Genomic DNA, 90,430 nt, shown 5'->3' on the forward strand with positions numbered 1-90,430 from the left:
CGCGGGTGTGTGCGTCCTCGTCGTTGATCCCGGCGGTGAACAAGCTGGGTTCGCTGCCGGTGCAGTTGTCGGGTTCGTCGGAGTTGAAGGCGAAGTACCTGGGGGCGCTGGCGCGGGGCGAGGGGATGTTCTCGTACTGCCTGTCGGAGCCGGAGGCGGGTTCGGACGCGGCGGGGATGAGGACCCGGGCGGTTCGGGACGGGGACTTCTGGGTGCTGAACGGTGTGAAGCGCTGGATCACCAATGCGGGTGTGTCGGAGTTCTACACGGTGATGGCGGTGACGGATCCGGAGCTGCGGTCGAAGGGGATCTCGGCGTTCGTGGTGGAGAAGGGCGACGAGGGTGTGTCGTTCGGTGCTCCGGAGAAGAAGCTGGGGATCAAGGGGTCGCCGACGCGTGAGGTGTACTTCGACAATGTGCGGATCCCGGCGGACCGGATGATCGGTGCGGAGGGTACGGGTTTCGCGACGGCGATGAGGACGCTGGACCACACGCGGGTGACGATCGCGGCGCAGGCGGTGGGGATCGCGCAGGGTGCGCTGGACTACGCGAAGGGGTACGTGAAGGAGCGCCGGCAGTTCGGGAAGGCGATCGCGGAGTTCCAGGGTGTGCAGTTCATGCTGGCGGACATGGCGATGAAGCTGGAGGCGGCGCGGCAGCTGACGTATGCGGCGGCGGCGAAGTCGCAGCGTGGGGACGGGGATCTGACGTTCTTCGGTGCGGCGGCGAAGTGCTACGCGTCGGATGCGGCGATGGAGATCACGACGGACGCGGTGCAGTTGCTGGGCGGGTACGGGTACACCCGTGACTACCCGGTGGAGCGGATGATGCGGGACGCGAAGATCACGCAGATCTACGAGGGCACCAACCAGGTCCAGCGCATCGTCATGGCCCGCAACCTCCCGTAAGGCGGCCCCACACCAGCGCCGACGGCCGGAGCGGAGCGCGCCCCGGCCGTCGGCGCCCGGGCCGGTGGGCCCGGTGTTAGGTTGCCGAGAATGAGCGAGAAGGAAGAGCTGCCCATGAACGACGGGCCCGTCAAGCCCGCGATGCGCGAGGCGCTGGTCGCCGCGGCCTTCGAGCTCTTCCTGGAGCGCGGCTTCGAGCAGACCACCGTCGACGACATCGTCTCGCTGGCCGGAGTCGGCCGGCGCTCCTTCTTCCGGTACTTCCCGGCGAAGGAGGACGTGGTCTTCCCCGACCACGAGCGCAGCCTCGCCGAGATGACGGAGTTCCTGGAGTCCGGCAGCGGCGAGGAGGACCCGGTCAAGCACGCCTGCGACGCCGCCCGCCTGGTCCTGCGGATGTACGCCGAGCAGCCGTCCTTCTCCGTCCAGCGCTACCGGCTGACCCGCAAGGTGCCCGGCCTGCGGGCGTACGAGCTGTCGGTGGTCTGGCGCTACGAGCACACCCTCGCGGCCTACCTGCGCGGCCGCTTCGACGACCGCCCGGACGGCCCGCTGCGCGCGGACGTCATCGCCGCGGCCGTCGTCGCCGCGCACAACCACGCCCTGCGCACCTGGCTGCGCTCGGGCGGGGAGAGCGACTGGGTGGCCGAGGTGGACGCGGCGATGGCCTTCGTCACCGGCACCTGGAGCGACCGCCCGTCCGAGGCGGGCGGTGAGGGCGAGTCCGACGAGGTCGTGGTGCTGGTCGCCAGCCGGCGGGCGCCGCTGTGGCGGATGGTCCAGGGCATCGAGAGCGCCCTGGGCGGCGACACCCGGCAGGCCTGACCGGCGCGGGCGGGAAGCCGGCCCGGGGGCAGCGGGCTGTCAACGTTCGGTGTGCCAGGAGCCCCTTCGGGGGACGGGAAGTGAACTTCCGTCGATTCCCGGGTGGTCGCGCCGGCCCATGCGCCATAACGGAGGGGTCCCTGTCCTACCGACTCCGAGGACCCGACACCCATGCCGATCAGCAACTACGGCGTGCTCGCCGCCACCGTCGTCGACCGGCGCCGCGAGGGCGGCGCCGACACCCCGCACTACCAGATCCACCTGCGCGACGGTCAGGGCGCCGACTACCGCGCGGCGGTCAACGTCCTCTCCCAGCAGGCCCCCTCGGACCTGCTCTACATCGTCGTCGAGGACTTCCGGCACCCCGTCACCGAACTCCTCCCGCCGGCCGGCAGCGGCTGGAACGCGCTGTCCTCCCGCCCGGACACGGCGAGCCTGGACTTCGTCCGCGGGCAGCTGTTCGACCCCGCCGCGATGCGCGTCCTGCCGCCCGACGCCCCGGGCGCGGACAACGACCTCGCCGACCTGCTCGACCACCACGTCCAGCAGGCGATCGCCGGCCCGGCCGCCGCCGTCTACGTCTTCGGCCAGCGCTTCGGCCCCGAACCCACCACCCCCGACAAGGTGTTCGGCTTCCTCCCGGGCAACGGCGTCCACGACATCCACATGAACCAGGGCAACAGCGGCCGGTTCAAGGCCGACGACGGCGTCCGGCAGGACGGCGGCCTGCTGATCCACCTGCCCGCCCGGAACCGCTGGACCGCGATCTTCCTCGCCTTCCAGTCGCAGTCCTGGCACACCGACGACCGCACCGGCCACACGATCCCCGCCCGCACACCCGTCCCGAAGCCCACCCGGCACCACCAGCCCGCCGACCGGCAGCACTGAGACGGGCGAGCCCCGGTGCCCCGGTGCCCCGGGCCCGGGGCACCGGAACCACCGGATGCCCTGGCGCCCTGAGGCCCCGAAGCCCCGAAGCCCCGGGAAAACAAAAGGAACCCCAGACGAATCTGGGGTTCCTGTCGGTGTCCGAGGGGGGACTTGAACCCCCACGCCCGATAAAGGGCACTAGCACCTCAAGCTAGCGCGTCTGCCATTCCGCCACCCGGACTAGGTGTCGTCCTCGCGGCTTCCGATCTCTCGTCCGTCGCGCTGACAGATGTAACTGTAGCAAAGATCGGCTTGGGCTCCCAAAACGGTTTCCGACCGGGGCACGGGGCGGGTGGCGGGAACAAGGGCCGGCCTGTGGCGGGGGCGTGACCAGGGGGTTTCGGGGGCGTGCGGGGGGTGGATCCGGCTCGGGGGCTGGGGGAGGATGGGCGGACGTGCTCGTACGGCCCGGGTGCAGGTCCTGGGGGTGGCGCGCTGGTGCGTCGGTGCGGGCCAGAGACGAGGAGTGACCGTGAGCGAGCGGAGCGAGTCGACGGCGCCGAAGGTGACGGCTGAGTCGGAGGTCGCCGGGATCTGTCGCGATCTGATCCGGATCGACACCAGCAACTACGGGGACGGCTCCGGCCCGGGCGAGCGCAAGGCGGCCGAGTACGTCGCCGAGCAGCTCGCCGAGTTCGGACTCGAACCGAAGATCTTCGAGTCGGCCAAGGGCCGCGCCTCGACGGTGGTGCGGATCGAGGGCGAGGACCGTTCCCGCCCGGGCCTGCTGATCCACGGCCACACCGACGTGGTGCCGGCCAACGCCGCGGACTGGACGTACGACCCGTTCGGCGGCGAGATCGCCGACGGCTGCGTGTGGGGCCGAGGCGCGGTCGACATGAAGGACATGGACGCGATGACCCTGGCGGTCATCCGCGACCGGCTGCGCACCGGGCGCAAGCCCCCGCGCGACATCGTGCTGGCCTTCCTCGCCGACGAGGAGGCCGGTGGCACGTACGGGGCGCGCTACCTGGTGGACAAGCACCCGGGGCTGTTCGAGGGCGTGACCGAGGCGATCGGCGAGGTCGGCGGCTTCTCGTTCACGGTCAACGACCAGGTCCGCCTCTACCTGGTGGAGACGGCCGAGAAGGGCATGCACTGGATGCGCCTGACGGTCGAGGGCCGGGCCGGCCACGGCTCGATGGAGAACGACGACAACGCGATCACCGAGCTGTGCGAGGCGGTCGCGCGGCTCGGCCGGCACCAGTTCCCGCTGCGGATCACCAAGACCGTCCGGGCCTTCCTGGACGAGCTGTCGGACGCGCTCGGCGTCGAGCTGGACCCGGAGAACATGGACGAGACGCTGCGCGTCCTCGGCGGCATCGCCAAGATGATCGGCACCACGCTGCGCAACACCGCCCAGCCGACCATGCTCGGCGCCGGGTACAAGGTCAACGTGATCCCCGGTCAGGCCACCGCGCACGTGGACGGCCGCTTCCTGCCCGGCTACGAGGAGGAGTTCCTGGCCGAGCTGGACAGCGTGCTCGGCCCGCGCGTGAAGCGCGAGAGCCTGCACTCGGACAAGGCGATCGAGACCGGCTTCGACGGGGCGCTGGTCGAGGCGATGCAGACCGCGCTGCGCGCGGAGGACCCGATCGCCCGCGCGGTCCCGTACTGCCTGTCGGGCGGGACGGACGCCAAGTCCTTCCAGGACCTGGGGATCCGCTGCTTCGGCTTCGCGCCGCTGCAGCTGCCGCCGGAGCTGGACTTCGCCGGGATGTTCCACGGCGTGGACGAGCGGGTGCCGGTGGACGGCCTGAAGTTCGGCGTCCGGGTGCTCGACCGGTTCATCGACGCCTGCTGATCGGTTCGCCGTCGCCCGCTGATCAGGCGACTGGGTCGGCCCGCTCCCGGGGTTCCGGGGGCGGGCCGACCGCATTGTCGGAGCTGATGATTGTGGGACGGGCTCAGGGAGATCGACAGAAACGATTCTCCCCGGAAATCTGCGCCGATTATTTGTGCGAGACCTCACCGGTGCGGGTGAATGGGAAATCTGTTCCGTACCCCGTTTGCCGCAGCGTCGTTCATCCCTGTGCAGCCCGCCGAACGGGTTGCGTTGTCCGTACAGGAGGAATGATGAAGGTCAAGAAGATCGCCGCCGTCGCCGCCGCCACCGGTGGCCTGGTGCTCGCCGCCGCCGGTGTCGCGTCCGCTCACAGCGGCGCCGAGGGTGTGGCCGCCGGTTCCCCGGGCGTCGTCTCCGGCAACCAGATCCAGATCCCGGTTCACGTCCCGGTGAACGTCTGTGGCAACACCGTCAGCGTGATCGGCGTGCTGAACCCGGCGTTCGGCAACCACTGCGCCAACTTCTGAGTCGACCTCCGGGCCGCTGAGGCCCGTTGAGAGGACTCGACCCGGCCCCCGGGCGGCGGACGCGCCGCACCGGGGGCGTTCGCGTGCGCGGCGAGCATCCGGCAGGTCGCGCACGATGTGCGGTGAGCATCCGGCGGACCGGGATACAGGTCGGCGGCACGATCGCTCGATCGGGTGAAGCTGCAGCGTTCGGCCCAACCTCACCGTTCGCCCCTCGTTAACTCCTGTGCAGTCGAAGACCCTGCGTGATTTACGGATAGGCAAAAATTCCGACTTTCATAAGGTTCACGTCAAGGTCGAAACCTCGTCTCGAAAACGTCAGGGGAAAACATGAGGAATGTAGCCAAGAAGGGGATCCTCACGGCCGTGGCCACCGGCAGTGTGCTGGCCTCGACCGCCGGCTACGCCTACGCGGGCGCCGAGGCGCAGGGGGGTGCCGTCGGATCACCCGGCGTCGCCTCGGGCAACTCGGTGCAGGTGCCGGTCGAGGTGCCGATCAACGCCTGCGGCAACACGGTAGACATCATCGGTGCGCTGAACCCGGCTTTCGCCAACCGGTGCGCCAACGCGAGCGGCGGTCGCCACGCGGCCCCCCAGGGCAGCCAGGCCGGCAGCGGCACCGCGGGCTCCGGCACGGCGGGATCCGGCACCGGCGGGAGCCGGGGCACCACCGCCTCGGGGTCCTCGGCCTCCGGCGTCGCCGCGGGCTCGCCGGGCGTCGCCTCCGGCAACAGCATCCAGGCCCCGGTGCACGTCCCGGTCAACGCCTGCGGCAACTCCGTCAACGTGGTCGGCGTCGCCAACCCGGCCTTCGGCAACGAGTGCGGCAACGTGGCCCAGCCCGCCCCGCCGCCCGCCCCGAAGCCGAGCGACGACTGCCCCCCGGAGAGCAGCCACCCGACCCCGCCGAAGACCGGTGGCGACACCACCCCGGGCATCCCCCGCAACGGCGGCCCGTCCACCCCGCCCGCCGCCACCGCTCCGAGCACCCAGGCCGTCCCGGCCGCCGCCCGGACGTCGGCCCCGGCCACCACGCCGAGCGCCCCCGTCGACAGCCAGCTGGCCTCCACCGGCGCCGGCGGCGTCGAACTGCTCGGCGCGGCCGGGCTGGCGCTGCTGCTCGGCGGCGGCGTGCTCTACCGCCGCGCCCGCGCCGGGGCCCGCTGACCCCTCGCAGCCGCGGACCCGCGCGTCCTCGCACAGACGACGCGCACCCACCGTGGAGAACGACACACCCGCGGTCGCCGGATGAACGGGCGGCCGCGGGTGCGTGAGGGCTTCGTGCCGGTGCTCGACCGGGGCGGAGCGACCCGCTCGTCACCAGTTCCGGACCTGGCGGATGATCCTCCGCTTGAGCCGGACCGTCCGGCTGCCGTCGGGGAACAACCTCAACCGGTCGAGCTCCCAGTGCCCGTACTCGGCTTGCTCGGTGAGCAGTTGGCGGGCCGCGTTACGCGTGGTGCCGCGCGGCATGCGCAGCGACTGGTACTCGTACTCCGGCTGCCGGACCGGCTTGCGTGGGATCAAAACGCTCCTCCTGGGGATCACCTGCGGCCAAGCCTACGGCCTGCCCCGGACAGCCGGCCCGGGTATTTCCGGCCGTCCTCCCGTGCGGAAGCGGCGACCCGGGGGCCTGCGACCCGAGCAGGCGACTGACATGGCATCAGTTCTGTTGCTCCTGGGGAGGGGATACCCCGATCCCGGCGCGCGAAGCGGTACGCGGACGGCCCCGCCTGACCTGCTGCGCGCCCTCTGCGCCGGTCCCACGCCGGTTCCGCAGGGGGACGTACCCGTGCAGATCGGACATCAGGGGGGAAGTTGCGGTGAAATCGCGGGTGTAGGTGACAACCGCTGTGCGTACCGCCACCGCGGGGAGATAGCGTCTGCACCATGTCTGATGCCGCGCAGCCCACCATTGCCGAGGTACGCGCCGCCGCTGAGGCGGTCAAGGCCGCCATCGACCGTCATCTGGAAGCGGTGTCAAGCCCCAACACAGCCGATGATCCCGCCGTGTCCGCTGCCTACGAGCAGCTCGCGACGGCGGCCATCGCCTACGACCAACTCCTGTACGAGGCCTACGACGAGGTCACGCCCTTCGAGATTCCCGGGGACGAGGGGCCCGGCGGGTACCACGGCCCCGAACAGCCCGAGGCGATCAGCGTGTTGATCCGCCGTGACTACCACGTCGTCGACCCCAAGCGCTTGCGCGCCCAGGCCGAGCGGCTCGACGAGTCGCTGACCCCGGGTGGCGCCGGCGCGGGCGGGGTGAACGCCGCGATCGGCGTGCTGTTCGGCGAGTACGAGCCGGACGAGATCGCCGCGCGCAGCGAGGAGTTCGGCCTGGAGGAGGCGGACTCGACGCTCTGGGTCGCGGCGGCCGAGCCGACCGAGCCGGGGGAGTGGCTGCCGGAGCCCTTCGAACACGCCGACCCGCAGCTGCTGATCTGCCGGTTCGACGTGAGCGAGGTCTACGACGACGAGGACCCGGACGACTGACGGCGTCCGGGACGGACGACGGGCGGGCCCCACGACGGTGGGGGCCCGCCCGACGCATGTCTGCGGCTCGGCGCGGCCACGGCGCAGCGCCTCTGCGGCTCAGCGCTCGCGGCCTCAGTACGCCGAGGCGGCGTTCTCGGCGAGGACCGCCCGCAGCCGGGTGGTGCGCGGCTGCGCCGGGCGCTCGGCCACGGCCTGGGCGAGCGCCGGGCCCGCCGCGTGCACCACGGACAGGTGCCGCTCGCCCCGGCCGAAGGCGGTGTAGACCCACTGCCGGGTGAGCCCCGGGGCGGCGTCCTCCGGGAGCACGACCACCGCGCCCGGCCAACGGCGGCCGAGTGCCTGGTGGACCGTCAGCGCCCAGCCGTGCCGCAGCCGGGCGACCTCGGTGGGCGGGACGGTCCGGTGCGAGCCGTCCGCGTACTCCAGGTGCAGGCCGGCGGCGTCGCCGTCCAGCACCCGGGCCGGGTGGGTGATGCCGGGCGCCGGTGAGTCGACCACCCGGTCACCCGGGTCGAAGCCGCCGAACCGGCCGGGGCCGGGGTTGAGCCGCGCCTTGGCGGCGGCGTTCAGCACCCGGGTGCCGGCCGCACCGCCGTGGCCGGGCGTGAGCAGCACCACCTGCTCGGCGGGGATGCCGAGGGCGCGGGGGATGGAGTCGGTGAGCAGTTGGATGGCGCGGTGGACGGCCTCGCCGGCGTCCTTGGCGGTCAGGATGACCACCTCCTTGTCCGGCGCGTCGACCGGCTGGAGCTCGCCGATGCCGACACCGGAGACCAGCTCGCCGATCGGGCCGAAGTCCGGGGTGCGGGAGGCGACCGCCGGGCAGGCCTTGGCGGCCAGCAGGTCGGCGAAGAAGCGGCCGGGGCCGGCCGACCAGAGCTGGCCGGGGTCGCCGCTGAGCACCAGTCGGGTGCCGTCGGCGAGCGCCTCCAGGACGGTCGCGGCCAGTTCGACGTCCAGCAGCGGGGCGTCCAGGACGACCAGCAGGTCCAGGGCGAGCATGCCGTCCGGGGCGCGGCCGGGGCCGGCGGCGCCGGAGAGCAGGTCGGCCAAGGTGACCACGGCCGTCCCGGCGTCGGCCGCGGCGTCCGTGCCGGTTCCGGCTCCGGCTCCGGCGCCGCAGAGTGCGGCGAAGGAGTCCCGGCCCTGGTCGGTCCAGGTGGCGGCCCAGGCCCGCAGCCCGAGGCCCCGGGCGGCGGCGATCAGCGCGGCCGGTTCGGCGCGGGCCGCGTCGCCGCCGCTGTGCAGCACCAGGGCGCCGTCGGCGACGGCGCGGATCAGGGCGGTCGCGGAGGAGGACGGCGCGGCCTCGGCGGCGGCCTCCCAGGCGGCCGGGCCGGGAGCGGCGGCAGGGGCGTCAGGGGCGGTGCCAGCCGGGGCATCGGAGTCGGCCTCGGCGCCGCCCCCTTCACCGGACTCCTCGCCGGACTCCGAGTCGGCCACCGTGTCGGTGCCCTCGGCGTCGGCCTCCGCCGGCTCGACGTCCTCGCCCGGGACGAAGGTGGCCATCAGCTGGACCAGCCCCTCGGCGAGGGTGTCCTCCGCCATGGCCAGCCGCTCCAGCGCGAGCAGCGTCCGGGTCGGCGGCTCGTCGTCCTCGCCGCCCGCCGCGTGCGCCTCGGCCAGCTCCTCCTGGAAGGGCAGCACCCGCCCGTCCTCGACCGCGGCTTGGATCGCGGCCGCCGGGTCCGGCATCCGGAGCCGTTCGAGCCCGGCGGCCACCTCGGTCAGTTCCAGGGCCGAGTGCCCGCGCAGCACCGCCTGCTCCAGCAGCCACGGCACCAGCGCCTGGGCGCGGCGCTCGTCGCCCGGACCGGCAGCGGGGCCGAGCAGCCCGCGGGCGAAGCCGTCCGCGTGCTCGGGACGGACGCCGGGCAGGTCCAGCACGGCCCACGGGTTCGTGCGCAGCCGCTCGGCGGCGTCGTCGCCGAACTCGGCCACGGCGGCCGCCGCCAGCTCGGCCGGGGCGCCGCCGGCGGTCAGCACCGCGGCGGCCTCCTGGAGCGCGTCGCCGCGCGGCCCGTCGGGGACAGCGGCGGCCGGGGCGGCCGCCGCCGGCGGGGCCTGCTCGGCCCGCGCGGCCGGCTCCGCCCTCCGCGGTGCCGGAGCCGACTCCCGGGCCGGAGCCGGCGCAGCGGTCCGCGGAGCCGAGCCGCCCGCCCCCTGCCGTTCGACGGCGCGGATCCGCTCCGCCAGCTCCGCGAGCTCCGCCGCCTTGTCGGCCGGAGTCGCCGTGGTCTCCGCCGGAGCGCCGTTCCCCGTGTCACTCATCGTCGTCCGCTCCATAGGTCACTCCACTGCACGTTCCGCTCGACGATCCGGCCCGGGCGTCACAGCTCGGTCCACCCCTGGTCCGGGTAGCGGTGCACCGGCGACGAGATGTCGTCCAGTGCGCCGCGGATCTCACCCGGAAGCGTAAGCGCCTCCACCGACAGCGCCGCCTGCAGCTGTGCCACCGTCCGCGCCCCGACCAGCGCGCTCGCCACTCCGGGCCGGTCCCGGACCCAGGCCAGCGCGACCGCCAGCGGGCTGCTGGCGAGGCCGTCGGCGGCGGTGGCGAGGGCGTCCACGATCCGCCGCGAGCGGTCCCCGAGGTACGGCTGGACGAAGCCGGACAGGTACGGGGAGGCGCCGCGCGAGTCCTGCGGGACGCCGTGCCGGTACTTGCCGGTGAGCACGCCGCGGCCGAGCGGTGAGCCGGCCAGCACCCCGGTCCCGGCGTCCAGCGCGGCGGGCAGCGCCTCCCGTTCGATCCCGCGCTGCAGCAGCGAGTACTCAAGCTGCGCCCCGGCCAGCGGAACCCGCCCGTGGTGGGCGCGCTGCCAGGTGGCGGCGCGGGCGAGCTGCCAGCCGCTGAAGTCGCAGACCCCGACGTAGCGGGCGCGCCCGGAGGAGACGGCGATGTCGAGCGCGCTGAGCGTCTCCTCGACCGGGGTCGCCGGGTCGAAGGAGTGCACCTGCCAGAGGTCGACGTAGTCGGTGCCGAGGCGGTGCAGCGAGGCGTCCAGGGCGGCGAGCAGGTGGCCGCGGGAGCAGTCGAAGCGGCGGGTGGAGTCGGGGACGCTGCCGGCCTTGGTGGCGATGACGAGTTCGGAGCGCGGGACCAGGTTGCCGGTGAGCCGGGAGATCAGGTACTCGGCGCCGCCGTCGGCGTACACGTCGGCGGTGTCGACCAGGTTGCCGCCGGCGTCCACGAACTCCTTGAGCTGTTCGGCGGCCTCGTGCTCGTCGGTGTCGCGGCCCCAGGTCATGGTGCCGAGGCCGAGCCGGGAGACCTGCAGGCCGGTGCGGCCGAGGTGACGCTGTTCCATCGGACGGGCCCTCCACTGGCCGGTGGGCCCGGGCGTCCCGGTAGCCCTGAAAACGCGCAGGTGGGGAGTGCGCTCCCCACGTCGGCTGAGCGTAGCGGCCGGTGCGCGGACAGGTGCGAAGACCCGCAGAACGGTCACCGCCGACGGCGACCGGGGGAGTGTGCCCCGGGCCGGCACTACTCGTCAGTAGCATGTCCGGCGCGGGCGCGGTTACCCTCGGCCCGACCCCAACCCACTGGAAGGTGCGGCAGATGCGACTCGGGATCAACCTCGGCTACTGGGGACTCGGCATGGACGCCGACAACATCGCCGTCGCCCAGGAGGCGGACCGGCTCGGCTACGCGGTCTGCTGGGCGGCGGAGGCGTACGGCTCGGACGCCGCCACCGTGCTCAGCTACGTCGCCGCGAAGACGGAGCGGATCGACGTCGGCTCGGCCATCTTCCAGATCCCGGCCCGCACCCCGGCCATGACCGCGATGACCGCCGCGACCCTGGACACCCTCTCCGGCGGCCGGTTCCGCCTCGGCCTCGGCGTCTCCGGCCCGCAGGTGTCCGAGGGCTGGTACGGCGTGAAGTTCGACAAGCCGCTGGCCCGCACCCGCGAGTACGTGGAGATCATCCGCAAGGCGATGTCCCGCGAGCGCCTGGTCCACGAGGGCGCGCACTGGACTCTGCCGCTGCCCGGCGGCCCGGGCAAGCCGATCAAGCTCACCGTGCACCCGGTGCGCGAGCACGTCCCGCTGTACATCGCCGCGATCGGCCCCAAGAACCTGGAGCTGACCGGCGAGATCGCCGACGGCTGGCTCGGCATCTTCTTCTCGCCCGAGCACGCCGCGATGTCCCTCGACCCGCTGACGGCCGGCCGCGCCAAGGCCGGGAAGACGCTGGACGGCTTCGACCTCTGCCCGACCGTGAACCTCGCGGTCGGTGAGGACGTCAAGGCCGGGGTCGACGCCCTGCGCTCGTACGCCGCGCTCTACATCGGCGGCATGGGCAGCAAGGAGAAGAACTTCTACAACCAGCTGACCCGGCGGATGGGTTACGAGCAGGCCGCCGACGAGATCCAGGAGAAGTACCTGGCCAAGGACTACGCGGGCGCCGCGGCCGCCGTCCCGCACGACCTGGTCGACGCCACCTCGCTGATCGGCGACGCCGCCCGGATCGCCGACCGGATGCAGGCCTACGCCGACGCGGGCGTCACCACGCTCACCCTGGCCCCCGCCGGGTTCACCCTGGACGAGCGGATCCGGGCGCTGCGCACGGGCGTCGAGGCCCTGGAGCGCGCCGGACTGGCCTGAGGCACCGGGGGAGCGGCCCCGGGGCCGGCCGGCTCCGGGCCCGCGGCCCGGCCGCGGGGTGTCCGGGGTGTGGCCCTGAGCGCCGGGTGTTCAAGCGGCACTACAGCCAGTCGTGCCGCTTGAACACCCGGTGCAGCACCACGCAGACCACGGCCATCAGCACCAGCACCGCCGGGTACCCCCAGACCTGGTGCAGCTCCGGCATGTGGTCGAAGTTCATCCCGTAGATGCCCGCGATCATGGTCGGCACGGCGGCCAGCGCCGCCCAGGCGGAGATCTTCCGCATGTCGTTGTTCTGCTGCACGCTGACCTGCGCCAGATTGGCGTTGAGGATGTCGGACAGCAGCCGGTCCATGCCGTCCACCTGGTCGTTCACCCGGGCCAGGTGGTCGGCGACGTCCCGCAGGTAGGGCGCCGTCTCGGGGCGGACGAAGCGGGCGCCGCGCTCCAGCGTCAGCATCGGCTCCAGCAGCGGGCCGGTGGCGCGGCGCACGGACATCACCTGGCGCTTGTAGCCGTAGATCCGCCCGGCGGTGTCGCGGCCGATCCGGCCGGGCGCGAAGACGTCCGCCTCCAGCTCGTCCAGGTCGACCTGCAGGGAGGTGGCCACGTCCACGTAGCCGTCCACGATGGTGTCGCAGACCGAGTGCAGCACCGAGCTGGGCCCGTAGCGCAGCAGTTCGGGGTCCTGCTCCAGCTGGGCCCGCAGGCCGCCGAGCGGGGAGTCCTCGCCGTGCCGGACGGTCATCACGAAGTCGGGACCCAGGAAGACCATCACCTCGCCGACCGAGACGACGTGCGCGCCGGGGGCGTAGCCGAGGGTCTTCATGGTGACGAACAGCGAGCCCTGGTAGGCCTCGACCTTGGGGCGCTGGTGGGCCCGGACGGCGTCCTCGACGGCCAGCGGGTGCAGCGCGAACTCCTGGCCGACGTGGTCGAGTTCCTCGGTGGTCGGTTCGAAGAGGCCTATCCAGACGAAGCCGTCCGGACCGGCCGCGCGGGCGGCGGCGAGCGCGCCGGCCAGGTCGTCGGGAGCCTCGATCCGGCGGCCGTCGCAGTAGGCGGCGCAGTGGACGATCATGCGGGCCATTGTCACCCGACCGGGGCCGTCGGGCACGGATCCGGCCCGGATTCGGGACGGAAGCGGGACGGAAGCGGGGCGGAAGCGGGGCACGGCCGGAGTGGATCCGGGGCCGGTCCGGGGCGGGATCCCGGGCGTGACCCGGCGGTGGTCCCGGGCGGAACGGCGCCACGGGACCGGCCCGCCGGGCCCGGAGCCGGACGGATAACCGGACGGTAACCGGCCCCCACGCCCGGGCCCCGAGGCCGTAGGCTGAACCCCATGCCCACCCTGCTGCTCGTCCGTCACGGCCGCTCCACCGCGAACACCGCCGGGATCCTGGCCGGTTGGACCCCCGGCGTGGATCTCGACGACACCGGCCGCGCGCAGGCCGCCGCGCTGGCGGACCGGCTGGCCGGCATCCCGCTGGCACAGGCCGTCAGCAGCCCGCTGGAGCGCTGTCGGCAGACCCTGGAGCCGCTGCTGGCCGCCCGGCCCGAGCTGGGCGCACCGGCCCGGGACGAGCGGCTCGGGGAGTGCCACTACGGCGAGTGGACCGGCCGTCCGCTGGCCGAGCTGGCCAAGGAGCCGCTCTGGCGCACCGTCCAGGACCACGCCGCCGCCGCGGCCTTCCCCGGCGGGGAGTCGCTGCGCGAGCTGAGCCACCGTACGGTGAGCGCGGTGCGCGAGTGGAACGGGAAGATCGCCGCCGAGCACGGCGAGGACGCGGTCTGGATCGCCTGTTCGCACGGTGACGTGATCAAGGCGGTGGTGGCCGACGCGCTCGGCCTGCACCTGGACCACTTCCAGCGGATCAGCGTCGAGCCCTGCTCGGTCACCGCGATCCGCTACACCCCGCAGCGCCCCTTCGTGCTGAGGATGGGCGACACCGGCGACCTCGCCTCGCTGGCGCCGAAGACCGGCCCGGCCCAGGCCACCCCGGCCGGCGACGCGGTGGTCGGCGGCGCGGCCTGAGCCCCGCCGCCCGCGGCGGTACGGCTGCGCCGCTCCACGGCGCAAGCCCGCGGCACCCGTCCGGGCGGCACCGCCCGGGCCCGCGCGTGCCACCCCGCCCGCGGCCGTCGGCTCGGTCCCCGGCCGGAGCCCGAAGGTCGTAGGGTGACTTACGAGTCCGAACACCCGCGATCCCCCACGGCGGATCCGCGCCGACCGACACGATCCGGAGCGAGAGCGTGCCCCGTCAGGTCTTCTTCTACGACCAGCCCGAACGGTTCGTGGCCGGCACCGTCGGCCAGCCCGGCGCCAGGGCGTTCTACCTGCAGGCCAGCGCCCGGGGCCGGATCACCAGCGTGCTGCTGGAGAAGACCCAGGTCGCGGCACTCGCCGAGCGCATCGAGGAGGTCCTGGACGAGGCACTGCGGCGCAGCGGCGGCGACGCCTCCATCCCGGCCGCCGCCCCGAAGGACCTGCTCGACACCGCCCCGCTCGACCTGCCGCTGGAGCAGGAGTTCCGGGTCGGCACGATGGCCCTGGCCTGGGACGGCGTGGACGGCTGCCTGGTGGTCGAGGCGCAGGCGCTGGTCGAGGAGGAGGAAGAGGAGGACGCCGCCGAGGCGGTGTTCACCGACGACGACACCGGCCCGGACATGCTGCGGGTGCGGCTGTCCGGCGCGATGGCCCGGGTGTTCGCCAAGCGCGCGCTGGACCTGGTCGCGGCCGGCCGCAAGCCCTGCCCGTTCTGCAACCTGCCGCTCGACCCGGAGGGCCACCTGTGCCCGCGCGCGAACGGCTACCGGCGCTGAACACCGACACCCCTCCGCAGGCCGACCCGGCGGCCGCCGCCGCGCTGGCCGCCGACGTGCCCACCGCCCTCGCGCTGCTGCGCCAGGGCGAGCTGACCGTGCACGGCCGACTCACCGAGGCCTCCAACGCCGCGCTGTACTGCACGGTCGCGCACGGCTCGCTGAGCGCGCAGGCCGTCTACAAGCCGGTGGCCGGCGAGCGCCCGCTATGGGACTTCCCGGACGGCACGCTGGCCGGCCGCGAGGTCGCCGCGTACGAGCTGTCCGCCGCGACCGGCTGGGCGCTGATCCCGCCCACGGTGCTGCGTGACGGCCCGCACGGGCCCGGCATGGTGCAGCTGTGGGTCGAGCCGGACCCGCAGGCCGAGCCGCTGCTCGCGCTGCAGGACCCGCGCGGCCCCGAGGAGGGCTGGCTGCCGATCGTCCGGGCCGAGGTCGAGGGTGGGCGCACCGCGCTGCTGGTCCACCACGACGACCGGCGGCTGCGCCGGCTCGCGGTGCTGGACGCGGTGCTCAACAACGCCGACCGCAAGGGCGGTCACCTGATCCCGGCCGCCGACGGCCGGGTGTACGGCATCGACCACGGCGTCACCTTCAACACCGAGGGCAAGCTGCGCACCCTGCTCTGGGGCTGGGCCGGGGACCCGCTGCCCGTCGAGGCGCTGGAGGTGCTGGCGCGGCTGGCCGAGCAGTTGGACGGTGAGCTCGCCGAGCGCCTCGCCCCGCACCTGACGGGGGCGGAGCTGGACGCGACCCGGGCCCGGGTGGCCGAACTGCGGGGCTCCGGCCGCCATCCGCTGCCCTCGGAGGACTGGCCCGCGATCCCCTGGCCCCCGGTGTAGCCGCCCGGCCCGCGGTGCGGCCGTCCGGCGTCCGGGGCGGCCCCGCCGGGCCGGCGGCCCGGTCCGATGGTCTGGACCTGTTCCCGGAACAGGTCGCACACTGCTCCGATGGACGCGCGACGGACCACCCCCACTCCCCGCAGCACGCCGGACCTGCCGTTGCACCGCCTGCAGGTCCCGCTGCCCCAGCTGCTCCCCTTCGCCATCGGCAGCTTCGACGCGATCGGCCCGCTCTCCCGGGCGGGCTTCCCCCACCGGCACTCGTTCCACGAGATCGTCCACGTCACCGGCGGCCGCGGTGCCCACGTCCTGGACCTGGTCCACCGGCCGCTGGCGCCACCGCAGTTGTGCGTGATCACCCCCGGCCAGGTGCACTACTGGGCGGACACCGAGGAGCTCACCGGCCGGGTCCTGCTGTTCAACGAGGACTTCCTGCTCGGCCACCCGCAGGACCTCGCCGCCCTACGGGTCCTGGCCACCCGCCCCACCCTCGCGCTCGGTGCGCACGCCGACGCGATCGGCGCGCTGTTCGCCGACATGGAGCACGAGTACCTGACCAGGGCGCCCGGCTACCAGGGCGTGCTGCGGGCCAGTCTGCACATCCTGATCGTCCGGGCGCTGCGCGCCTGCGCCCCGGCCGACCGCCCGGCGGTGCCCGGCCGGCCCGCCGAAGTGGCCGCCGCCTTCACCCGGTTGATCGCCGGGCCGGGCGGGGTGCGGCACTCGGTGGTTTCCGGGGCCCGGGAACTCGGCGTCTCCCCGGGGCACCTGCAGACGCTGGTGAAGCAGGCCACCGGCCGGACCCCGGGCGGGCTGATCCGCCACCAGCAGACCCTGGAGGCCAAACGGCTGCTCGCCTGCACGGATCTGACGATACGTCAGGTGGCCAAGGAGGCGGGTTTCGCTGATCCGGCGTACTTCTGCCGCTTCTTCCGCCGGGAGACCGGGATGACGCCGGGGGAGTTCCGGTCCCGGGTCGACGGAAATCACCACGATCCCCGGATCACGTCCATCGCGGCCGCGCCGGACGGCCCGTAACTTTGCTGCTGGCCACCGGTGGCCGGCCCGGTGTGCGCGGGTGGGCGACCGGCCCGGTCCTTGTCATGCCCCCACCATGGCAAGGGCCGCCCCCACCCCTCCGCCTCACGACAGGGAGACGGCGTATGAGCGTGCCCGACGGCATGATCAGCCGCAAGACCGTACTGAAGGCCGCCGCCGCGCTCGGGGCCGCCCCGCTGCTGATCGGCGGTGGGGTCGCACTGGCCCGCGAGCAGGTCGGCACCGGCCGGACCCCGGACCTCACCCCCGACTGCCACGACGGCGACGACCCCACGATCGAGCAGACCGAGGGCCCCTACTTCAAGCCCGACTCCCCGCTGCGCGGCTCCATGGTCAACGACGGCCCCGGCACCCGGCTGGTCGTCAGCGGCTACGTCTTCGGTCTCGCCTGCCGGCCCGTCCCCGGCGCGCTGCTGGACTTCTGGCAGGCCGACGACAACGGCGCGTACGACAACGTCGGCTACACCTTCCGCGGCCACCAGTTCACCGACGCCAACGGCGCGTACAGGCTGGACACCATCGTGCCCGGCCTCTACCCGGGCCGGACCCGGCACATCCACGTCAAGCTCCAGGCCCCCGGTCGCCCGGTCGTCACCACCCAGCTGTACTTCCCGGGCGAGCCGCGCAACAGCACCGACACCATCTACGACGCCCGGTTGCTGATGAACGTCCGGCAGAACGGCAACGTCCGCGAGGGCAGCTACGACTTCGTGCTGAACGTGCCGCAGACCCCCGGCACGCCGAGCCCGACGCCCACGCCCACCGCCACCCCCACCGGCACGCCCACCACGCCGCCGCGCGGCAGCTGGGCGCCGGGCACCTCCTACCGCGCGGGCGACCGCGTCACCTACTCCGGCGTCTCCTACGTCTGCCTCCAGGCGCACACCGCCATGGTCGGCTGGGAACCGCCGAACGTACCGGCCCTCTGGCAGCGGTCGTAGCGGCTCCGGCCGCGTCCCCCGGGGAGCCGGGCGCCCGGTCGGCGGCAGGGCCGGCCGGGCGCTCACCCGCGCCCGGAACCGGTCGGTGGCACCGGAAACGATCGAAAACACCTGCAATACCAGTCGAGAACCGGTCGGGCAACGACATGAAGCGAATCCAGTCGATCTTGCGCACTGGTTAGGCTTTCAAATGTTCGCAAGGTTAAAGTTGTTTCCATGCATGCCTGGCCCGCCTCCGAGGTTCCCGCCCTGCCTGGTCAGGGTCACCCCCTCCGTATCCACGACACCGCAGCGGGTACGGTCCGAGAGGTCGTGCCGCAGGACGGCACCGCCCGGATCTACGTCTGCGGCATCACCCCCTACGACGCGACCCACATGGGCCACGCCGCCACCTACAACGCGTTCGACCTGGTGCAGCGCGTCTGGAAGGACGCCGGCCACGACGTCCTGTACATCCAGAACGTGACCGACGTGGACGACCCGCTGCTGCAGCGCGCGGTCGAGACCGGCCAGGACTGGGTGGCCCTGGCCGAGCGCGAGACCGCGCTGTTCCGCGAGGACATGACCGCGCTCCGCCTGCTCCCGCCGGCCCACTACATCGGCGCCGTCGAGTCGATCCCGTGGATCATTCCGATCGTCCAGAAGCTGCTGGCCTCCGGCGCCGCGTACGACGTGGACGGCGACATCTACTTCTCGGTCGATGCCGACCCGCACTTCGGCGAGGTCTCCGGCCTCACCCGCGAGGCCATGCGCCCGGTCTTCGCCGAGCGCGGCGGCGACCCGGACCGCCCCGGCAAGCGCAACCCGCTGGACGCCCTGCTCTGGATGGCCGCCCGCCCCGGCGAACCCGCCTGGGACACCGAGCTCGGCCACGGCCGACCCGGCTGGCACATCGAGTGCGTCGCCATCGCGCTGCAGTACCTCGGCATGTCCTTCGACATCCAGGGCGGCGGCAGCGACCTCTCCTTCCCGCACCACGAGATGGGCGCCGCGCACGCCCAGGTCGCCACCGGCACCCACCCGTACGCCAAGGCGTACGTGCACGCCGGCATGGTCGCCCTGGACGGCCAGAAGATGTCCAAGTCCCGCGGGAACCTGGTCTTCGTCTCGGCGCTGCGCCGCGAGGGCGTCGACCCGGCGGCGATCCGCCTCGCGCTGCTCTCGCACCACTACCGCGCCGACTGGGAGTGGACCAAGGACGTCCTGGACGAGGCCGTCGAGCGCCTCGCCCGCTGGCGCGCCGCGGTCTCCCGGCCGGACGGCCCGGCGGCCGAGCAGCTGCTCGCCGAGGTCCGCACGGCCCTCGCGAACGACCTGGACGCGCCCGCCGCGCTCGCCGCGGTCGACCGCTGGGCCGAGCGGCAGGAGGCCGAGGGCGGCACCGACATCGGCGCGCCCGGCCTGGTGACCCGCACCGTGGACGCCCTGCTCGGCGTCGCCCTGTAGTCCGGCACCGCAAGAATTCCGCACCACACGCCGAAGGGGCGCCAGGACGTTCGGTCCTGACGCCCCTTCGGCGTTGCGGTGACTACTCCTCCTCGGAGCCGTCCTGGCTCTCCCGGGCCGGGCCCGGTGCCTCCGGCTCGGGCGGCCGCTCCGCCGTGGCGTGCCCGGACACCGGCTTCTCGCCGGTCGGTCCGACGTTCTCCCGGCGGCGCAGGTAGCGCTCGAACTCGCGGGCGATGGCGTCCCCGGAGGCCTCCGGCAGCTCCGCGGTGTCCTGCGCCTCCTCCAGCTGCTGGACGTACTCCGAGACCTCGCTGTCCTCGGCGGCCAGCTGGTCCACGCCCAGCTGCCAGGCCCGGGCGTCCTCGCCGAGCTCGCCCGGCGGGATGCGCAGGTCCAGCAGGTCCTCCAGCTTGTTGATCAGGGCCAGCGTGGCCTTGGGGTTCGGCGGCTGCGAGACGTAGTGCGGCACCGCCGCCCAGAGCGTCACGGCCGGGACCCCGGCGTGCGTGCAGGCCTCCTGGAGCACGCCGACGATGCCGGTCGGGCCCTCGTAGCGGCTCTCCTCCAGGTCCAGCCGACGGGCCAGCTCCGGGTCGGAGGTCACCCCGCTGACCGGCACCGGGCGGCTGTGCGGGGTGTCGCCGAGCAGCGCGCCCAGGATCACCACCAGCTCGATGCCCAGCTCGTGCGCGAAGCCCAGCAGCTCGTTGCAGAACGAGCGCCAGCGCATGCTCGGCTCGATGCCGCGGACCAGCACGACGTCGCGGGTCGTCGGCTCCGTCACCCGGATCACCGAGAGCCGGGTGGTCGGCCAGGTGATCCGGCGGATGCCGCCGTCCATCCAGACCGTGGGCCGGTTGACCTGGAAGTCGTAGTAGTCCTCCGCGTCCAGGGCGGCGAACACCTTGCCGCCCCACGTCTCGTCCAGGTGCGCCAGGGCCGCGGACGCGGCGTCGCCGGCGTCGTTCCAGCCCTCGAAGGCGCAGACCATCACCGGGTCGATCAACTCGGGAACATCTTCCAACTCGATCACCCAGCGTCTCCCTCCGGTCGGCGGCAGGACCGGCACCGCCCCGGCTGGTTTGCCGGGGCGCCGACGGGCCGGCTGCCGACTGTCGAACCTCTCGTCTCCCATGGAACGCCTCGCCCCATGGTCCCTACCTGCCCAGCCTACGGGCTTTGATGCGCACCGCGGCCGGGCACCGGGACAGTCTGGGGGAGCCGGCCGCCCCGATCCAGCGGATATCGGCACCCGGCCGGCTGACGGGCCGTCAGGCACGGAGTGGGCGCGCACCGCGCCCGGCCGGTGGCGCAGCGCCACGGGCGTGCCGTGGCGGCCCGGCGGCGCGATGATGAACAGGCGGGGACCGGGCGGAAGGGGCCGGACCGATGAAGCGATGGCTGTGGATCGGCGCCGGCGCGGGCGCCGCCGCGCTGGCCGGCGCCGTGCTGCTGGCGGCGGACCGGGCGGGCCGCCGACTGCCGGTGGAGCACGTCACCGAGGGCGGACTCGAACTCGCCCAGCCGCCCGGCGCGGTCTGGGACGTGCTCACCGACATCGACCTCTACCCGGCCTGGCGCCCGGGCCTCACCCACGTCGAGCGGCTGCCCGCCGCGGCCGGTGGCCGGGTGCGCTGGCGCGAGTACGACCGGCACGGGCACACCACGTACGAGGTGGTGGCCAGCGAGGCCCCGCACCGCCTGGTGACCGGCATCGCCGACCCCGACCTGCCGTACGGCGGCACCTGGACGTACGTGCTCACCCCGGCGGGGCCGGGCTGCTCGCTGACCGTGACCGAGCGCGGCGAGGTCCGGCTGCCGCTGTACCGGGCCGTCTCGCACTACGTGACCGGCGAGGACGCGGCCGTGCACCGCTACCTGGGGGCGCTGGCCCACCGGCTGGCCGGCTGACGCCGCTACCGGACGTCCACCCAGCCGCGCCGGTACGCCGCCCAGTTCTCGGGCGTCGAGGCGAAGTCCACGTAGAGCGCGACGCCGAAGTTCGGCCGCCGCAGGTCCTCCCGGCCCAGGCCCAGCCGGACGCCGCGGACGGCCGCCTCGACGGTCTCGGCGTGGCCCCAGTGGCCCCATTTGTCGTCCCAGTAGAACGGCAGGCCGATCAGCAGGTCCACGTCGGCCGGGGTGACCTGCAGGGCGAGTTCGGTCTGCTGGGCGACGTAGCCGCCGTACAGCGGCTCGGTCGGCATCGAGGTGTCGTAGGTCATCACGGCGATCTGGTCGACCCGGCGGGCGGTCGCGGCGAAGTACGCCTGGTCCCACCACTTGCCGTGGTCGGTGAGCAGGATCCCGGCCGTGTGCAGGCCCGGGACCGGGTCGATCTGCGGGGCCGCCACCGAGAGCTTGGCGCCGCGCGCCGCGGTGACCGGGCGGACCTGGTCGAGCAGCGTCAGCCAACCGGCGGAACCGGGGCGGATCGGTTCCATGTCGAAGTGCACGCCGTCGAAGCCGAGGTCCAGCACCTGGCCGGCGGAGGCGGTGATCCGGTCCCGGGTCGGGGCGTCCTCCAGGTCCAGGGCGTCCTTCTCCGGCTTGACCTCGTCACCCAGCCAGCCCTGCAGCCGCACGCCGGGCAGCACCCGGTGCACGGTGTCGGTGAACCAGCGGGCCCGCGGGTGGACGGCGGACGGCAGCGAGCCGTCGTGCTCCAGCGGGCCGGTGTGCACGTACAGGTCGCGAATGCCGGTACCGGCAAGTTGCCGGGTGAGGGCCTCGACGTCGGCCTCGGTCTTGCGGCCGTCCACCCAGGCGTGGCCGAGCCAGACCGCGTCCCGCCCCCGGGTGCGGGCCTCGGCGGCCGGGTCACCCGTGTAGTGCAGTCGGATCGAGACGAACAGCGAGCCGAGCGCGGCGACCGGCACCGCCACCAGCAGCGCCAGGACCAGCAGGGCCCGGCGCCACCAGGCCCATCGTCGCCAGCGATCGCGCAGCCCCCGGAACGGGGCCGCCAGGGCCTTGCCGGTTTGCCGCAGCACCGTCCTGATCCGCACCACGCGGTTGCTCCCCCCTTGCGGTCGAGCGCTCAGGATACGAAACGGGTCGGCGCGCCGACCGGTCGGCCGGATACGCTGGCCACGTGCGTCCCCGACCAAGCGGGGGCGCAAAGCCGACAGCCGTCGCACCAGGGAGAAGCCCCATGGCCACTGCAGCCGATCCGTCCATCACTCAGCAGAGCCGCGCGAACGCGCTGCGTGAAGCGCTCGCCACCCGGGTGGTGGTGGCCGATGGTGCGATGGGCACCATGCTCCAGGCGCAGGACCCGACGCTGGAGGACTTCCAGAACCTCGAGGGTTGCAACGAGGTCCTCAACATCACCCGGCCCGACATCGTCCGCTCCGTCCACGAGGCCTACTTCGGCGTCGGTGTGGACTGCGTGGAGACGAACACCTTCGGCGCCAACTTCGCCGCGCTCGGCGAGTACGACATCCCCGAGCGGATCTTCGAGCTGTCCGAGGCCGGCGCCCGGATCGCCCGCGAGAGCGCCGACGCGCACAGCGCCGCCGACGGCCGCGTCCGCTGGGTGCTCGGCTCGATCGGCCCCGGCACCAAGCTGCCGACCCTCGGCCACGCCCCGTACGAGGCGCTGCGCGACGGCTTCCAGCAGAACGCGGCCGGGCTGATCGCCGGCGGCGCCGACGCGCTGCTGGTGGAGACCAGCCAGGACCTGCTGCAGACCAAGGCCGCCATCCTGGGCTCCAAGCGCGCCCTGGCCGAGGCCGGGCTGGACCTGCCGGTGCTGGTGCAGGTGACGGTGGAGACCACCGGCACCATGCTGCTCGGCTCCGAGATCGGCGCCGCGCTCACCGCGCTGGAGCCGCTCGGCGTGGACTACATCGGCCTCAACTGCGCCACCGGCCCGGCCGAGATGAGCGAGCACCTGCGGTACCTGGCCAAGAACGCCCGGATCGGCCTGTCCTGCATGCCGAACGCGGGCCTGCCGGTGCTCGGCAAGGACGGCGCCCACTACCCGCTCAGCCCGGTCGAACTGGCCGACGCGCACGACGTGTTCACCCGCGAGTACGGCCTCTCGCTGGTCGGCGGCTGCTGCGGCACCACGCCCGAGCACCTGCGCGCCGTGGTCGAGCGGGTCCAGGGCCGCGAGATCGCCGTGCGCGAGCCGCAGCCCGAGCCGTCGGCCGCCTCGCTGTACCAGGCGGTGCCGTTCCGCCAGGACACCTCGTACCTCGCGATCGGCGAGCGCACCAACGCCAACGGCTCCAAGAAGTTCCGCGAGTCGATGCTGGCCGGCGACTGGCAGGCCTGCGTGGAGATCGCCCGCGACCAGATCCGCGACGGCTCCCACCTGCTGGACCTCTGCGTGGACTACGTCGGCCGCGACGGCGTCGCCGACATGAAGGAGATCGCGGGCCGCCTGGCCACCGCCTCCACCCTGCCGATCGTGCTGGACTCCACCGAGCCGCCCGTGCTGCGGGCCGGCCTGGAGGCCCTCGGCGGCCGCGCGGTGCTCAACTCCGTCAACTACGAAGACGGCAACGCCCCCGACTCCCGCTTCGGCCGGATCGCCTCGCTGGCGCGCGAGCACGGCGCCGGCCTGATCGCGCTGACCATCGACGAGCAGGGCCAGGCCCGCACCGCCGACCTGAAGGTGGAGATCGCCGAGCGGCTGATCGCCGAGCTCACCACCGACTACGGCATCGACGAGGGCTCGATCCTGGTCGACTGCCTCACCTTCACCCTGGCCACCGGCCAGGAGGAGTCCCGCCGGGACGGCATCGAGACCATCGGGGCGATCCGCGAGCTCAAGCGCCGCCACCCGAAGGTGCAGACCACGCTCGGCCTGTCCAACATCTCCTTCGGCCTCAACCCGGCCGCCCGCGTCGTGCTCAACTCGGTCTTCCTGCACGAGTGCGTGGAGGCCGGCCTGGACTCGGCGATCGTGCACGCCTCCAAGATCCTGCCGATCTCCCGGATCCCCGAGGACCAGCGCGAGGCCGCCCTCGACCTGGTCTACGACCGCCGCCGGGACGGCTACGACCCGCTGCAGCGCCTGCTGGAGCTGTTCGAGGGCGTCTCCGCCGCCTCGGTCAAGGCCTCCAAGGCCGAGGAGCTGGCCGCGCTCCCGCTGGACGAGCGGCTGCAGCGCCGGATCATCGACGGCGAGCGGAACGGCCTGGAGGCCGACCTGGACGAGGCGCTGACCGGGCGCCCCGCGCTGGAGATCATCAACGACACCCTGCTGGCCGGCATGAAGGTGGTCGGCGAGCTGTTCGGCTCGGGCCAGATGCAGCTGCCGTTCGTGCTCCAGTCCGCCGAGGTGATGAAGACCGCGGTGGCCCACCTGGAGCCGCACATGGAGAAGTCCGACAGCGAGGGCAAGGGCACCATCGTGCTGGCCACCGTCAAGGGCGACGTCCACGACATCGGCAAGAACCTGGTCGACATCATCCTGTCCAACAACGGCTACAACGTCGTCAACCTGGGCATCAAGCAGCCGGTCTCGGCGATCCTGGACGCCGCGCAGGAGCACAACGCCGACGTGATCGGGATGTCCGGCCTGTTGGTGAAGTCCACCGTGATCATGAAGGAGAACCTGGAGGAGCTCAACCAGCGCAAGCTGGCCTCCAGTTACCCGGTGATCCTCGGCGGCGCCGCGCTCACCCGCGCCTACGTCGAGCAGGACCTGCACGAGATCTACGAGGGCGAGGTCCGCTACGCCCGGGACGCCTTCGAGGGCCTGCGGCTGATGGACGCGCTGATCGCGGTCAAGCGCGGCGTGCCCGGCGCGGCCCTGCCGGAGCTCAAGCAGCGCCGACACGCCCGGGTCGAGGTGGAGGAGCCGGAGCCGGAGGTGAACCTCGGTCAGATCCGCTCCGACGTCACCGTCGACAACACCGTGCCCACCCCGCCGTTCTGGGGCGACCGGATCGTCAAGGGCATCCCGTTCGCCGACTACGCCTCCTGGCTGGACGAGGACGCGCTGTTCAAGGGCCAGTGGGGCCTGAAGGCCGCGCGCTCGGGAGGGGCGGCGCACGGCGCCTCGAACGAGGGTGTTGGTGGGCGACGGGCGGGCGGGCCGTCCTACGAGGAGCTGGTGGAGACCGAGGGCCGGCCGCGGCTGCGGGCCTGGCTGGACCGGCTGCAGACCGAGGGCTGGCTGGAGGCGGCCGTGGTCTACGGCTACTACCCGGCCAACTCCAAGGGCGACGACCTGATCGTCTTCCACGAGGACGGCACCGAGCGCACCCGCTTCACCTTCCCGCGCCAGCGCCGCGGCCGCCGGCTCTGCCTGGCCGACTTCTTCCGCCCGGAGGAGTCCGGCGTGCGGGACGTGGTCGGCCTGCAGGTGGTCACCATGGGCAACCGGATCTCGGAGGCGGCCAACGAGCTGTTCGCCGGGAACTCCTACCGCGACTACCTGGAGCTGCACGGCCTCTCGGTGCAGCTGGCCGAGGCGCTGGCCGAGTTCTGGCACGCCCGGGTCCGCTACGAGCTGGGCTTCTCCGGCGAGGACCCGCAGGACGTCAAGGACATGTTCGCGCTCAAGTACCGGGGCGCCCGCTTCTCGCTGGGCTACGGGGCCTGCCCCGAGCTGGAGGACCGCGCCAAGATCGCCGAGCTGCTGAAGCCCGAGCGGATCGGCGTGGTGCTCTCCGAGGAGTTCCAGCTGCACCCGGAGCAGTCCACCGACGCGATCGTGATCCACCACCCGGAGGCCAAGTACTTCAACGCCCGGTAACCCGTACGTTCCGCTCCGTTCGCGCTTTCCGGACGAAGCGGGCGTATCCTTGATGATCCTGAACGGGCCGGTCCGCTCACCAGCGGGCCGGCCTGTGCCATCCCCGGGGCGTGCCCCGGGGCCTGCCGGAAGGATCCCGCCATGACCACCAGCCCCACCGCCACCCGTGTCCTGGACCACGGGGACGACCGCGGCCTGCAGGCGGTGCTGCTGGACATGGACGGGACGCTGGTGGACACCGAGGACTTCTGGTGGCAGGCCGAGGTCTCGCTCTTCGCCGAGCTGGGCCACGAACTGGACGAGGCGGACCGCGCCCACGTGGTCGGCGGCCCGATGACCCGGGTGATGGACTACCTGGTGGCCCGGACCGGGGTGGACATCGCCCCGGCCGACCTGGGCGTGCTGGTGAACCAGCGCTTCGTCGACCTGCTGGGCGGCGGCGTGCCGCTCATGCCGGGCGCCGAGCGACTGCTCAACACCCTTGCCGCGCACGGGATCCCGGCCGCCATGGTGTCCGCCTCGCACCGGCACGTGATCGACATCGTGCTGCGCTCGCTGGGTGCCCACCACTTCGCCTTCACCATCGGCGGGGACGAGGTGCCGCGCACCAAGCCGTTCCCGGACCCGTACCTGGAGGCGGCCCGCCGGCTGGGCGCGGAGCCGGGCCGCTGCGTGGTGGTCGAGGACACCCCGACCGGGGTGCGTGCGGGCGAGGCGGCCGGCTGCCCGGTGATCGCGGTGCCCTCGGTGGCGGCGATCGAGCCGGCCCCCGGCCGGCTGGTGCTGCCCTCGCTGGAACAGGTCGACCTCGACCTGCTGCGCTCGCTGGTCGCCTCGAGGGTCTGAGCCGCGCGGTCCGAGGGTCGCCATCGCAGGTGTGATTGTCATCTCATTGCGGCTCGGCCCTACCGGCCGGTACGTGGCTCGACGCCGCTCCGCCCCGGGGGGATCGGGGGAGAAATCGGGCATTGACTGACATCTCGTCGGTCGCGCGGTGATGCCCTGAACCGCCGTGTCCCAAACGTCATCTGCGCGGGTATCGGTCGTGCGTGTTCGATATGGCACGCTACTCGGGTTTCGTGCCACCGATAAGGACGCGCCCCGTGAAGAGTTCAGCTGAACGCCTCGCAGTACTCGGCTGTGCCGGTCTCGTCGCCGTGACGGTGGCCGGCTGCGGATCGGTGACGGACGCCGTGAAGGGGGACAGCGGCAAGTCGATCTCCATGGGCACCGCCCAGCTGACCGGCACCCTGGACCCGGCGACGTCCTACGACTCCGGCTCGTGGCTGGTCCTGCGCAACACCTTCCAGTCGCTGCTCACCTTCCCGGCCGCCGCCAGCTCGCCGACCCCGGACGCCGCGCAGTCGTGCGAGTTCACCGGCGGCGAGGCCACTGAGTACCACTGCACCCTGCGGCCCGGGCTGAAGTTCTCGAACGGCCACCCGCTGACCGCCGCGGACGTGGTCTTCTCGATCGAGCGCACCCGGAAGATCAACGACCAGAACGGTCCGGTCTCCCTGCTCTCCTCGATCAAGTCCGTCGAGGCCAAGGGCGACAACGAGGTGCTGTTCCACCTCTCCGCGCCCGACGCCACCCTGCCGGCCAAGCTGGCCACCCCGGCCGGAGCCATCGTGGACCACCAGGTCTACCCGGCCGACAAGGCCCTGGCCAACGACAAGCAGGTCGGCTCCGGCCCGTACCGCATCGACTCGGTCGACACCGACGGCGGCGGCAAGCAGGTCGGCAAGGTCGTGCTGTCCCCCAACGACAAGTACGGCGGCGACGCCAAGCTGCGGAACAACAAGTTCACCGTCCGGTACTTCGACAAGGCGGAGGACCTGAAGGCCGCGCTGGACAAGGGCGACGTCGACCTCACCGACAACAGCCTGGAGCCGAACACCGCCGCCCAGATCCGCTCCGACCAGCAGGGCGGAAAGACCGACCTGCAGGTGACCGAGGGCGACAGCAACGACACCCGCTCGCTGGTCTTCAACACCAAGGACGCGGTCGGCAGCAACGTCGCGATCCGCCAGGCCGCCGCGCAGCTGATGGACCGCAAGGCGCTCGCCCGCGACGTCTTCGCCCGGACCGTCCAGCCGCTCTACGCGATGGTCCCCGCCGGTGTCACCGGCCACAACACCGCGTTCTTCGACCGCTACGGCGACCAGGACGCGACCAAGGCCAAGAAGATCCTCACCGACGCCAAGGTCCAGACCCCGGTCAAGCTGACCATCACCTGGTCCCGCTCGCGGGCCGGCAGCAACGAGGCCGACACGCTGAAGAAGCAGCTGGAGGCCGGCGGCCTGTTCCAGGTCACCGTCCAGCAGGAGCCGGACTGGGAGGCCTTCAAGAAGGGCTGGGCCGACGGCAAGTACCAGGCCTACGTCATCGGTTGGTTCGCCGACTACCCGGACCCGGACAACTACATCTCCCCGCTGCTGGTCAACGGCGGTGCCTACCACCACGGTTGGGACGACCCGCGGATCAGCGGCAAGCTGGTGCCGGACGGCCTCAAGCAGGCCGACCGCAGTGCGGCCGCCGCCGGCTACGGGCAGATCCAGCAGATCGAGGCCGAGAGCGTGCCGCTGATCCCGCTGTACCAGAACAAGTCCTTCTACGCGGCCCGTTCGTACGTCACCGGCGTCGAGTCCACCGTCGACACCACCGGTTTCTTCCGCTTCTGGGAGATCAGCCGCACCGCCAAGTAGCGCCTGCAGGACGGCGGCCCGTCCGCTCCTCCGTCACCGGGGGAGCGGACGGGCCGCCGTCACGTTCCCGCGCGCCCGCACGGGCCGCGGGAGGCCCGCTACAGGGTGCCCGGGCGCACCAGCCCGCTCTCGTAGGCGTACACCGCCGCCTGCACCCGGTCGCGCAGCTGGAGCTTGGTCAGCACATGGCCGACGTGGGTCTTCACCGTGGTCTCGCTGACGAACAGCTCGGCCGCGATCTCCGCGTTCGACAGCCCGCGCGCCACCAGCTTCAGCACCTCCAGCTCCCGCTCGGTCAGCGCGCTCAGCGCCTGCGGCGGCGCCTCGTCGCCCGAGGGCAGCTTGGTGGCGTACATGTCCAGCAGTCGCCGGGTGATGCTCGGCGCCAGCATCGCCGCGCCGTCCGCGACCACCCGGATCGCCTGCACCAGCTCCTCGGCCGGGACGTCCTTCAGCAGGAAGCCGCTGGCGCCCGCGCGCAGCGCCTCCACCACGTACTCGTCCAGGTCGAAGGTGGTCAGCACCAGGACCTTGGCCGGGCCGTCCCGCCCCGGGCCGGCGATCCGGCGGGTCGCCTCGACGCCGTCCATCCGCGGCATCCGGATGTCCATCAGCACCACGTCGGGCTGCAGCGCCCGCACCTGGTCCAGCGCCTGCTGACCGTCGCCGGCCTCACCGACCACCACCAGGTCGGACTCGGCCTCCAGGATCATCCGGAAACCGGTGCGCAGCAGCGGCTGGTCGTCGACCAGCAGCACTCGGATCGTCACTAGGACTCCTTGATCATCGGATCCCCCGTGGGATCGTCTTCATCAGACGTACGGGCCAGCGGCAAGGGGTACGGCGGCGGAGTACCGCCGAACTCCGGGCAGCTGGCCTGGTGGTCGCACCAGTCGCAGAGGCGGTTGCGGGTGGCCGGGAAGTCCCCGGTGGCCACGGCCTGGCCGATCCGCTCCCACAACGCCTTCAGCTTGCGCTCCACCGCGAGCAGATCGGCCTCGTCGGGGTCGTAGCTGACCACGTCCCCGCCCCCGCCGAGATAGACGAGCTGGAGGCGCTTGGGGATCACACCCTTCCACCGCCACACGACCAGCGCGTAGAACTTCATCTGGAACATCGCCTTGCCCTCGAAGTCCCGAGAGGGCGCCCGGCCGGTCTTGTAGTCCACCAGCCGGACCTCGCCGGTCGGGGCGACGTCCACCCGGTCGATGTAGCCGCGCAGCAACAGCCCCGAGTCCAGGGCCGTCTCCACGTACAACTCCCGCTCCACCGGGTGCAGCCGGGTCGGGTCCTCCAGCCGGAACCACTGGCCGACCAGCTTCTCGGCGTCCGCCAGCCAGCGGGTGAGCGCCGCGCCGTCCGGGTCGTCCGGGAACAACGACACCAGCTCCGGCCGTTCACCGAGCAGCCGCTCCCACTGCGGGCGCAGCAGGCCCAGTGCCCGTTCCGGCGTGCGCTCGGCCGCCGGGCTGTCGAACAGCCGCTCCAGCACCGCGTGCACCAGCGTGCCCCTGGTGGCCGCGGAGCTCGGCGGCTCGGGCAGCCGGTCGATCACCCGCAGCCGGTACAGCAGGGGACAGGTGAGGAAGTCCCCCGCCCGGGACGGGGACAGGCCGGTCGGGGGCGCCGCCGGGCGCACCGCGGCCCCGGCGGCGCTGGTGGTGTCGGTCTGCTGCATGGCTACGACCCTATTGCCCTTCGCTGTCATCCCGCTGCCACCGGGGTGCCACCGAGGGGCCCGTAACGGGTATGAAGGCAGCAGGAGGGGCGCGCGGCACCGGAGTGCCACGATCACGTAGCGTGGGCGCACCGGGGCACGACGGGGGCGACGACCGAAGGGATCACGGTGAGCGACAACAGGGGGCAACAGACCTCCGACCAGCCACCGCAGGACGACCGAGGGCGCCCGGCCGGGCAGCCGCCGGAGCGCCGCGGCGGCCTCCTGATGGGCCGGCCCTTCGGCGTGCCGGTCTACGTCACCCCCTCCTGGTTCGTCATCGCCGCGCTGATCACCTGGGTGTTCGGCGGACAGCTGAACGACGTGCTGCCCGACCTCGGCGGCACCCGCTACCTGGTCGCGTTCTCCTTCGCGGTCGCCTTCTACGCCTCCGTCCTGGTGCACGAACTCGCCCACACCGTGGTCGCGCTGCGCTACAAGCTCGGCGTGCGGCGGATCCAGCTGCAGTTCTTCGGCGGCGTCTCCGAGATCGAGAACGAGGCCACCACGCCCTGGCGCGAGTTCTGGCTGGCCTTCGTCGGCCCGCTGCTCTCGCTGGCGCTCGGCGGCGTGTTCTACCTCGGGGTGCGGGCCGTCGAGCTGTCCACCGTGCCCGGCGTGCTGCTCACCGGCCTGATGGTGTCCAACCTCGTGGTCGCCGCCTTCAACCTGCTGCCCGGGCTGCCGCTGGACGGCGGACGGATGCTGCGCGCCGTCGTCTGGGCGATCACCGGGAAGCCGATGACCGGCACGGTGGCCGCCGCCTGGGTCGGCCGGGCGCTGGCGATCGTCGTGCTGTTCGGCCTGCCCCTGGTCAGCGCCGCCCGCGGGGTCGAGCGCACCACCACCGACACCCTGGTCGACGCGGTGCTGGCCGCCGTGCTCGCCGCGATCATCTGGAACGGCGCCACCGGCAGCGTGCGCAACGCCCGGCTCAAGGAGGCGCTGCCCGACCTGCGGCTGCGCGACCTCGCCCGCCGGACCGTCGAGGTCACCGCCGACACCCCGCTCGGCGAGGCGATGCGCCGCGCCCGCGAGGCCCGGGCCGGCGCGGTGGTCGTGGTGGACGGCCGGGGCGATCCGATCGCCATCGTGCGCGAGTCCGCGGTCCGGGCCGTACCCGAGCACCGCCGACCCTGGGTGGCTGTGGGCGCGCTCTCCCGCGACCTCGAGCCCGGGCTGCGGCTGGACGCCGACCTGAGCGGCGAGGACCTGCTGAGGGCCGTCCAGGCCACCCCGGCGGGCGAGTACCTGGTGGTCGAGGCGGACGGCCGGGTGTACGGCGTCGCCGCGCTCAGCGACATCGAGCAGCGCCTCACCGCCGCCGTCACCGGTCGGTGACGGCCGCGACCGCCGCCGTGACCAGGGCCCGGTGAGGCGGGGCCGTCCGCTTCCCTTAGGATTGGCCGCATGTCCGAACCGACCGGTGCCGCCCGCCGACGCGGGCCCTTCCAGGTCGGGGACCAGGTCCAGCTGACCGACCCCAAGGGTCGCCACTACACGTTCACGCTCCAGGCCGGGAACCAGTTCCACACCCACAAGGGTGCGTTCCCGCACGACGAGCTGATCGGCGCTCCCGAGGGCACGGTCGTGCGTACCACGGGGAACGTCCCGTACCTCGCGCTGCGCCCCCTGCTCCCCGACTACGTCCTGTCCATGCCCCGCGGCGCCGCCGTGATCTACCCCAAGGACGCGGGGCAGATCCTGGCGATGGCCGACATCTTCGCGGGCGCCCGCGTGGTCGAGGCCGGCGTCGGCTCGGGCGCGCTCAGCATGTACCTGCTGCGCGCCGTCGGCGAGCACGGCATGCTGGCCTCCTACGAGCGCCGGCAGGACTTCGCCGACATCGCCCAGGGCAACGTCGAGCGCTACTTCGGCGGGCCGCACCCGGCGTGGAAGCTCACCGTCGGCGACCTCCAGGACAACCTGGTCGAGGCCGACGTCGACCGCGTCATCCTCGACATGCTCGCCCCCTGGGAGTGCCTGGACGTCGCCTCCAAGGCGCTCGTCCCCGGCGGCCTCATCTGCTGCTACGTGGCCACCACCACGCAGATGTCCAAGACCGTCGAGGCGCTGCGCGAGCACGGCACCTTCACCGAGCCGCAGGCCTGGGAGACCATGGTCCGCACCTGGCACCTGGAGGGCCTGGCCGTCCGCCCGGACCACCGGATGATCGGCCACACCGGCTTCCTGCTCACCGCCCGCCGCCTGGCGGACGGCGTCGAGCCGCCGCTGCGCCGCCGCCGCCCGGCCAAGGGCGCGTACGGCGAGGACTACGACAACGGGTCGCCCGAGTCGACCCTGCAGGAGCGCGCCGCCGCCCGCAAGGCCGCCCGCTCCACCGACGGCGACCAGCCCGACCTGGGCTGAGCCCGCACACCACGGAGGGGTGGCACGAGCGATCTCGTGCCACCCCTCCTGCCGTGTCGACGCGCCCCCGGCTCCCCGGCCGTGAGTCCCCGAGCACCGTGTGGGACGATGCTCGCGCACGCAGACCAGCTCCTGGAGCTCTGGAGGGGACGCCTGGTGGAGACCGCGGTCGGGACGACGGCGACGGCCGGACAGCAGACGCCGGAGGGCCGCACCCGGCCCCGGCACGTGCGCACCGCCCCCTGGCACTGGGCCCTCGCCCTGGCCGGCTGCGGCGCGGTGGTGGGCGCCGCCCTCGCGGCCTCCCCGGCGACCGGCACCCCGGTGCCCGCCCACGGCACCCCCGCGGCCCTCGCCGCGAGCGCCGCACCCGACCCGGCCAAGGCCCAACTCCCGATCGACTGCGGCCCGTTCCCGGTCGCGACGGTGCTCAGCGTGCCCGCCCGGCTGGCCGACGGACGCCCCGGCACCGTGGTCGCCGCGCACTGCGCCGCCGAGACCGGCACCCCGCCGGACGCCGTCTTCCTGCTCGGCTACGGCCCCGGCGACCGCCCCACGGTGCTGGCCACCCTGCTCACCGAGCGCGAGAACCTCACCGTGAGCCGGCTCGCGGTGCGCTCCGACGGCGCCATCACCGGCCACGCGCACGGGTATTCGAGCGAGGACGTGCCGCGCTTCCGGCCCGACATCTCACTGGAACTCACCTGGACGCCCAAGGGCGGCGGCTGGGAACGCTCCCAGACCACCGCCCCGGTCGGCCAGGCCTGACGGGCCCGCGCGCCTACTCCGCGTCCGGCCCGTACACCTCGACCCGGTCCGCGGCCCGGCGCACGTGGATGCAGTCGCCGGGGCAGTCCTTCACCGAGTCCACCACGTCCTGAAGGAGCGTCAGCGGCACCGGGGCGGTCTCCCCGGGCTGCTGGCGCAGCTCGTCGTCCGGCCCCTTCACGTAGGCGAGGCCGTCGATGTCGAGCTCGAAGACCTCCGGTGCGTACTGGACGCAGATCCCGTCGCCGGTGCACAGATCCTGGTCGATCCACACCTCCAGCTCTCCGGTCGCCGCAGCCGTCTGCTCGGTCACCGACATGGTCCCCTGCCGTTTCTGTCCCGGGTCGCCCATTTCTGGGAGCAATCCCGCCATTCGTACAACGATCGGACCTCGCGTTGTGGTCGCGATCGGATATCACTTCGCTCGACGATACATCTGGCCCGCTTTGGGCGGTGCGCGGTGGGTATCCCCCTTAGCAGAGGGGAAGCACGCTGGGGCGAAGATCGGACACGCCCGTTCCATCTTTCTTGATCTAGGGGTTTACGGACCCCTGGTCCCAGGTAGGGTCTGGAAGCGTCCAGCTCCCCGGAGGAGGTGAGGACCGTGGCAGCCCACGATGACGACTACAACCGCAGCACCGGCAGGCCCGCTCGTGGTTCCGACGAGGCCGCTCAGGTCTCGTACCTTGAGCAGGAAATCGCCGTGCTGCGCCGCAAGCTCGCCGACTCGCCGCGCAATTCGAGAATCCTCGAAGAGCGGATCGTCGAGCTCCAGACCAACCTGGCCGGCGTGACCGCCCAGAACGAACGGCTCGCCTCCACCCTGCGTGAGGCCCGCGACCAGATCGTGGCCCTCAAGGAGGAAGTGGACCGGCTGGCACAGCCCCCGGCCGGCTTCGGCACCTTCCTCGACGCGAACGAGGACGGGACCGCGGACATCTTCACCGGCGGGCGCAAGCTCCGCGTGAACGTCAGCCCCAACGTCGCCCTCGACGAGCTGCGGCGCGGCCAGGAAGTGATGCTCAACGAGGCCCTCAACATCGTGGACGCGATGGCCTTCGAGCGCATCGGCGAGATCGTCACCCTCAAGGAGGTCCTGGAGGACGGCGAGCGCGCCCTGGTTCTCGGCCACACCGACGAGGAGCGGGTGGTGCGCCTCGCCGAACCGCTGCGCGAGCTCACCATCCGGGCGGGGGACGCCCTGCTGCTGGAACCGCGTTCCGGCTACGTGTACGAGGTCGTGCCGAAGGCCGAGGTCGAGGAGCTGGTCCTCGAAGAGGTCCCGGACATCGACTACCGCCAGATCGGCGGCCTGAGCAACCAGATCGAGCTGATCCGCGACGCGGTCGAGCTGCCGTACCTGCACGCCGACCTCTTCAAGGAGTACGAGCTGCGCCCGCCCAAGGGCGTCCTGCTCTACGGCCCGCCCGGCTGCGGCAAGACGCTGATCGCCAAGGCCGTCGCCAACTCGCTGGCCAAGAAGGTCGCCGAGGTCACCGGCCGCCCGCAGGGGAAGAGCTACTTCCTCAACATCAAGGGCCCCGAGCTGCTCAACAAGTACGTGGGCGAGACCGAGCGGCAGATCCGCCTGGTCTTCCAGCGGGCCCGGGAGAAGGCGGGCGAGGGCACCCCGGTCATCGTCTTCTTCGACGAGATGGAGTCGCTGTTCCGCACCCGCGGCTCCGGTGTCAGCTCGGACGTGGAGAACACCATCGTCCCGCAGCTGCTCGCCGAGATCGACGGCGTGGAGGGCCTGGAGAACGTCATCGTCATCGGCGCCTCGAACCGCGAGGACATGATCGACCCGGCGATCCTGCGGCCCGGCCGCCTGGACGTCAAGATCAAGATCGAGCGCCCGGACGCCGAGGCCGCGAAGGACATCTTCTCCAAGTACCTCAAGGACTCGCTGCCGTTCCACCCGGACGACCTCAAGGAGCACGACGGCTCCGTCGAGGCCACGGTGGCCGCGATGATCCAGTCGGTGGTGGAGCGGATGTACTCCGAGACCGAGGAGAACCGCTTCCTGGAGGTCACCTACGCCAACGGTGACAAGGAGGTCCTGTACTTCAAGGACTTCAACTCCGGCGCGATGATCCAGAACATCGTCGACCGCGCGAAGAAGATGGCCATCAAGGACTTCCTCGACCACGGCCAGCGCGGCCTGCGCGTCTCCCACCTGCTCGCCGCCTGCGTGGACGAGTTCAAGGAGAACGAGGACCTCCCGAACACCACCAACCCGGACGACTGGGCCCGCATCTCCGGCAAGAAGGGCGAGCGGATCGTCTTCATCCGCACGCTGGTCACCGGCAAGCAGGGCGCCGAGTCCGGCCGCTCCATCGACACTGTCGCCAACACGGGGCAGTACCTGTAGGGAAGCACGCGGTTACCCGGGCCGGAAGCGGTCCCCGGAGCTGTACGCACACCGTCCGGCTGTGGCGCCTCGCGGCCCCGCAGCCGGACGGCGCGTCTCGGGGCCCGCCGGTCGGCGCCGGGTTCTAGGCTCGACCCACCGTCCGCGGGCAGATGGCCGGCGCCGGTGTTGTTCAGCGGTACGTCAGCGTGTTCCGCCCGCCGGGGGCGGCGCACCGGGCAAGGAGGGCCGCATGACCGTACGGCGCGTGATGGGCATCGAGACCGAGTACGGGATCTCCGTGCCCGGGCACCCCAACGCCAACGCCATGCTCACCTCGTCCCAGATCGTCAACGCCTACGCGGCGGCGATGCACCGGGCACGGCGGGCCCGCTGGGACTTCGAGGAGGAGAATCCGCTGCGCGACGCGCGGGGCTTCGACCTGGCGCGCGAGGTGGCGGACGCCAGCCAGCTGACCGACGAGGACATCGGCCTCGCCAACGTCATCCTCACCAACGGGGCCCGGTTCTACGTGGACCACGCGCACCCCGAGTACAGCTCGCCCGAGGTGACCAACCCGCGCGACGCCGTGCTGTGGGACAAGGCCGGCGAACGGATCATGGCGGCCGCCGCGCAGCGCGCGCTGGAGCTGCCCAACGGGCAGAACATCCACCTGTACAAGAACAACACCGACAACAAGGGCGCCTCCTACGGCACCCACGAGAACTACCTGATGAAGCGGGCGACGCCGTTCGCCGACATCGTCCGCCACCTCACCCCGTTCTTCGTCTCCCGGCAGGTGGTCACCGGCGCCGGCCGGGTCGGCATCGGCCAGGACGGCTCGGCGCACGGCTTCCAGATCAGCCAGCGCGCGGACTACTTCGAGGTCGAGGTCGGCCTGGAGACCACGCTCAAGCGGCCGATCATCAACACCCGGGACGAACCGCACGCCGACGCCGAGAAGTACCGCCGGCTGCACGTGATCATCGGGGACGCCAACCTCTCCGAGATCTCCACCTACCTCAAGCTGGGCACCACCTCGCTGGTCCTGTCGATGATCGAGGACTCCTTCATCGCCTCCGACCTCGCGGTCGACCAGCCGGTGCGCACCCTGCACCGGGTCTCGCACGACCCGACGCTCAAGCACCTGATCACCCTGCGCAACGGGCGCAAGCTCACCGCGGTCCAGCTGCAGCTGGAGTACTTCGAGCTGGCCCGCAAGTACGTCGAGGACCGCTTCGGGACGGACGCGGACGAGCAGACGGTGGACGTGCTGGCCCGCTGGGAGGACGTCCTGGGCCGGCTGGAGCGGGACCCGATGTCGCTGTCCAAGCAACTGGACTGGATCGCCAAGCGGGAGATCCTGGAGGGCTACCGCAGCCGGGACGCCCTGGAGTGGTCCAACCCGCGGCTGCAGCTGGTCGACCTCCAGTACAGCGACGTGCGGCCCGAGAAGGGCCTCTACAACCGCCTGGTGGCCCGCGGACGGTTCGAGCGGCTGCTGACCGAGGACGAGGTCGAGCGGGCCGTCTCCAAGCCCCCGGAGGACACCAGGGCGTACTTCCGCGGGCGCTGCCTGGAGCAGTACGCGGACCACGTCGCCGCGGCCTCCTGGGACTCGGTGATCTTCGACCTGCCGGGCCGGGACTCGCTGCAGCGGGTGCCCACGCTGGAGCCGCTGCGGGGCACCCGCAACCACGTCAAGGAGCTGCTGGACCGCTGCCGCACGGCGGAGGACCTGCTCCGGGTGCTGTCCGGCGGGTAACTTTTCGATCACCACGGGTGAACGTCCGCCGAATGGGAATCATCCGGGGTGGCAGCGGGTGTTGGACAGGAAGCGCCACCGGCAAACCGGGAGCGGCAGTCGCACCTTGTGTATAGGGTCGGTGCCAACCGGCAACGACCCAACCGACCAAACCGTGCCAGACGAATCGAGCGGGGTGAGGGAAATGGCGAGCAAGGACACCGGCGGCGGCCAGCAGCGGGCAAACCGCTCCTCCGAGGAGGTCGAGGAGCAGGCCGCGGAAACGCAGAATTCCGACGACCTCAAGGAACGCCAGGAAAAGCTGAGCGACGACGTCGACGCGGTGCTGGACGAAATCGACGAGGTCCTGGAGTCGAATGCCGAGGATTTCGTCCGCGGCTTCGTGCAGAAGGGCGGGCAATAGTCCGTCCCCGATATTCGGGAATTCACGGTCGTGACCGTCGAGAGCGGTCGGGCGGCACTGGCCGCCCGGCCGCCCGGCACCTCCCCTCCTCGCGCCGACGGTGATCGTCGGGCGGGTAGGGTGCGGGCAGCGCGAGCTTCAAGCAACTGGAAGGAATCGTGTGGAAGCCAACACTCGTGGCACCGGGCGTCTACCGGCTGCCTTCCTGACCCCGGGGTCGTCCTCGTTCCTCGACTTCCTGGCCGAGTACCAGCCGGAACTGATCCCCGGCCGCCGGGGGCTCCCCGAGGGGTCCGTGGTCGAAGCCCCGCACGGGACCACGATCGTGGCCGCGGTTTTCGACGGCGGCGTGGTGATCGCCGGTGACCGCCGGGCGACGATGGGCAACGTGATCGCCCAGCGCGACATCGAGAAGGTGTTCCCGGCCGACGAGTACAGCGCGGTCGGCATCGCCGGCACCGCCGGCCTCGCGGTCGAGATGGTTCGGCTGTTCCAGCTGGAGCTGGAGCACTACGAGAAGATCGAGGGCACCACGCTCTCCCTGGAGGGCAAGGCCAACCGCCTCACCACCATGATCCGGGGCAACCTGGGCATGGCGATGCAGGGGCTGGCGGTCGTGCCGATCTTCGCCGGCTACGACCTGGACCTGGGCCGCGGCCGGATCTTCAACTACGACGTCACCGGCGGGCGTTCCGAGGAGCGCGGCTTCGCCGCCACCGGTTCGGGGTCGGTCTTCGCCCGCGGTTCGATGAAGAAGCTGTACCGCGAGGAGCTGACGGCCGACCAGGCCGTCACCCTGGTCGTCCAGGCGCTCTACGACGCGGCGGACGACGACTCCGCCACCGGCGGCCCGGACCTCGCCCGCAAGATCTTCCCGATCGTCTCGCTGATCACCGCGGACGGCTTCCGCCGGCTCACCGAGGCGGAGGTCACGGAGGTCGCCGTCGCCATCACCGACGAACGCCTGACCCGCCCCAACGGTCCGCAGGCCCCGCTGATCTAGCCATCACCTCACAGGAAGGGGACGACCGCCGGTGTCGACACCGTTCTACGTCTCGCCCCAGCAGGCCATGGCGGACCGCGCGGAGTACGCCCGCAAGGGCATCGCGCGCGGCCGCAGCGTGGTCGTGCTCACCTACGCCGACGGCATCGTCTTCGTCGCGGAGAACACCTCCAGAGCGCTCCACAAGGTCTCCGAGATCTACGACAAGATCGCCTTCGCGGCGGTCGGGCGCTACAACGAGTTCGAGAACCTGCGCATCGGCGGCGTCCGCTACGCCGACCTGCGCGGCTACTCCTACGACCGGGCCGACGTCACCGCCCGGGGCCTGGCCAACGTGTACGCCCAGACCCTGGGCACCATCTTCTCCTCGGTCGGGGACAAGCCGTACGAGGTCGAGCTGATCGTGGCCGAGGTCGGCCGCACCAGCGACAACGACCAGATCTACCGGCTCACGCCGGACGGCTCGGTCGTCGACGAGAAGAACTACGTGGTGGTCGGCGGCAACGCCGACTCGATCGGCAACTACCTGGGCCAGCGCCACCGCGTCGGCCTGAGCCTCACCGAGGCGGTGAAGGTCGCGGTCGACTCGCTCGCCCGCGACCCCAACGGCGGCAGCCCGCGCAGCCTCACCCCGGAGCAGCTGGAGGTCGCGGTCCTCGACCGCCAGCGGTTCCAGCAGCGGAAGTTCAAGCGGATCCTGGGCAACCAGCTCGGTCGGCTGCTCGACGGTGACCAGTCCGCCGAGGCGGACGACGAGGACCACCCGGCGGACACCGCGCCGGAGTAGCAGTGCCTGCGGAGTCCCGTACGGCGGCCGGACCGCCGACGTGCGGGACTCCGGTGCCCCTGCGGCGGCCCAGTCGTCGTGGAGGCGGTTTCGGACAGCTCCGACCAGAATGGAGTGCTCATGGACCGCCGGATTTTCGGGCTGGAGAACGAGTACGGCGTGACCTGCACGTTCCGCGGGCAGCGGCGGCTGTCGCCGGACGAGGTCGCGCGGTACCTGTTCCGCCGGGTCGTCTCCTGGGGCCGCAGCAGCAATGTCTTCCTGCGCAACGGCGCCCGGCTCTACCTCGACGTCGGCTCCCACCCCGAGTACGCCACGCCCGAGTGCGACGACGTCGTCGAGCTGGTGACGCACGACAAGGCGGGCGAGCGCATCCTCGAAGGCCTCCTGGTGGACGCCGAGCGGCGCCTGCACGAGGAGGGCATTGCGGGGGACGTCTACCTCTTCAAGAACAACACCGACTCCGCCGGGAACTCCTACGGCTGCCACGAGAACTACCTGGTGGCCCGGCACGGCGAGTTCTCCCGGCTGGCCGACGTGCTGATCCCCTTCCTGGTGACCCGGCAGCTGATCTGCGGCGCGGGCAAGGTGCTGCAGACCCCGCGCGGCGCGGTGTACTGCGTCAGCCAGCGGGCCGAGCACATCTGGGAGGGCGTCAGCTCCGCCACCACCCGCTCGCGGCCGATCATCAACACCCGGGACGAGCCGCACGCGGACGCCGAGCGCTACCGACGGCTGCACGTGATCGTCGGCGACTCCAACATGTCGGAGACGACGACGCTGCTCAAGGTCGGCGCCACCGACCTGGTGCTGCGGCTGATCGAGGCCGGCGTGGTGATGCGCGACCTCACCCTGGAGAACCCGATCCGGGCGATCCGCGAGGTCAGCCACGACCTCACCGGCACCCACCAGGTGCGACTCGCCAACGGCCGCGAGGCCAGCGCGCTCGACATCCAGGAGGAGTACTACACCAAGGCCCTGGACTTCGCCGACCGCAAGGGCATCAACACCGGCACGATCGCGCGGGTCCTCGACCTGTGGGGCCGCACCCTGGAGGCCGTCCGCAGCGAGCGGCTGGACGGGGTGGCCACCGAGATCGACTGGATCATGAAGTACAAGCTCATCGAGCGCTACCGCGAGAAGCACCAGATGAGCATGTCCAACCCGCGGGTGGCGCAGATCGATCTCGCCTACCACGACATCCACCGCCGCCGGGGCCTGTTCTACCTGCTCCAGGGCAAGGGCCAGGCGCAGCGGGTGAGCACCGACCTCAAGACCTTCGAGGCCAAGTCGATCCCGCCGCAGACCACCCGGGCCCGGCTGCGCGGGGACTTCATCCGCCGGGCGCAGGAGCAGCGCCGGGACTTCACGGTGGACTGGGTGCACCTGAAGCTGAACGACCAGGCGCAGCGCACGGTGCTGTGCAAGGACCCGTTCCGTTCGGTGGACGAGCGGGTGGAGAAGCTCATCGCGGGCATGTAGCCCCGGTTCGTGATCGAGGTGCCGTGACCAGGGCACCGTCCGGCCCCGGTGGTGTCTACCGGGGCCGGACGCGTGCCGGGCATACGCTGTCCGTCGAGTCAGGAGAGCCGACTTCGACCGACAGTTAGGACCACCGTGCGCCGCACCGCCGGTTTGCTTCTCACCCTGCCGCTGCTGCTGGCGGTCGCCTGCAGCAGTTCCACGAAGGCGGCCGGACCGGCGACGCCGTCCGCGGCGAGCGCGGCCCCGACGGTGCCGGCGCCGGTCAGCGAGGCGCCGCCGATGCCCACTCTTTCGGGTGGCGGATTCGGCAGCAAGGCCACCATCACCATCCCCGACGCCCCGCCCAGCGGCCAGTTCGTGGTGAACACGGTCACCGAGGGCGAGCGCCAGACCGTCAACAAGGGCGACTGGGTGACGGTCAACTACACCGCGAAGGACTGGACCACCGGCAAGGACCTGCCCAGCTCGTACGATCCGAACGGCAAGCCGCAGCTCTATCAGGCGGGCAGCGGGCAGCTGGTGCCGGCGCTGGACCAGAGCGTGATCGGCAAGAAGGTGGGCAGCCGGCTGCTGGTGGTGGCCCCGCCGGCGGCGGCCTTCGGCGAGCAAGGCTCCACCCAGCTGGGCGTCGAGAAGAACGACACCGTGGTGTTCGTGCTGGACATCATGGAGAGCCTGCCGCCGGACTCCACCCTGACCGGGACCATGACGCAGCCGCCCGCGACGCTGCCGCAGGTCAAGGACAACGGCAAGGCGCCGGTGACGATCACGATCCCGGCCGGGCAGCCCGCGCCCACCGACCTGCAGCAGGCGGTGCTGATCAAGGGCGAGGGCAAGCCGGTCAAGAGCGGGCAGACCCTGGTGGTGCAGTACACCGGGGTGCTGTGGAGCAACGGCCAGCAGTTCGACTCCTCGTGGACGCACGGCGGTGCGCAGGCGGTGCAGATCGGCACCGGCAGTGTGATCGAGGGGTGGGACAAGGGCCTGGTGGGCCAGACCGTGGGCAGCCGGGTGATGCTCGTGGTGCCGCCGGCGCTCGGGTACCAGGACAAGGCGCAGGGCGCGGTCCCGGCGAATTCCACGCTGGTCTTCGTGATCGACATTCTGGAAGCGGTCTAGGAAGTCACCCGGGGGATTCCGTACGCTTGGGCGGACGCTCGTACAACGAAGCGTCCGCCCTCATCCTTAGCTGTCATACTGCCCTCGCGCTGTGGCAGGCGCCGCCCGGCGCCAAGGTCCGGGGCGGGCGGTGCGACGGCAGGCCGGCGCTCAGCACGCCGGGCGCAGACCTGGAAGACCTGTGGCGAGATGGATGGGGAGTCATGACTGAGAAGACGCCGAGCCCGGGCGGGGCCGGCACCGCGGCGAACGACAGCTCTGCGGGTGACCCGGCCGCCTCCCGTCCCGGCGGCCCGCTTCCGGGGGACGGCGAGTCGATCGTCGTCCCGCCGTCGATCCTGAAGCAGCAGGCCGGCTGGGCGCAGCCCGGTGAGGCGCCGCGTGCTTCGGGCGGGACGACGACCGACGACACCCCGCAGATCTTCGCCTCGACCGTGCGTCGGGCCGACACCTCCGAGGCCGGGTACGACGAGAACCCGCCGAGCGTCGGCCGGCTCGGTGTGATCCTCGGCACGGTGCTGGCCGTGCTGCTGGCGGGCAGCGCGGTGACGCTGTACCTGGTCAACAAGGACGGTGGCGACAAGGACGCCAGCGCCGCGAAGCCGGACGCGGCCAAGACCGCGCCGCCCACGCCCAGCGCCGAGCCGGTGCCGCCGATCAAGGACAGCGCGAAGGTGCTGCCGACCGTCACCGGCGACTTCGGCAAGAAGGCCGAGATCCAGGTCCCGGGCGAGGCGTCGGACGGCTCCTTCGTGGTCAAGGTGCTCTCCGAGGGCTCCGGCGCCAAGGTGGACAAGAACTCCTGGGCCTCGGTGGACTACACCGCCAAGGACTGGAACACCGGCAAGGACATCCCGAGCTCGTACGACGCCAACGGCAAGCCGCAGATCTTCCAGGCCGGCACGGACTCGCTGATCCCGGCGCTGGACCAGGCCGTGATCGGGAAGAAGGCCGGCAGCCGGCTGCTGGTGGTGGCCCCGCCGGCCGCCGCGTTCGGCTCCCAGGGCAAGGCCGACATGTCGATCGGGCCCAAGGACGACCTGATCTTCGTGATCGACATCCGCAACGCCAACGCGCCGGACGCGGTGGTCAGCGGCACGGTCACCCCGCCGCCGGCGGACTTCCCGCAGGTCAAGGACAACGGCAAGAAGCCGGCCGAGATCACCCCGGTGGCCGGCGCCAAGGACCCGACGGAGCTGAAGTCCCACGTCCTGATCAAGGGCAACGGGCCGAAGGTGGAGAAGGGCGAGAAGGTCGTCGTCCAGTACACCGGCGCGCTGTTCAAGGACGGCAAGGTGTTCGACTCCTCGCTCAGCAAGGGCCAGGCGTTCACCTTCCCGGTCGGCGGCGGCCAGGTCATCCAGGGCTGGGACCAGGGTCTGGAGGGCCAGACCGTGGGCAGCCGGGTCGAGCTGGTGATCCCGGCCGCGCTGGGCTACGGCGACAAGGGCCAGGGCGACATCCCGCCCGCCGCGACGCTGGTCTTCGTGGTGGACATCCTGGACGCCGGTCAGGGCTGATCCACTTTCGGGTGACAATAGTGTCTGTGTGACCTTCGGGCCCGGCCGCGTGGCCGGACCCGAACGGGCGGCGGGCGCGCGTACCGTGGTCCGTCCCCGCTGTCGGGGCGGACCTGGTGCGGGCGCCCGCCGCTTGGTCGTGTACGGAACCGCGAACGTGAGAAGAGGGACTGTGAGCGTCAACATCAACGAGAAGCCCGAGATCGACTTCCCGATCGGCGACGCCCCGAAGGAGCTGCAGATCCGCGACATCGTCGTCGGTGACGGCGCGGAGGCCAAGAAGGGCCAGAACGTCAGCGTCCGCTACGTCGGTGTGACCTTCGAGACGGGCGAGGAGTTCGACGCCAGCTGGAACCGGAGCCCGAACGATTTCCGTTTCCCGCTGGGCGGCGGCCGCGTCATCAAGGGCTGGGACCAGGGCGTCGTCGGCATGAAGGTCGGCGGCCGCCGCGAGCTGACCATCCCGCCGCACCTGGCGTACGGCGACCAGTCGCCGACCCCGGCCATCCCGAAGGGCTCGACCCTGATCTTCGTGGTCGACCTGCTGGCTGTCTGAGCCTGCTCGTGCCGTGGGCCGGACCCCTCCGGGGGCCCGGCCCACGGGCGTGTCCGGGCCCGGCGGGCACGCCCCGGGGACCGGGTGCGGGACGCGGCTTTTGCACTGCGTACCGCTACCGGTACGGTCGGTCCCGCCGGGTGGTGATCGCCCGGTTGGCGCACCCCGCGCGCGGCGCGGCACACCGGAAGGGTCAGCGATGGCGATCGCCAAGGCAGAGCGGCTGATGAATCTCGCCCTGTGCCTGATGAACACCAGACGTCCGCTCTCCAAGAAGGAGCTGCGGGAATCCATCGAGGCGTACCGCGAGGCCTGGCAGGGCAGCAGCGAGGACGCCTTCAACCGGATGTTCGAGCGGGACAAGGACGACCTGCGCGAACTCGGCCTGGTGATCGACGTCGACGAGAGCGCCCTGGACGGCGAGCTGGGCTACCTGGCCCGCGCCGACCGCAACAGGCTGCCCGAGATCGCGCTGGACGCCGAGGAGGCGGCCGCGCTGACGCTGGCGGCCCGGGTCTGGCAGCAGGCCAAGATGTCCGGCGCGGCCAGTGGCGCGCTGCAGAAGCTGCGGGCGGCCGGGGTGCCGTTCGCCGAGGCCGAGGGCCGTACCGCCCTGGAGCCGCGGATCCCCGCCCGGGAGGCCGCGTTCGAGCCGCTGCTCACCGCCGCCCGGGACCGCCGTCCGGTCACCTTCGAGTACCGCAAGGCCGGCGCCGCCGCCGCCGAGCAGCGCAGTGTCGAGCCGTGGGCGCTGGAGTGCTGGCGCGGCCACTGGTACCTGGCCGGGTACGACCGTGACCGCGGCGACGCCCGGGTGTTCCGGCTCAGCCGGATCACCGGCAGGGTGAAGGCGAAGGGCGGGGCGTTCCTGGGCACCGTGCCCGAGCACGTGGACGTCCGGGCCACCGTGGCGAAGTTCGCGGGGGAGGGGGCCACCGCCACCGCGACCGTCCGGGTCCGCCGGGGCGCCGGCTTTCCGCTGCGCACCAAGGCGCTGAACAGCACCCGGGTGGACGAGGCCTGGGACGAGCTGGAGATCCCGTACGGCAACGGGCTGGGCGCCGATCTGGCCGAGTTCGGGCCGGACGTGGTGGTGCTCGGGCCGGAGGAGCTGCGGGCGGATGTGGTCGACCGGCTGCGGGCGGTCGCGGGGCTGGACTCGGAGGACGTACGGGCATGAGTAACGCCATTGACCAGACCAGGCGGATGCTGTCGCTGGTCACCTACCTGCGCGAGCGGCCGGGGGCCGAGGTCGCCGAGGTGGCCCGGGCCTTCGGGATCAGCGAGCGTGAGCTGATCGGGGACCTCAACGTGCTGCCGATGTGCGGCACCAGCTTCCGCGGCGGCGACCTGCTCGACATCGACACCGACGGCGAGCGGATCTGGTGGCACAACGTCGACGACGTCGCCCAGCCGCTGCGGCTGGCCGCCGACGAGGCGACCGCGCTGCTGGTGGCCGCCCGCGCGGTGGCCGGCCTGCCCGGGCTGCGGGCCGGGGACCGGGAGGCGCTCACCCGGGCCGTCGCCAAGATCGAGAACGCGGCGGGGGAGAGCGCCGAGGGCAGCGCCAGGGTCGGCGTGACCTTCGAGGCGGAGAGCCACGTCTTCGCGGACATCGACCGCGCGCTCAGCGAGGGCCGTCGGCTCTGGCTGCGCTACTACTCGCACGGGCGCGGCGGGATGACCGAGCGCGAGGTCGACCCGATCCGGCTGCTCACCGAGGGCCACACCTACCTCGAGGCCTGGTGCCGCACCTCCGAGGACCACCGGATGTTCCGGCTGGACCGGGTCGCCGAGATCCGCGTGCTGGACGTCCCGGCCGACCCGCCCCGGCGCGAGCCGCGCGACCTGAGCGGCGGGCTGGTCAACCCGGCGGCGGACGACCCGGAGGTCGTGGTCGAGGTCTCCTCCGGCGGCCGCTGGGTGGCCGAGTACTACACCCACGACCGGGCCGAGGAACTGCCCGACGGCGGGCTGCGGATCACCCTGCGCAGTGCCGACCCCTCCCAGCTGCGCCCGCTGGCGCTGCGGCTGGGCCGGGACGGCCGGATCGTCTCGCCGCCCGAGCCGGCCGAGCAGGCGCGCTCGGCCGCGCGGGAGGCGCTGGCCGCCTACGGGGAGGGGCAGGTCTGAGCGGTGGAACCCGGGACCAGATTCAAGGTGTACTGCTCGGAGTGCCGGGAGAAGGTCGAGCTCCCGGCCGAGGAGTTCCGCCTGACCCTCGGTCGCACCCCGGCCCAGGCGCACTACAGCTTCGGCTGCCCGCTCTGCGGGGCGGCGGTGCGCAAGCCGGCCGGGGAGAAGATCGTCGAGGCGCTCACCGGGGCCGGGGTCCGCACCATGCGGCTCGTCCCGGTCGAGGGGTAGTGCCCGTATAGGGTGGGGCGCATGTCCTGGATGCTCGTCGCCGCCGTCCTGCTCGCCACCGCGGGCCTGCTGGTCCTGGGGGGCCTCGCGATCCGGCTCTGGCTGGACGTGCGGGCGCTGGCCAAGGGCGTGGACACGGCCTCGCGGGCGCTGGCCGTGGCGGCGGAGGATCTGGCGGCGGCGGTGCCGAGCCGGGCCTGACGTCCCGAACCCCGGCCCCCGCCGTACGGGGGCTGCTGTGTGTGGGTAAGGGCGGGTTACGCTCTCAGTCGGCCCCTGAACCCGAGTGCCGGGGCCGCTGTCCTGTTCGGGCGGCCGTCGTCGTGGCGTCATCCGCAGCGGTTACCATCCGCAGCGGACGGCCCGTCGGGCCGCCGTGACTGAAGGTGGTCGCGCATGCGGATCTCGATGACCGCGATCGTGGTGATCGTGGTACTCGCCATCGTGCTGTTCGGAGCCAAGCGGCTGCCGGAGGTGGCGCGGTCGCTGGGGAAGTCGCTGCGGATCCTCAAGAGCGAGGCCAGGGCGATGCGGACGGACGGCGAGTCCGAGCAGTCCGCTCGGCCCGCTCCGGCCGTGCCGACGCCGGTGGACGGCACCGCGGGCAAGGCCGTCCCGGGCGCTCCGGGCTCGTCGGCCACGGCCCGTCCGGTGGCGGAGCCGGACGGCGAACGCCCGCACTGAGCCACTGGGCGCGACGTACACGACCATGGAGGCCCGCCGACCGGCGGGCCTCGACGCACGAGTTGAGGACCGGGGTTGAGCAAGCTCTCCAAGGCGTCGAAGGCGTCAAAGGATCCTGAGGGGCGGATGGCCCTCGCCGACCACCTGCGGGAACTGCGCAACCGCGTGGTCAAGTCGGTCCTGGCGATCGTGCTGATCACCATCGTGGCCCTGATCTACCACAAGCAGCTCGAAACCCTCCTCCTCAAGCCGCTTCCGCAGTGCACCAAGGAGACCGCGGGCCAGTACCACGGCAAGTGCGCCCAGGTCTCCACCATCGGTCTGACCTCGGGTTTCACTTGGATGCTCAAGGTCGCGCTGACGGCCGGCGTGGTCGGTTCGGTGCCGATCTGGCTGTGGCAGGTGTGGGCGTTCGTGGCGCCCGGCCTGCACCGGCACGAGAAGAAGTACACCGTCATCTTCATGGTGTGCGGGGCGCCGCTGTTCCTGGCCGGCGTGGGCGTCGCGTTCCTGGTGCTGCCCGCCACGATCGAGGTGTTGATCTCGTTCACGCCGAACGACACCACGCCGATCCTGCCGCCGGACGACTACTTCGACATCGCCACCCGGATGGTGCTGGTCTTCGGCCTCGCCTTCGAGTTCCCGCTGCTGCTCGTGATGATGAACCTGGTCGGCATGGTCAGCGGCAAGCGGCTGCTCGGCTGGTGGCGCGGGATGATCATGGCGATCACGGTGTTCGCGGCCTTCGCCACGCCGAGCGCCGACCCGCTGACCATGCTCGCGCTGGCCGCGCCGATCTGGGGCCTGTACTTCATCGCGGTGGCCCTCGCGCTGGCCTTCGACAAGCGCAAGGCGCGCCGCAACCCGGACGCCCTGCTGGACGACGAGGAGGCCTCGCACCTCGACCTGTCCGTGCAGCCGGTGGCCGGTGCGGAGAGCGTCCAGGCCTCTGCGGCTCCGGCGGCGAGCGGCGCTCCGGTGCCGGCCGCGCGGCACGAGCAGATGGACGACATCACCTGAGCCGGTAGGCCCTGAGGGAGCCCCGGCCCGTCGCTCGCGAGCGACGGGCCGGGGCTTTCCGCTGGTCGGGGGCTTTTCCGGGTTTCGGCCGGGCGGTCTTGGCAGGGTGGATGGCATGTGACATATTACTGACGTGCTGAAGACCGAGAGACCTCCCCTGGACGTCGTCGTGGTCGGCGCCGGTGTGGTCGGCGCCGCCTGCGCCTACTACGCCGCCCGCGCCGGGCTCGCCGTCGCCGTCGTGGACCGCGGGCCGGTGGCCGGCGGCACCACCGGAGCGGGCGAGGGCAACCTGCTGGTCTCCGACAAGGAGCCCGGGCCCGAGCTCGACCTCGCGCTGCTCAGCACCCGGCTCTGGCGCGAACTCGCCGAGGACCTCGGCGCCGCCGTCGAGTACGAGCCCAAGGGCGGTGTGGTGGTCGCCTCCACCGGCGCCGGCCAGGAGGCGCTGCGGGCCTTCGCGGTCGGCCAGCGCGCCGTCGGGGTGGTCGCCGAGGAGGTGCCCGGCGAGCGGCTGCGGGAGCTGGAGCCACACCTCGCCCCCGGCCTGGCCGGAGGCTTCCACTACCCGCAGGACGCCCAGGTCCAGCCCGCCCTGGCCGCCGCCCACCTGCTGCGCGCGGCCCGCACGATGGGCGCCGAGCTGATCACCGGGGAGACCGTGACCGCCGTCGACCGCGGGCCGGACGGCGCCGTGCGCGGTGTGCGGACCGACCGCCGGCGACTCGCCGCGCCCGCCGTGGTGAACGCGGCCGGCACCTGGGGCGGCGAGCTGGCCGCACTGGCCGGGGTGCACCTGCCGGTGATGCCCCGACGCGGCTTCGTCCTGGTCACCGAACCGCTGCCGCGGGTCGTCCGGCACAAGGTCTACGCCGCCGACTACGTGGCCAACGTGGCCAGTGGCTCCGCCGGGCTGGAGACCTCCGCCGTGATCGAGGGCACCCCCGGCGGGCCGGTGCTGATCGGCGCCAGCCGGGAGCGGGTCGGCTTCGACCGCACGCTCTCCCAGGAGGTGCTGCGCCGGCTGGCCGGCCAGGCGGCGGAACTCTTCCCGGTGCTCGCGGACGTGACCGTGCTGCGCGCCTACCGGGGCTTCCGCCCGTACCTGCCGGACCACCTGCCGGCCATCGGTGCCGATCCCCGGGTGCCCGGGCTGTACCACGCCTGCGGGCACGAGGGGGCCGGGATCGGGCTGGCCCCGGCGACCGGGCTGCTGATCAGCGAACAGCTCACCGGGAAGCAACCGGAGCAGGACCTCGCGCCGTTCCGCGCGGACCGGTTCCCGGCGCCGTGAGGCGCTGCCCGTGAGGCCCGGCGGGGTGAGACCCGGCTCGTGAGACCGGGCCTGTGAGACCCGGCGGGGTGAGACCCGCCGCCGCGCGGGATCGCGCCCGCGATCGTTCCGCATGAGATTCCGTCCTGGATTGGAGACGCCGCCGATGCGCCGCCGCACCCCCGCCGGGCTGGTCGAGGCCGAGCCCGGGCCCGCCCACCACATCGAGTTCGACGGGCGGCCCGTCAGCGCGCTGCCCGGGCAGTCGATCGCCGCCGCGCTCTGGGCCGACGGCGTGCTCGCCTGGCGCACCACCCGGGTCGGCGGGAAGCCGCGCGGGGCGTTCTGCGGGATCGGCAGCTGCTTCGACTGCCTGGCCACCGTGGACGGCCGACCCAACCAGCGCACCTGCCTGCTCCCCGCCGAGCCCGGCACCACCGTCACCACCCAGGAGGGCCACGGCCGTGCCGACCTCGCCGTCTGACCCCTCGCCGTCTGACCCCTCGTCCTCCGACGCCTCGTCCTTCGACCTCGCGGTGGTCGGGGCCGGCCCGGCCGGGCTCGCCGCCGCCGTCACCGCCGCCGACCTCGGGCTGCGCTGCGTCCTGCTGGACGGCGGACAGCACACCGGCGGGCAGTACTACCGCCACCCGGCGCCCGGCCTCGGCGCGGCCCGGCCGGACCGGCTGCACCACCACTGGTCCGCCTACACCGGCCTGGCCGACCGGCTCGCCGCCCACGAACGGGCCGGGCGGGCCGCCTTCCGGGCCGGGCACCAGGTCTGGGCGCTGGAGCGCTCCGCGGACGGCTTCGCGGTGCACGCCACCCGCGGGCCCGAGAGCACCGACCGGGCCACCGTCCGGGCCCGGTCGGTGCTGCTCGCCGCCGGCGCGTACGAGCGGCAGCTGCCGTTCCCCGGCTGGACCCTGCCCGGGGTGGTCACCGCGGGCGGCGCGCAGGCGATGCTCAAGGCCGGGCTGGTCCTGCCCGGGCGCCGGATCGTGGTCGCCGGGAGCGGGCCGCTGCTGCTCGCCGCGGCGTCCTCGCTGGTCACCGCGGGCGCCGAGGTGCCCGCGGTGGTCGAGGCCACCGCCTACCTCGGGTACGCGCGGCGCCCGGGCGTGCTGGCGGGCGTTCCCGGCAAGCTGGTCGAGGGCGCCGGGCACGGCGGTGCGCTGCTGCGGCACGGCGTCCGGCTGCGCCCGCGCAGCGCGGTGGTCGAGGCGCACGGCACGGACCGGGTCACCGGCGTCACGGTGGCCCGACTGGACGCCGACTGGCGGCCGGTGCCCGGCACCGAGCGGCGGATCGACTGCGACGCCCTCGCGGTGGGCCACGGCCTGCTGCCGCAGATCGACCTGGCCACCGAGCTGGGCGCCCGGACCACGGCCGGACCGGACGGCGCGGTCGCGCTGGCGGTCGACGCCCGGCTGCGCACCAGCGTCCCCGGCCTCTGGTCCGCGGGGGAGACCAACGGCGTCGGCGGCGCCGACCTCGCGCTCGCCGAGGGCGAGCTGGCCGCGCACGCGGTGGCCGGGGCGCAGCCGACGGCCGCGCTGCTGCGCCGGCGCTCCCGGCTGCGGGCCTTCGCCGAGCTGATGGCCGCCGCCCACCGGCCGGGACCGGGCTGGACCGGGTGGCTGCGCCCGGACACCGACGTCTGCCGATGCGAGGAGGTGCCGGTCTCGGCGATCCGGGAGGCCGTGGACGAGCTGGGCGCGGGCGATCCGCGCACCGTCAAGCTGCTCACCCGGGCCGGGATGGGCTGGTGCCAGGGGCGGATGTGCGGTCCGGCCGTGGCGTGTCTGGCCGGCCCCGGTCCGGAGCCGGGCGGCCCGGGGCCCGACCGGCGGCCGCTGGGTTGTCCGGTGCCGCTCTCCCAACTGGCGGCGGGGCCCACCCCGGAGTCGTGACGGGCCGGCCGTCGAGCCGACGCCCACTGTTGCGCCCACCGTCGGACGGACACCCACCGTCGGACGGACAGCCCCCGTCGAACGGACGGGCCGGGGACCTTGTCTCCGACCCGCCCCTGCTTATAAAATGTCACACCTCACCAAGGAGTCCACCGTGTCCATCACCCCCCACGACACCACCCGTCCCTGGCGCGGCATCATGGTCGCCACCACGATCCCGCTGCGCCCGGACCACTCCGTCGACTACGACGCCTACGCCGAGCACGTCCGCTGGCTGATCGACTCCGGCTGCGAGGGCGTCGTCCCCAACGGCTCGCTGGGCGAGTACCAGACGCTCACCGCCGAGGAGCGCGCCCGGGTCGTCGAGGTGGCCATCGAGGCGGCCGGCGACGGCTCTCGGGTCATGCCCGGCGTGGCCGCGTACGGCAGCGCCGAGTCCCGCCGCTGGGCCGAGCAGGCCGCCGAGGCCGGCGCGGGCTCCGTCCTGCTGCTGCCGCCGAACGCCTACCGGGCCGACCACGCCTCGGTGCGCGCGCACTACGCCGAGGTCGCCAAGGCGGGCCTGCCGATCGTCGCCTACAACAACCCGATCGACACCAAGGTGGACCTCGTCCCCGCGCTGCTCGCGCAGCTGCACGGCGAGGGCTCGATCGTCGCCGTCAAGGAGTTCAGCGGGGACGTCCGCCGGGCGTACGAGATCGCCGAGCTGGCCCCCGGGCTGGACCTGCTGATCGGCGCCGACGACGTGCTGCTGGAGCTGGCGCTGGCCGGTGCGGTCGGCTGGATCGCCGGCTACCCGAACGCGCTGCCGGAGGCCTCGGTGGCGCTCTACGACGCCGCGGTCAAGCACGACCTGGAGACCGCGCTGCCGCTCTACAAGGCGCTGCACTCGCTGCTGCGCTGGGACTCCAAGACCGAGTTCGTCCAGGCCATCAAGCTTTCCATGGACATCGCCGGGCGCCCCGGCGGCCCGGTCCGGGCCCCGCGCCAGCCGCTCACCCCGGAGATCGAGGCGGCCGTGCGGGCCGCCACCGAGAAGGCGCTGGCCGAGGGCCTCGCATAGCGCCCGCCCCCGGGCCGGCTGCCCGCGCAGCCGGCCAGGCCAACCCACCAACCACCAGAACCTGTACGGGAGTTGTGACCCATGCGCAGCCGTCACGTGTTCCACGCCGTCGACTCGCACACCGAGGGCATGCCGACCCGGGTGATCACCGGCGGCTTCGGCGTCATCCCCGGCGCCACCATGGCCGAGCGCCGGGTGCACTTCCAGCAGCACCTGGACCACTTCCGCACCCTGCTGATGTACGAGCCGCGCGGCCACGCGGCGATGAGCGGCGCCATCCTCCAGCCGCCCACCCGGCCGGACGCCGACTTCGGCGTGCTCTACATCGAGGTCTCCGGGCTGCTGCCGATGTGCGGGCACGGCACCATCGGGGTCGCCACCGTGCTGGTCGAGACCGGGATGGTGCCGGTGGTCGAGCCGGTCACCACCGTACGGCTGGACACCCCGGCCGGGCTGGTGGTCGCCGAGGTGCAGGTCGAGGACGGCGCAGCCAAGGCGGTGACCATCCGCAACGTGCCCTCCTACTCCGTCGCCCTGGACAACAAGATCGAGGTGCCCGGCTACGGCACGGTGACCTACGACCTCGCGTACGGCGGCAACTTCTACGCCATCCTGCCGCTCGCCGAGTTCGGGCTGCCCTTCGAGTGGGAGCGCAAGCAGGAGATCCTGGACGCGGGCCTCGCGATGATGGACGCGATCAACGCGAGCCCCGACCGGCCGGTCCACCCCGAGGATCCGTCCATCCACAGCTGCCACCACGTCCAACTGCTCGCCCCCGGCTCCACCGCCGAGCACTCCCGGCACGCGATGGCCATCCACCCCGGCTGGTTCGACCGTTCGCCCTGCGGCACCGGCACCTCGGCGCGGATGGCCCAGCTGCACGCGCGCGGCGAACTGCCGCTCGGGCAGGACTTCCGCAACGACTCCTTCATCGGCACGACCTTCATCGGGCGGCTGGTCGAGGGGACCGAGGTGGCCGGGCGGCCCGCCGTGGTGCCCACCGTCACCGGGCGGGCCTGGGTCACCGGCACCGCCCAGTACTTCCTCGACCCCAGCGACCCGTTCCCGGCGGGGTTCCTGTTGTGAGCGGAGCCCGCTCGGACCCGGCGGGCCCCTGCTCGGACCCGGCGGGCCCCTGCTCCGGCCCCGGCCGGCCCCTGCTCTGAACCTCCCCTGAAGGGCTGCTAGTTGTGACCATCACCTCGTACAACCCCGCCGATCCGGACGACCTCGTGGTCGCCGTCGAGGAACCCGGCGCCGAGGCCGTCCGGGCCGCCGTCGGGCGGGCCCGCACCGCCCAGGCCGGCTGGCTCGCGGCCGGCGCGGGCGCCCGGTCGGCGGCGCTCGGCCGGATCGCCGACGCGGTCGAGGCGCACGCGGAGGAGCTGACCGCGCTGATCGTGCGCGAGGTCGGCAAGCCGCTCGCCGAGGCACGCGGCGAGGTCGCCCGGACCGCGGCGATCTGGCGCTACTACGCGCAGGCGCCGTACGCGGCCTCCGGGGCGGTGCACGAGACCGCCGCCGGGCCGGGACTGCTGCTCACCCGGCGCCGCCCGTACGGGGTGGCCGGGCTGATCGCGCCGTGGAACTTCCCGCTGGCGATCCCGAGCTGGAAGGCCGCCCCGGCGCTGGCGGTGGGCAACACGGTGGTCCTCAAGCCCGCCCCCGAGGCGACGGCGTGCGCGCTGCGGCTGGCGGAACTGGCCCTCGGGGCCGGCCTGCCCGAGGACGTGCTGACGGTGCTGCCCGGCGGGGCGCAGGAGGGCGCGGCGCTGGTCGAGGCGGCGGACGTGGTCTCCTTCACCGGCTCGACCGGCGTCGGCCGGGCCGTGGTGCGCGCCGCGACCGAGCGCGGGGTGCCGGTGCAGGCCGAACTCGGCGGACTGAACGCCGCGTTGGTGCTGCCGGACGCCGACATCGCGCAGGCCGCCGGGCACATCGCGGCCGCCATCGCCGGGTACGCCGGCCAGAAGTGCACCGCCACCAGCCGGGTGATCGCGGTCGGCGCCGCGTACGAGCCGCTGCGCGAGGCGCTGGTCAAGGCGCTGGCGGCGGTGGACGACTCGGTGTGCGGGCCGGTGGTCAACTCCGCCGCCCGGGAGCGGCTGACCCTCGCCGTCGGCTCGGCCGTGGAGGCCGGTGCCGACGTGCTCACCGGCGGCGGGGTGCCCGAGCGGGCCGGCTGGTACGTCGAGCCGACCCTGCTCGCGGACGTCCCGGCCGAACACCCGCTGGCCCGCGAGGAGTTCTTCGGCCCGGTGGCCGTGCTGCACGCCGCCGCCGACCTGGACGAGGCGATCGCGCTCGCCAACGACACCCCGCACAGCCTCTCCACCTCGGTGCACACCCGCAGCCTGGACGTGGCGCTGGCCGCCGCCGACCGGCTGGACGCGGGCATGATCCGGGTCAACGCGCCGTCCAGCGGCGTCGACTTCCACCTGCCCTTCGGCGGGGCCAAGGGTGCGAGCCACGGAGAGCGCGAACAGGGCCAGGCCGCACTGGACTTCTACACCGTCAGCCGGACGGTCAGCGTGCTGCCGGCCGGAGGCGCCTGATGTACGTCCGTACCGTCGACTACCACACCGCCGGCGAGCCGTTCCGGATCGTGCTGGACGGCGCACCGGCGATCCCCGGTGACACCGTCGCCGAACGGCGGGCCATCGCGCTCGGCGCGGGCGGCAGCGCCACCGCGCCCCGGCCCAGCGCGCTGGACGACGTCCGGCAACTGCTCACCCGGGAGCCGCGCGGCCACGCCGGGATGTACGGCGGGTTCCTGGTGCCGCCGGACGACGACGAGGCGCACCTCGGCGTGCTGTTCTGGCACAAGGACGGCTACTCGACGGCCTGCGGGCACGGCACCATCGCGCTCGGCGCCTGGGCGGTGGACTCCGGACTCGTGTCGGCCCCCCAGGACGGCGTGGCGCGGGTGCGGATCGACGTGCCCTCCGGCCGGGTCACCGCGCTGGTCCACCGGGCCGGCGGGCGCACCACCGGGGTCACCTTCCGCAACGTGCCCACCCGGGTGAGCGCGCTCAAGCTGCCGGTGCGGACCTCGCGCGGAACGGTGGAGGTCGCCGTCGCGCACTCCGGCGCCTGCTACGCCTCCGTGTCGGCCGCCTCGCTGGGGCTGGCCGTGGAGCCGGCGCAGCTGGCCGAACTCACCGCTGTGGGTCGGGAGATCAGGGCGGCCCTGGCGGACTCGGAGGCGGTGGCGCACCCGACCGATCCTCGGCTGTCCGGGGTGTACGGCGTGATCCTCTACGACGAACTCCCCTCGGAAGGAGGGGTGTTGAACCAGCGGAACGTCACCGTCTTCGCGGACGGGCAGATCGACCGCTCGCCCTGCGGCTCCGGCACCTCCGCCCGGCTCGCGGTGCTCGCCGCCGAGGGCCGGCTGGCCCCGGGCGAGCCGCTGCGACACGAGTCGGTCATCGGCACGGTGTTCAGCGGCCGGGTGCTCCCGGGCGGCGACCCCCTGGGTGAGGGCGTCGTCACCGAGGTCGGCGGGACGGCGAGCCGCACCGGCGAGCACGGCTTCGTGCTGGAGCCGGACGACGAGCTGGGGACGGGGTTCCTCCTGTGAAGCCAACTGCCCGGCCCGGTACGGCGGTTGTGCCGCTCCAGTACGCCGTGAGGGGCACCGGCGGCGTCGGGCCCGCCGGGGCGGTGGGGGCGATCGAGCGGGTGCTGCTGGACGGGTTCGACCCGGAGGCGGCACCCGCCCGGTCGGCTGTGGCGGTACCGGCCGGTGAACTGCTGCTGATGCCGGCCGCCGCCGGGCCGTACGCGGGTGTGAAGATCGCCGGGGTGGCCCCGGAGAACCCGCGGCACGGGCTGCCCCGGATCACCGGCAGCTACCTGCTGCTGGACGGCCCCACGCTGCAGCCGGTCGCCCTGCTGGACGGTGCCGCGCTCACCACGCTGCGCACGCCGGCCGTCACCGCCGCCGCACTTCGGCGGCTGGCGGTGCCGGAGGCCGAGCACCTGGTGCTGTTCGGCTCCGGGCCGCAGGCGTACGGGCACCTCGACGCGCTGCTGGCCGTCCGACCGCTGACCCGGCTCACGGTGGTCGCGCGCAACGCGGAGCGGGCCGGGGCGCTGGTGGCGTACGGGCAGCGGCTCGGGCTGGCGGCCGCCGCCGGCGGACCGGAGGCGGTCGCGGAGGCGGACCTGGTGGTCTGCTGCACCACCGCGCGCACACCGCTGTTCGACGGGGCGCTGGTGCCCGCGCACGCGGCGGTGGCGGCGGTCGGCTCGCACGAGCCGGACGCACGGGAGGTGGACGGGGTGCTGGTCGAGCGGGCCGAACTCTACGTGGAGGCGCGCTCGGTCGCGGGCCGGGAGGCCGGGGACCTGCTGATGGCGGGCGTGGCCGGGCGGCAACTGTGGAACCTGGCCGAGCTGGTGCGCGGCGACGCGCTGGTGCCGACCGGGCGGCCGCGGTTCTTCAAGAGTGTCGGGATGGCCTGGGAGGACCTGGCGGTCGCGGCGGAGGTGCACCGGGCGGGAGCCGAGGCGGTGTAGCGGCTCAGTCGCCGATGAACCAGATCCAACTGCCAGGTATCGCGGCACAGTTGGCGAGCAGGTTGCGCAGGTCGCGGACGGCCGCCCGCTGCGCCTCGGTGGTGCAGCGGGCGAGCAGTGCGGTGGCCTCCTCGAAGGCGGCCGCCGCGTCCTGCTCGTTGAGGTAGGTGTCGCCGTACGGGTCGATCCGGCCGAGCCGGTGGTCGGCCGGGCGGGTGTGCGCTGCCAGGGCTTCGGCGAGCGCGTCGCCGTGGTCGACCGAGAGGTGTAGCCGGTCGGTGGTCCGGCCGCTGTTCGGGCGGCCGTCGTACAGGGCGATCTCGATGCCCATGCCTGGTGCTCCTGGCGGTGGTCGGGAGTCGTGGGGCCGGAGTCGGCCCGGTGGGAAGGGATCCCCCGCCGGGCCGGCTCCTTCGTGTTTCCGTCGCGCGCTCAGCAGTAGGTCGCGAGCAGCCGGGCCAGGTGCTTGCCGCCGACCAGCAGGGGCTCCTCGCTGCGGGCGATCTGGGCGGCGAGCTCGGCGCCCTCCAGGGTGCTGACGACCGTGCCGGCCAGTTCGCCGGCGTCCTGGGTGTCGATGCCCGCCGCGACCAGGTGTTCCACCACGACGGCCCGCCAGTTGGCGAAGGCCTCGGCCACGGCCTGCTCGATGACCGGCGCGCGGCCGACCGTCTCCAGGGCGGTGCTGCTGATCGGGCAGCCGTCCTGCCAGTCGGAGGCGCGCAGCTCCCGCGCGAGCATCGTGGTGCAGGCGACGATCGCCTCGCCGAGGTCCGCCGAGGAGCCCAGTCCGGCGCGCAGCAGGACGGCGAACTCCTCGTCCCCGTGCCGGATCGCCTCGGCGGCCAACTCCTGCTTCCCGCCCGGGAAGAAGTGGTAGACGGAGCCGAGGGTGGCCTCGGCCTCGCGGGAGATCTGCTTGATCCCGGTGCCCTCGTACCCCTGGCGCTGCAGCAGTCGGGAGGTGGCCCGGACGATCCGCTCGCGGGTACCGACGGGGCTGACGGCGGTGGTCTTCGCGGGTGTCGCGGGCGTCTCGGGCGTCTTCACGGCGTGATGCTAGCCGATGCAATGAATAGAGCGTTCGTTCTGGCGGAGGGCCGGACGCATGCCCGTCGAGCAGCAGGAGTCCGCCCCGGCGGCAGATCGCGTGCCGCCGGCCGTTGTCACGGCCGGCGGCCGCTGCCACCATGGGCGTTCGGCGGCCTTGACGGGCTGTTCGAGGCAGGGACAGTTGAGCACGCAACGTAACGTGACATTGTACACTGGTGTTCTGCACCCATCCGGAGGAACACCATGGCCGACCTCAAATCCCGCACCCTGATCTCCGTCCAGGAGCGGCTTCGCGACCAGGTCGCCCACGCACTCCGGGCGGCCCTGATCTCCGGCGAACTGCGCCCCGGCGTCGTCTACTCGGCGCCCGCCCTCGCCGCCGACTTCGGCGTCTCCGCGACCCCGGTCCGTGAGGCCATGCTCGACCTCGCCCGCGAAGGCCTGGTCGAGGCCGTCCGCAACAAGGGCTTCCGGGTCACCGAACTCACCGAGCGCGACCTCGACGACTACACCGAGATCCGCGCCCTGATCGAGGTCCCGACGGTCGGCCGGGTGACGCGCTCCGCGACCAAGGACCAGCTGGAGCGGCTGCGCCCGCAGGCCGAGGCCATCGTCGCGGCGGCGCGCAAGCACGACCTGATCGGCTACCTGGAGGCCGACCGGCAGTTCCACCTCGACCTGCTCGGCCTGGCCGGCAACGCGCGGCTGGTCGACGTGGTCGGCGACCTGCGCAAGCGCTCGCGCCTGTACGGCCTCAACCGCCTCGACGAGCGCGGCGAGCTGGTGTCCTCGGCGGAGGAGCACCTGGAGCTGCTGGACCTGATGATCGCCGGCGACGCCGAGGCGGCCGAGGCCTGCATGACGCGGCACCTCAGCCACGTCCGCTCACTCTGGGCCGGCCAGGACGAGGCGGCGGAGGAGGAGCGTCCGGCCCTGCGGCTGCGGGCCCGCTAGCGATCAAACCACTCGTCCGGGTGAAGGCCGACGATCGGGCGTCGGAGGGCGCCCGGGTTCTACGATGATGCTCTCGACACCGGCAGTCAGGAGGAAATCCATGTCCGCCGCAGCAGTGGAAGAGCCCATGGAGCAGCCGACGCTGCTGCAGGCCGCCGAGCTGATCTCTCAGCAGCTGGTGGGCCACAGGGTCGAGATCATCGGAGGCCAGATCACCGTGACACCGCCTCCCGACGGGCCGCACGCGGAAACGCTCACCGACCTCATGATCCCGCTGTGGGCTGCGGGACTTCACGGTGAGACATCCCGGCTGGTTCAGGGCATGGGAATGTGGCTCCCAGGAGGCGCATCCGACTACGCGATTCCTGACCTGTCTCTTGTCGATGCCGATTACCAGGATCACCTGATCGAGCACAACTGCTATGACCCGGTGATCTTTCGGCTGGTTGCGGAAGTCACGTCGTCCAACCATCTGTCCGACGTCAAGATCAAGCCCGGGATCTATGCCGAAGCGGGAGTTCCCGTTTACGTCATCATCGATCGCAAGAACCAGAAGGTCATGGTACTGACTGAGCCACGAGGCGGCGAGTACCGGGTGCACGCCGTCCACCACCCGGGGCAGACGTTCACCTTGCCGGAGTCGATCGGGGCCGGTGTGACGCTTGCCGTGGACGATTTGCTCATCGCCAAGAAATGACGATCCCTGTGCAGAGCAGTGCGCTCTTCATGGCCGAGGCTCTTTTCGAGCGCTTTCCCGGACACCGGGTGGAGGTGCTCGGCGGCGAGGTGTCCGTCGAGCCCGCCCCGGACATGCCCGCCGAGGGCGGAGGGTACCGGCAGCGGGTCGTCAGCCGTCCCGGGCAGGTGTTCACGCTGCCCGGGACGGCGGTGACCTTGGACGTCGGCGGTCTGCTGTCCTAGCCGACCGTGGCCGGCAGGGTCAGCTTCCCGTCGTGGACCTCGGCGATCTGGTCGACGGCGGTCAGGTGCGTCCGGTCGTGGGTGACCAGGACGGTGGCCGTCGCCCGGCGGTGGGTGAGTTCGGTGATCAAGTCCAGCACGGCGGCGCCCCGTTCGTGGTCGAGGGCGCTGGTGGGCTCGTCCACCAGCAGCACGGTGGGGTCGTTCATCAGGGCGCGGGCGATGTTGACGCGCTGGCGCTGACCGCCGGAGAGCTGGTGCGGGCGGCGCCCCGTCTGGTCGCGCAGGCCGACGGCGTCCAGCAGGTCCAGGGCGCGGGCGAGGGCTTCGCGGGGGGAGCGGCCGTCGAGGTGGGCCATCACCTGGAGCTGCTCGACGGCGGTGAGCGAGGGCAGCAGGTTGGCCTGCTGGAAGACGATGCCGATCTTCGTACGACGCAGCGCGGTGAGGTCCGCCCGGCTGAGCCCCGCGGTGTCGGTGCCGTCGATGACGACCTGCCCCGAGTCCGGGGTGATCAGGGTGGCGGCCACCGCCAGCAGGCTGGACTTGCCGGAGCCGGACGGGCCGACGACGGCGGTGATCGAGCCCTCGGGGACGGTCAGCGAGACGTCGTCCAGGGCGGTGAGTCGGCTGTCGCCGTCCGGGTAGGTGAGGGTGATGCGGTCGAGAACGAGGCTCATCGGGCGCTCCCCAGGGCGGTCAGCGGGTCGACGGAGATGATCCGGCGGATGGACAGGGCCGCGCCGATGGCGCCGAGGGCGATCATGACGGCGGCGGGCAGCAGGACGGTCGGAGCGTCCAGGACGAAGGGGACGGCGGAGCCGAGCAGCGCGCCGAAGCCGGCCGCGACGGCGGTGCCCAGCAGGGTGCCGAGCACCAGGAGCAGGACGGCCTGGCCGAGCGCGTCGCGCAGCAGGTATCGGGTGGAGGCGCCGAGGGCCTTGAGGACGGCGATGTCGCCGCTGCGCTGGATCGTCCAGACGGTGAAGAACGCGCCGATCACCAGGGCCGAGATGGCGAACAGGAAGCCGCGCATCAGCTGCAGGGAGCCGTTCTCCGAGGTGTACGAGCCGATCGCGGCGAGGGCGTCGTCGCGGGTGCGGGTCTCGGTGCCGTGGCGGGCGTCGGCGGCGGCGAGGTCGGCGCCCTTCGCGGTGGTCAGCGCGATGACGGTGGCGTGGCCGGTGCCGCCCGGGGCGAACTGCTGCCAGTCGGTGAGGCCGGTCCAGACCACCGGGGTGTGGCTGTACGCGGCATCGCCCTCGACCGCCACGACCCGCAGCGGGTGCCCGGCCATCGTGAAGTCGGCACCGGGGGTGAGGCCGCCCAGGTTCTCGGCGGCGGTCTTCGACAACACCGCCTGGCCGGGGGCGATCCGGCTGCCCTGCGGGGCCAGCCCGGAGCCGTCCGGGACGCCGAAGGCGGAGAGTGCGGCGGTGCGCTGCCCGGCGGCGGCCTTGGTGGTGGTGATGCCGAGCGGCTGGGCGGAGGTGACGCCCGGCTCGCGGGCCCAGGCCTGCCACTGCTCGGGGGTGACCTGGGAGTCCGTGAAGGACAGCTCCTGCCCGTCGGCCGGCTTGGAGAACACCAGGTGGTCGGCGGGCAGGCCGGTGATCGCGGAGATGTTCTGGCGGCCTAGGCCGGCGGTCAGACCGGACAACAGGCCGACCAGGACGGTGATCAGGACGATGACGGTCCCCATCAGGGCGAACCGCCCCTTGGCGAACCTCAGGTCCCTCCAGGCGACAAACACGGGTGGGCCTTCCTCTGCGCAGTGTTTTCCGACGTTTCCACCGTCGTGGATCAGGGAGCCCGGAGGCATCGAGCCGGGGATTGCATCCTGGGCATCAAAGGGCAGAAGCGGAGTTCAACCTTTTGATTGATGCCGGGCCCGGTGGGCGGAACTTAGGCTGGAGGGATGGCGACCGAACGAACCAGAACCACCCCCGTCGCCCGCGTCCTCCAGGTCTGCCTGCACCTGCTCGTGGCGGGCCTCCTCGCACTCGCCGTCGCCCGGGCCGTCTTCGTCGACCGCGGCGGCGACCCGGCGGCCGTCGCCGCCGCGGCCACCGCGATGGCCGCCGTCTACGCCGTCGGGCCGCAGCTGGCCGCGGTCCGCCGCTCGCGCCGGGCGGCCGCGCTCTGGCTCCTCCTGCTCGGCGTCACCTGGGCGGGCGTCCTGCTCGCCACCCAGGACGGCGTCTGGCTGGCCTTCCCGCTGTACTTCCTGGAACTGCACCTGCTCGGGCGGCGCGGCGGGCCGGTGGCCGTCGCGCTGACCGCCGCCGCGGCCATCGCCGCGTGGTCCTGGCACCAGCACAGCTTCAGCCTCGCCGCCTCGATCGGGCCCGCCCTCGGCGCGGCCGTCGCCACCGCCACCGTGCTCGGCTACCAGGCGCTCTACCGGGAGAGCGAGGAACGGCGCCGGCTGATCGACGAACTCACCGCCGCCCGCGCCGACCTCGCCGCCGCCCACCACACCGCCGGAGTGACGGCCGAACGCGAGCGCCTGGCCCGGGAGATCCACGACACCCTCGCGCAGAGCCTCAGCTCCATCCAACTGCTGCTGCGGGCGGCCCAGCGGGCCCTGCCCGAGCGCACCGAGGCCGCCGCCGGCTACGTCGAACAGGCGCGGCAGGCCGCCCAGGACAACCTGGACGAGGCCCGGCGCTTCGTCCGCGCCCTCACCCCGCCCGCGCTGGACGCGGACCTGCTGCCGGTCGCGCTGGAGCGGCTGTGCGCGACGACGACGGCGCAGACCGGCCTGGCGGTGAAACTGCACGTCTCCGGAGACCCGGTCCGGCTGCCGGCCGCCCACGAAGTCGCGCTGCTGCGGATCGCGCAGTCGGCGCTCGGCAACACCGTCCGGCACGCGAAGGCCTCGTGCGCCGAGGTGACACTCAGCTACATGGAGGGCGAGGTGGCGCTGGACGTGTTCGACGACGGGGCCGGGTTCGAACCGGCGGTGGTCGCCGGCCGCACCGGCGGGGACGGCGGGTTCGGACTGCCCTCGATGCGTGCCCGGGCCCGGGCGCTCGGCGGCACCTTCACGGTGGAGTCCGCGCCGGGGGAGGGCACCGCGGTGGCGGTGCAGCTGCCCGCCGAACCGGCCGGGCCGGCCGGGCAGACGGGTCCGGCCGGGCCTGGGTCGGAGGTGGCGTCGTGATCCGGCTGCTGATCGCGGACGACCACCCGGTGGTGCGGGCCGGCCTGCGGGCGGTGCTGGAGAGCGAACCGGACTTCGCGATCGTCGCGGAGGCGGCGACCGCCGAACGGGCCGTCGAGCTGGCGGCGGAGGCGGGCGTCGACGTGGTGCTGATGGACCTGCAGTTCGGGCCCGGCTCGGCGATGAACGGCGCACAGGCCACCGCGGCGATCACCGCCAGGGCGGGCGCGCCGCGGGTCCTGGTCGTCACCACGTACGACACCGACGCCGACACCCTGCCCGCCCTGGAGGCGGGCGCCACCGGGTACCTGCTGAAGGACGCGCCGCCGGAGCAACTGGCCCAGGCCGTACGGGCAGCCGCGGCCGGGCGATCGGCACTGGCGCCCAGCGTCGCGGACCGGCTGCTGGAACGCATGCGGACGCCGGCGGCGGCACTCAGCGCACGGGAGACCGAGGTGCTCGGGCTGGTCGCCGACGGGCTCACCAACCAGCAGGTCAGCCAGCGGCTGCACCTGAGCCAGGCCACGGTGAAGTCGCACCTGGTGCACATCTACACCAAGTTGGGGGTTGACTCGCGGACGGCTGCGGTGCGGGAGGCGCGGGGGCGGGGGCTGATCCGGTAGCGGAAGTGCTGCGGCCGCCTTCGGTCGGCGGCACGGTTCGGCCGGACGGATCCCTTGGCGGGGGAGGGAGTTGAGCGGGCCGGGCGTAGGGTTGGGGGTCGGTCCGTGCCCGTAGCAGTGTGAGGAGCCCCTGATGGCCGTGCGTCTCGACGAGCTTGCCGTGCCGGTGATCGGCGCGCCGATGGCGGGCGGGGCCTCGACCCCCGAGCTGGTGGCCGCGGTGAACCGGGCCGGTGGGCTGGGGTTCCTCGCGGCGGGGTACCGGAGCGCCGCGGCGATGGCCGAACAGATCGCGCTGGTACGGAAGTCGAGTGACCGGCCGTACGGGGTGAACCTCTTCGTCCCGTCGCCGCCCGGGGACCCGGCGGCCGTCGCCGCCTACCGCGAGCGGCTGCGGCCCGAGGCCGAGCGGTGGGGGGTGACGCTGCCGGAGGAGAGCGGGCAGCCCGACCGGGACGACTGGGAGGCCAAGCTCGCCGTGCTGCTCGCGGACCCGGTGCCGGTGGTCTCGTACACCTTCGGCCTGCCGACGGCGGAGGAGGCCTCGGCGCTCCGGGCCGTCGGGACGCTGCAGGTCGGCACGGTCACCACGCCGGCCGAGGCACGGGCGGCGGAGGGGGTCGGGATGGACGCGCTGTGCGTGCAGGGCCCGGAGGCGGGCGGTCACCGGGGCACCCACCGGGTCGCGGACGTGCCGGGGGAGGTGCCGCTGCTTCGCCTGCTGCCCGCCGTACGGGAGGTGACGGGGCTGCCGCTGGTCGCCGCCGGCGGGCTCGGCGACGGCGCGGCGGTCGCGGCGGCGCTGCGGGCCGGGGCGGTCGCGGTGCAGCTGGGGACGGCCCTGCTGCGCTCCGACGAGTCGGGCGCCTCGGCCGCGCACCGGGCGGCGCTCACCGAACTCCCGGAGACGACCGTCACCCGCGCCTTCACCGGCCGCCCCGCCCGCGGCCTGCGCAACGCCTTCATCGACCGCCACGGCCCGTACGCCCCGCCCGCCTACCCCGAGGTCCACCACCTCACTGCCCCGCTGCGCGCCGCCGCCACCCGCCGCGCCGACACCACGGCGATGCACCTCTGGGCCGGCACGGCCCACCACCTGGCCCGCTCCGGCTCGGCCGAGGCGATCGTCACCGACCTCTGGCACGCCGCGCGCGGGTAGTGCGCCCAGCGCGCGCCGGACGGGGAGTGTCGTCCCCCGCAGGAGTGGATTGAGGGGGAAAGCGCGCGGTGACGTATAAGAGGCAACTTAACCTGCTCGCATGTGGGAGATCACACTTCTGGCGCCGGTTGAGGAGTGGTACTTGCAGGTTTGCGAGGACGACCCCAAGACGGCGGAGCGGAACGGAGTGCGCCGATGAAGGGGCGTAGGTGGACCGAGGTGCGGGCCGAGGTCATGAAGCGGTTTCCCGAGCTGGCGACGCCCGAGGCGGAAGCGGAGCGGGCGCGGATTCGTCAGGAGATGGTGGCCCAGATTCGGGGGCATGAGCTCGCCGAGCTGCGGCGCAAGGCCGGGCTGACCCAGAAGCACGTGGCGGAGTTGCTCGGGGTGAGCCAGGCGCGGGTGTCGCAGATCGAACACGGCCAGGTGGACAGTCTGGACAACCTGCGCGCGTACGCGGCGGCGATCGGCGGCGAGGTCGAGGTGACCGTCCGGCAGGGGGAGCGGACGATCAAGGTGGCCTGATCGTCCGCTCCGGGTCCGGCCCCCCGCGTGCGGACGCGGTCAGGCCAGCAGGGCGGCCATCCAGGACTCGATGTCCTCGACCGTCCTCGGGAGGGCGCCCGACATCAGGTGGGCGCCGTCCTTCGTGATCACGAGGTCGTCCTCGATGCGGATGCCGAGGCCGCGGAGTTCGACGGGGAGGGTTTCGTCGTCGGGCTGGAGGTAGAGGCCGGGTTCGACGGTGAGGACCATGCCCTCCTCCAGGACGCCGTCGAGGTAGCGGTCGGCGCGGGACGTGGCGCAGTCGTGGTAGTCGAGGCCGAGCATGTGGCCGCTGCCGCAGAGGGTGTAGCGGCGGTACAGGCCGTTGTCCTCGGCGAGGGCCTGGTCGGCGGGGATGCGCAGGACGCCCCAGTCGGCGAGGCCTTCGGCGATGACCCGCATCGCCGCGCGGTGGAAGTCGCGGAAGCGGGCGCCGGGGCGCAGGGCGGCGATGCCGGCGCTCTGGGCGGCGAGGACGAGTTCGTAGGCCTGGCGCTGGACGGGGGTGAAGGTGCCGCCGAGCGGGAGGGTGCGGGTGATGTCGGCGGCGTAGAGGGTGTCGGTCTCGACGCCGGCGTCCAGCAGGAGCAGGGAGTTCGGGTCGAGGGCGCCGTCGTTGCGGATCCAGTGTAGGACGCAGGCGTGGGCGCCGGAGGCGGCGATGGTGGTGTAGGCGGTGCCGTTGCCCTCGGCGCGGGCGCGCAGGTCGAAGACGCCCTCGATCCAGCGTTCGCCGCGGTGGTGGCGCAGTGCGGTGGGCAGGGCGCGGACGACGTCCTCGAAGCCGGTGACGGTGTGGTCGACGGCGAGTTGCAGCTGGCCGACCTCCCACTCGTCCTTGACCAGGCGCAACTCGGAGAGTACGGCGGCCAGTTCGCCGTCCGGGTGCGCGAAGGAGCCGGGACGTCCGGTGGCCTCGTCCACCAGGGCGTCGGTGCCGGTCAGCACCCGCGTGGGCGGCTGGGGTCCGGCGAGCAGGGCGCCCAGGTCGTCGAGGTGTCGGGTGCGTACCCCGGTGAGCCGGGCGGCTTCGCCGAGGTCGGGCCGGGGGCCGACCCAGAACTCGCCGTAGCGGCGGTCGCGGTAGAACTCGCCGCCGTCGCGCGGGGACCGGGGGCGCAGGTAGAGGACCGGCTCGTGGCCTTCGGGGCCCGCCGGTTCGAGGACGAGGACGTGGTCGGCCTGGTCCTCGCCGGTGAGTCCGGTGAGCCAGACGTACGCGCTGTGCGGGCGGAAGCGGTGGTCGAGGTCGTTGCAGCGGACCTTGAGCCGGCCGGCCGGGACGATCAGCCGCTCGCCGGGGAACGCGGCGGAGAGGCGGGCGCGGCGGCCGGGGAAGCGGTCGTGTCCGGGGACACGGCGGTCGGCGGGGAGCGGGGTGGCGGCCCAGCGGGTGCCCATGAAGGCGGCGAGGGCGGGGGTGACCGGGAGGTCGTGGCTCCCGGTGGCGAGGCCGGTCTGGCGGAGGGTCACCGGTGAACTCCTAGGCGGGGCTGGGGAGATGTGCGGCGCGGGCACGGGTGGGGCGCGAGCACGGACACAGCTCGGTAACGGGCGGCGTCACCTCTTGTGCAGTGCAATTTCACATTACTATGTTACGGGTCACACAGCGCAGCGGCCAGATCAGGCCCCCCACAGCGGAGTTGCACATGACCAGGCGCACCCACGCCGCCCTCGCGGCGGCCCTCGCGGCGACCCTCACCCTCGGCCTCGGGGCCTGTACCAACGACAAGAGCGACAGCGGCGGCGACAACGCGGCCGGCAGCACCAAGGCCCCCGGCGCCGCGTCCGGCTCGATCGTCGGTGGCACCCCGGTCAAGGGCGGCACCCTGACGGTGCTGTCCAACCAGGACTTCGCCCACCTCGACCCGGCCCGCAACTGGACCATGCCGAACATGGACTTCGGCATCCGGCTGCTCTACCGCACCCTGGTCACCTTCAAGGCCGAGCCGGGCGCCGCGGGCAGCGAGATCGTCCCGGACCTCGCCACCGACCTCGGCAGGCCCTCGGACGGCGGGAAGACCTGGAGCTTCACCCTCAAGGACGGCGTCAAGTACGAGGACGGCACGCCGATCAAGTCCGCCGACATCAAGTACAACGTCGAGCGTTCCTTCGCCCCCGACCTCACCGGCGGCCCCGACTACGCGCAGCAGTACCTGGCCGGCGGTGAGAACTACAAGGGCCCGCTGACCGGCGAGCACCTGGCCAGCATCGAGACCCCGGACGACAAGACGGTCGTCTTCCACCTCAAGCGTCCGGTCGCCGAGTTCTCGTACACCGCGACCCTGCCGACCTTCGCGCCGGTGCCGCAGTCCCAGGACAAGGGCACCCAGTACGACCTCCGCCCGTTCTCCTCCGGTCCGTACAAGATCGAGACCTACGACCGGGGCAAGCAGTTGGTCCTGGTCCGCAACAGCAACTGGGACCAGTCCACCGACCCGGTCCGCAAGGCCTATCCGGACAAGATCGTGGTCACCCAGGGCCTCAAGGGCGGCCAGGTCGACGACCGCATCATCGCGAGCGAGGGCGCGGACGCCTCCTCCGTGGAGTGGATGAACCTGCGCCCGGAGTCGGTCGCCAAGGTGCTGCCCAAGCCCGACGTGAAGTCCCGGCTGATCGCCGAGCAGCAGGGTTGCACCGACATGCTCTACCCCAACACCTCCAAAGCGCCCTTCGACGACCCGAAGGTGCGCGAGGCGCTGATGTACGCGGTGGACCGGGACGCCCAGGTCACCGCGTACGGCGGCCCCGCGATGGCGGACGTGGCCACCTCCTACCTGCCGCCCGCCCTGACCGGCGGGACCAAGCAGGACACCATGAAGATCGCCCCGACCGGCGATCCGGAGAAGGCCAAGCAGCTGCTCAAGGACGCGGGCAAGACCGACCTCAAGGTCTCGCTGGCCACCTCCGCCGGCGACAAGACCCGGGCCGAGGCGCTCCAGCAGTCGCTGGCCAAGGTCGGCATCCAGGCCACCATCACCACCGCCGACCCGTCGGTCTACTACGACACCATCGGCGACACCAAGAACGCGCCCGACCTCGCCGTCCTCGGCTGGTGCCCGGACTACCCGTCGGGTGCCACCTTCCTGCCCATGGTCTTCGACGGCCGCACCATCAAGGAGAAGGGCAACCAGGGCAACGTCGAGCAGTTCCGCGACCAGGCCACGATGGACCGGATCGACCAGATCAACGCGATGACCGACGTCAACGAGGCCAACAAGGCGTGGCTGCAGCTCAACGACGACCTGCTGAAGAAGGCGCCCACCGTGCCGATGCTCTGGCAGCGCCGCCCGTTGCTGGCCGGGACGAACATCGCCGGGGCCTTCGGTCACCCGGTCTGGACCGGCCAGTGGGACTTCGCCACGATCGGCCTCAAGGACCCCTCGAAGAGCCAGGGCTGAGGGACCGTCCGCGATGAGTACCACCACTGAGCCCGCAGCCGCGTCCCTCGCGGCGGCGGGCCCCGCGAAGGCCGCCGGCCGCGGGCCCTGGCGGCTGGTCTGGGACCAGCTGTGGGCCCAGGGCTCGGCCCGCTTCGGCCTGATCACCGTCGCCCTCCTGGTCCTGCTGACCGCGCTGGCCTCCCCGCTGAGCGCGCTCGGCGGCTGGACCCCCGAGGAGTTCGACAAACGCGCCATCGACCCGTACCTCGGCGGTCTGCCGATCGGCGACTTCGGCGGGGTCGGCACCCGGCACTGGCTGGGCGTCGAACCCGCCACCGGGCGCGACCTGTTCGCCAGGGTCCTGCACGGCGGGCAGGTCTCCCTGCTGATCGCCTTCACGGCCACCGCCGTGGTCGTGGTCACCGGCACCCTGACCGGTGTCGCGGCCGGCTACTTCGGCGGCCGGACCGACGCCGTCCTCTCCCGGCTGATGGACCTCACCATGTCCTTCCCGTCCCTGATCTTCATGATCTCGATGATGTCGGTGGCCAAGGACGTCAACCGGATCCTGCTGATGACCGTGGTGATCGGCATGTTCGGCTGGCCGGGCATCGCCCGCGTGGTACGCGGCCAGACGCTGTCGCTCAAGCACCGCGAGTACGTCGAGGCCGCCAAGGTCGGCGGCGCCCGGTCCTGGCGGATCCTCACCCGGGAGATCCTGCCGAACGTCTCCGGCCCGATCATCGCCTACACCACGCTGCTCGTCCCCGGCATGATCGCCACCGAGGCCGCGCTCAGCTACCTCGGCGTGGGCGTCCGCCCGCCGACCCCCTCCTGGGGCCAGATGATCGCCGAGAGCATCAACTTCTACGAGACCGACCCGACGTACTTCCTGATCCCGACGGCCTTCCTGTTCCTCGCCGTGCTCGCCTTCACCCTGCTCGGCGACGCGCTGCGCGACATCCTCGACCCCCGGGGAGGCCGGTCGTGATCCTCTACCTCGGCCGCCGGCTGCTCGGCGCGCTCGGCATCCTGCTCGCCATCTGCGCGATCACCTTCACCATCTTCTACCTGCTGCCCGCCGACCCGGCGGTGGCCGCCTGCGGCAAGACCTGCAGCCCGGAACGGGTCGCCGAGGTCAAGGCCGCGATGGGCCTGGACAAGCCGGTCTGGGACCAGTTCCTCACCTACGTCACCGGCATCTTCGCCGGGCGCGACTACGGCAGCGGGGCCAGTGCGACCCACTGCGACTTCCCCTGCCTCGGCTACTCCTACGAGTACTCGCTGCCGGTCTGGAACCTCCTCACCGACCGCCTGCCGGTCTCCGTCTCGCTCGCCATCGGCGCGGCCGTGCTGTGGCTGGTCCTCGGCCTCGGCGCGGGCGTCACCTCGGCGCTGCGCAAGGGCGGGGTCGCCGACAAGACGCTGATGGTGCTCTCGGTCGGCGCCGCCTCGCTGCCGGTCTACTTCACCTCGATCATGCTGATCTGGGGCGTCGTCAGGACGGCCGGGCTGCTGCCCTACCCGGCCTACCACCAGTTCACCGAGAACCCCTTCGAGTGGGCCTCCAACCTGCTGCTGCCGTGGATCGCCCTGGCCCTGCTGTACGCGGCCATGTACGCCCGGCAGAGCCGCAACTCGATGATCGAGGCGATGGCCGAGCCGTACATCCGCACCGCCCGGGCCAAGGGCCTGCCGGCCCGCACCGTCGCCGTCAAGCACGGGCTGCGCTCCGGGATGACGCCGATCCTCACCATCTTCGGCATGGACCTCGGCGGGCTGCTGGCGGGCGCCGTCATCACCGAATCGATCTTCGGCCTGCCGGGGGTGGGACGGCTCTTCTACGACGCACTGGTCCGCTCCGACCAGCCCGTCATCCTCGGTGTCACCCTGCTCGCGGCAACCTTCATCGTCGCGGCGAACCTGCTGGTCGACCTGCTCTACGCGTTCGTCGACCCGAGAGTGAGGTACTGATGACCGCATTGCTGGAGGTCGAGAACCTCAAGGTCGCCTTCGACACGCCGCGCGGGACGGTCCGGGCGGTGGACGGCATCTCCTTCGCCGTCGAGGCCGGACGCACCCTCGGCCTGGTCGGCGAGTCCGGCAGCGGGAAGTCCGTCACCTCGCTGGCCGTCATGGGCCTGCACCGCGGCGCCGCCGTCACCGGCTCGATCCGTTTGCACGGGCAGGAGTTGAACGGGCTCGGGGAGAAGGAACTGCGCGCCGTCCGGGGCCGCCGGATCGCGATGATCTTCCAGGACCCGCTGTCCAGCCTGCACCCCTTCTACACCGTCGGCGAGCAGATCGCCGAGCACTACCGGGTGCACTTCAAGGCCAACCGCAAGGCGGGCCGGGCCCGGGCGGTGGAGATGCTGGCCGAGGTCGGCATCCCCGAGCCGGCCCGCCGGGTCGACGAGTACCCGCACCAGTTCTCCGGCGGCATGCGCCAGCGCGTCATGATCGCCATGGCGCTCGCCTGCGAGCCCGACCTGCTGATCGCCGACGAGCCCACCACGGCGCTCGACGTCACCGTCCAGGCGCAGATCCTCGACCTGATCGCCCGGATCCAGCAGGAGCGCGGCCTCGGCGTCGTGATGATCACCCACGACCTCGGCGTGGTCGCCCGGGTCGCCCACGAGGTGCTGGTCATGTACGGCGGCCGGGCGGCCGAACAGGCCCAGGTGGACCGGCTGTTCGCGCAGCCCGCGCACCCGTACACCCGCGGCCTGCTGGACTCGCTGCCGCGCCTGGACGACACCGACGACGCCCCGCTGCGGGCCATCCCCGGCAGCCCGCCGTCGCTGATCGCCCCCGCCCCCGGCTGCTCCTTCGCCCCGCGCTGCGCCCGCACCACCGCCGCGTCCGCCGAGGAGCACGCCCGCTGCCTGGCCGCTCGCCCCGCGCTCGGCCCGCTCGCCCCCGGCCACCAGGCCGCCTGCCACCTGCCGCTGGTGCCGGAAGGGGTGCTGTGATGACCGGACCCGCTGGGACAACCGGAGCCGCTGGGACAACCGGAGCCGTTGGGACTCCCGGAGCCGTTGGGACGACCGAACCCACTCAGGTGACCGGACCTGCCGGGAGGACGGAACCGCTGCTGTCCGTACGGGACTTGGTGAAGACCTTCCCCGGCCGGCGCAGCCGTACCGGGCGGCCCGGAGCGCCGGTCAGGGCCGTGGACGGCGTCAGCTTCGACGTCGGCGCGGGGGAGACGCTCGGCCTGGTCGGCGAGTCCGGCTGCGGCAAGTCCACCACCGGCCGGATGATCGTCCGGCTGCTCGACCCGACCTCGGGCACCGTCACCTTCGACGGCACCGAGATCGGCGGGCTCTCGCAGGCCCGGCTGCGCCCGCACCGGCGCGACCTGCAGATGGTCTTCCAGGACCCGTACTCCTCGCTCAACCCCCGGCAGACGGTGTCCCGGATCATCTCCGAGCCGCTGCTGGTCCAGGGCGGGAGCGCGACGGCCGCGCGCAAGCGGGCCGCCGAGCTGATGGAGCTGGTCGGGCTGATCCCCGAACACCTGGACCGCTACCCGCACGAGTTCTCCGGCGGCCAGGCGCAGCGCATCGGCATCGCGCGCTCGCTGGCGACCTCGCCGCGGCTGGTCATCGCCGACGAGCCGGTCTCCGCGCTGGACGTGTCCATCCAGGCCCAGGTGGTCAACCTGATGGAGCGGCTCCAGCGGGAGCTCGGGCTGGCGTACGTGTTCATCGCGCACGACCTCTCGGTGGTCAAGCGGGTCTGCGACCGGGTCGCCGTGATGTACCTGGGCCGGATCGTGGAGATCGGCGACAAGGCCGAGGTGTACGGCAGCCCCGCGCATCCCTACACCAGGGCGCTGCTCTCCGCGGTGCCGCTGCCGGACCCGGCGGCGGAGCGGACCCGGGAGCGGATCGTGTTGCTCGGCGACCCGCCGAGTCCGGCCGCCCCGCCGCCCGGATGCACCTTCCACCCGCGGTGCCCCAAGGCGCAGGACCTGTGCCGGACGGAGCGGCCGCTGCTGCGGATCGCCGGTCCGGGCACGCGGGAGGCGGCCTGCCACTTCCCGGAGGCGTGAGCCGGGGCTGCCCGGTGACCTGATCCGGGACCTCCGGTGACGTTTGCCGGGACCGCCCGGTGACGTTCACCGGGCACCGAGACCCCCGGTCGGGCGCGGCGGGGAACCTTACGAGGGCCGCGTCCGACCGGGTTCCAAGCGATCCCGCCGCCACTCGCCCGGGCCGTCACTCCTCCGGCAGCAGGAGGCGCGGGCCGGGCCCCTCGGCGGCCAGTTCGTCGCCGGGGTTGAGCACCCGGCAGCGGCGCAGCGACACACAGCCGCAGCCGATGCAGCCGGTCAGCTCGCCCTCCAGCCGCTCCAGCTCCAGCCGGCGGGCGCGCAGCAGCTCGGCCCAGCGGCGCGAGATGCGCTCCCAGTCGTGCTTGCCGGGCATCCGGTCCTCGGGGAGGCCGGTGAAGACCTCGGCGACCTCGCTGAGCGGGATGCCGAGCCGCTTGGCGACCAGGATGAGCGAGATCCGGCGCAGCACGTGCCGCCGGTAGCGGCGCTGGTTGCCGGTCGTCCGCTCGGAGGAGATCAGCCCCTGATCCTCGTAGAAGCGCACCGCCGAGGTGGCGATCCCGGCCCGCCTGGCCACCTCGCCGACGCTCAGCAGATCGACCGGTGCGGTGCTCATGGCGGCTCCTTGACTTCAAGTTATCTTGAAGTTCTACGGTACCGGACATGACCCGATCATCTGCCGTGAAGACTGACACGACCGTTGCTCAGCTGGACAGTTACCCAGCGGAGTCGCCGTCCGCGGGCATCTCCGGTGGATGGCGCGAACTGTTCTCCCGGCGGTACGCCGCCCCCGCCTCGATCCTCGCGGGCGGTGTCGCGCTGTACGCGATGAACCTCTACTTCACCGCGGCGCTGATGCCCTCGATCGTGGCCGACATCGGCGGCGGCCGTTACTACGCGTGGGTGGCCACCGGCTTCCTGATGGCCGCCGTCATCGCCTCGATGCTGGTCAGCCGGCTGCTGGACCGGCTGGGCGCCGCTCGGGCGTACGTCCTGGGCTTCCTGGTGTTCGGCGCGGGCGCGGTGCTCAACGCGCTCAGCCCGTCGATGGCGGCGCTGATCCTCGGCCGGGTGGTGCAGGGCCTCGGCGGCGGCCTGGTCGCCGGGCTCGGCTACGCCGTGATCCGCAGCGCCCTGCCGGAGCGGCTGTGGACCAGGGCCGCCGGGCTGGTCTCCGCGATGTGGGGCGTCGGCACGTTGGTCGGGCCGTCGCTGGGCGGGCTGTTCGCCCAGCTCGGGGCCTGGCGCGGGGCGTACGTCCTGCTGCTGGTCGCCGCGCTGGTGCTGGCCCTGCTGGCCCGCCGGGTACTGCCCGGGCGGTCCGGCGAGGGTCGGGGGAGCGGCCCGGTGCCGCTGCCCTCGCTGCTGCTGCTCACCCTGGCGGCGGCCGCGTTCAGCGTCAGCTCCACCGTCCCGAGCGGCCGGCCGACGGCGGTCTGCATCCTCGCCGGTCTGGCGCTGCTGGTGGGCTTCGTGGCGGTCGAGCGGCGCGGCGGTGCGGCGACGGTCCTGCCCGGGCAGACCTACCGGGCCGGGAACCCCCTGAAGTGGCTCTACCTGACCGTCGCGGTGCTGTGCGCGGGCGTGGTGGCGGAGAACTTCATCCCGCTGTTCGGCCAGGAGCTGGGCGGCCTCGGCCCGCTGGTGGCCGGTTTCCTCGGCGCCGCGGTGTCGGCGGGCTGGACCACGGCCCAGCTGTTCAGCGTCGGCATCGAGTCGGTGCGCGGCCGGGCCCGGGCGATCCGTACCGCCCCGCTGGTGCTGGTCGCCGGTCTGCTGGCCTACGGGCTGCTGCAGACCGGGCACGCCTCCGGCCTGCGGGTGGTCCTGTGGGCGGTGGCGCTGTTCGTCGCCGGCACCGGGATCGGGCTGGCCTTCCCGCACCTGAGCGTGGCCGCGATGCGCAGCAGCAGCGACCCGGCCGAGGGCGGCAAGGCCGCCGCGGCGATCAACACCACCCAGCTGATCGCCTTCTCGGTGACGTCGGCGCTGGCGGGCACCCTGGTCAACCTGGGCGCGGACAGCCCGGTCGACTCGGCCCGGTACATGACCTTCGGGATCGCCGCGATCACCGTGCTCGGCGTGGCCACCGCCGCGCTCACCGCCCGCCGCCTCGGGCGGTGAGCGGACGGGCACCGGCCCCGGATCCCCGTTTCGTCGGGGGGATCCGGGGCCGGCTCACAACCGCCTCAGGAGGCCGCGCCCGACCGCCTCAGGAGGCCGCGCCCACCCGTCTCAGGAGGCCGGGCCCACCCGGACGGTGGTGATCCGCCCGCCCTGGGACTCCCGGACGACCTCGATCCTCGTGTTGGTGTCCGGCACCTTCACCGTCAGCTGCGGCGTGGCCGGGTCGGCGTACACCCCGGTGTGGTCGTTGAACACCGGGACGGCCGGCTCGGCCGGGATCCGCACCGCGACCCCGCCCTTGTGCAGGGTGAACGACGTGGTCGGCTTGAGTGAGAAGGTGGCGTCGAAGGTCTGCGCCCGCCCGTTGACCAGTGTCCCGTCGGCGAAGCGGATCGGTGCCGGGTGGGCGTCGATCGGCAGGATGAGCCCGCCGCCGGGGTGGTCCTTGGTGTTGTTGTCACCGTAGGAGGTGTCCCAGAGCCAGAGCAGGACGCCCTCCTGGTACGGGTAGTTGTCGACCACGTTGGCCTTGCCCGTGACGCCGGTGTAGCCGAAGTTGTACGGGCCGGTCTTCAGGAACGCACCGTAGCCGGTGTAGCGGCGGTTCTCCGCGAGGTAGGCGCGCGGGTGCTGCTTGACGGCGGTGCGGCCGGTGATGACCGTGAAGCCGTTGGCGGTCCAGCCGCCGGTGCCGTTCTCCGCGCCGTCGGCGAACAGCTCGGTGCCGCCGGCGGTGGCCTGCACGGCGTCGACCAGGACGCCCTTGCCGTGGGTGTTGCTGTCCGAGGTGACGTGGAAGCGCAGCCGGACCTGTTGGCCGAGGTAGCCGTCCAGCGGGATGTGCAGCTTCCGGTAGGTGCCGGAAGTGCCGGTCAGGCCGGGGGTGTTGGCGTTGGTGTTGCCGATCGGCGCGCCGTCCACGGTGCCGGGCAGGGCGGTCCAGTGCTTGCCCTGGTCGGTGGAGGCCTCGACGGTCAGGAAGTCGTAGTCCTGCTCGACGTCGTACCAGACCGCGGCGTCCAGCGCGGCCGGTCCGGCGGCGGTGCGCAGGTCGACCTCCCGGGCGAGGGAGTTGTCGAGGTTGTCACCGGTGTCGCTCCACCACTGCTTGCCGCCCTCGTACGGGTCGGCGAGGTCGGTGCTGGTGGTGCCGTCCGGCAGGTGGACGAGGACGGCCTGCGCCTGGTCGGTGTTGTAGCTGCTCACCCCGAGGGCGTGGCTGGAGCGGGTGGCGGCCTGCGCCTCGTCGTAGTTGAGCCAGCCGAACTGCAGCTTGCTCCAGGCGTCGAGGTCGCCCGGGTAGCCGCCGGTGGTGTTGGGGCCCTTGCCGAGGTAGGAGCCGGAGGACATCAGCGACCAGAAGTTGACGCTGTTGTCGCCGCCCGTGGTGCTGTACAGGTCGGGCAGGCCCAGGTTGTGGCCGTACTCGTGGGCGAACAGGCCGACGCCGCTGTTCTCGCCGCCCTGGACGTAGTCGTAGACGTAGAGGCCGGTGTCGCCGACGGGCGCGCCGCCGATCTTGTCGCCCTCCGGGCCGGTCTGGCCGGTCGCGTCCGGGAAGGCCCAACTGCGGTGCGCCCACAGCGCGTCGGCGCCCTGGGCGCCGCCGCCCCAGGTCTCGTCCACGCCGGCGTGGACGACGATGACGTTGTCGAGGTAGCCGTCGGGCTGGTCGAACTCGCCGTCCTTGTCGTGGTCGTAGCGGTCGTAGACGTCGTACTGGGCGAGCTGCGCCTTGATGTCCGCCACGCTGCGGCCCTTGGCGATCTCGCCGTCGTACCAGGCCTTGACGGCGTCCCGGACGAACTCCTGGGCCTGGGTCCAGGCGCCGGAGCCCTGCGGGCCCTTGTTGCTGCCGTAACGGGCCTCGTTGTACGGGACGGTGACCCAGTCGCTGACGGTGCCCTGGACGTCGTACCGGCCCGAGGACTGGGTGCGGTAGTAGTTGCGCATCGAGACGGCGCCGGGCGTGTCGTCGAAGAACATCTTCTGGTAGTACGCGGGGTCGAAGTCCGGTGACCACAGGGTGTGGTTGTCGTCCTTGCCCGGCTTGGGGATCTGGTCGTGGCGCGGGCCGGGGGTGCCGCCGTAGCGAGGCTGGCCGTTCCACTGGGTCGAGTTGTCGACCTCGTCGCCGAACTGGGCGAGGATCACGAAGACCTTGTCCGTGCGCTGGTGCGCCAGTTGGACGTAGTCGTTGCCGATCTTCACCTTGGCCGGGGCCCGCTTGTCGGTGCTCTTGGCGACGGCGCCCTTGTTGAGCTGCTCCAGGGCCTTGCTGCGGAGCGCCTGGCGCTCGCGCTCCTGCGGGACGAGCGGTGCGGGCGGGGCCTCGGCGCCCTGCGGGGCGGCGTCGGCGGCCGCGGCGGCGGTGACGGTGAGGGGCGGCGGGGGAGCGGCCTGGGCGGGGGTGCCCAGCAGGGTGGCCGCTATCGCGCTCGTGGTGAGCGCGGCTGCGAGGGCCGCGGACAGTCTGCGCAACTGACCGGTCCTTTCCGGGGGATGGGGGTGTTTCGGGTATCGGTCGATGAAGCGCAGGTAATATTTCACATGTCACGGGTCACGTGGAAGGGGTCCGGGGCAAGCGGAAGGGGCGCCGCACCCGGAGGTGCGGCGCCCCTTGTCCGTCCGCTTCGTACGGCCCGTTCCGCCGGGTCAGCCGTTGCTGAAGTCCAGGGCCAGGCTGAAGACGACAAGCGCGGCGAACACCGCCGCCAGGGTGGTCAGCCCAGCGGCGTGCAGTGCGACGGCGGCCGCACCCAGCAGCACCAGCTTGAGCACCAGCCGTGCGGCGAGCGGCAGTTCGACCTTCGCCCGGCGCTCGGCCAGGAACACGTCCCAGACCGCGCGGGCCGCGGCCGGCACGCCGAGGCCCAGCAGCAGCCGGACGCCCAGGCCGTCGCCGGTCCTGAAGCCCCAGTAGCAGAGCGCCGCCAGGCTCGCGAGCTGCACCCCGAAGCCGAGTTCGGTGCCGGCCGTGGCCAGCGACCTGCGCAGTCGGCGCTCCGTCGGGCCGGGTCCGTCGATCGTCATCCGCGCGCTCTCCCCGCCGGTGCGCCCCGACGCGTACCGCCGAGGTCCGCCGACTCGTGTGCCGCCCGGGGGTCGGACGGCCGTCAAGCGGAGTGTTCCAGCCCGTTCGGCCGAACTCAACGGATCACCGTGCGGCTGCCGGTCCGCTGCCTCCCCCCTGCCGGTTCGTCCACCGTCTTGCCGTCAACGGCCCGTCCGTCAACGGCCCTTCCGTCAACGGCCTTTCCCTCAGCGGCCTTTCCCTCAGCGACCTCTCTGTGAGCGGCGATGCCGTCAACCTCCGTGCCGTCAGCGTCCCTGCCGTCAGCGGACGGTGTACTCGACGGCCACGCTGACCACGGTCAGCACGCCGTACACCACCGCCAGGGTGGTCCGCCCGGTGGCGTACAGGGCGGCGGCGGCCGTGCCGAGCGTCAGCAGCTTGACCACGATCTCCGCGCCGACCGGCAGCGGGAACTTCGGGCCGCCCGCGGCCAGGAACAGGCCCCAGACGGTGGCTGCCAGCGCCGGTGCGCCGAGGCCCAGCAGCAGCCGGGTGCCCAGGGTGGAGCCGGTCTTGAAGCCCCAGTAGCAGAGCGCCGCCAGCATGCCGAGCTCCAGCCCGAAGGCGATGCCCGCGTTGCCGGCGGTCAGCGGCGTCCACTGCCGCTGCCCGACCGGGCCGGGTCTGTCGATCTTCATCCGCGTACTCTCCCCGTTCGCTGCGCCGCCCGGGCGGGGCGGCGATCACGCGGAGTGTGACAGTCCGGCCCGGGCGGCGCAACGGATCGGCCCGGGGGCGCCCGATCAGCCCAGGGACGCCCGGAGGAAGGCGAGTTCGGCCAGGGTCAGCTGCTCGCTCGTCCCGCCCGGCGTCATGTGGGTGACGCCCGGCAGCGGCAGCACCGCGTGCGGGCGACCGGCCCTGGTGAGCGCCTGGGAGAGCAGCAGGGTGTGCGAGGGGTGGACGTTGTCGTCGGCCAGGCCGTGGATCAGCAGCAGCGGCCTGGTCAGGCCGGGCGCGTCGGTGAGCAGGCAGTCGCCGGCGTAGCCCTCGGGGTTGTCCTGCGGCAGGCCGAGGTAGCGCTCGGTGTACGCGGTGTCGTACTGCCGGAAGTCGGTGGGCGGGGCTCCCGCGCAGGCGGTGTGGAAGACGTCCGGGCGGCGCAGCACGGCGAGCGCGGCGAAGTAGCCGCCGTAGGACCAGCCGCGCACGCCGACCCGGCCGAGGTCGAGGTCCGGGTGGTGCGCGGCGAGCGCGCGCAGGGCGTCGACCTGGTCGTCCAGGGCCGCCTGGGAGAAGCGGCGGAAGATCGCCCGGGTGAAGTCCGGCGAGACGAACGGGGTGCCGCGGTTGTCGGTGGTGACCACGGCGAAGCCCTGGTCGGCCCACCACTGGCGGAGCTGCCAGCGGCGCGGCTCGTTGGCCACGGCCTGGTAGCCGGGGCCGCCGTAGACGTCCAGCAGCACGGGCAGCCGGCGGCCGGTCACGTGGTCGCGCGGGTAGACGACGGCGGTCGGCAGGCCGCGCCCGGTGACCCGGGCGAGCCGGGGGCGGACCGGGTACGGCAGTGCGGCGCTCAGGTCGGTGAGCGGCAGTTCGCGGCCGTCGACCAGGGCGCGGCGGCGGATCCCGTCGGCGGAGGCCGAGGTGAGCAGCAGGGTGTCGGCGGCGGCGAGGGCGGAGTGCACGCCGGGGCCGGTGGTGAGGAGTTCGGGTGCGCCGCCGTCCGGGTCGATCAGGTGGACGTACTGGTCGGCCGGGTCGCCCTGGCCGGTCTCGCAGAGCAGTCGGCCGCGCAGCCGTCCGACCACCCGGCGGATCTGCAGCCCGGTGGTGTCCAGCGGCTTGCCGTCCAGGGCGAGGCCGCGGGCCTGCGGGGTGTCGTGGACGGTGAGCAGTCGGCCGTCGGGCAGCCGGTCGGGGGTGCCGGGCAGGTCGTCGACCCAGAACTCATCCGTGGTGCGGGAGAGTTCGCGGGTCTCGCCGGTGGCGGGGTCGGCGCCGAGCAGCAGCACGGTCTGCTGCAGCCGGTCGGCGACGGTGAGCAGTACCTTGTGGTCGGAGGCCCAGGAGGCGGCGCAGAGGTACGGGAAGGCGTCGGTGTCCCAGTGCAGCCGGACCCGCCCGCCGTCGAGGCCGAGGACCCAGAGCCGGACGTCCGCGTTGGGGCCGCCGGCCTGCGGGTAGGCGAAGTCCTCGGGCGCCTCGGCGGGGCGGGCCGGGTCGGCGAAGTGGCGCCGGGGGAGGGCGGATTCGTCCACCCGGGTGGCCAGCAGTGCGCCCCCGTCCGGGCGCCACCAGTGGCCCCGGGCGCGGCCGAGTTCCTCGGCGGCGGCGAACTCGGCGACGCCCCAGCGGGCGCCGTCGGCGGGGGAGAGCGGTTCGAGGCCGGGGGTGACGTACAGGGCGTCGTCGGCGACGTAGGCGACGCGCTGGCCGGTGGCGTCCGGCCGGGGGTCGAACGCGGGCCCGGCGACCGGGAGTTCGTCGCTGGTTCCGGCGGCGGTGTCGGTGCGGAAGAGCCGTCCGTCGAGGGTGAAGACGGCGACCGCGAGGTCGGCGGTGGCTGCGTACGTGCCGATTCCGGCGGCGACCAGCCGGGTGCGCTCCCGCAGCCGGCGCTCGACGGCGGGCAGGTCGTCGCGGCGGCCGGTGCGCCCGGGCAGCAGCGCGGCCGGGTCGGCGACCGGGCGCTCCTCGCCGGTGGCGGTGTCCAGCAGGTGGAGGCGGTCGATCGGGTCCTCGGGACCGGTGGAGCGGAGCAGCAGCAGCCGGGTACCGTCCTCGGCGAGCGTGTACGCGCGCGGCGCGCCGAAGGTGAACCGGCCGGTACGGGCACTGAGGGCAAGGAAGGCGTCGGTGATGGTCACGGCCCGATCGTGGTCGCGCGGTGCGTGCCCCGACCAGTAGTCTGTCATGTGAAATGTCACACATCAGTCGCCGGTGGGCGACCAGGGAGGACGCCGTGATCGAGGACCTGTGGACCGCCGGACCCCCCGCCCCGCTGTCCGCCGCCGACGGCCTGTTCAGCGTGTCGGCGGGCACGGCGCACCTGAACCACGGCTCGTACGGCGCGGTGCCGGTGCCGGTGCAGCGGGCCCAGGAACAGCTGCGCACGGAACACGAGCTGGACCCGGACGGTTTCTTCGCCGACCTGCCCGCCCGGATCGGCCGGGCCCGAACGGCGCTCGCGGCCGACCTCGCCACCGACCCGCAGCACCTCGCCCTGGTCACCAACGTCACCGAGGCCGTCGCGATCGCCCTGGACAGCATCCCCTTCGCCCCCGGCGACCGGATCCTGGTCACCGACCACGGCTACGGCGCCGTCACCGAGGCCGTCGCCCGCAAGGCCGCCGAGACCGGCGCGGAACTCCGCGTCGTGGAGCTGCCCCTGGACGCCCCGGACGAGGCGGCCGCCCGTGCCGCGGTGCTGGCCGCCGTCGACGGCCGCACCACCGTCGCCGTCCTCGACCAGCTCACCTCGCCCAGTGCCCGCCTGGTGGCCGGCCCGGCGCTGCTCGCCGAACTCCGCGCGCTCGGCGTGGTCACGGTCGTGGACGGTGCCCACGCGCCCGGCATGCTGCCCGCCCCGGCCGACCCGAACGCCGACTTCTGGTTCGGAAACCTGCACAAGTGGGCCTTCGCCCCGCGCGCCACCGGCGTGCTCGCCGTCCGCCCCGAGTGGGCCGCGCGGGTGCGCCCGCTGGCCCTCTCCTGGGAGCACGACAAGGGCTTCCCGGCCAACGTCGAGTGGCGCGGCACCTGCGACTACACGCCCTGGCTGGCCGCCCCCGCCGGCTTCGAGCTGCTGCGCGCGCTCGGCCCCGAGGCGGTGGCCGGCCACAACACCGCGCTCGCCGCGTACGGACAGCGGGTGCTGGTCGAGCGGGCCGGACTGCGCCCGCTGCCGGCCACCCCCGGGGTGTGGATGCGTGCCGTGCGGCTGCCGGCCGGGTGGTGCGAGAGCGAGGCGGCGGCGAAGGCGCTGATGGCCGAGGTGTGGCGGCGGCTCGACACCCGGATCGCCGTCCGCCCGTGGGCCGGCGGCGGGCTGCTGCGGATCAGCGCGCAGCTGTACAACCGGCCGCAGGAGTACGAGCGGCTGGCGGACGGGCTCGCCGTGCTGCTCAAGGGCTGAAGCCGCTGCAGGACCCCGGCCTCAGGCGGGCCGGCGCCCGCTCACTGACCGGCGAACCTGCTCAAGAGCCCGCGGACCGGCTCAGTGACCGCCTGCTGGCTCAGTGGCCCGCGGACCGGCTCAAGGGCCGGTCCGCGCACTCGCCCCCGTCGTCCCCCCGCAACTCCGCGAGCAGCAGGTTCCGGTCGGCGAGCAGCCCGGTGAGGATCCGCCGGGCCGTCCGCAGCAGCTCGGCGACCTCCCCGCCGGCCAGCGCGTAGACCACCGTGCTGCCCTCCCGGGTGGCGGTGACGATGCCGGACCGGCGCAGCACCGCGAGCTGCTGGGAGAGGCTGGAGGGTTCGATGTCCAGATCGGCGAGCAGGGCGCGGACGGGCGTCGGTCCGGCCTGCAGGAGTTCCAGCACCCGGATCCGGACGGGATGGCCGAGCATCCGGAAGAACTCGGCCTTCGCCTGGTAGAGCGCCACCGTCACGAGGCCCCCCTTCCTGGTGTCGGTCCGGGGGTCAGATCTCCAGCGAGACTTCGATCCGCTTGAGCTTGTGGCGGGCCATCGCCAGGTTGGAGCGGCTGCGGTTGAGCGCCAGGAACAGGAACAGGCCGCGTCCGCTGGGCGTCGTGATCGGCCGGACCATGTGGTACTGGTTGGTCAGGCTGATCAGGATGTCCTCGATCTCGTTGTCGTGCAGGTTGAGCATCTCCATCGCCCGCATCTTGGCGCGGACCACGTCGGTGTTCCCGGCGGCGGCGACGTTGAGGTCCAGCTCCCCGCCGTCGCCGAGGCTGCCGAGCGCCATGCCGCTGCCGTAGTCGACCAGGGCGACGCCGATCGCGCCGTCGATCGACATGGCCTCCTTGAGGGACGTCTCCAGGTTCGCCATCGTCGTTGTCCTCCCGCGTGTTGGTGGCTGTGGCGACGAAGGTACGGAGTCTGGACGGCGGTTCACCGGTGATGATCGAAGACGACCGAAGCTGGCCGATCCGTGATCACTTGAAGACATTTGCAACTATGGATCTGAGAGAGAACTGATCCCGTGATGATCCCGCGGGTGCTCCGGGCGTGTTCCCGGAGCAGTCCCGTCGTGGTCCCGCGGGCGACCGCACCTCGGGAAAAAACGGTGCTATCGATGTCAGTTCTCCCGGGTAACCTCTCGCTGAGATGCGAGATCACACCAACCACACCCGGACGGCGATGAACACCCCCGATCCAGAGCCCCAGGACGACCGGGAGCTCAGCCCCGCCGAGGCGTACGCGGCCAGCCGTCGCCGGGCCAAGGAGCAGGCCACCGCCCTGTACGGCTTCCAGCAGCTGTACGACTTCCCGCTGGACGACTTCCAGCTGGAGGCGTGCGAGACGCTGGAGGCCGGCTCCGGCGTCCTGGTCGCCGCTCCCACCGGCTCCGGGAAGACCATCGTCGGCGAGTTCGCCGTGCACCTGGCCCTGGCCGCCGGGCGCAAGTGCTTCTACACCACGCCGATCAAGGCGCTGTCGAACCAGAAGTACGGCGACCTGGTCAAGCGCTACGGCGCCGCCAAGGTCGGCCTGCTCACCGGCGACAACAGCGTCAACGGCGACGCCCCCGTGGTGGTCATGACCACCGAGGTGCTGCGCAACATGCTCTACGCGGGCTCCAGCACCCTCGACGGCCTCGGCTACGTCGTGATGGACGAGGTCCACTACCTCGCCGACCGGTTCCGCGGCGCCGTCTGGGAGGAGGTCATCATCCACCTCCCCGAGTCGGTCACCCTCGTCTCGCTCTCCGCGACCGTCTCCAACGCCGAGGAGTTCGGCGACTGGCTGGACACCGTGCGCGGCGGCACCAAGGTGATCGTCTCCGAGACCCGCCCGGTGCCGCTGTGGCAGCACGTGATGGCCGGCAACCGGATGTACGACCTGTTCGCCAATCCCGACCGCGACGGCCGGCCCAAGAACAACCTGAAGAACCCCGGCAAGGCCGTCAACCCCGAGCTGGTCCGGCTGGCCCGCTCCGAGCTCGACCGCAACCCCCGCGACCGCTTCGGCCGCGGCCGCGGCCGCTCGATGCCCAACGGCCGCCCCGGCCGGGTCTGGACGCCGGGCCGGGTGGACGTCATCGACCGGCTCGACGCCGAGGGCCTGCTGCCCGCGATCACCTTCATCTTCAGCCGGGCCGGCTGCGAGGCCGCCGTCCAGCAGTGCCTCAGCTCCGGGCTGCGGCTCAACAAGGACTCCGACCGTGCCCTGGTCCGGGCGATCGTCGAGGAGCGCTGCGCCGACATCCCCGACGAGGACCTGCACGTCCTCGGCTACTTCGAGTGGCTGGACGGGCTGGAGCGCGGCATCGCCGCCCACCACGCCGGGATGCTGCCCCGGTTCAAGGAGGTCGTCGAGGAGCTCTTCGTGAAGGGCCTGGTCAAGGCCGTCTTCGCGACCGAGACCCTGGCGCTCGGCATCAACATGCCCGCCCGCTCGGTGGTCATGGAGAAGCTGGTCAAGTGGAACGGCGAGACCCACGCCGACATCACCCCCGGTGAGTACACCCAGCTCACCGGCCGGGCCGGGCGGCGCGGCATCGACGTCGAGGGCCACGCCGTGGTCCTCTGGCAGCGCGGCCTGGACCCGGAGGCGCTGGCCGGCCTGGCCGGCACCCGCACCTACCCGCTGAAGTCCTCGTTCCGGCCCTCGTACAACATGGCCGTCAACCTGGTCTCCCAGTTCGGCCGGCACCGCTCGCGCGAGCTGCTGGAGACCTCCTTCGCCCAGTTCCAGGCGGACCGCTCGGTCGTCGGCATCGCCCGCCAGGTGCAGCGCAACGAGGAGGGGCTGGAGGGCTACCGCGAGTCCATGACCTGCCACCTCGGTGACTTCGACGAGTACATGGAGCTGCGCCGCCGGCTCAAGGACCGCGAGAACGAGCTGGCCCGCGAGGGCACCACCCAGCGCCGTGCGGCCGCCGTCGAGTCCATCGAGCAGCTCAAGCCGGGCGACGTCATCCACGTCCCCACCGGCAAGTTCGCCGGCCTCGCCCTGGTCCTCGACCCGGGCCTGCCGCCGGTCGACCGCTCCGGCCGGGGCGGCCGGCGCCACCCCGACTTCCAGGACGGCCCGCGCCCGGTGGTGCTCACCGCCGAGCGCCAGGTCAAGCGGCTCGCCATGATCGACTTCCCGCACCCGGTCGCCGCGATCGAGCGCGTCCGCATCCCCAAGTCCTTCAACCCGCGCAGCCCGCAGTCCCGCCGTGACCTCGCCTCGGCGCTGCGCACCAAGGCCGGTCACCTGGAGCCCGAGCGGTTCCGCCGCGGCCGCGCGGCCGCCGCCGACGACCCGGAGATCACCCGGCTGCGGACCGAGCTGCGCCAGCACCCCTGCCACGGCTGCTCCGACCGCGAGGACCACGCCCGCTGGGCCGAGCGCTACCACCGGCTGCACCGCGACACCGAGCTGCTGGAACGCCGGATGCGCTCGCGCACCCACACCATCGCCCGCACCTTCGACCGGGTCTGCGCCCTGCTCACCGACCTCGGCTACCTGAGCGGCGACACCGTCACCGACGACGGCAAGCGGCTCGGCCGGCTCTACGGCGAACTCGACCTGCTCGCCTCCGAATGCATCCGCGAGGGCGTCTGGAGCGGCCTGGCCGCCGCCGAACTCGCCGCCTGCGCCTCGGCGTTGGTGTACGAGGCCCGCCAGTCCGACGACGCCGGCGCCCCCCGGGTGCCGGAGGGCGCGGCCAAGGAGGCGCTGGGCAAGATGGTCCGGATCTGGGGCCACCTGGACGCCCTGGAGGAGCAGCACCGGATCAACACCGCGGAGGGCGTCGGCCAGCGCGAACCCGACCTGGGCTTCGCCTGGGTCGCCTACCGCTGGGCGCTCGGCCACAACCTGGACCAGGTGCTGCGCGACGCCGACATGCCGGCCGGCGACTTCGTCCGCTGGACCAAGCAGCTGATCGACGTCCTCGGCCAGATCCAGGACGCCGCCGGCACGGACGCCGACCTGCGCAAGACCGCCCGCAAGGCCGTCGACGGCCTCCGCCGCGGCATCATCGCCTACTCCTCGGTGGGCTGAGCCGACCACCCCAAGGGGCCCCGCTCGTTCGTGGAGGCGAACGAGCGGGGCCCCTTGGCGTGTCCGGCCTCGTTCCGTGGCGCTTCGGTGAAAGCCGAAGCGGCCACGGTGCGGAGCGGGAAGTCGGCTCGGCCGACTTCCCGCTGCCTACTCCTGCCGCCCGCTCGCCGCGGCCGCGTCGAGGCGGCGGACGAGTTCGCGCAGGGCCCGGAGTTCGCGTTCGAGGGCCTCGGCGCCGCGCGGGGTCATGGAGACCCAGGTCCGGGGCCGGCGGCCGGCGTAACCCTTGGTGACGGTGACCAGGCCGGAGTCCTCCAGGACCTTCAGATGGCGGGACAGGTTGCCGTCGGTGGCGCCGAGTTGCTCCTTGAGGAATCCGAAGTCCACCTGGTCGGCCTCGCGGGCGATGGTGAGGATCCCGAGCCGGACCCGTTGGTGGACGGTGTCGTCCAGCGACAGGGTCGGGTGCTGTTCCTCGGCTTCGTCGGCAACGCTCATGGGGTGACCGTACGGGATGCCCCCGCTCGTCGGCGCTCGGCGGTCCACTGGGCCAGGCCGGTGGTCAGCGGGATCGCCGCCAGGAGGAGGGCCTTCACCTCCGGGCGGTCGGTCCAGCCGTCGGACCGGTCGAGCCACGGCAGCCAGCCGCTCTCCCAGGGGGCCGAGAGGTAGGCGCTGAGCAGCGCGGCGTGGAGGAGGCCGGCGCCGGCCACCAGCGGGCTGCGTTCGACCAGGCCGAGGACGGACAGGCCGATGCCGAGGACGTACCAGGGTGAGGCGTAGGCGTTCACCAGGAGGTCGAGGTCGTGGTGCCGGCCGTCGACGAGGACCCGTGCGAGCACCACGGCGGTGGCCGAGGCGCCGACACCGGCGGTGGCGCCCAGCCAGGTCATGCGGTGCGGCACGATCCCGCGGGCCTCGCCGCGCCGCCGGTACCAGCGGGCCAGGGCGAACCAGGCCAGCGGGAGCAGTACGAACCAGATCCCCCAGGCCAGGCAGCGGAGCACCGCCCCGTCGAACTCGCCGACCTCGCAGGCGGCGTCGGGTGCGTGCGGCACGCACAGCCCGGTCAGCTGGGCGTAGGCGAAGGCCGGGTAGGAGGTGATGTCCCGCCCGTTGGCGCCGAAGTTGAAGGCCTGCCCGGCGACCGGTACGGCCGCCAGTGCGAGCAGGCCGAGGCCGAGCAACGGGATCCCCGCCCCGCGCAGTCGGCTCCTGGCTCTCGCCCGTAACCCGTTCGTGGCGGCCAGCAACTCGGCCGGGCTGCCCTGGTGCAGTGTTCTCACGACCCACCCCCTGGTGTCGTCGGTCCGTCCGTCGACCCGTCAACTTTGCAATGCAAAGTACATTGCAGTCAAGAGTTCACGGATGGCAGAGCAGGAACGGCCGAGAGCACGTGGCGGCAGGCGTGGCGGGCCCTGAACAGGCGCTCGGTGGGTTGCCGGTGGGTGGGAAGGCGATCCGAGGTCGTCGGATCCAGCGGCTCGTACGAGAGACCCGTTCGTGCATGATGACCCGATGAAACGTAGCGACCAGCGCTTCCACGTCATCGTGCTGTCGAACTTCGCGAAGGGCTTCGACAAGTACGCGTTCGCCTACGGCAAGGCGGGCATTCCGGAGAGCACGTACCCCGACCGGTTCCACCTGCTGACCCGTGCGGAGTTGGGCATCGGCATCGGCAAGGCACGACGCCTGCTGGAGCGTCTGGCCATCCCGGGCGACCGGCTGTTGGTGCTGGAAACCACGGTGGACCCCGACGCGCTGGTGCCCAACCTGTCGACCGGCCTCGGCATGGAACTGCACGAGGCCCGCATCCGCTTGGCCGCCGTCCACGAACTCGACCGAGCAGGCGACGACTTCACCCTGCGCCCGACGACCGTCGAGGACGCGATGGCGGCCTCCCTGCACCTGCACGGATCGGCGCAGCGCCGCTACGCCGACCTGCGGCCGCGCTCGGTCTCGCTCCTGCCGGTCGCCTCCGCCTGCCAGGCCCGGTGTTCGTTCTGCTTCTCCGCGGCCTCGATCTCCAGCGACCAGGCGCCGGCGCGGGTCCCGTGGGACGCGGTCGCCCACTGGCTGGAGCGTGCCCGTGCGGCGGGTGCCGAGCGGGCAGTGATCACCGGCGGAGGGGAACCGACGCTCATACCGTTCGACCAGCAGCTGCGGCTGGTGTCCGCCTGCTCGGCGGCCTTCCCGAAGGTCGTCCTGATCACCAACGCGCACACCCTGGCGAAGGGCCGGCACGACGACCGGGTCGGCCGACTGGAGGCCCTGAGCGCCGCAGGCCTGAGCGTGTTGGCGGTTTCCCGGCACCATCAGGACGACGCCGTCAGCGAGCGGCTGATGATGCTGCGCACGCCGGTGAGCTCGGTGATCGACACCTGGCGGACGGAACGCGACCGCTGGCCGTCGCTGCGGATGAGGCTCATCTGCGTGCTCCAGCACGGCGGCGTGGCCGACGCGGCCGGCGTCGCCGACTACCTTTCGTGGGCCGCGGCCCTCGGTGTCGAGGAAGTCTGCTTCAAGGAGCTCTACGTCTCCACCAGCACCGAGTCGCTCTACTTCGACCGCGCCGCCAACGTCTGGAGCCGGGAGCACCAGGTCCCGCTGTCCGTCGTCACCGGGTTCGCCGAGCAGCACGGCTTCGAACGGGCGAGCCGCCTGCCCTGGGGCGCGCCGGTCTACCACGGCAGCTGGGACGGCCGGCCGATGCGGATCGCCGCCTACACGGAGCCCAGCCTGCTCTGGGAACGCACCAGCGGGATCGCCCGCAGCTGGAACGTCCTGGCCGACGGACGCTGCTACGCGTCCCTGGAGGACCGGGCCAGCGAGATCGCGCCGGAAGGTGCGGCGGTATGAGGTTCCACGAGTTCCAGGAGCTCCGGCAGCGGCAACTCCGTGCTTCCCCCGCGCTCCTGGACGCTGCCGAGACCAACCTGTACCGGGCGCTCGCCCCGACGCGGCCGGAACCGCCGGACGACACGCGCACGGTGTACCGGTGCGACCTCGCCCGCGCCTGGCTGCGGCGCTTCGAGCTGCCGGAGGAGTGGTCCCGTCGCGCCATGGTCTGTCGCGGGGTCCGTCACGGGCTCGACGTGGTGTTCCGTCGGCTGCGCGCCGAGCAGGCGAGGTTGTGGCTGCCCGGCGACGTCTACCCGGTCTACTTCGAGCTGGCCCGCGCCGCGGGCCTGGCACCCGAGTCCTACCCGACGCTGCCGGCACCGGTCCTGCCGGCGTCGCCGGCGGACGACCGGCCCGAGTACCTGCTGCTCGCCAACCCCAGCAAGCCGCTCGGCCGGTACCTGTCCGACGCCGAGTGCGCCGCGGTGATGTCGTGGTTGCGGGAATCGCCGCGCCGCCGCCTGCTGATCGACAGCGTCTACGACCTGGGAGCCCCGTTCGCCGCCGGCACGCGGCGGTTGCTGGACACCGGTCGTGCGATCCTGCTGCATTCGGTCACCAAGGGATGGCTGTGGCCACGCACGTTCGGAGTGGTCCTGTTGGATCCGGCGCAAGCCGAACTGGCCGAGGCGTTCCGGGCGGATCCGCCGACGCCGGCACAGTTGAGGCTCGCCGACCGTCTGCTGACCGTGCACGGCGACGTGCCCGGGCAGGTCGTCGGCGAACTGGCCGTACGGGCTGAGCGGTTGTTCGACCGGTTGCCGGACGAGGTGCTCGGGGCGATCCCCGCGGCGAGCCGGACCTGCCCGGGCAACTACTTCTTCCCGGTCGACATCCCGGCGGAGACGCTCCGGCGCGAGTGCGGCGTGCTCGCCATGCCGGTCGGCGTGTTCGGCGAGAGCAACTGGTCCGGCTCCGTCCTGACCAGCCTCGCCGACGCCTTCGGCCCGACGTCGTCGGCGGCGCGGTGAAACGACCGCGCGGTGGCGTCATCGCGCGATGACGCCACCGCGCGACGACGCCACCC

General features: G+C 72.8%; 84 protein-coding genes and 1 tRNA gene. 61 read left to right on the plus strand and 24 right to left on the minus strand.

Going from position 1 to position 90,430, the window contains the following annotated elements; translation table 11 throughout:
• From ABTY56_RS21945 to ABTY56_RS21955, 3 genes are all read left to right on the plus strand, one after another.
• Window positions 1-908: acyl-CoA dehydrogenase family protein (locus ABTY56_RS21945; protein WP_350630664.1), on the plus strand; the 908-nt coding region annotated here is incomplete at its 5' end.
• A gap of 141 nt (window positions 909-1,049) precedes the next feature.
• Window positions 1,050-1,733 carry a TetR family transcriptional regulator gene (locus ABTY56_RS21950; protein WP_502893165.1) on the plus strand — a complete coding sequence of 228 codons (684 nt, stop codon included), beginning with the start codon at window positions 1,050-1,052 and terminating at the stop codon, window positions 1,731-1,733.
• A gap of 171 nt (window positions 1,734-1,904) precedes the next feature.
• Complete coding sequence (locus tag ABTY56_RS21955) at window positions 1,905-2,621, plus strand: DUF2278 family protein (protein ID WP_350630666.1); 717 nt, start codon at window positions 1,905-1,907, stop codon at window positions 2,619-2,621.
• Window positions 2,622-2,759: 138 nt separating this feature from the next.
• Here the strand turns inward: ABTY56_RS21955 and ABTY56_RS21960 are convergent.
• A tRNA-Leu gene (locus ABTY56_RS21960) sits at window positions 2,760-2,844 on the minus strand.
• 291 nt (window positions 2,845-3,135) lie between these two features.
• Here ABTY56_RS21960 and ABTY56_RS21965 point away from each other — a divergent pair.
• The 3 genes from ABTY56_RS21965 to ABTY56_RS21975 all read left to right on the plus strand — a co-directional run bounded on the left by ABTY56_RS21965 (window position 3,136) and on the right by ABTY56_RS21975 (window position 6,143).
• Entirely contained in the window at window positions 3,136-4,467 is a 1,332-nt protein-coding gene (locus ABTY56_RS21965; protein WP_350630667.1) for a M20/M25/M40 family metallo-hydrolase, read from the plus strand.
• A 272-nt stretch (window positions 4,468-4,739) separates the two neighbouring features.
• A complete protein-coding gene (locus tag ABTY56_RS21970; protein WP_350630668.1) occupies window positions 4,740-4,976 on the plus strand; it encodes a chaplin in 237 nt (78 codons plus the stop codon).
• A 330-nt stretch (window positions 4,977-5,306) separates the two neighbouring features.
• On the plus strand, window positions 5,307-6,143 hold the full coding sequence (locus ABTY56_RS21975) for a chaplin family protein (protein WP_350630669.1): 837 nt from the start codon (window positions 5,307-5,309) through the stop codon (window positions 6,141-6,143).
• A gap of 150 nt (window positions 6,144-6,293) precedes the next feature.
• On the opposite strand, the gene ABTY56_RS21980 is transcribed toward ABTY56_RS21975, so the two are convergent.
• Entirely contained in the window at window positions 6,294-6,500 is a 207-nt protein-coding gene (locus ABTY56_RS21980) for a DUF5703 family protein (RefSeq protein ID WP_350630740.1), read from the minus strand.
• 486 nt (window positions 6,501-6,986) lie between these two features.
• On the opposite strand from ABTY56_RS21980, the gene ABTY56_RS21985 reads away from it, so the two are divergent.
• Window positions 6,987-7,472, plus strand: a complete 486-nt coding sequence (locus ABTY56_RS21985; protein ID WP_502893162.1) for a hypothetical protein — start codon at window positions 6,987-6,989, stop codon at window positions 7,470-7,472.
• 114 nt (window positions 7,473-7,586) lie between these two features.
• Here ABTY56_RS21985 and ABTY56_RS21990 read toward each other — a convergent pair whose 3' ends face one another.
• Together ABTY56_RS21990 and ABTY56_RS21995 are read right to left on the minus strand one after the other, a co-directional pair.
• Entirely contained in the window at window positions 7,587-9,746 is a 2,160-nt protein-coding gene (locus ABTY56_RS21990; RefSeq protein WP_350630671.1) for a helix-hairpin-helix domain-containing protein, read from the minus strand.
• Window positions 9,747-9,805: 59 nt separating this feature from the next.
• A complete protein-coding gene (locus tag ABTY56_RS21995) occupies window positions 9,806-10,786 on the minus strand; it encodes an aldo/keto reductase (protein ID WP_350630672.1) in 981 nt (326 codons plus the stop codon).
• A gap of 251 nt (window positions 10,787-11,037) precedes the next feature.
• On the opposite strand from ABTY56_RS21995, the gene ABTY56_RS22000 reads away from it, so the two are divergent.
• Window positions 11,038-12,084, plus strand: coding sequence for an LLM class F420-dependent oxidoreductase (locus tag ABTY56_RS22000; protein WP_350630673.1), 1,047 nt, complete (start codon window positions 11,038-11,040; stop codon window positions 12,082-12,084).
• Window positions 12,085-12,184: 100 nt separating this feature from the next.
• Here the strand turns inward: ABTY56_RS22000 and ABTY56_RS22005 are convergent, their stop codons facing one another.
• Window positions 12,185-13,165: a magnesium and cobalt transport protein CorA gene (locus ABTY56_RS22005; protein ID WP_350630674.1), complete on the minus strand. Its 981-nt coding sequence runs from the start codon at window positions 13,163-13,165 to the stop codon at window positions 12,185-12,187.
• A 261-nt stretch (window positions 13,166-13,426) separates the two neighbouring features.
• On the opposite strand from ABTY56_RS22005, the gene ABTY56_RS22010 reads away from it, so the two are divergent.
• The 6 genes from ABTY56_RS22010 (at window position 13,427) to mshC (ending at window position 19,195) form a co-directional block, all read left to right on the plus strand.
• Complete coding sequence (locus tag ABTY56_RS22010; protein ID WP_350630675.1) at window positions 13,427-14,119, plus strand: histidine phosphatase family protein; 693 nt, start codon at window positions 13,427-13,429, stop codon at window positions 14,117-14,119.
• Window positions 14,120-14,337: 218 nt separating this feature from the next.
• Window positions 14,338-14,907 (plus strand): DUF3090 family protein, encoded by a 570-nt coding sequence (locus ABTY56_RS22015; protein ID WP_350630676.1) that lies wholly within the window; start codon window positions 14,338-14,340, stop codon window positions 14,905-14,907.
• 44 nt (window positions 14,908-14,951) lie between these two features.
• On the plus strand, window positions 14,952-15,749 hold the full coding sequence (locus ABTY56_RS22020) for an SCO1664 family protein (protein WP_350630741.1): 798 nt from the start codon (window positions 14,952-14,954) through the stop codon (window positions 15,747-15,749).
• A 108-nt stretch (window positions 15,750-15,857) separates the two neighbouring features.
• Window positions 15,858-16,787, plus strand: a complete 930-nt coding sequence (locus ABTY56_RS22025; RefSeq protein ID WP_350630677.1) for a helix-turn-helix transcriptional regulator — start codon at window positions 15,858-15,860, stop codon at window positions 16,785-16,787.
• A 125-nt stretch (window positions 16,788-16,912) separates the two neighbouring features.
• Window positions 16,913-17,749: a dioxygenase family protein gene (locus ABTY56_RS22030; protein WP_350630678.1), complete on the plus strand. Its 837-nt coding sequence runs from the start codon at window positions 16,913-16,915 to the stop codon at window positions 17,747-17,749.
• A gap of 216 nt (window positions 17,750-17,965) precedes the next feature.
• Window positions 17,966-19,195 carry a cysteine--1-D-myo-inosityl 2-amino-2-deoxy-alpha-D-glucopyranoside ligase gene (mshC, locus tag ABTY56_RS22035; protein WP_350630679.1) on the plus strand — a complete coding sequence of 410 codons (1,230 nt, stop codon included), beginning with the start codon at window positions 17,966-17,968 and terminating at the stop codon, window positions 19,193-19,195.
• Window positions 19,196-19,277: 82 nt separating this feature from the next.
• Here the strand turns inward: mshC and ABTY56_RS22040 are convergent, their stop codons facing one another.
• Window positions 19,278-20,231: a PAC2 family protein gene (locus tag ABTY56_RS22040; RefSeq protein WP_350630680.1), complete on the minus strand. Its 954-nt coding sequence runs from the start codon at window positions 20,229-20,231 to the stop codon at window positions 19,278-19,280.
• A gap of 356 nt (window positions 20,232-20,587) precedes the next feature.
• Here ABTY56_RS22040 and ABTY56_RS22045 point away from each other — a divergent pair, with 356 nt between their 5' ends.
• The gene (locus ABTY56_RS22045) at window positions 20,588-21,109 is read left to right on the plus strand and encodes an SRPBCC family protein (RefSeq protein ID WP_350630681.1); all 522 of its coding nucleotides are present in this window, start codon (window positions 20,588-20,590) and stop codon (window positions 21,107-21,109) included.
• A gap of 5 nt (window positions 21,110-21,114) precedes the next feature.
• Here the strand turns inward: ABTY56_RS22045 and ABTY56_RS22050 are convergent, their stop codons facing one another.
• Window positions 21,115-22,209, minus strand: a complete 1,095-nt coding sequence (locus ABTY56_RS22050) for a glycoside hydrolase family 18 protein (protein WP_350630682.1) — start codon at window positions 22,207-22,209, stop codon at window positions 21,115-21,117.
• Between the two features lie 143 nt (window positions 22,210-22,352).
• Between ABTY56_RS22050 and metH the strand changes: the two genes are divergently transcribed.
• From metH to ABTY56_RS22065, 3 genes are all read left to right on the plus strand, one after another.
• The gene (metH, locus tag ABTY56_RS22055; RefSeq protein ID WP_350630683.1) at window positions 22,353-25,913 is read left to right on the plus strand and encodes a methionine synthase; all 3,561 of its coding nucleotides are present in this window, start codon (window positions 22,353-22,355) and stop codon (window positions 25,911-25,913) included.
• A 141-nt stretch (window positions 25,914-26,054) separates the two neighbouring features.
• Window positions 26,055-26,759, plus strand: coding sequence for an HAD family hydrolase (locus ABTY56_RS22060; RefSeq protein WP_350630684.1), 705 nt, complete (start codon window positions 26,055-26,057; stop codon window positions 26,757-26,759).
• Between the two features lie 257 nt (window positions 26,760-27,016).
• Window positions 27,017-28,621, plus strand: coding sequence for an ABC transporter substrate-binding protein (locus ABTY56_RS22065; RefSeq protein ID WP_350630685.1), 1,605 nt, complete (start codon window positions 27,017-27,019; stop codon window positions 28,619-28,621).
• Between the two features lie 98 nt (window positions 28,622-28,719).
• Here the strand turns inward: ABTY56_RS22065 and ABTY56_RS22070 are convergent, their stop codons facing one another.
• Together ABTY56_RS22070 and ABTY56_RS22075 are read right to left on the minus strand one after the other, a co-directional pair.
• The gene (locus tag ABTY56_RS22070) at window positions 28,720-29,391 is read right to left on the minus strand and encodes a response regulator (protein ID WP_350523854.1); all 672 of its coding nucleotides are present in this window, start codon (window positions 29,389-29,391) and stop codon (window positions 28,720-28,722) included.
• Window positions 29,391-30,299, minus strand: coding sequence for a RecB family exonuclease (locus ABTY56_RS22075; protein WP_350630686.1), 909 nt, complete (start codon window positions 30,297-30,299; stop codon window positions 29,391-29,393). The genes ABTY56_RS22070 and ABTY56_RS22075 overlap by 1 nt, the downstream gene beginning before the upstream one ends.
• A 162-nt stretch (window positions 30,300-30,461) precedes the next feature.
• On the opposite strand from ABTY56_RS22075, the gene ABTY56_RS22080 reads away from it, so the two are divergent.
• The 3 genes from ABTY56_RS22080 (at window position 30,462) to ABTY56_RS22090 (ending at window position 33,476) form a co-directional block, all read left to right on the plus strand.
• Window positions 30,462-31,679, plus strand: a complete 1,218-nt coding sequence (locus ABTY56_RS22080) for a site-2 protease family protein (RefSeq protein WP_502893166.1) — start codon at window positions 30,462-30,464, stop codon at window positions 31,677-31,679.
• A 69-nt stretch (window positions 31,680-31,748) separates the two neighbouring features.
• Window positions 31,749-32,708: a tRNA (adenine-N1)-methyltransferase gene (locus tag ABTY56_RS22085; protein WP_350630688.1), complete on the plus strand. Its 960-nt coding sequence runs from the start codon at window positions 31,749-31,751 to the stop codon at window positions 32,706-32,708.
• Between the two features lie 108 nt (window positions 32,709-32,816).
• Window positions 32,817-33,476 (plus strand): hypothetical protein, encoded by a 660-nt coding sequence (locus ABTY56_RS22090; RefSeq protein WP_350630689.1) that lies wholly within the window; start codon window positions 32,817-32,819, stop codon window positions 33,474-33,476.
• A gap of 13 nt (window positions 33,477-33,489) precedes the next feature.
• Here ABTY56_RS22090 and ABTY56_RS22095 read toward each other — a convergent pair whose 3' ends face one another.
• Window positions 33,490-33,795: a ferredoxin gene (locus ABTY56_RS22095; RefSeq protein ID WP_350630690.1), complete on the minus strand. Its 306-nt coding sequence runs from the start codon at window positions 33,793-33,795 to the stop codon at window positions 33,490-33,492.
• 285 nt (window positions 33,796-34,080) lie between these two features.
• On the opposite strand from ABTY56_RS22095, the gene arc reads away from it, so the two are divergent.
• The 23 genes from arc (at window position 34,081) to ABTY56_RS22210 (ending at window position 57,308) form a co-directional block, all read left to right on the plus strand.
• Window positions 34,081-35,847 (plus strand): proteasome ATPase, encoded by a 1,767-nt coding sequence (gene arc / locus ABTY56_RS22100; protein WP_350630691.1) that lies wholly within the window; start codon window positions 34,081-34,083, stop codon window positions 35,845-35,847.
• Window positions 35,848-36,079: 232 nt separating this feature from the next.
• Window positions 36,080-37,591, plus strand: coding sequence for a depupylase/deamidase Dop (dop, locus tag ABTY56_RS22105; protein ID WP_350630692.1), 1,512 nt, complete (start codon window positions 36,080-36,082; stop codon window positions 37,589-37,591).
• Window positions 37,592-37,775: 184 nt separating this feature from the next.
• Window positions 37,776-37,994, plus strand: a complete 219-nt coding sequence (locus tag ABTY56_RS22110) for a ubiquitin-like protein Pup (RefSeq protein WP_031069167.1) — start codon at window positions 37,776-37,778, stop codon at window positions 37,992-37,994.
• 160 nt (window positions 37,995-38,154) lie between these two features.
• On the plus strand, window positions 38,155-38,997 hold the full coding sequence (gene prcB, locus ABTY56_RS22115) for a proteasome subunit beta (protein WP_350630693.1): 843 nt from the start codon (window positions 38,155-38,157) through the stop codon (window positions 38,995-38,997).
• 31 nt (window positions 38,998-39,028) lie between these two features.
• Entirely contained in the window at window positions 39,029-39,784 is a 756-nt protein-coding gene (gene prcA / locus ABTY56_RS22120; protein ID WP_350630694.1) for a proteasome subunit alpha, read from the plus strand.
• Between the two features lie 120 nt (window positions 39,785-39,904).
• Window positions 39,905-41,266, plus strand: coding sequence for a Pup--protein ligase (gene pafA, locus ABTY56_RS22125; protein WP_350630695.1), 1,362 nt, complete (start codon window positions 39,905-39,907; stop codon window positions 41,264-41,266).
• A 135-nt stretch (window positions 41,267-41,401) separates the two neighbouring features.
• A complete protein-coding gene (locus ABTY56_RS22130; protein ID WP_350630696.1) occupies window positions 41,402-42,388 on the plus strand; it encodes an FKBP-type peptidyl-prolyl cis-trans isomerase in 987 nt (328 codons plus the stop codon).
• Window positions 42,389-42,591: 203 nt separating this feature from the next.
• Window positions 42,592-43,908: an FKBP-type peptidyl-prolyl cis-trans isomerase gene (locus ABTY56_RS22135; protein ID WP_350630697.1), complete on the plus strand. Its 1,317-nt coding sequence runs from the start codon at window positions 42,592-42,594 to the stop codon at window positions 43,906-43,908.
• 172 nt (window positions 43,909-44,080) lie between these two features.
• The gene (locus ABTY56_RS22140) at window positions 44,081-44,464 is read left to right on the plus strand and encodes an FKBP-type peptidyl-prolyl cis-trans isomerase (protein WP_350630698.1); all 384 of its coding nucleotides are present in this window, start codon (window positions 44,081-44,083) and stop codon (window positions 44,462-44,464) included.
• A gap of 199 nt (window positions 44,465-44,663) precedes the next feature.
• Complete coding sequence (locus ABTY56_RS22145) at window positions 44,664-45,644, plus strand: helix-turn-helix transcriptional regulator (RefSeq protein ID WP_350630699.1); 981 nt, start codon at window positions 44,664-44,666, stop codon at window positions 45,642-45,644.
• Complete coding sequence (locus tag ABTY56_RS22150; protein WP_350630700.1) at window positions 45,641-46,597, plus strand: helix-turn-helix transcriptional regulator; 957 nt, start codon at window positions 45,641-45,643, stop codon at window positions 46,595-46,597. The genes ABTY56_RS22145 and ABTY56_RS22150 overlap by 4 nt, the downstream gene beginning before the upstream one ends.
• A gap of 3 nt (window positions 46,598-46,600) precedes the next feature.
• The gene (locus tag ABTY56_RS22155; RefSeq protein WP_196946782.1) at window positions 46,601-46,831 is read left to right on the plus strand and encodes a hypothetical protein; all 231 of its coding nucleotides are present in this window, start codon (window positions 46,601-46,603) and stop codon (window positions 46,829-46,831) included.
• Window positions 46,832-46,852: 21 nt separating this feature from the next.
• Entirely contained in the window at window positions 46,853-47,032 is a 180-nt protein-coding gene (locus tag ABTY56_RS22160; protein ID WP_350630701.1) for a hypothetical protein, read from the plus strand.
• A 195-nt stretch (window positions 47,033-47,227) separates the two neighbouring features.
• Window positions 47,228-47,515 carry a Sec-independent protein translocase subunit TatA gene (gene tatA / locus ABTY56_RS22165; RefSeq protein WP_350630702.1) on the plus strand — a complete coding sequence of 96 codons (288 nt, stop codon included), beginning with the start codon at window positions 47,228-47,230 and terminating at the stop codon, window positions 47,513-47,515.
• A 126-nt stretch (window positions 47,516-47,641) separates the two neighbouring features.
• Window positions 47,642-48,535, plus strand: a complete 894-nt coding sequence (tatC, locus tag ABTY56_RS22170; RefSeq protein ID WP_502893167.1) for a twin-arginine translocase subunit TatC — start codon at window positions 47,642-47,644, stop codon at window positions 48,533-48,535.
• 133 nt (window positions 48,536-48,668) lie between these two features.
• A complete protein-coding gene (locus ABTY56_RS22175) occupies window positions 48,669-49,829 on the plus strand; it encodes an NAD(P)/FAD-dependent oxidoreductase (RefSeq protein WP_350630704.1) in 1,161 nt (386 codons plus the stop codon).
• Window positions 49,830-49,974: 145 nt separating this feature from the next.
• Window positions 49,975-50,292, plus strand: coding sequence for a (2Fe-2S)-binding protein (locus tag ABTY56_RS22180; protein ID WP_350630705.1), 318 nt, complete (start codon window positions 49,975-49,977; stop codon window positions 50,290-50,292).
• On the plus strand, window positions 50,273-51,721 hold the full coding sequence (locus ABTY56_RS22185) for an FAD/NAD(P)-dependent oxidoreductase (RefSeq protein WP_350630706.1): 1,449 nt from the start codon (window positions 50,273-50,275) through the stop codon (window positions 51,719-51,721). Before ABTY56_RS22180 ends, ABTY56_RS22185 begins: the two co-directional genes overlap by 20 nt.
• A 127-nt stretch (window positions 51,722-51,848) precedes the next feature.
• Window positions 51,849-52,784, plus strand: coding sequence for a dihydrodipicolinate synthase family protein (locus ABTY56_RS22190; RefSeq protein ID WP_502893163.1), 936 nt, complete (start codon window positions 51,849-51,851; stop codon window positions 52,782-52,784).
• Window positions 52,785-52,865: 81 nt separating this feature from the next.
• On the plus strand, window positions 52,866-53,870 hold the full coding sequence (locus ABTY56_RS22195; protein ID WP_350630708.1) for a proline racemase family protein: 1,005 nt from the start codon (window positions 52,866-52,868) through the stop codon (window positions 53,868-53,870).
• A 104-nt stretch (window positions 53,871-53,974) separates the two neighbouring features.
• A complete protein-coding gene (locus ABTY56_RS22200; protein ID WP_350630709.1) occupies window positions 53,975-55,339 on the plus strand; it encodes an aldehyde dehydrogenase family protein in 1,365 nt (454 codons plus the stop codon).
• Window positions 55,339-56,367, plus strand: a complete 1,029-nt coding sequence (locus ABTY56_RS22205; RefSeq protein ID WP_350630710.1) for a proline racemase family protein — start codon at window positions 55,339-55,341, stop codon at window positions 56,365-56,367. Before ABTY56_RS22200 ends, ABTY56_RS22205 begins: the two co-directional genes overlap by 1 nt.
• The gene (locus tag ABTY56_RS22210; RefSeq protein ID WP_502893164.1) at window positions 56,364-57,308 is read left to right on the plus strand and encodes an ornithine cyclodeaminase family protein; all 945 of its coding nucleotides are present in this window, start codon (window positions 56,364-56,366) and stop codon (window positions 57,306-57,308) included. The genes ABTY56_RS22205 and ABTY56_RS22210 overlap by 4 nt, the downstream gene beginning before the upstream one ends.
• Before the next feature lie 4 nt (window positions 57,309-57,312).
• Here ABTY56_RS22210 and ABTY56_RS22215 read toward each other — a convergent pair whose 3' ends face one another.
• The gene (locus ABTY56_RS22215) at window positions 57,313-57,639 is read right to left on the minus strand and encodes a hypothetical protein (RefSeq protein ID WP_350630711.1); all 327 of its coding nucleotides are present in this window, start codon (window positions 57,637-57,639) and stop codon (window positions 57,313-57,315) included.
• 101 nt (window positions 57,640-57,740) lie between these two features.
• A complete protein-coding gene (locus ABTY56_RS22220; protein ID WP_350630712.1) occupies window positions 57,741-58,358 on the minus strand; it encodes a TetR/AcrR family transcriptional regulator in 618 nt (205 codons plus the stop codon).
• 246 nt (window positions 58,359-58,604) lie between these two features.
• Here ABTY56_RS22220 and ABTY56_RS22225 point away from each other — a divergent pair, with 246 nt between their 5' ends.
• The 3 genes from ABTY56_RS22225 to ABTY56_RS22235 all read left to right on the plus strand — a co-directional run bounded on the left by ABTY56_RS22225 (window position 58,605) and on the right by ABTY56_RS22235 (window position 60,236).
• Complete coding sequence (locus ABTY56_RS22225; protein ID WP_350630713.1) at window positions 58,605-59,315, plus strand: GntR family transcriptional regulator; 711 nt, start codon at window positions 58,605-58,607, stop codon at window positions 59,313-59,315.
• Window positions 59,316-59,415: 100 nt separating this feature from the next.
• Window positions 59,416-60,012 carry a Uma2 family endonuclease gene (locus tag ABTY56_RS22230; RefSeq protein WP_350630714.1) on the plus strand — a complete coding sequence of 199 codons (597 nt, stop codon included), beginning with the start codon at window positions 59,416-59,418 and terminating at the stop codon, window positions 60,010-60,012.
• The gene (locus ABTY56_RS22235; RefSeq protein ID WP_350630715.1) at window positions 60,009-60,236 is read left to right on the plus strand and encodes a hypothetical protein; all 228 of its coding nucleotides are present in this window, start codon (window positions 60,009-60,011) and stop codon (window positions 60,234-60,236) included. The genes ABTY56_RS22230 and ABTY56_RS22235 overlap by 4 nt, the downstream gene beginning before the upstream one ends.
• Here ABTY56_RS22235 and ABTY56_RS22240 read toward each other — a convergent pair.
• Both ABTY56_RS22240 and ABTY56_RS22245 read right to left on the minus strand, forming a co-directional pair.
• Window positions 60,233-60,916, minus strand: a complete 684-nt coding sequence (locus ABTY56_RS22240; protein WP_350630716.1) for an ABC transporter ATP-binding protein — start codon at window positions 60,914-60,916, stop codon at window positions 60,233-60,235. The genes ABTY56_RS22235 and ABTY56_RS22240 overlap by 4 nt on opposite strands.
• Window positions 60,913-61,989 carry an ABC transporter permease gene (locus tag ABTY56_RS22245; protein ID WP_350630717.1) on the minus strand — a complete coding sequence of 359 codons (1,077 nt, stop codon included), beginning with the start codon at window positions 61,987-61,989 and terminating at the stop codon, window positions 60,913-60,915. Before ABTY56_RS22245 ends, ABTY56_RS22240 begins: the two co-directional genes overlap by 4 nt.
• Window positions 61,990-62,154: 165 nt before the next feature.
• Here ABTY56_RS22245 and ABTY56_RS22250 point away from each other — a divergent pair, with 165 nt between their 5' ends.
• The 4 genes from ABTY56_RS22250 (at window position 62,155) to ABTY56_RS22265 (ending at window position 65,709) form a co-directional block, all read left to right on the plus strand.
• Complete coding sequence (locus tag ABTY56_RS22250) at window positions 62,155-63,402, plus strand: sensor histidine kinase (RefSeq protein WP_350630718.1); 1,248 nt, start codon at window positions 62,155-62,157, stop codon at window positions 63,400-63,402.
• A complete protein-coding gene (locus tag ABTY56_RS22255; RefSeq protein ID WP_350630719.1) occupies window positions 63,399-64,025 on the plus strand; it encodes a response regulator transcription factor in 627 nt (208 codons plus the stop codon). The genes ABTY56_RS22250 and ABTY56_RS22255 overlap by 4 nt, the downstream gene beginning before the upstream one ends.
• Window positions 64,026-64,158: 133 nt before the next feature.
• Entirely contained in the window at window positions 64,159-65,184 is a 1,026-nt protein-coding gene (locus ABTY56_RS22260; RefSeq protein WP_350630720.1) for a nitronate monooxygenase, read from the plus strand.
• A 195-nt stretch (window positions 65,185-65,379) separates the two neighbouring features.
• Window positions 65,380-65,709 carry an XRE family transcriptional regulator gene (locus ABTY56_RS22265; RefSeq protein ID WP_350630721.1) on the plus strand — a complete coding sequence of 110 codons (330 nt, stop codon included), beginning with the start codon at window positions 65,380-65,382 and terminating at the stop codon, window positions 65,707-65,709.
• A 39-nt stretch (window positions 65,710-65,748) separates the two neighbouring features.
• Here ABTY56_RS22265 and ABTY56_RS22270 read toward each other — a convergent pair whose 3' ends face one another.
• Window positions 65,749-67,203: an aminopeptidase P family protein gene (locus ABTY56_RS22270; RefSeq protein ID WP_350630722.1), complete on the minus strand. Its 1,455-nt coding sequence runs from the start codon at window positions 67,201-67,203 to the stop codon at window positions 65,749-65,751.
• A gap of 176 nt (window positions 67,204-67,379) precedes the next feature.
• Here ABTY56_RS22270 and ABTY56_RS22275 point away from each other — a divergent pair, with 176 nt between their 5' ends.
• The 5 genes from ABTY56_RS22275 (at window position 67,380) to ABTY56_RS22295 (ending at window position 73,170) form a co-directional block, all read left to right on the plus strand.
• Window positions 67,380-69,131 carry an ABC transporter substrate-binding protein gene (locus tag ABTY56_RS22275; protein ID WP_350630723.1) on the plus strand — a complete coding sequence of 584 codons (1,752 nt, stop codon included), beginning with the start codon at window positions 67,380-67,382 and terminating at the stop codon, window positions 69,129-69,131.
• A 13-nt stretch (window positions 69,132-69,144) separates the two neighbouring features.
• The gene (locus ABTY56_RS22280; RefSeq protein ID WP_350630724.1) at window positions 69,145-70,104 is read left to right on the plus strand and encodes an ABC transporter permease; all 960 of its coding nucleotides are present in this window, start codon (window positions 69,145-69,147) and stop codon (window positions 70,102-70,104) included.
• Window positions 70,101-71,087, plus strand: coding sequence for an ABC transporter permease (locus ABTY56_RS22285; protein WP_350630725.1), 987 nt, complete (start codon window positions 70,101-70,103; stop codon window positions 71,085-71,087). Before ABTY56_RS22280 ends, ABTY56_RS22285 begins: the two co-directional genes overlap by 4 nt.
• Window positions 71,087-72,085, plus strand: coding sequence for an ABC transporter ATP-binding protein (locus ABTY56_RS22290; RefSeq protein WP_350630726.1), 999 nt, complete (start codon window positions 71,087-71,089; stop codon window positions 72,083-72,085). Before ABTY56_RS22285 ends, ABTY56_RS22290 begins: the two co-directional genes overlap by 1 nt.
• An 89-nt stretch (window positions 72,086-72,174) precedes the next feature.
• Complete coding sequence (locus tag ABTY56_RS22295; RefSeq protein ID WP_350630727.1) at window positions 72,175-73,170, plus strand: ABC transporter ATP-binding protein; 996 nt, start codon at window positions 72,175-72,177, stop codon at window positions 73,168-73,170.
• Window positions 73,171-73,336: 166 nt separating this feature from the next.
• On the opposite strand, the gene soxR is transcribed toward ABTY56_RS22295, so the two are convergent.
• Window positions 73,337-73,789 (minus strand): redox-sensitive transcriptional activator SoxR, encoded by a 453-nt coding sequence (gene soxR, locus ABTY56_RS22300; RefSeq protein ID WP_350630728.1) that lies wholly within the window; start codon window positions 73,787-73,789, stop codon window positions 73,337-73,339.
• A gap of 47 nt (window positions 73,790-73,836) precedes the next feature.
• On the opposite strand from soxR, the gene ABTY56_RS22305 reads away from it, so the two are divergent.
• Entirely contained in the window at window positions 73,837-75,297 is a 1,461-nt protein-coding gene (locus ABTY56_RS22305) for an MFS transporter (protein ID WP_350630729.1), read from the plus strand.
• Window positions 75,298-75,408: 111 nt separating this feature from the next.
• Here the strand turns inward: ABTY56_RS22305 and ABTY56_RS22310 are convergent, their stop codons facing one another.
• From ABTY56_RS22310 to ABTY56_RS22325, 4 genes are all read right to left on the minus strand, one after another.
• Window positions 75,409-77,781 carry an immune inhibitor A domain-containing protein gene (locus tag ABTY56_RS22310; protein WP_350630730.1) on the minus strand — a complete coding sequence of 791 codons (2,373 nt, stop codon included), beginning with the start codon at window positions 77,779-77,781 and terminating at the stop codon, window positions 75,409-75,411.
• A gap of 174 nt (window positions 77,782-77,955) precedes the next feature.
• Window positions 77,956-78,333: a DUF2568 domain-containing protein gene (locus ABTY56_RS22315; protein WP_350630731.1), complete on the minus strand. Its 378-nt coding sequence runs from the start codon at window positions 78,331-78,333 to the stop codon at window positions 77,956-77,958.
• Between the two features lie 303 nt (window positions 78,334-78,636).
• Window positions 78,637-79,014 carry a YrdB family protein gene (locus ABTY56_RS22320; RefSeq protein WP_350630732.1) on the minus strand — a complete coding sequence of 126 codons (378 nt, stop codon included), beginning with the start codon at window positions 79,012-79,014 and terminating at the stop codon, window positions 78,637-78,639.
• A 105-nt stretch (window positions 79,015-79,119) separates the two neighbouring features.
• Window positions 79,120-81,186, minus strand: coding sequence for a S9 family peptidase (locus ABTY56_RS22325; RefSeq protein ID WP_350630733.1), 2,067 nt, complete (start codon window positions 81,184-81,186; stop codon window positions 79,120-79,122).
• A 53-nt stretch (window positions 81,187-81,239) separates the two neighbouring features.
• Between ABTY56_RS22325 and ABTY56_RS22330 the strand changes: the two genes are divergently transcribed.
• Window positions 81,240-82,454, plus strand: a complete 1,215-nt coding sequence (locus ABTY56_RS22330) for an aminotransferase class V-fold PLP-dependent enzyme (protein ID WP_350630734.1) — start codon at window positions 81,240-81,242, stop codon at window positions 82,452-82,454.
• A gap of 100 nt (window positions 82,455-82,554) precedes the next feature.
• Here ABTY56_RS22330 and ABTY56_RS22335 read toward each other — a convergent pair whose 3' ends face one another.
• Together ABTY56_RS22335 and ABTY56_RS22340 are read right to left on the minus strand one after the other, a co-directional pair.
• Window positions 82,555-82,929: an ArsR/SmtB family transcription factor gene (locus tag ABTY56_RS22335; RefSeq protein WP_350630735.1), complete on the minus strand. Its 375-nt coding sequence runs from the start codon at window positions 82,927-82,929 to the stop codon at window positions 82,555-82,557.
• 31 nt (window positions 82,930-82,960) lie between these two features.
• Complete coding sequence (locus ABTY56_RS22340) at window positions 82,961-83,335, minus strand: hypothetical protein (protein WP_350523800.1); 375 nt, start codon at window positions 83,333-83,335, stop codon at window positions 82,961-82,963.
• A gap of 311 nt (window positions 83,336-83,646) precedes the next feature.
• Between ABTY56_RS22340 and ABTY56_RS22345 the strand changes: the two genes are divergently transcribed.
• Complete coding sequence (locus tag ABTY56_RS22345) at window positions 83,647-86,502, plus strand: DEAD/DEAH box helicase (protein ID WP_350630743.1); 2,856 nt, start codon at window positions 83,647-83,649, stop codon at window positions 86,500-86,502.
• 147 nt (window positions 86,503-86,649) lie between these two features.
• Here the strand turns inward: ABTY56_RS22345 and ABTY56_RS22350 are convergent, their stop codons facing one another.
• Window positions 86,650-87,000 carry a winged helix-turn-helix domain-containing protein gene (locus ABTY56_RS22350; protein ID WP_350630736.1) on the minus strand — a complete coding sequence of 117 codons (351 nt, stop codon included), beginning with the start codon at window positions 86,998-87,000 and terminating at the stop codon, window positions 86,650-86,652.
• Window positions 86,997-87,788, minus strand: a complete 792-nt coding sequence (locus tag ABTY56_RS22355) for a hypothetical protein (protein WP_350630737.1) — start codon at window positions 87,786-87,788, stop codon at window positions 86,997-86,999. Before ABTY56_RS22355 ends, ABTY56_RS22350 begins: the two co-directional genes overlap by 4 nt.
• Before the next feature lie 232 nt (window positions 87,789-88,020).
• Here ABTY56_RS22355 and ABTY56_RS22360 point away from each other — a divergent pair, with 232 nt between their 5' ends.
• A complete protein-coding gene (locus tag ABTY56_RS22360) occupies window positions 88,021-89,361 on the plus strand; it encodes a radical SAM protein (protein ID WP_350630738.1) in 1,341 nt (446 codons plus the stop codon).
• On the plus strand, window positions 89,358-90,374 hold the full coding sequence (locus tag ABTY56_RS22365; protein ID WP_350630739.1) for an aminotransferase class I/II-fold pyridoxal phosphate-dependent enzyme: 1,017 nt from the start codon (window positions 89,358-89,360) through the stop codon (window positions 90,372-90,374). Before ABTY56_RS22360 ends, ABTY56_RS22365 begins: the two co-directional genes overlap by 4 nt.
• The last annotated feature ends 56 nt before the right edge of the window (window positions 90,375-90,430 follow it).

Source organism: Kitasatospora sp. NPDC097691 (genome assembly GCF_040302665.1).
Taxonomy (GTDB): domain Bacteria; phylum Actinomycetota; class Actinomycetes; order Streptomycetales; family Streptomycetaceae; genus Kitasatospora.

Coding starts and splice junctions, on each gene's coding strand:
- ABTY56_RS21950 (WP_502893165.1), top strand. CDS start 1,050: ATGCGCGAGGCGCTGGTCGCCGCGGCCTTCGAGCTCTTCCTGGAGCGC.
- ABTY56_RS21955 (WP_350630666.1), top strand. CDS start 1,905: ATGCCGATCAGCAACTACGGCGTGCTCGCCGCCACCGTCGTCGACCGG.
- ABTY56_RS21970 (WP_350630668.1), top strand. CDS start 4,740: ATGAAGGTCAAGAAGATCGCCGCCGTCGCCGCCGCCACCGGTGGCCTG.
- ABTY56_RS21975 (WP_350630669.1), top strand. CDS start 5,307: ATGAGGAATGTAGCCAAGAAGGGGATCCTCACGGCCGTGGCCACCGGC.
- ABTY56_RS21990 (WP_350630671.1), bottom strand. CDS start 9,746: ATGAGTGACACGGGGAACGGCGCTCCGGCGGAGACCACGGCGACTCCG.
- ABTY56_RS21995 (WP_350630672.1), bottom strand. CDS start 10,786: ATGGAACAGCGTCACCTCGGCCGCACCGGCCTGCAGGTCTCCCGGCTC.
- ABTY56_RS22000 (WP_350630673.1), top strand. CDS start 11,038: ATGCGACTCGGGATCAACCTCGGCTACTGGGGACTCGGCATGGACGCC.
- ABTY56_RS22005 (WP_350630674.1), bottom strand. CDS start 13,165: ATGATCGTCCACTGCGCCGCCTACTGCGACGGCCGCCGGATCGAGGCT.
- ABTY56_RS22010 (WP_350630675.1), top strand. CDS start 13,427: ATGCCCACCCTGCTGCTCGTCCGTCACGGCCGCTCCACCGCGAACACC.
- ABTY56_RS22025 (WP_350630677.1), top strand. CDS start 15,858: ATGGACGCGCGACGGACCACCCCCACTCCCCGCAGCACGCCGGACCTG.
- ABTY56_RS22030 (WP_350630678.1), top strand. CDS start 16,913: ATGAGCGTGCCCGACGGCATGATCAGCCGCAAGACCGTACTGAAGGCC.
- mshC (WP_350630679.1), top strand. CDS start 17,966: ATGCATGCCTGGCCCGCCTCCGAGGTTCCCGCCCTGCCTGGTCAGGGT.
- ABTY56_RS22045 (WP_350630681.1), top strand. CDS start 20,588: ATGAAGCGATGGCTGTGGATCGGCGCCGGCGCGGGCGCCGCCGCGCTG.
- metH (WP_350630683.1), top strand. CDS start 22,353: ATGGCCACTGCAGCCGATCCGTCCATCACTCAGCAGAGCCGCGCGAAC.
- ABTY56_RS22060 (WP_350630684.1), top strand. CDS start 26,055: ATGACCACCAGCCCCACCGCCACCCGTGTCCTGGACCACGGGGACGAC.
- ABTY56_RS22075 (WP_350630686.1), bottom strand. CDS start 30,299: ATGCAGCAGACCGACACCACCAGCGCCGCCGGGGCCGCGGTGCGCCCG.
- ABTY56_RS22085 (WP_350630688.1), top strand. CDS start 31,749: ATGTCCGAACCGACCGGTGCCGCCCGCCGACGCGGGCCCTTCCAGGTC.
- ABTY56_RS22090 (WP_350630689.1), top strand. CDS start 32,817: ATGCTCGCGCACGCAGACCAGCTCCTGGAGCTCTGGAGGGGACGCCTG.
- ABTY56_RS22095 (WP_350630690.1), bottom strand. CDS start 33,795: ATGTCGGTGACCGAGCAGACGGCTGCGGCGACCGGAGAGCTGGAGGTG.
- dop (WP_350630692.1), top strand. CDS start 36,080: ATGACCGTACGGCGCGTGATGGGCATCGAGACCGAGTACGGGATCTCC.
- ABTY56_RS22110 (WP_031069167.1), top strand. CDS start 37,776: ATGGCGAGCAAGGACACCGGCGGCGGCCAGCAGCGGGCAAACCGCTCC.
- pafA (WP_350630695.1), top strand. CDS start 39,905: ATGGACCGCCGGATTTTCGGGCTGGAGAACGAGTACGGCGTGACCTGC.
- ABTY56_RS22135 (WP_350630697.1), top strand. CDS start 42,592: ATGACTGAGAAGACGCCGAGCCCGGGCGGGGCCGGCACCGCGGCGAAC.
- ABTY56_RS22145 (WP_350630699.1), top strand. CDS start 44,664: ATGGCGATCGCCAAGGCAGAGCGGCTGATGAATCTCGCCCTGTGCCTG.
- ABTY56_RS22150 (WP_350630700.1), top strand. CDS start 45,641: ATGAGTAACGCCATTGACCAGACCAGGCGGATGCTGTCGCTGGTCACC.
- ABTY56_RS22160 (WP_350630701.1), top strand. CDS start 46,853: ATGTCCTGGATGCTCGTCGCCGCCGTCCTGCTCGCCACCGCGGGCCTG.
- tatA (WP_350630702.1), top strand. CDS start 47,228: ATGCGGATCTCGATGACCGCGATCGTGGTGATCGTGGTACTCGCCATC.
- tatC (WP_502893167.1), top strand. CDS start 47,642: ATGGCCCTCGCCGACCACCTGCGGGAACTGCGCAACCGCGTGGTCAAG.
- ABTY56_RS22180 (WP_350630705.1), top strand. CDS start 49,975: ATGCGCCGCCGCACCCCCGCCGGGCTGGTCGAGGCCGAGCCCGGGCCC.
- ABTY56_RS22190 (WP_502893163.1), top strand. CDS start 51,849: ATGTCACACCTCACCAAGGAGTCCACCGTGTCCATCACCCCCCACGAC.
- ABTY56_RS22195 (WP_350630708.1), top strand. CDS start 52,866: ATGCGCAGCCGTCACGTGTTCCACGCCGTCGACTCGCACACCGAGGGC.
- ABTY56_RS22205 (WP_350630710.1), top strand. CDS start 55,339: ATGTACGTCCGTACCGTCGACTACCACACCGCCGGCGAGCCGTTCCGG.
- ABTY56_RS22215 (WP_350630711.1), bottom strand. CDS start 57,639: ATGGGCATCGAGATCGCCCTGTACGACGGCCGCCCGAACAGCGGCCGG.
- ABTY56_RS22225 (WP_350630713.1), top strand. CDS start 58,605: ATGGCCGACCTCAAATCCCGCACCCTGATCTCCGTCCAGGAGCGGCTT.
- ABTY56_RS22230 (WP_350630714.1), top strand. CDS start 59,416: ATGTCCGCCGCAGCAGTGGAAGAGCCCATGGAGCAGCCGACGCTGCTG.
- ABTY56_RS22235 (WP_350630715.1), top strand. CDS start 60,009: ATGACGATCCCTGTGCAGAGCAGTGCGCTCTTCATGGCCGAGGCTCTT.
- ABTY56_RS22240 (WP_350630716.1), bottom strand. CDS start 60,916: ATGAGCCTCGTTCTCGACCGCATCACCCTCACCTACCCGGACGGCGAC.
- ABTY56_RS22250 (WP_350630718.1), top strand. CDS start 62,155: ATGGCGACCGAACGAACCAGAACCACCCCCGTCGCCCGCGTCCTCCAG.
- ABTY56_RS22260 (WP_350630720.1), top strand. CDS start 64,159: ATGGCCGTGCGTCTCGACGAGCTTGCCGTGCCGGTGATCGGCGCGCCG.
- ABTY56_RS22265 (WP_350630721.1), top strand. CDS start 65,380: ATGAAGGGGCGTAGGTGGACCGAGGTGCGGGCCGAGGTCATGAAGCGG.
- ABTY56_RS22275 (WP_350630723.1), top strand. CDS start 67,380: ATGACCAGGCGCACCCACGCCGCCCTCGCGGCGGCCCTCGCGGCGACC.
- ABTY56_RS22280 (WP_350630724.1), top strand. CDS start 69,145: ATGAGTACCACCACTGAGCCCGCAGCCGCGTCCCTCGCGGCGGCGGGC.
- ABTY56_RS22290 (WP_350630726.1), top strand. CDS start 71,087: ATGACCGCATTGCTGGAGGTCGAGAACCTCAAGGTCGCCTTCGACACG.
- soxR (WP_350630728.1), bottom strand. CDS start 73,789: ATGAGCACCGCACCGGTCGATCTGCTGAGCGTCGGCGAGGTGGCCAGG.
- ABTY56_RS22305 (WP_350630729.1), top strand. CDS start 73,837: ATGACCCGATCATCTGCCGTGAAGACTGACACGACCGTTGCTCAGCTG.
- ABTY56_RS22315 (WP_350630731.1), bottom strand. CDS start 78,333: ATGACGATCGACGGACCCGGCCCGACGGAGCGCCGACTGCGCAGGTCG.
- ABTY56_RS22320 (WP_350630732.1), bottom strand. CDS start 79,014: ATGAAGATCGACAGACCCGGCCCGGTCGGGCAGCGGCAGTGGACGCCG.
- ABTY56_RS22330 (WP_350630734.1), top strand. CDS start 81,240: ATGTCACACATCAGTCGCCGGTGGGCGACCAGGGAGGACGCCGTGATC.
- ABTY56_RS22340 (WP_350523800.1), bottom strand. CDS start 83,335: ATGGCGAACCTGGAGACGTCCCTCAAGGAGGCCATGTCGATCGACGGC.
- ABTY56_RS22345 (WP_350630743.1), top strand. CDS start 83,647: ATGAACACCCCCGATCCAGAGCCCCAGGACGACCGGGAGCTCAGCCCC.
- ABTY56_RS22350 (WP_350630736.1), bottom strand. CDS start 87,000: ATGAGCGTTGCCGACGAAGCCGAGGAACAGCACCCGACCCTGTCGCTG.
- ABTY56_RS22360 (WP_350630738.1), top strand. CDS start 88,021: ATGAAACGTAGCGACCAGCGCTTCCACGTCATCGTGCTGTCGAACTTC.
- ABTY56_RS22365 (WP_350630739.1), top strand. CDS start 89,358: ATGAGGTTCCACGAGTTCCAGGAGCTCCGGCAGCGGCAACTCCGTGCT.